We start from the raw sequence: 112789 nt of genomic DNA on the forward strand, positions 1-112789 counted from the left end.
CGGCACGTTGGTCTTGCCCGCGACGATGGCGCCCGCGCGGCGCAAGCGCGCCACGAGCTCGATGTCTTCCGTCGGCACGTGATCGCGGTAGATCGGCGAGCCCCATGTGGTGAGCAGGCCCTCGGTGGGCTCCAGGTCCTTCACGCCCATCGGCAGGCCGTGCAGCAGGCCCAGCGCGTCGCCGCGCATGACGGCGCTTTCCGCCGCCTTGGCTTCGGCGCGCGCGCGCTCGAAGCAGGTGGCGGTGACGGCGTTGACGAAGGGATTCACGCGCTCGATGCGCGCGATGCATGCCTCCAGCAGCTCGACGGGCGAGACCTGTTTGCTGCCGATGAGGCGGCGCAGCTCGACGGCGGATTTCTCGACGAGTTCAGCGGCGGTGTCGTGCGTGGTTTTGGTGAAGCTCATCAGTCGGCGGTGATGTTGGCGCGGGCCGCGACGGCACGCATGATCGGCAGTTCGCGGTTGATCAGCTCGACGCTCGCGGCGGCGTTGCTGTAGCTCGGCTCCAGGCCCGCGGCCAGCAGCTTGGTCTTCGTCTCCGGATCGGCAATCGCCGCGGCCAGCGCCTTCTCCAGCCTGGCCTTCACATCGGCGGGCACACCCTTCGGCGCCGCGAGCATGAGCCACGAATCCATGTCGACCTCGGCATAGCCGCTCTCCGCGAAGGTGGGCACGTCGGGCAGCAGCGCCGAGCGGCGCGCGGTGGTCAGCGCGATGGCCTTGATCTTGCCGCTCTTGAGCTGCGGGACGGCCGCGCTCACCGTGTCGATGCTGAACGGGATCTGGCCGCCCATCAGGTCGGTCATGGCAGGTGCGCTGCCCTTGTAGGGCACGTGCGTCATCTTCAGGCCGGTGGCATGCAGCATGGTTTCGCCCGCGAACTGCGCGGTGGTGCCGGTGCCGAAGGAGCCGTACGAATACTTGCCGGGCGAGGCCTTCACGTAGTCGACGAACTGCTTGACCGTCTGCACCGGCACTTCGCTGTTCGCCAGCAGGATGAGCGCGACGCGTCCGGCGATGCCGATCGGCTCGAAGCTCTTCACCGGGTCGTAGGGCAGGTTGCTGCGGATCGCCGGATTGACGGTGAAGGTGGAGCCCGAGCTCAGCAGCAGCGTGTAGCCGTCGGGCGCGGACTTCGCCACATAGCTCGCGCCGACCACCGTGCCGGCGCCGCCGCGGTTCTCGATCACCACGGGCTGGCCCAGTTCCTTGCCCAGGCGCTGCGCGATCACGCGGCCGTTGACGTCGGTGGCGCCGCCGGGCGGGAAGGGAATCACCAGCGTGACCGGCCGGGCGGGAAAGCCCGTCTCGGCGGCAAGAGAAGTCAGCGGCACGGCGCCAGATCCAAGGCTGCAGCAAAGCAATGCCATGCGCGCCACGAGCGGGAGACGGTTCATCGGAACTCCTGGAATTTCGACTGGAAGACTCGGGTTCGAGGTGGGAACGAGTTCATCCTAGGATCGTCATGCCGGTGTCACAAGCGCAATGTTTAGAATTCTGCGTTGCCGAATCGGCAATCGACAGCATCCGTCACAACCACGCGCAGGAGCCATTCATGCCGTCGCCTCGTGCCTTGCAGGAGCCCGCCGTCCGCTACTTCCTCGAGGTCGTGAAGACCGGTTCGGTGAAGGAAGCCGCGCTCAAGCTCAACGTGGCACCCTCGGCCGTGAGCCGGCAGGTGGCACGGCTGGAACGCGAACTCGACACGCTGCTCTTCGAACGCCACGCGCGCGGCATGGTGCCGAATGCCGCCGGCGAACTATTGGCCGCGCACGCCAAGCGCGCGCAGCAGGACATCGAGCGCGTCGCCAACGACATCGCCGGCCTGCGCGGACTGCGCACCGGGCACGTGCGCGTGGCGAGCACCGAAGGCTTCGCCTTCGACTTCATTCCCAGGCTGATCGCGCAGTTCCGCCTCAAGCACGCGGGTATCCGCTTTCACCTGGAGGTCTGCGCGCCCGCCGACATCTCGCGGCTGGTGCGCGACGGCGAAGCGGACGTGGGCATCACGCTCAGTGCCCTGCCCGAGCCGGGCATCGAGGTCGAGTTGCGGCACCCGAGCCCCATCCTGGCCGTGATGGCCATGGACCATCCGCTCGCGCAGCAGCGGCAGCTGTCGCTCCGCCAGGTGGTGGCCTATCCGCTGGGGCTGCCGCAGGAAGACAGCTCCATCCGCCGGCTGCTCGATGCGAGCTGCTCGCGGCAGGAGCTGCGCTACGAGCTGGCGATGTCGAGCAACCACGCGAATTCGCTGCTGAGCTTCGCGGCGGCCGGCGGCGGCAGCATCGCCTTCTACGGGCCGCTGTCGATCCGCACGCTGCTACAGAGCAAGGCGCTGGTCGCCATTGCGCTGAAGGACCGCGAGATGCACGAGCGGCACCTCGCCATCGAGACCATGGCGGGCCGCTCGCTACCCGATGCGGCAAGGGCCTTCGTGCGCTTCCTGGTCGACGCGGTGAAGGCTTCGGGCTGAGCCCTCAGGGCTTCATCAGCGTGTTCGACGGCAGCGTCTCGTCGAGCAGCTTGCGCCCCGTCTCCACGCCCGCCACCGGCAGCAGCTTCGCGTCGAGCAGCCCCACCTGCACCAGCACGCTGGCCTGATCCCAGTAGATGTGCTCGTGATAGAGCTTGTCGCCGCGGAACTTGATGACCGCGAGCAGCGGGATCTCCACGCGCTTTCCGGTCGGCGCCACGCCCGGCAGCATCCACGGGATCTCGGTGGTGTGGGTGAAGCAGAACAGCATCTCGTCGACCACCTGCGTGGCGCCGATGGTGCGCGAGATGGGCACCAGCGAGGTGTCGGGCGGATTGCTGTTGACGAAGTGGTTCGTATAGAACGCGTGCAGGTTCTTGTAGCCCACGCCGCCGGTCATGGTCGGGATGTGGTTGACGTAGGGCTCGGCCACCATGGTGCTCATGGTGTCGTCGACGTTGCGCGTGCCGAACTCGTACTCGCAGTGCTTGTCCCACAGCGCCGAGAGGTCGTAGTGCGGGCCGATGGCTTCCTTCAGCGTGGCGATGCTGCGCTCGTGCGCCATCAGCGCGGATGGCTTGTGGAAGTGCTCGCCGCCGAGGCGCGCGAAGGCGTGGTCCATGCCCGGGTACACGTGCAGCGAGACGCCGGGGCGTCCCTTGAGCGCCGCGACGATGCGCTCGCGCGCCTCGGGCGGGCAGAACTTGTCGAGCTCGGCGATGTGCAGCGTGAGCGGGCGCTTGATGTTGTCGGCCTCGTCGAGCGCGGCGTCGATGCCCACGCCGTAGTAGCCCACGGCCACGTCCGCGTCGGTGCGGCAGGCCGCGAGGTAGGCCAGCTTGCCGCCGAGGCAGAAGCCGAGCACGCCGACCTTGGCGTCCTTCACCTCGGGCCGGCTGCGCAGCGCGGTGATGGAGGCCTGCATGTCCTCCATGCCCTTGGCCTCGTCGAAGCCCTGGTAGAAGCCGAAGGCGCGCTGCCAGTCTTCCGGCGAGTAGCCCAGCTCCACGTCGGGCTGCTGGCGCCAGAACAGGTCGGGCACGAGCACCACGTAGCCTTCCTCGGCGTAGTAGTCGGCCACCTCGCGCATGGTGGCATTCACGCCGAAGATTTCCTGCGCGATGACCAGCCCAGGGCCGCTGCCCGAGGCAGGCAGTGCGAGGTAGCCGCTGAAGCTGCCGCTTCCGTCGGTGGCCTCGATGCGGATGCGCTGCGGTGCTGCTGCGGGGGTTGCTTTCTGCTGCATGTGTGTTGCTCCGTTCATGGGGTAGATGGTGGTGCGGGCCGCGCGCTCATTGCATGCATTCCGGATGTCGCGTGGTCACCTGGTAGTAGCCCGAATGAAAGACCAGCGGCTCGCCGTCGAAGCGGTCGTAGCGCTCGACCTCGCCGATGAAGATGAGGTGGTCGCCGCCATCGTACTGCCTGACGTTGCGGCACACGAAGCGGGCGATGACGCCGTTGAGCAGCGGCACGCCGGCCGTGCCCTCGCAGCAGTCCACGCCGCCGAACTTGTCCGCCTGCGGTGTGGAGAACTGCCGCGACAGGTGATGCTGGTGCGCCGAGAGCACGTTGATCGCGAAGTGGCTGGCGCCGGTGAAGTCGGCCAGGCTCGGCGCCTGCCGCGCAAGGCTCCACAGCACCAGCGGCGGGTCCAGCGAGACCGACGAGAAGGAGTTGGCCGTCATGCCCACGCGCCGGCCGTCCATCGCCCGCGTGGTGATGACGGTCACGCCGGTGCTGAACTGCCCGAGCGCCTTGCGGAAGTCGCGCCGGTCGAAGCGGTCCACCACGGCCTCGCGGGCGCGGTCTTCCAGGAAGCGGTCGGCCTCGACGGCATCGAACCACCAGGGCGCGAAGACGCGCGGATCGTCGAAGCCGTTGACGACGATGCTCGCGACCGCGGGCATGCTGGAGGCGCTCTGCAGCAGCTTCTGCAGATGCGACTTCGGCGGCGCGAGCAGGCTGTTGGTCCAGCTTGTCGCCCAGCGGGCGTAGCCTTCCCAGTAGCGGTCGAAGGTCTGCTGCATCCAGGCGGCGTCGAAGGGCGCGTCGCCGTGTTCGAGGATGCGCTTCAGGTAGATGTCGGCGCACTTGGCCGCGTTGTTCGAGCCCTGACCGGTGATCGGGTCGTTGAGCACCACCGCGTCGGCAAGGCCCAGCACCTTGCGCCCGGAAGGCAGCCTCGCCACCGGCTTGCGCACCGTGGGCGTGAAGCGGCCCGAGAGAATGCCGTTGTCGTCGGTCAGCTCGATGTCTGTGCAGCGCTCGGCCTCCCAGGGCAGGAAGGTCTCGAGGATCTGCTTGCTGCGCGCGAGGTGCTCCTGCGGCGTCTTCACGTCGGCCCAGCAATCCATCGGGCCGCCGGGCACGCCTTCGAACACCATGATCTCGCACGGTCCCGTCGTCGTCAGCGCCGGGAACACGAAGTACTCGCCCACGCCGGGAATGAGGTTGAAGCACACGGCCGAATGCGGCTCGCGCGGCTTCATGCCCTTCACGTAGGTCAGCGCCAATGCGCGCTGCGGCTGCCCATAGGGCGAGCGCTCGTCGTCGCGCTCGAAGAGCCTGGAGATCTCGCCCTTGCCGCTTGCGACGACCACGAGGTCGTTCATCTGCGCGCAGGTTTCCAGGTCGTCGATGTCCATGTCCCGCAGCACGAGCCGGCCGCCGCGCTTCTCGAACTCGTCCATCCAGGCCGGGATCTTGACGCGCTGGTCGACCGACTGCGCGGGCCCGTCGAGCTTCGCGCTCCACTCGATGGCCTTGCCGCCCTCGGGGTTGCGGACCGCGATGCCGATGCCTTCCACAGGCGGACATTCATCCGCCCACCAGTCCAGCCCCAGTTCGCGCTCGGTCTGCAGCGCGGTCTCGAACATGCACTGGCTGGACATCACCGGCCCTTCGCCGATCTCCCGCGCGTCGCGGTTGGAGAAGACCGTCACCTCGAGCCCCGCGCGCTGCAGGCCGAGCGCGAGCTGCATGCCGGACTGGCCGGCGCCGACGATGGCCACGCGTCGCTTCATGCTCTCGCTCCGGGCTACGCGACTGCGGCGCAGGTGTCGATGAAGCGCTGCGCTTCGGCAGCGTCCGCGAACCACGGGAAGAAGGTGCGCGGATCGTCGAAGCCGTTGGCGAATGCGCTGGCCAGCGGCGGCATCGCGCCGGCGCCGCCGAGCAGGTTCAGCACATGAGGTGGAGGCGGTGCGAGCAGCATGTTGGTCCACTGCGTGACCCATTGCGCGTAACCGAACCAGTAGCGGTCGAAGGTCTGCTGCATCCAGGCGGCGTCGGCCGGGCCGTCGCCGCGCGCGAGGATGCTCTTGAGGTATGTGTCGGCGCACTTGGCCGCGTTGTTGGAGCCCTGGCCGGTGATGGGGTCGTTGAGCACCACCACGTCGGCGAGGCCCAGCACCTTGCGTCCCGAAGGCAGCGTCGCCACCGGCTTGCGCACCGTCGGCGCGAAGCGGCCCGCGAGGATGCCGTTGTCGTCGGTCAGCTCGATGTCGTGGCAGCGCTCGGCCTCCCACGGCGTGAAGGTGTCGAGGATCCACTTGCTGCGCGCCAGATGCTCCTGCGGCGTCTTCACGTCGGCCCAGCAGTCCATCGGGCCGCCGGGCACGCCTTCGAACACCATGATCTCGCAGGGGCCCGTTGTGGTCAGCGCCGGGAAGACGAAGTACTCGCCCACGCCGGGAATGAGGTTGAAGCACACCGCCGAGTGGGGCTCGCGCGGCTTCATGCCCTTCACGTAGGTCAGCGCCAGCGCGCGCTGCGGCTTGTCGTAGGTGGACTTGTGAGCGTCGCGCTCGAAGAGCCTGGAGATCTCGCCCTTGCCGCTGGCCACCAGCGTGAGGTCGTGGGTCTGCGTGCAGGTCTCGAGCTCGTCGATGCCCGCGTCCTTGAAGACGAGCTCGCCGCCCTTCTTTCGGAACTCGTCCATCCAGGCCGGAATCTTCACGCGCTGGTCGACCGACTGCGCGCTCGAATTCAGCCGCGCGACCCAGTCGATGGCCTTGGCGCCCTTCTGCTCGGGATGCGGCACGGCCAGGCCGATGCCGTCCACCGTGGGGCATACGCTCGCCCAATGGTCCAGGCCCAGGTCGCGCTCGATCTGCAGCGAGGTGTGGAACATGCACTGGCTGGACATGACCTTGCCCTGGCGGATGTCCTCACCCGTGCGGTTGCTGAACATCGTGACCTCGTAGCCCGCGGCGAGCAGTCCGAGACCCAGTTGCAGGCCCGACTGGCCCGCGCCGACGATGGCGATTCGCTTCATTTCATGCTCCTTCGATGCTCCGGGTGGAGCGGGTCAGTCCATCAGCTTGGGAATGGCGGGAACGGCCTGCTCGGGGCCCATGGCGGAGTAGCCGCCGTCCACCGCGTAGTCGGCGCCGGTCACGAAGCTCGCGTGGTCGGAGCACAGGAACAGCACCACCTGCGCCACCTCGTCGGGGTCGCCGACGCGGCCCAGCAGGTGGAAGGGCGCGGCCACGCGGTCGGTCTTGGCGCGGTCGCCGTTGGTGAGCTGGTTCATCACGGCCGACCACGTCCAGCCCGGCGACACGCTGTTCACGCGGATGCGATCAGGCGCGAGGTCCATCGCCATGTTGCGCGTGAGCTGCGCCATCGCGGCCTTGCTCACCGGATAGAGCCAGCGGCCCGTCTGCGCCACGCTCGACGAGATGCTCGTGAAATTGACCACCGCGCCGCCACCCGCCGCCACCATGTGCGGGTGCACGGCCTGCAGCATTGCCACGGCGCTCGCCACGTTCACGTTGAAAGAGGTGAGCCAGTCGGCGCGCGGAGACTTGAAGCCGTCGTCCACATAGGAGCACGCCAGGTTGACGAGGAAGTGCACGCCGCCGTGCCGCTCGGCCGCCTCCGTCACGCAGGCCTTCACCTGTGCGTCGTCGGTGATGTCGGTGCGCACGAAGCGCGCGCCGGCGCCCAGCGAATCGGCCAGCGGCTGGCCGTTGCCGGCGTCGATGTCGGCGATGACGACCTTCACGCCCGCCGCATGCAGGGCGCGCACCACGCCCGCGCCTATCAGTGTGGAGCCACCGGTGACGATGGCGCTCTTGCCTTCGAGTCCCTTGAACATGACGCTTGCTCTCCTCGGTTTGATCGGGCAGGCCCGGCTGGTGCCTGTGGAGCGAACGTTATGGGCAAGGGTGACCCGGGCGAGTCCCGCAAACGCAGGCCATGTCCCTGGCGCGCAGTTTTCTTGCGGGGCCTGCCGGGAGGCCCCAAGGGGAGGCCCGAATTGTGGGCAGGGATGGTTTTTGCTACGGTGCCCACGCCCCGCCCTCGCCCTGCCCTCGTCCGATGGAAACCCTCACGACCCCACCGTTGCCGCTGCAGCGCTACCGGCTTTTCGAGAGCCACGACGTGGACGAGGCTCGTGAAAGCGTGGCCCGCATCTTCTGCCCGCACGGCCTCGTCATGCTGAAGCCGCGCACCACGCTGGACGCCTGCCACCACAGCGCCCGGCTGCACCGGGACGTGAGCCTCAACTACGTGCAGTACGGCCCCGGCGTGCAGATCGACCCGGGCTACCTGCAGGATTTCTTCCTGTTGCAGATTCCGTTGCGCGGCGGCGCCGAGATCCGCTGCGGCGCGCAGCAGGTGGACGCCACGCCGCGCATGGCCTCGCTGCCCTCGCCCACCGAGCCGCTGTCGATGCGCTGGGCCGACGGGAGCCCTCATCTCATCGTGCGGCTGGCCCGCTCGGCGCTGCATTCGCGGCTCGAATCGCTGCTGCAGGCGCCCGTCGGGAAGCCGCTGGTGTTCGACCTCGGCGTGCCGCTGGACAACCCCACGCTCGCGCCGCTGGTGCACTTCATCGACTACCTGCGGCTCACGCTCGACGCCGGCCACGGGCTGGAAAGCGGCGGCCCGCTGGCCGAGCACGCCGAGGCTTATCTGATCTCGAGCCTGCTGATGTCGGCGGGGCACAACCACTCGAAGGCCCTTGCCGGCGACAGCCAGCGGCGGCTGCTGCCTCGCGTGGTCCGCAAGGCGCAGGAATACATGGCGGCGCATGCGGACCAGCCCCTGTCGCTGGCCGACGTCTGCCGCGAAGTCGGCTGCAGCGCGCGCGCCTTGCAGCTGGCGTTTCGCCAGCACGCGGGCCAGGGGCCGATGGAGTTCCTGCGCGAGACCAGGCTGGACAGGGTGCGTGCCGAGCTGCAGCAGAAATCTGCAGGCGTCACCGGCGCCGGCGTGCGCGAGGTGGCGCAGAAGTACGGCTTCCTGCACCTGGGGCACTTTGCGGCGCAGTACCGGACGCGCTTCGGAGAGAGGCCCTCGGAGACGCGGGCCCTGCGCGCCTTCTGATCGATCTGAGTTCGCGGACCCCGGCGGCTTCGCCAGGGCCCGCTCGCGTGGCGGTAATCAGACCGCCAGTGTCTGCTCCACGTCCTGCGTCTTGCGGCGCGCGAGCGCGAGGTTCGACTTCGACTTGTCGAGCACGAGGTAGATGAACAGGCCTTCGTGCTTCTGCAGCGGACGGATGATGTGGTACTGGCGCCCGAGGGTGATCAGGATGTCCTCGATCACGTCGTTCAGGCCCAGCGCCCGCATCGTCTTGTGCTTGGCGCGCACCACTTCGGTATTGCCGGCGGCGGCCACTTCCAGGTCGACGCCCGAACCGATCTGCCCAAGGATCATGCCGCTGCCCGAATCGACCAGCGCAGCGCACAGCGCACCGTCGATCGTCATGAGTTCGTCCATGGATTGCTTGATGTTTGCCATCGGAGTCTTTCGTAGTAGTCCATCGCCCTGATGATCGGCCGCCGCCCGGGCGAATGATGAGCGGAGGCCGCTTGTGAAAAGGCTGGGTGTTCAGGCTCGCTGCAGCGCGAGGGTGGCCTGCTTGGAGAAGTACAGGGCCTGCCCGATGACGGCTTCCTTGCCCGTCACCACGCTCACGATCAGGTCGGCCTCGTCGTGGCGGGCCTGCAGCATCAGGATGTGGCCGAGCGCGGTCTCTATCGCGACGTTCTCGCACTGGCCGAGGCCGCTCTCCTCGCCGGCCACCGCGCCGAGCGCGGCCAGCGAGCTCGCGATGGCTGACATGCGCGCGACCTGCGCGGTGTTCTCGGCGCGCGCGGCCAGCTCCATGCCGTCCTCGGTCGCGATCACCACGGCCTTCACGCCCTTGATCTCGCGCATGAGCGTGTCCACGACGGTCTCGGCGGCGTCCTTGATGCGGGGTGAGATGTTCATGTGGATGGGGTCCGGCGTTGCGGTGGAAGAAGAAGGAGAAAAAGAAGAAGGAGGAAGGCGGTGCGGCTTCGTGCCCGTCAGGCCTCGAGCTGGATCAGCAGCAGCTCGAGCAGCTGCACCACCTGCTGCGGATCGGTCACGTTGGCCGGCAGCACGGGACACAGTACGCCCTTGTCCTGCATGCGCTGGGCGTAGGCCTCGAGGCTGGGCTCGGGATGGGCCTCGGTGCGGCCCACGGCGACCACGCAGGCCGTCTTCTCGATGAGCTCGGCGAAGCCGTCGAGGTACACCTCGAGATCGGCCAGCGGATCGGGGCGGCTGTTGTCGACCAGGATCACGAGGCCGAGCGCGCCGCGCGCGAGGATGCGCCACATGAAGTCGAAGCGCATCTGTCCCGGCGTGCCGTAAAGCCGCAGCTTCTCGCCGTTGTCGAGCGTGAGCTCGCCGTAGTCCAGGCCGACGGTGGTGGTGGCCTTGGCGACCGAGGCGTCGCTGTTGCGCACCTCGGTGCGCACCGGTGGAATCTCGCTCACCGCGGCGATGGCGGTGGTCTTGCCCGCACCCATGGTGCCGGTGAAAAGGATCTTGTGCTCCACGCTCTTCAGGCCCTCGGTCCGGACGACAGCAGCCCCAGGCGGCTGCGGATGCGCGCGAGCAGGCCCGGCTCCACGGTGGCGCGCGGCGCCGGGACAGCGGGAGCCATGTGGGGCGCCTCGCTGCCCGAATGGATGTGCGAATCGGGCCAGATCGACTCGGGTGCGCGGCTGTTGGCGAAGCCGGTGGCGCCGTTGCCGTTGCCGCTGCTGGCGACGAAACCTGCGCGCTCGAGCGCCGCGATGAAGTCCGTGCACTCCTGCGCGCTGGCATTCGAGCGCTGCTGCAGCGCCTGCAGCGAAGCCGGACGGCTCGCGAGCAGCGTGGCGAGCTTCATGCGCATGGTGGTGTCGAGCAGCGTGGCCGACGGCCAGCGCAGCAGGCGGTATTCCTCCTCGCCGCGCGTGCCCTGCTCGGTGCGGCGCCGGGAAGCGGCCAGCCCGAGCTCGCGGGCGTGGACCACCATCGCGCCAAGGCGGTTGAGCATGGCTTCGAGCGCATCGGCATGCAGCGGCAGCCGCAGGAACGGCCCGCGCGACGGGGGCGTCTCGCCGATCGTCAGCAGCGGCACCGGGCGGTCGGCCGGCTCTTCCGGAGGTGGCGCGGGAAGCCGGTCGCCCACCACGCGAAGGTCGGCGTCCTCGACCTGCCAGGCCCAGTGCTGGTGGGTGCGGTGATCGAGCAGCCGTACGAGGGACTTGAAGAGCAGTTCGTCGCGGGCCGGCAGGCCCTCGACGCTGAAGCTCAACAGCGGCCGGCGGGCGCGCGGAGCGGCGGCTGGCGTGTTCATGGGCGGCTCCGGGGCGGCCATGCGGTGGCCGAAGTGGCTCGCACCAAATTGGGGCTTTCTTGCGGCTTGAACTGCAATTCCGGAGCTCCCCACAGTGAAACATTCACAGGAAGCCTTGCGGCCTGCCTTGAGCTGAATGCCTAAGTGTTATGAAATTGTTTCTTGGAAAAAATATAACACCCGTTGCAAATAAAAACACTAGATTACAAAACCCGACTGTCGCCTACGGGAATCGGTTGGAAAAAGTCCAGCCTCGCAGCCTCCAGGCATCGGGAAAACCCTCCCGTCAAACTTACTTGCAGTCGCGATTGCAAGTAAATAAGATCGACGCCATGACACAGACAAGTCCCATGGCGCCGCCGCCCGACGAGGCCACGCTTCAGTCCGCCAACGACAGCGCCACCCACGTCCCGCCGAAGTCGCGGCGTACACAGGCCGAGCGCGTCGCGGAGTCCGATCGCCGCATGCTCGACGCGGCCACCCATCTCATCGCGAAGAACGGCTACACGCAGACCACGCTGGAGGCCATCGGCGTGGAAGCCGGCTACAGCCGCGGCCTCGTTCAGCATCGCTTCGGCAACAAGGACCGCCTGCTCGACGAGCTGATCAAGAAGATCGCCTCCGACCACCGCGCTCGCCTGCTCGAGCGCATGCAGGGCCTGTCGGGGCTCGACGCCCTCTTCTGCGAAATCGACTGCTATCTCGAGAGCATGGACGCGCCGCGCGACAGCTCGCGCGCCTTCTTCATGCTCATGCACGAATCGCTCGGCCCGGCGCCTCACATCCGCGCCACCTTCGCGGCCATCAGCGCGCGCTGGCACCGCGCCCTCGCGCGGCAGGTCGCGAACGCGCAGCAGGCCGGCCAGATCCGCGACGACATCGACCCCGAGCGCGAGGCGCAGCTGCTCATCGCGACGGCGCGCGGCCTGCGCACCCAGGCCATGCTCAATCCGCAGACCAGCGACATCGCATCGGCGATCCAGGCCTTCAAGGACGGCCTGCGCGCGCGCTGGCTGAAACCCGCGACGGGCTGAGCCCGGCCCGCGCCCTCTTTCTTTCCCGCTCCCCGATCCGCTACGCCCGGCCCGTGCCCGGCGGACGGGGCGAGCTCGTCCCTTCGCTTCCGGCTACCCGCTTTTTCTTGGAGACAACACCGACATGCGTACCCCGTGGCTTCGCCCGCTCCTGTGCACCCTGCCATTGAGCCTCGCGGCTTTCTGCGCCCAGGCCAACGACTTTCCGACCAAGCCGATCCATCTCGTGGTGGGCTTCGCGCCCGGCGGCGCCTCCGACATCGTGGCGCGCCTGCTGCAGCCCGAACTGCAGAAGCGCCTGGGCCAGCCCATCGTGATCGACAACCGCCCCGGCGCCAACGGCAACATCGCCAACGAGGTGGTGGCGCGCGCCGAGCCCGACGGCTACACGCTGCTGCTGGGCAACCCCGGGCCGCTGGTGTTCAACCCCTTCCTCTACAAGCAGGTGCCGGTCGATCCGGCCAAGGCCTTCGCGCCGGTCTCCCAGCTCACCGAAAGCCCGATGGTGATCGTGGTGCCTGCCAAGTCGCCGCTGAAATCGGTGAGCGACCTCGTGAGCCGCGCCAAGGCCAAGCCCGGCGGTCTCTCGTACGGCTCGGCCGGCAACGGCAGCTCGATGCACCTGGCCGGCGCAACACTGCAGATGCGCACCGGCGCACCGCTGGTCCACGTGCCCTACAAGGGCAGCGGACCGGCCATCACCGACCTGCTCGGCGGGCAGCTCGACTTCATGCCCGACAGCCGCTCCACCACGATGCCCTTCATCCGAGACGGCCGCCTGCGCCCGCTGGCGGTGACAGGCGACCGCCGCGTGGCCGACCTCCCCGACGTGCCCACCGTGGCCGAGGCCGGCGTGCCCGACTTCAAGGTGACCACCTGGCTGGGCGTCGTCGCGCCCGCCGGCACGCCGCAGCCCGTGGTCAAGCGCCTGTACGAGGCCTTCGGAGACGCGCTGAAGCAGCCCGCCATCAGGACCCGCCTCGACGAGCTCGGCACCTACTCGCTCGGCAGCACGCCCGAGGCCTTCGGCCGCGCGATGGAGCAGGAACGCAAGGAAGCGCGCCAGCTGGTGCAACAAACAGGAATGAAAGTCGAATGAACGCTCCCACTCTCGAACTCGCGCGCTGCACCGTCTGCGGCGGCACCAGCTTCCCGGCGCAGGTGCCGGGCTGCCGGCACTGCGGCGCCGCGCCGGCACAGCTGCGCGCCGAAGCCTGCGCCACGCCCGTGCGCCTGCTGAACTTCGTCACCGTGCATTCGGCGCTGGCGCCCGGGCTGAAGGTGCCCGCGGTGATCGGCGAGGTGGCGCTCGCCCCCGGCCTGGTGGAAGAGGCCCGCATCGACGTGGCCGACGAGAGCGCGCTCGTGCTCGGCATGGCGCTCGCACCAGCATGGCAGGCCGGCGCCGGAGATGCCCCGGACAGTCCGGGCAACTGGGTGTTCCGCCCGCTCGAGGCGGAGGTGGCCGCATGACGAACGGCGCATCCCTTCTGCGCGAGCGCGCGGTGTATGTGGTGGGCATCGGCCTGCACCCCTATGGCTTTCCCTCGGAGACGCCCTACGTCCAGCTCGGCCTGCACGCGGTGCGCGAAGCCCTGGCCGACGCCAGGCTGCAGTGGCCGCAGGTGCGCTCTGCGGTGGTCGGCACCGCCGCCCTCGGCATGGCCGCCGGCCGCGTGATGCTGCGCCACCTCGGCTCCACCGGCCTCGAAGTGCTGCAGGTGGAGAACGCCTCGGCCTCCGGCTCCACGGCCTTCCGCGTCGCCTGCCTGCAGGTGGCCAGCGGCGAGCACGACGTGGTGCTGGCCATGGGTGTCGACAAGTTCGGCGACGGCCGCCGCGCAGTGCTCAAGGACGGCCTCGCGCCGCTGAGCCCCACCTCCAACGTGCCTCTCGTGAAGTTCGCGCTGCTGGCTCGCCGCTGCATGCGCGAGTACGGGCTGACGCTGGAAGACATGGCTCGCGTCGCCGTCAAGAACCACGGCAACGCCGCGCGCAATCCGTACGCGCAGTTCCGCAAGCCGCGCACCATGGAGCAGGTGCTGGCCTCGGCCCCCATCGCGGGCGACCTCACGGCCATGCAGTGCTGCCCGCGCGGCGAAGGCGCTGCGGCGGTGATCGTGGTCTCCGAAGACGCGCTGAAGCGCCTGGGCCTGCCGCGCGAGCGAGCGGTTCGGGTGCTCTCTTCCGCCGCGACCAGCGAGATGCTGCCGCAGGGCGACGCGCCGGCGCTCGTCGACCTGGTGCGCGCATCGTCCGCCGCTGCGCTCGCGCAGGCCGGCATCGGCGCGAAGGACCTGGACATCGTCGAGCTGCACGACGCCTTCACCATCGAGGAACTGCTCTACACCGAGGCCGTCGGCGTCTGCGAGACCGGCGAAGGCGCGGCCTACGTGGCGCGCGGCGACGCCGACATCGGCGGGCGCTGCGCGATCAACCCCTCGGGCGGACTGATCGGCATGGGCCATCCGCTCGGCCCCACCGGCATCGGCCAGGTGGCCGAGATCACGCGGCAGCTGCGCGGCGAAGCCGAAGGCCGCCAGCAGCCGAACGCGAGGCTCGCGCTGGCCCACATGATCGGCCTCGGCTCGGTGGCCGTGGCTCACGTACTCGCACGCGCCTGACGAAAGCAGGCGGAGGCACTCCCATGAACTACGAAACCCTGCTCTACGAGGTCGCCGACGCGGTGGCCGTGATCCGGCTGAACCGCCCCGAGCGCATGAACGCCATCGGCGGTGCCATGAAGGCCGAGCTGCGCGACGCGCTGCTCGAACGCGCGCGCCACGACGACGCGGTGCGCTGCGTCGTCATCACCGGCGCGGGCGAGCGCGCCTTCTGCGCAGGCGCCGACATCAAGGAACGCGCCGGCAGCACGATGCCGCAGGCGCACTACCACCTGCAGCAGAAGGCCACGCACGAGCTCTTCCGAGCCATCGAGCAATTCGAGAAGCCGGTCATCGCCGCCATCAACGGCGTGGCGATGGGCGGTGGCCTTGAGATCGCGCTGTGCTGCGACGTGCGCATCGCGGTGCGCGGCGCGAAGCTGGCGCTGCCCGAGGCCCGCATCGGCGCGCTGCCCGCGGCGGGCGGCACCCAGCGCCTGCCGCGGCTGGTCGGCCCCGGCATCGCCAAGGAGCTGATGCTCACCGGCGACCACATCGACGCCGAGCGCGCGCTGGCCATCGGGATGGTCAACCACGTCGTCGAGCCCGAGGCGCTGATGCCCACGGTCATGGCGATGGCGGCGCGCATCGCGGCGAACGCGCCGCTGGCGGTGCGGCACATCAAGCACGCGGTGGACACCGGCCTGCAGGTGGGCATCGACGCCGGCCTGGAGTACGAGCGCTACGCGGCCGCGCTGGTGGTTTCCAGCGAAGACCGGCGCGAAGGCATGCGCGCCTTCGTGGAAAAGCGCGCGCCCGTCTTCCGGGGCCAGTGAACGCCCCCTTCTTTCATTCCGGACAAACAGACATTCCAAGGAAAACAACAGCATGGATCTGAATCTCAAGGGCCGCGTGGCCTTCGTCACCGGCGGTGGCCAGGGCGTGGGCCGCCGCATCTGCCTGGACCTCGCCGCCGAAGGCGTGGCCGTGGCCGTCAACGACCTCTTCGAGGAGCGCGCAGTCTCGGTGGCGCGCGAGATCGAGGCCGCGGGCGGGCGCGCCTTCGCGGCGGTCGCCGACATCACGAAGCAGGCCGAGGTGGACGCCGCGGTCGCCGCCGCGCAGGAGGCGCTGGGCCCCGTCGACATCCTCGTGAACAACGCCGGCGTGCTGGTCGAGCGGCGCGAGAAGGGCGGCGCCGCGCCGCTCTTCCTCGAAACCGACATCGAGGGCTGGCAACGCATCGTCGACCTGAACGTGTTCGCGATGATGTACTGCTGCAAGGCCGTGCTGCCCGGCATGAAGGAGCGCCGCCACGGCAAGATCGTCAACATCATGTCCGAGGCGGGGCGCACGGGCGAGGCGCGGCTGGCCGTGTACTCGGGCGCCAAGGCCGCGATGCTGGGCTTCGCCAAGGCGATCGCGCGCGAGCACGGCGGCGACTGCATCAACGTCAACGTGATCGCGCTCGGCGCGGTATCGCACGAGGGCATTCGCGAAGGCGCGCTGAGCCCCGAGGCCACGCCCGAGAACAACGAGCGCCTGGGCAAGATGCTCAACGCCTACCCGATCTCGCGCGGCCTGCGCCGCCTGGCCCGCCCCGAGGATGTCTCGGGCATGGTCTGCCTGCTGGCTTCCGACCGCGCCGCCTACATCACCGGGCAGAGCATTGGTGTCAGCGGCGGCTTCGTGATGCAGTGACGCCGATGTTCCGCACACGCCTCACGGAACTCTTCGGCATGCGGCTGCCCGTGCTGGGCGGCGGCATGATGTGGCTGTCCGACGCGCGCTACGTGGCCGCGCTGGCGCGCGCCGGCGCACTGGGCTTCGTCACGCCGCGCTCCTTCGACGGCCTGGACAGCTTCCGTGCCGCGCTGCGCGAATGCCGCGAAGCCAGCGGCGGCAACCCCTTCGGCGTGAACATCACGCAGTCGCGGCGGCCCGAAGAGAACCGCCTCGTGCCTGCATGGATCGACATCGGGCTGGAGGAAGGCGCCAACGCCTTCGAGACCGTCGGGCCATCGCCGCGCGAGCTCTTCGAGCGCATCCATGCCGGCGGCGCGCGCGTGATCCACAAGTGCGCATTCATCCCGCATGCGCTGAAGGCTCAGGACGCGGGCGCCGATGCGGTCGCGCTGGTCGGCTGCGAGGCGGGCGGACATCCGGGCACCAACGAACTGCCCACCTTCGTGCTGGCCGCGCTCGCGCTGGAGCAGCTGCGCGTTCCGCTCGCGCTGGGCGGCGGCATCGGCAGCGGCCGGCAGATCGCCGCGGCGCTGGCGCTCGGCGCGGACGCGGTGGTCATGGGCACGCGCTTTCTCGTGTGCGAGGAAACCTGGGCCCACGAGAACTACAAGCGCCACCTCGCGGCGCAGCCGGCCGAGGCCTCGACGCTCGCCCTGCGCAGCACGGGCCATCCGTGGCGCGTGCTCGACAACGACACGGTGCGCCGCACGCGCGAGCTGGAAGCCGAAGGCGCGTGCCGCTACCCCGACTTCGGCGCGCTTTCGACCGGCCGCCTGGGCCGCGACGGCGCCTATGCGGCCGGCGACTGGAACACCGGCCTGCTCTCCATGGGCCCGGCCATCGGATTCGCCGACCGTATCGAGCCCGTGCAGGCCGTGCTGCAGCGGCTGATGGACGAAGCCGCCACCGGCGTGGCGCACCTGCGCGCGCTGGCATCTCCCAACACAACACCGACTTCGCTTTTATGAACCCGAACCTCTCGCTCCACTGCGGCAGCCGCAGCCTGGAAGGCTCCGTCCTGCAGGCCCGGGCCGACCGCGCAGCCACCGGCTTCCAGTCGGTCGGACTGAAGCCCGGCGACGCCGTCGCCGTGATGCTGCGCAACGACCTTCCCTACCTCGAGCTCATGCTGGCGCTGGGCCGCATCGGCGTGCATCTGGTGGCCGTGAACTGGCACTTCCAGGCCGAAGAGGCGGCCTACGTGTTCCGTGACAGCGGCGCCCGCGCGCTGGTGATCCACGCGGACCTGTGGCCCCGCCTGGCCGGCGCCGTGCCGGAAGGGCTTCCGGTGCTGATCGTGCCCACCCCGCAGGACGTGCTCGACGCCTACGGCCTCGAGGCAACCCCGGTGCCCGAGGGCGCGCGCGACTGGTCCGACTGGCGCAGCGGGTTCGTGCCAAGCATCGCCGAGCCGGTGCCTTCGGTGGGCAGCATGCTCTACACATCGGGCACCACCGGCCGCCCCAAGGCCGTGATGCGCCTGCTCGGCACGCCGCAGCAGCATGCGGGCTCCAAGCGCGTTCGCGCACTCGCCAGCCAGGCCCGCGAAGGCATGCGCACCGCCGTGGTGGGGCCGCTCTATCACGCCGGCCCCAATGCCGCCGCGCGCGTGGCGCTCGACATGGCCGAGCGCATCGTCGTGCTGCCGCGCTTCGATGCCGAGCAGTTGCTCAAGGTCATCGATGAACATCGCATCACGCACCTGTCGCTGGTGCCGGTGATGCTCGTGCGGCTGCTGAAGCTGCCCGCCGAGGTGCGTGCGCGGTACGACGTCTCCTCGCTGGAGAACGTCACGCACGGCGGCTCGCCCTGCGCGCCCGAGGTACGGCGCGCGATGATCGAGTGGTGGGGCCCCATCGTCAACGAGACCTACGGCTCCACCGAAACCGGCCTGGTCACCTGCGTGAGCGCGAAGGAGTGGCTCGACCACCCGGGCACGGCGGGGCGGCCCTTTCCCGGCATGTCGGTGCGCATCCTCGACGCCGAAGGCCGCGTGCTGCCGGCCGGCGAGGTGGGCGAGATCTACGTCGACCCCGCCGACAACGCCCTGCCCTTCACCTACCGCAACAACGAGGAAGCACGCCGCGCGATCGAGCGCGACGGCCACGTCACCAACGGCGACATCGGCTATCTCGATGCCGAGGGCTATCTCTACGTCACCGACCGCAAGCGCGACATGGTGATCTCGGGCGGCGTGAACATCTATCCGGCCGAGATCGAGCACGCGCTGGTCACCAACCCCGAGGTCGCCGACTGCGCCGTGTTCGGCATTCCGGACGCTGAATACGGCGAGGCCGTGGCCGTCGCGGTGGTGCGCGCGGCGGGCAGCGGCATCACCGAGGCGCAGGTGCGCGACTGGGTGCGCCAGCGCCTGGCGGGCTACAAGGTGCCGCGCCACGTCGAGTTTCACGACGCACTGCCGCGCGAGGGCATGGGCAAGGTGTTCAAGAACCAGCTGCGCGCGCCGCACTGGGAACGCGTTGGGCGCCGCATCTGACATGCCGGCAGCCGCACTCCCCGCCTTCTTCGGCACCGAGCCCGATCGCTTCGACTTCGCCTGGCCCGGCCACGCGGTCTTCGGCGACGGCTGCGCGCAGCAGTTGCCCGGCTGGGCCCTCGCCCGCCACGTCGAACGGCCGCTGGTGCTCACCGACGCCGGCCTGGCCCGCGCCGGCATCGTGGCACCGCTGGTCGACGCACTGCGCGCCGCGGGGTGCGACCCCGTCGTGTTCGACGGCGTGGCCGCCAACCCGACGCTGGACAACGTTGCGCAGGCCCGTGCCGCCTGGGAGGCAGGGCACTGCGACGGCCTCGTCGCCGTCGGTGGCGGCAGCGTCATCGACGTGGGCAAGGTGCTGGTCGCAGGCCTGTGCGCCGACGTGCCGATCGAACAGGTGCTGCGCGAAGGCGACCGCGTCCTGGCGCGCGACGCACCGCCCTTTGCCGCCTTGCCGACCACCGCGGGCACGGGCAGCGAAAGCACCACCGCGGCGCTGGTGAAGGACGGCGAAGGCCGCAAGCACGTGCTGCGCAGCCGGCGCAGCCGCCCCCAGTGGCTGGCGCTCGACCCGCGGCTCACGCTCAGCGTGCCGCCTTCCGTGACCGCCGCCACCGGCTTCGACACCGTGATGCACGCGCTGGGCGCGGCCACCAACCGCGCCACCAACCCGGTCGGCGAGGCGCTGGCGCTGCAGGCGCTCGCGCTCGCGATGCGGGCACTGCCCGCGGTGCTCGCCGAGCCCGCCTCGCTGAAGGCACGCAGCGACATGCTGCTGGCCAGCTACCTTGCCGGCGTGGCGATGAGCCTGCGCGGCGTGGACGGCATCCACGGCCTGTGCACGCCGCTGGAGGCGCTGGTCGACGTGCCGCATGCGCATGTGCTGGCCGTGACCTGCGTGCCGCTGATGCGCTTCACGCTGCCCGCGGCCATCGCAGGCTACGCACAGGCGGCGCGCGCCTGCGGCCTCGGCAGGGCCGGCGACGACGACGAAGCCCTGGCCCATGCCCTGGTGGACGCGATCGACGGCCTGCGCCGGCACGTCGGCCTGCCGTGCACGCTGGCCGAACTGGGGCTGCGCGCCGACGCGCTCGGTCCGGCCATCGATGCCGCCGTGGACAACGCATCGCTGCGGCTCAACGCGCGGCAGCCCACGCGCGACGAGATCGCAGCCCTCTATCTCGCCATGCAGCCGGCCTGAGGCGGCGCCTTCCCTTTCATTTCCTTTTTTCTTCGCACCATGCAGACCGCACAGACCGCACCTCCCTCTTCCGTTCTCCGGACCGGCGTCTATCCGCTGCTGATCGACGGCGAAGAACGCCCCGGCGCCGCCGGGCTCCGGTTCGAAGTCGGCAATCCCTCCACCGGCCGGCCGCTCGCACAGGTGGCGCAGGCCGAAGCGCAGGACGTCGACGTCGCCGTGCGCGCCGCCCAGCACGCCTTCGAAACGCACTGGCGCCAGACCTCGGCGCGCCAGCGAAGCCGGCTGCTGCGCAAGCTGGCCGACGCGCTGGAAAGGCGCAGCGAGCAGCTCGCCTGGCTCGAGGCGTGGAACGTGGGCCGGCCCATCACGCTCACCCGCGGCTCGCTGCAGACCATGCTCGACGGCATCGAGTACATCGCGGGCGTCTCGCAGGGCATCGGCGGGCAGACGCTCAACGTGGCCGACACGCACATCGTCAACTTCACGCTGCGCGAGCCCTTCGGCGTGGTGGGACTCATCCTGCCGTGGAACTACCCGCTGACGCTCACCATCAGCAAGCTGATGCCGGTGCTGGCGGCGGGCAACACGGCGGTCATCAAGGCGTCGGAGATCACGCCGCTGTCGTCGGTGGAGCTCGGTGCCGCGATCCTGGAGGCGGGCTTTCCGCCCGGCGTGATCAACATCGTGCACGGCCCCGGCGCCACCGTGGGGCAGGCGCTGGTGGACCATCCGCTGGTGGAGAAGATCTCCTTCACCGGCGGCACGGCCACCGGCAAGGCCATCTACCGCAGCGCCGCCGAGCGCATCAAGCGCGTGACGCTCGAGCTCGGCGGCAAGTCGCCGCTGATCGTGTTCGACGACGCCGACCTCGACGCCGCCGCCGCCGTGGCGCTGCAGGACGTGAGCCGCAACACCGGTCAGATCTGCGTGGCCTGCACACGGCTGCTGGTGCACGAGCGTGTGGCCGATGCCTTCACCGAGCGGCTTCGGCAGGCGTACGGTCGCATCCGCATCGGCCTGCCGGAAGACCCGCAAACGCAGATGGGCCCGCTGGTCAGCCACGCACAGCAGGAGCGCGTGCAGCGCTACATCGAGATCGGCCGCGAGGAACAGGCCCGGCCCGAGACCATGCAGGACCTGTCGGCGCGCCCCGAGCTGCAGGCCGGCAGCTTCGCCGCGCCCACGCTCTTCCTGCAGGGGCGCAGCGAGATGCGCGTGGCGCAGGAAGAAATCTTCGGCCCGGTGCAGGTGCTGATCCCGTTCAGCGACGAAGCCGACGCGGTGCGCATCGCCAACGACAGCCGCTACGGATTGGCCGGCGTGGTCTACACGCGCGACACCGGCCGTGCGATGCGCATGTGCAAGGCCCTGCAGATCGGCAACCTGGCGATCAACGACCCGATCAAGGCCACCGCCGACGCGCCCTTCGGCGGCTTCAAGGAGTCGGGCCTGGGCAAGGAGCGCGGCCTCGACGCGATCCTGGAGAACACGCAGGTGAAGAACGTGCGCTTTTCCATGCGCTGACGCCGCGCACGGGGGCGCTTTTGGGGCGCTTCGGCGTCATTTGAGTTCGACAGACAGAAAAACGAAGGAGACAAGAACCATGAAGAAGAGCAAGCACATCGCCTCGCTGCTGCTCGCGCTCGGCGCGAGCCTGCTGCCGCCCGCCTGGGCGGCGGGCTTTCCGGAGCGCCCCGTGAAGATGCTCGTGGGCTTCGCGGCCGGCGGCATCACCGACATCACGGCGCGCCAGGTGGCGGAGAACATGAGCCGCACGCTCGGCCAGCCCGTGGTGGTGGAGAACCGCGCGGGCGCGGGCGGCAACATCGCCACATCGGAACTCGCGCGTGCGCAGCCCGACGGCTACACCATCATGCTGGCCTCGCCGGGGCAGCTGGTGGTCAACCCGCTCACGCAGAAGTCGCCCGGCTTCGACCCGAAGACGCAGTTCACGCTCATCAGCCTGGCCAACGAAAGCCCCTTCGTGCTCGTGGTGCCCGCGAACTCGAAGTTCAAGAGCGTTCCCGAAATGGTGGCATGGGGCAAGGGCAACGAAGGCGGCCTGAGCTTCGCCTCGCCCGGCTTGGGCACCACCATGCACATCGCAGGCGAGATGCTGCAGGTGATGGCCGGCGTGAAAGCCGTGCATGTGCCCTACCGAGGCGGCGCGCAATCCACCGGCGACCTGGTGGCGGGCCGCGTCGACTTCATGATCGACAGCGTCGGCGCCGTGGCGCCGCAGGTGCAGGCCGGCCAGCTCAAGGTGCTGGCCGTGGCCAGCGGCCACAAACTCGCGCAGTTCCCCGACGCACCGCTGCTGTCGGGCATGTATCCCGGCCTGGAAGTGTCGTCATGGCTCGGCGTGGTCGGCCCGCCCGGCATGCCGGAGGACGTGCAGCGCACCCTGGTGCGCGCCGTGGAGCAGGCCGTGCGCCAGCCTGCCTATGTGCAGATGCTGGAGAAGCGCGGGAGCGTGGTTGCCGCCGCCGGGCCGGCAGCGTTCGCGGCGCACCTGGCCAAGGAGCGTGAGCGTGTGGAGCGCACGGTGGTCAAGGCTGGGCTTCAGCTGGATTGAGGGCAGAGAAGCGGCGCTCAACGCCCGGGAACAGCGCGTTGGCGATGGATGCTTGTGCCTGCGGAAACAACGGCTCACCGTGCACGTTTCCGCGGGATTTTTTTCAGGACAGACCCCGTGCTGCTTGGTGGATCCCGAGCACTTCTTTCAACGATAAGTGAAGAGCGGGAGCCACTCGTTCGACTTCTCTCCATTGCACTTTCGGCACATCGGACGAAGGTTCGTCAAGGAGTTCTTGCATGCATTGATGAACTTCTTCTGGTTCGCCTCGGAGAGCGCCCCGATGCACCATATCAGCGACTCTGCGGGCTTGGAAATCGTTGACTTGGCAACTGCGTCCCATATGCTTCTCGCGCCTCGCAGGCCACGTTTGGGTGCTATGAATGTGGGCTGCACCGTGGTCGGGTTCAGAAGGTACCGGCCCTTGTGTCCGGAAGGCCCCTGCGATGTGTGCCCCAATGCCCTCATCATCTTGATCATCGCCTGCCGGGCATCGTCGACCTGAGCATGGCGATGATCGATCTCAAGCGCGAACACCGGCAGGACTATTCCGCAGTTGTGGCAGGGCATAGCGGGCTCATAGGCGTGCGTCCCATGCCCGAGTTCATTGAACGCAGGGAAGGCGACGTTGTCCTGAAAGCCGTACATGGTTCGCCATGCAGCGTTGTCCAGCACATCGCGATGCTTGCTTCCGACGGATATCGCGGAGATTGCATCGAGCAAGACAAAGAGCTCGCCCTTGGTATGGACGCCGTCCGGCGTCTGGACGTTTCCGGACTGAAATCCGATCTTGCGCTCTTCCCCGGTAAATCCATCGGACTTCAGGTATTTGCTCTGCACTTGATGAACCCCGAGGCTTGCAAATAGCACCGTCAAGTCACTCTTGATGGGAGACAGATCAAACATCGCAGACATCCTGACCTAGAGCTATCTGGAACATCAAGATACATCGGGCACCGGCCAGGCTTCAATGACAGCAAATTACAGCGACGTGCTGCGTGTCTGGGAGCAACTCAAGGATTGGATTTGCCGGCTCCTTGCTCGACCCCATGGTCAGAGGTCGACGAGCCGCGCGGGAGTTCTCGAAAGCAAGACCGAGCCCCGTAAAGAAAAAGTCCCGTCGCAGGGGCTGCGCGGGACTTTCAAAAACTGCCAGAGATTGATTCTGGCGGAGAGTGTGGCCGCCAAATTATAAAAACATTGCCGCCCAATAGCAACCAGCAAAGTACAAAAAACCGTTGGCTGCAAGCACTTACGAAAAACCCGGCACCCAATAACGCCCAACCAGGTTTTTTGGCGTCCAGCTTAAATAATGGGCAAAACCATAGGCATGTTTTTAGGGCTTTATTTGGTAAAATTGGTCTACCAAATAGTGCCGCAAAGGGCACCCGCCCAACAAGGCGCAGCTATGCCCAAAAACATGACCCGCCACAACCTTTTAACCATTACCAGCATCCGAACCAAAGCAAAAAAGCCCGGCTACCACCTCGACGGCCGGGGCCTGTACCTCCGGGTGGCCCCTGGAGGCAGTCAAGCCTGGATCTTGCGCTACACCTTCCTTGGCCGTACCCGTGACATGGGACTCGGCTCCCTGGCTGACGTCAGCTTGGCACGCGCCCGCGAACGCGCCCAAGAACACCGCACTCAGATCGCCGAGGGTATTGACCCCATCGAGCACCGAGAACAAAAGAAAATCGAACTCAAAGCCACCGCAATTCAATTAGAGCAGGCGAGCGTGACGTTCAAGGCATGCGCCGAGGAATACCACAAGGAGCATGCCGATGATTGGAAAAATGCCAAACACAAGGCACAGTGGATTAATACGCTGACCACCTACGCTTTCCCGCATTTTGGGAAATTTCCTATTCGTGAAATCGGCAAGCACGAAATTCTGAAGGCATTGAAACCGATCTGGAAGGAAAAAGCGGAGACGGCTGACCGTCTTTTGCAGAGAATTCGCAAGGTGATCAATTACGGTGCAGCCAAGGACTATTGCCGTGGCGTGGACAGCGAATTCTGGGAGCAGGTCAGGATTGCACTGGGCGCCAACGAGAAGGCCCGCGAGGTAGAGCACCACCCGTCCTGTCCGCATCCGCAGATCGGGGCGCTGCTGGCTCAAGTGCACGCCAGCACGGCCACCGCCACGGTGCAACTGGCATTTGAGTTCGGCGTACTGACGGCCACACGCTCGGGCGAGATTCGCGGGGCGCGCTGGTCGGAGTTCGACGAGTCGCTGCGCAACTGGACGATCCCTCCAGAGCGAATGAAGGCCGGGCGCGAGCATCGGGTGCCACTATCGACCCGGGCTATTGCGGTTTTGCAAGCTGCGCGCGCCCTGCACGCCGACCGGAAGGCCGAACACTACGGTGCGGCATGCGATACCGAAGCCAACGATCTGGTGTTCCCCTCGCCGCGCGGCAAGACGTACAGCGACATGGTATTCACGCAGTTGCTGCGCCGCCTCGAACAGCCGTACACCATGCACGGCTTTCGTGCCACCTTCCGCACGTGGGGCATGGACCACACCGAATACCCAGCCGAGATGCTGGAGTTCGCACTAGCGCACTTGGTGGGCGACCAGACCGTGCGCGCCTACGCTCGCAGTGACATGGTGGAGAAGCGCCGGCAGCTGATGGAGGACTGGGCTGCATATATCGATCGCCGGGCAGGCTAGCGAGTCGCCTTCCATATAGCCTTCATGGCTCGCTCAGACTGCCTCCGACTAACCTGGCATCAGCACGATCATCGCCCGCTTGCGTCTTTCGACAAGCATCCACCGCACGAGGGGATGCCAGCTCGAAGCAGCGCGCCGCTGCTGCGCGGGCTGACGCGACATCCATTTGTGAAGACCGAGCACTGGCCGGTGCGGTCGATGACTGTTGCTTCGGCCCGCACATAGCGCTGGTACAGCGCCTCCACGTCTGCGGGCATCGAAAAAGGTCCGCAACGGTAGGCCCAGAATGCCAATGCCAATGCCAATGCCAATGCCAATGGCAGGAAGCACAGCACCAGCACCCCGAGAAACGATCTTGGAGAGTTTCCATCCACGCACTAGGTCGTCCGCCACGCACACGAGCGGCAGGCACAGGTACTGCCATCCATTCATGAAGTGTGAAAACTCGTTCTTCTGCGGGTCGTTCGCGTACAGCGCCTGCCCGCCCCAGCTGGTCCCGCGCAGCTTGCGGAACACGTAGCCCTCTTCGAAACCCTTGACGCTCATCTTCATGGCTAGGTCGAGCACGATGCCGTTGCGCTTGTTCAGCAGCCGGCTCACCGCCTCACGGCGCAAGTTGAACTTCTTGGTGCTCGCGCTCACCGCGTTGATGTTGTAGGGCTTGAGCAGCTGCGTGGGCGTCACGCCGGGGCGACATACATGCCAGCGCTATCGAAGCCCGCGGCGACCAGACTGTGCAACCGGCCTTGCTTTGCCATGTCGAGAAGCTGTTCGATGCCCAATGCGAGGGACGCGTTCGACTCCTCACCGGGCAGCGGCTCGGCACCGGGGAGCGTACGCATGTTGCTCACCGCGGCAGGCCTCGCTGCTGTGGCTTCGGCATGGCCGGGAGGCGGGCGGAATCGGCGACAACGCAGTCGCGATGGCGTCGCACACGAACTGCTGCATCGGCTTGCCGGTAGTCAGTGCCCGGGCGCGTGGCCGGTCAAACAGCTCTTTGGTCAAGTACTGCTTGCAATGATGGTGTTGTCGCATCTCCCCAATGTGGGGTACTTAACGAAGCACGGTCAAATATTACCTACAGTGTAAGAACGACGCTACTTGGTGTTCCCATCGGGGTCCAGCTGCATTACACCGTGCTCTTGATCATGTCCTGAGGCCCTCATGCCGTTTATCGTTTTCAATGCCGTCGGAGTAGCCTTGCTGGTGTTATCCGTGTATCTGTTTCGCGGCGCCATTGTCGCCTCCCGTGATAAGTATTCGACCTTTGTCGCAGCTGTATCTGCACTCCTTCTCGGCGCCACGCTGCTGAGTGCTGGCCATCACGCTTGATATGCTGGAGAGATGAATGAATAACCTATTGCTTCTAATTGTGTTGGCCGCAGGGTCACCCACTCCTCCGCCTCGCATCACTCACGGCTATGCAGCACCCGAGGGAACCTATGTTGCCCCGTACCGACGCAGTGCCCCAGACGACGTCCACGGGAATAGCTACGGCAGCCAAACGACGGGAGGTCAACACCCGGACGAACTCGGCAATCCGCCGGCACACAACAAGCAGCCTGGGCAGTGATGCGAGGTCTCGTTGTAGCATTCGCCACCCGACGGTTCTCGGAACTATAACCGCACGGGCTGGTGGTCCACAGCCCTGAGATATCGCCCTCGTCTTAAACGGCAATGCCCAGATCCTGGAGGCTCGTTACAAGATCGAGGCCGGGGAAGCAAACAACCTGGGCGTAAGGGCCGGTTGGGGCTCTCATGCGACATTGGCCGTTGGGATCGAGCTTACGAATTCAAATCTATGCTCCACGACACAACCATCCAGTTTGGTCTTCCTTCTACAGATACCGCTGACATCGGCCACGTCGACAATGCTGAAGCAGCCATCACGCGTATCAGATCGGTTGACTGGCGGAGTGTTATGGGTGCGTGGTACGAAACCAGGAAGGGCTATTGCCAGCCATCGTTTTCCAGGCCCCGGCCGCAAAGGCCGAGTTGTATGTGAGTCATGTGCCGATGGATACGGCGCCCTACGATCAGGTGCGCTTCATGCAGACCGAAAAAGCTGGATGGCTGCGCTCACGAAAAATCATAATCGCAGCAGAGGTGCATTCGCACTCATTGCTTGCGCAATGCCCTGTCGACTGAGAGGCCGAACGCTGGGAGTCGCCTGCGCGACCAAGGCGTGAATGTGCTTGGCTGCGGTCGTGACGACTCGTCAACATGGGAAGGCGAGTTGCTTCCGGTAGCCGCCGGAGCGCCTCCGCCCCTCGCGTCGTCAAGCGTGCCATCGAGCGTTCCTGCGACGATTCCGAGGGCCGCAGAGGTGCGCCTGCCGCCTATCGCGACAAATGGCGCAGGCGCAGGTCGCGGGCTGGTGAAGGTCTAGGTCACGGAGACGATTGGTCAGGACGTTTCCGATCATGACACGGCGCACGTGGTGGTCGGAGGCTTGGGCAGCCCCAACGGCAACTGGTGACCGCATCGCTCTCGGGCTTGTCACTACAAAACTTTTGTAGTGGCTAATTCACCGCCTGAGTAGCCGCCCCCGACATCGAGGGCCACGGCCAGCCCGAGCACGGCGAGCAATACGATCAAGTCGCCCGACGCAATGCAGTCATCGCAATGGCTTAGCACTTCATCGCAGTGGCCTGGGTCGCAAATGCATCATTCGCGGCCTTGCACGCAGCACTAAGAGCCGCCTTGTCCGTGCCCATCGAGCCCCACGAAGCCTTGGTCTGGTCCAAGCTGGTCTTCATCGCATCGGCTGCGGCCTTGCTCTGCTTTCCGACACAGGTAGCGACCTTGTCGATGTAGGCGCTGCACTCCTTTGGCAGGTCAGCGGCCGAAACTGCTGGCACAGATGCCGCAGCCGACGTCGGGTCGGCCGCAGGCGCTGTAACGGCGGGCGGTGCCGACGGCGCAGCCGGCTTGTCCTGCGACTTGGAACAGGCGCCCAGCGCGGCGGAAACGGCGAGAAGGAGGAGGAGCTTTTTCATTTTCTGATTCCCTTTAAGAACGGTCTGGTTTGAGCCACAAGCTACGGACAGCGCGAGGCGGCGCGATTATGGGGCGCCCTATCCCGACTTGGAAGCCAACGTGCGTGAAATCGAGATGATGTGTGCAAGAGCTTTTCGTATTCGCACAATACGTCACATACATCCGCCAGAAAGCTCGTCAAGCACTCCAGCCAAGGCTTGTGCGCGCAGGCTTTCCTTGCGAGGCCAAGCGGCCGGCTCCCGCCTCCGTGGCACCGGGCCAGACGAACCGGGCATGAGCACGGACATCTGGTGTAGAGATTCGCAGCCCTTCTCAGGCGGAGAGAACGCGCCGCAGATAAGAGCATGACCATTCGGCACCAGTGAGGGCGACTAATGACGCCTCTGACGAACTCATTGATCGCGCTGCACGCCTTCGGCCTTGAACTCTTCCGTGCACTGCCACCAAGAAGAAAACCCGCCGAGGCGGATTCAAGGGCAGCAATCCTCTTGAGGGATGGAGGATTCACGCGCGCCGCCGGATGCCGGTCTTTGAGCGCAGAGCCGCATGGCGGCGACTTGAATGAGGCGAGGAGCTAGCCATTTGCGGAGAAGTTCGCACACGCCCGCCCGACTTGCTTTTCGATGTGCGATTACTGGTGGGGGTACACTTTTGATTTGGCGGTTCGCCCTGCGGTAGTCTCATAGAGGCACCGAATCTGCATCGCGCCACAGGCCTATGCGCTTGGCCTTCGTTTCGCTATCCACAAACTCCTACTGCCTGCACTCTCGCAGCATCTGCTCGTCTGTGTAGGCTCGATCCCAACCGCCAATGTCGGATAAGGGCCGAGGCTGTGTAGAAACGCGCAACCGTCCGTGCAGACGACGACCTGCCGGGATCACGAACTTCATTCGGTGCCGAGACGTGCCTGAGATCGACTACGCGGCCTTCACGGCACCTCATCGAAGCGCGAATGAGGGCCTAAGGAGGCTCACGCCTCCGCCAGCCGCATCGCTTTAATCGTTCTCGCAATCCCCAACACGCTCGTCAGCAGTCTCCAATGCATCGAGGTAACGCTGGATGCTCTGCTCGATCTGCTCTTTGCGTGCATCGATCTTGCCGGGCGAGAGGTTGCGGTCGCGGCTGTTGACGGCCTTGAACTTGCTACCGTCGATGGCCACGACGGCTTGCGAGAAGAGCTTCATGTGCCGGCACAGCACGATGAAGCTGCGGCACGCGTTGCGGATGCCTTTGCCGTTGTCGCGGCGGAAGTCAGCAGTGGTCTTGAAATCGGGAGTCAAGCGGCCGGTAAGCCACATGAGTTCGACGTTGCGTTGGGCCTCGCGTTCCAGTCGGCGACTCGACTGGATGCGATTGAGGTAGCCATAGATGTAGAGCTTGAGCAGAATCGACGGGTGGCACCCAGGGCGGCCAGTTACTGCAGGGTCGGCGCCTTCGAAGCCGAGAACACCTGGATTCAGTTCGTTGACGAACGCATCGACGATGCGCACCGGGTTGTCTTCGCCGACGTAGTCGCCAAGGCATTCCGGCAACAACGTGACCTGATGTCGGTCTGCGCCTTCGATGAATCGCTTCATGGGCCACCTCGCAGGAAACGGGTGGCCTCATTTTATTTTTGGACCGGCGTTTGAGTAGGGTTTTCACACGGCCTCGGCCCAAAGCGGGATTAGAGTCCGCGTGAAAGCTGCCGTTTGTGGCACGCGTCTGCTATCGCCTGGATACGCATCTGTCGCAGTTGATTGGCAGCGCGGGCAATCGCACCAACTACCGAACCTTGGTTTGGAACCCCCTGACGTCGCGATCCAAGCGCTGCACCGCCATCGCCATTCCTTCATCGAACGCAGCACTCAGCGTGTCAGAGCGGTACGGGCTCGGTGGCTCAAACAGCCTGGCCCTTTGACCGCTCGCGGGTGTCATGTAGACGTGGAACGGCCATCCGTCCTGCGCGATGTCATAGCCCGATACGACTTCGATCTTGGTGCCTCGATACATGCCTTGCAGTACGTTGCGCGGGCCGCTCTCTGTCTGAACGATATGCTCGATCCGAGGATGCATGATGGGCTCCTTTTTGAAGTCACAGTATCACTCCCTAGCCCCCGGCCGCGAGGCGCACGAGCTGCCACTGGCGCCTGCCAACGGCAAGGCTCGCTTAGCGAGCTCTCGATTGCCGCGTCGTTTAACGAGCGCTACCGCGATTTGCAATGCTGGCTTGCCTGTTGGGCTCCACCTGCTGTGCGCCCCGATTGACCTTGTTTCCGCGCGCCTTGTCAGCTGCAACGATCCAATCCAGGCAACGCTGCTTGAAAGCCTCAACGTTGGCGTCAGTCCAGGCTCCAGGCATGATCAGCGTCAATCTGCAGCGCTGTTCGCCGTCCAGGCTGATCTCGGCATTCGCATCAAGCCCTGCGGCGCCGACTGGCCGACAGGTGATGGTGCAAACCCAACGCCCTGCCTCTCCATCGTGCACAAATGCCTTGCCTTCCATGGAGCACCTCCGAGGCTTCCCACGGGTACGGCATCGGGATTGATGGTTGGCGCGAGCGGTAAGTCCTCTGACCTTAGAGGCTCAGCACACCTTCTGCGTAGGACAACACCTCCACTTCATTCTTGACAAGGCCGAGTGCCTATCAAGCGCTAGGCTTGTGACCTATGGAGCGGACTAAAGAAGTTGGTTGGTGTTTGCGCTCTCAACGCCTGCCACAGCTCTGCCCCGGTCAAACGGGCCCCGCCTGCTACAATCTTGGCTGCTCAAAGAGCCTGGGTACGGCCTGGCCAGGCAAGCATGAATCTCATGCCAGCGCGTCGAAGTCACTACGACGAGAAAAACAACGATGACTTCATGCAAAAGAATTTGCCGTAGCGTGGACCGCGTAAGAGTTCACGACCACATTCCCAAAGCCGCCGTGAGGCGGCTTTTTCATTGACCACGCCGATACACCGGTCGTCTTCTCTCTTAGATCGATCGAGCGCCCGTCAGCTCAGCCTGCTCGATCCAGTCAATGCACTTCCGCTTGATCATCTCATCGCCCGCAGTCCGCGAGAGCTCTGGAACGCTCAGCACGAGCTTGCATTGCTGCCGCCCGTCAAAGCTGATTTCTGCGGAGGCAGAGTAACCACCCTCCGGCGCCTTCGTTCGAAAAATCATGAAGGTCCACGGCCCGGTCTTGCCGGGATGAACGTATAGATCGCCATCCATGCGCAACTCCACTACGCGGTAAAGACGTGGTGCCCGTTGAATAGTGGGCGCCAGCGCCGCGAAAACTTACAACACACTCGACGGCCGCGCATCGAGCAACAATCGCCGACAGTATGGTCTTTTAACGCCCGTCAAATTCCTCGCGGAGCGCAGTCAAACGCAGGTGCTTGTGCTGTCACTGGTCCGCGCGATGCGTAATTTAGGAACCGGGATCGGCGCCAACGGCCGCTCTTGGCCGGATGCAGCGGTTCAGCTACTGGCCGTTTCGCGAAAGTTGCTTTCTAACTTGCTGCCAGTCCTCCCAGCAGTGCTCGGGCCTGACGTCGCTGTAGCCGCGTTTTTCCTCCATCGCCAGCGCATGGCTGTATCGCATTCTCATGCACACCGACTTGTCGCGAATGGCGTGCACCTCAACCTCAGTGAGCGGCGAACCTTTGGCGCGTTCCTGTTGGTGCAACACTGAAACAAGCGCCGGAATGAATACCAAGCAAAGCGGGTCGTCGTCAAGCGATTGTTCGTCCATGGCGGCTGATGTTGATATGCGGCACAAAGCGGATGTCGGCTCTTGGCCGACAGCGGTCCATCACACTGGCGTCGCGAAGGTGAGGCACCGTCAAGCTCACATCAAGCAGTGTTTGGTAGGTCTTTTCACACATAGGAGTGCGGCGCTAACCCGCAGCACTTGAAGGCGCCTCAGTGGCAATGCTACGACGTGAACATACGGCGAGGGGCTAGCCGTTCGTGCAGAAGTTCGCACATGCTGCTTGCTTATCCCACTCTGGCCTCATTCCGGGCCGTAGCCTTGCTGCCGGGCGCCTTCTGGTACTGCAGCTTAGCGTCGCAGCATGCTGTAAAGGGAAAATCAAGGCGCTGCTTCATGTGGTGTTGACTCAATGAAGCGAGTCGCCGTGTGGCGGTTGTCGCCATATGGTGTGATTTCTTCGTTGCGGATGAAGGTGATCCTGAAAGCCAACTCACGATGCTTAGGTACGCGCGGTCGCATTGGGGAAAACAATCGCTGGTGCGCCGGCAGTCTTGTGATTCTGGAAGCGGAAGGTCGGTAGCTGCCACATAGATCGCCAGACCCCGTCGGTCGTCGCGCGGAGAAAACTCTATGCAATATTTCCTTTGCATCGCGAATACGGCACCCAGAAAGATGTCTTGAACAAAAAGAATGTCGCCACGGGACGTGATCATTTCGTTGCCACGTTCCTGGCATTCCAGCAGAACGAAACGAAGGAAGTGATCAGCATGTGCTCGTTCGGCGAGGGGGTTGCCGCAACGTTGCGGCAAGGCCGAAATATTGGTCTTTGAAGCGGCAGACACCAAGGGCAAGCCGATAAACATCGTGGTCGATGGCTTGCGCGATTGCTGGCGCACTTTTAACGCCGACGTCCGACTATCCACTACGCTTTGTCTTGTCGTTACGTCATTTCTGGACATGCAGATGCAGGACGACCTACGTTCTGCGGCGGCTGTTGATGATGCCAGTTAAGCGATCCTCGTGGGACATTCTTCCACAGGTGTTCCCCAAGTATGGTTGTGCGGTCCGTACGCCTGCACTCTTTCACGTCGATGATGATGAAGCCGACGGACTCCAGCAACAGCAGGAAATCCGGGCGCTTCATATGTCCCGTGAACAACGCTGCGAACGGCAACTGTTGAAACTCGCAGCATGCCGCAGTCGACGACCTTGAAAGAAAACCCGCCTCGACATATGCCGAGGCGGGTTGAAGCCGCCCCTTGCGAGGGCAGCGCTCTACATCAACGTACAAACCGAATACTACGGCTGAATGGAGGCTTCTTTCCGTAGTGTCAAAGAAGTGAGTTTTGGCGGGAAGACAAAGCGTGACGGATGTCGCGTGGATCGCGCCGCCGGTCCGCGCCACATTGCTACTTTGCTGTGGCTGCTTGGCTCTTCGCGGCGCGGCGAGTCTTGCGCTTCTTGGTCGTAGCTTGCTTCTTGACAGGAGCCGCCGCGGGCGCAGGGGCCGCTGCGGGCATGGCAGATGGAGCCGGTACGGCAGTTGAAGGCGCTGGTGCAGGAGCGGTGGTAGCGGCTTGTTGTGCAAATGCATCGGCAGCGAAAAGGCCAGCGATCAGGACTGCGAGCAACTTGTTCATGAACATATCCCTTTGAAGTTTGTTGATCTGGATTGCCCTCCTTGTGGAGGGTAGGCGTTTAACGACGGCTGCTCTCTTAGGTTGACCTACATACATGGCCGCGACCGGAACGTGCCCGCGTGCACGACGGCAGTGCTACAGCCAAGGCCCTGACTACAGCTTGAACGCCTGGGAGGCGCTGACACGCAATCTGCTTGAAGGCGAGGCGAATGTGGACTACAACCATTGCGAGAATATGATCCGTCCATGGGCGCTCGGAAGAAGAGCATGATTATTCGCGGGCAGTGAGCTGGCTGATCAGTGCGCCGCCGTCGTCATGAGCTTCGTGCAGTCGGCAGAGATCAACGGTCATAACCCGCACACGTACCTTAACGACGTGCTGGCCAGACTACCCACGCATCTGAACAGCCACATCGATGAACTGCTTCCGCACAACTGGCAGCGCTGGTCAGAGGCGGATTAGGGCGCCTCTCGCGCACTTCAACCGCGCCAACGCTGCTCTCTCCGGCGCGTTCTGCGGGTAGTTAGTTTTCCCTTTGCGCTCCATCAAGAAATGCATCTATCGCGCTTCGGAATGCAGACACCGGATCGCTAGCTGCTGTGATCGCTCGACCGATCACCACATGTGAAGCTCCTACCTCTGCTGCTACAGCAGGGTCAGCAGCCCGCGCCTGATCTCTGCCTCCGCCACCGAGCAACTGAATGCCCGGACAAACGATGAGAGTGCCTGCAGGAAGAATCTGGCGCAACCTTTTCGCTTCTCGGGCCGATGCAACGACACCTTGGCACCCTGCCTTGCTCGCCAGCAAGGCCAATCTGTCGACCTGCGCATCGACCGAGGGCGCCAGGCCAATCTCAGGTAAATCTTCGTTGCTCAAGCTGGTGATAACCGTTAGCGCCAGTACTTTGAGATGTGGGAAGGACGTTGCCGTATCGGCAGCAGCTCGCATAACCGCCGAGCCCGCGGAGGCGCGGATCGTCACAAGTGTTGCCCCCAACTTTCCCGCTTCCCTGACGGCACCAGCGACTGAATCAGGAATCTCGTGAAGCTTGAGGTCAAGGAACACGCTCCTGCCCAAGGAGATAAGTTGACGCAGCAAATCCAGGCCAGCCGCCGTCAGCATCTGGAGACCGACCTTGTAATGGTCTGCTTCGAAGCCAAGGCGCTCTACCAGTGCCATCGCATCGGATGCGGACTAGAAGTCGAGCGAAACAATTACTGGCGAGGTCATGGCTATGGATGTCTGTTGCAAGGCCTTCGAAGTCTTCCCTCCGCGCTCAAGAACCGACACTTGTCAAGATGGAACCGCCGTGCGCTTACCACGCTGTGAGTGCCGAGGCGCTTACACGTACCTAACTGCGAAATGATTGGTGTGGCGGAAGGTCGCGTGAGGAAACTTCGGGTCGACCGTCGTGCGGATTCCTTCAGGCGCTGCCAGCGACACAAGCTCTGTCAGGGCCACATGATTGAGGTCGTGATCCGCCGCTTACGCCAGGGGACCGTGCTGGCCCCATCCGATCATCCGACCGTAGACCAGCCTTGGATTGCGTGCCGCGCATTGCGTCGGCCCAAGGCCTAGGTGCTCCATGACGCAGGGCCAGTGCATGGGCACCCACCGCAAGGTCCAGCACGCGGGCCTAGCCCGCGGCGGATTTCAGGTCGACGATTTCGACCTGCTTGCCGCGCAGCAACTGGTTGTCATGCGCTTTTTTCGCCTTGGGGCACTAGACGGTTTACCCCGCTGCGTTGACGGCCTCCTTCAGAGCCTTTGCGGTGATGAATTTCGGTGCCTTACTCGCCTTGATCGTCATCGATTCGCCCGTCGACGGATTGCGGCCAGCGCGCTCGGCACGACTCGCAATCGTGAACGTACCAAATCCAGTAAGTTGCACGGACTCTCCACGTACCAAGGCACGCGACAGATTCTCCAACGCTGAATCGAGTACGCGCCCAGCATCAGCTTTGCCAAAGTTCGTGTCCGCAGCGATAGCAGCGATAAGTTCAGTCTTATTCAAAACAAAAATCTCCTTTCAATGAATAGTCTGGATGGTTAAAAAAGAAAATGAGAGAACTCATCAGAAAAAACTCGTGCAATCATCTTATGAAATTACCTAAACTACCTAGTAAGCTGTATTTTTTCTTTATTCTTCTAAGAGCCTCGAAGGAGATTCAGAAGTCAACGCAGCGTTAACGACGATGTGCTCGGCGACCACGTACGCCAGAACCTCCTAGTAAACGAGCTCCGATGTGGAACGTCGAGACGTTCATTACGTGCCCAAGGTTCTCTCAGGATAAGAAGTTTGAGGACCATTAGAAGGAAGACACGCAATAAGGATCAAGGCAACGGCGAAAATAAATACTGTAATGGTGGTTTTCATTTTTTAAGCAACAAACCCTCCAACGGCAATGAATCTAAATCTCATTGCCATCGACGCAGTCGCAGCCTGCCGGCGTGCAATAAGTTTTGGATTCGACGTACATCTGCTTTCTTTAAATCTCTGAAAGACTTTGTTGTGATATGGCGCGAGCTTTGCGCGAGGACTGCTGCTAGGCAACATGCCCCCCCCTTGCCCTGAGAGCATTGAGATCGAGCACTGTGATGATGTTGTAGTTCCAGCTGATTGCACCGCGGGACTCAAGCTCCCCAAGTTCTTTATTAACGCTTTGCCTGGTTACCCGCAATAGCGCGGCGAGATCATCTTGTGTCAGCCGGAGGCGGATGCGAATTTCTTCACCTTCCTTGGTACCGTGCAGTATCGCCAATCGTTCGATGGTCGCGGAAAGGCGATGTTGGAACGACCCCACAGACAGGATCAGCAAGGACTCCATGACTTGCCGAAATTCCTTTATCAGCATCTTGGCCATGTCTTGCCAAAGGATGGGATCTTCATCGAGAATATTAAGGAGTTGGCCGGTCGGCATATGGATGATCACGGCATCATCCAATGCCCGTAATGTGTATTTCACCCCCTCCATTTCTCCGTCGAGAGAACGCGAAAATCCAAATACGTAGCTGGGCCCAAGGAGAGCAATGATGCTTCGGCTTCTGGTCGCTTCATCAAGCTCATTGACGATGTGGCCCGACACAACAGCCAGCATTTCCCTGGGGCCAACAACCGAAGAGATGACTTCTCCTCGTGAATAGCGGCCAAGACTCGAAACAGAAAGCAGTTGTTCCATTGCAAGCGACGGCCACCGCGCAAAGCCTTGGGTCAGGCGTAGTGCTCGTTCGGCGAGTGCCCATTCTTCAGGAGAGTCCCTGACGTCGATCATCTTCGACTCTTTTCTGACGCGAAAAAAAATGCACCCCGCATCGCAATCGCCGCTCCCAAAGACTGACGCCCTCCCCAGTTCAACTCTTCTGCCATGCGAGCGTGTCTTGCGCAGTTTCGTAGGGATCCGCACTGCTTCGCGAGTCCCAGAGCCTGTAGCCCAACTCGAGCGCCTCGATATGGGCGATCGGCTTCCTGCTAGTAGTCATGTACGCATCGGCAAATGCCCAAACCCACTTCTGTTTGCACCATCCATTTCTATAAACAGTCTTTGTGGCTACGTGTTTGCCAATTGTTCTAGATGTGGTTGCCATTTTTTCTGTCGCCAGAGCACTTCAGCGCTGCTCGCGAGGAGGTATCCGTATATGTCATTAACGCTTCGCTTCTTGCAAAAGAATATTCTGAAGATAAGTGCACCGAATGCGGCGCCGACCAGTGCCGCTGCCCCGGACCTCAACAGTTGAAAAGCCGCCTGTTCCGATGCGAATATTTTTCATCCAGTGCTTCGAGCTTAATTCTCGGAAGTGTTCGTCACCGGAATGGAAGCGAATCGAACGAACGTGAGGCAAAGCCCGTGGCTAAAACCGGGTCAAGAATGCCAATGCGCAGTGCACGCTGGGTGCAGATCGACATCGATCTACTGCTCGCTTTGAACCTCGATCTCGACGCGTCGATTGGGCTGCAGGCAATTGACCAGAGCAGGGGTTGCTTTGCTCCCACGGCAGGTCACGACTGGCTGGTTTGCGCCCTCTCCTGAAGTGCGAATGACACTGCGCTCGACACCGTACTGGACCAGGATTTCACGCACGGTGTTTGCGCGCGAAAGCGACAGAGACTGGTTGTAGCTGCTGGAGCCCAGACGATCAGTAAAACCGATGACGGTCAATTTGCTGATGCGGCCGCCCTTGTCCTTCAGTTTGCTGGCCAGTGTTTCAATTTGGCGCCGGCCTTCCGGCAGGATGTCCGCCCCCCCTGACTTGCCGAACGCGAACAGCGCATCGGCGTTCAGCCTGAAACGCTCCGTTGCGACGGGCGTCGCATGAATTGGCGCGGCAGGAATCGACGTGGCAGCCGTTGGCTGGGCGATGAACTGCGCACAGTCGGGGTTCTTCCACCGTTCTCTGGTGGACACGCCGTCGCCGTTGAAGTGCACCATGTACTGGCAGGTCACATAGCCGGCGCCCTTGCCAGTACGGAAGTTGAAAAGGTAGTTCCACTCGCGTACGCCGAAGATGCCTTCGTCAAAGTGCGGGTCGCCAATGAGCAGACGAACCTGATCCTTGGTCATGCCCGGTCCCATTCGGCGCAACTGCTCCACGTCAACAAAACTGCCCCCCTTGAGCCAGGCGCGACCCGCGTCAGGAAAGCTCACACCCTCGGTTGATCCCGAGGACTCGGCTGTCACCTCAGAAGAGGTCGAAGCGCAGCCTTGCATCACTACCGCGACGGCCAGTACAGAGGCACACATCGCCAAGTTCATGGTTTGATTTTTTTTCATACTCGATTACCGATTTACTTGATATTGACTACAGCGCAACGCGCGAGACACCCGTTCATATCGCCGAAGGATTCGATGAGAGAAATCAATCCCAGACTCCGGTGAAGGCGGCGCGCAATGCAACACCCGCGCTGCTGGTCGACATCCCAGCCGTTACGCTCCATCTGCCGTTATCCGCAGTACGCCTGAACGAAACGCCGACTGCGCCTTGACTCTGGAAGGAGCCCACGCCTGCTGCGTAGGTCAGCTTGCCAGGGATGTAGGGCGCACTCTCCAGCGCCATCGCCGACGCCACACCCGCGTACGCCTTGTTTGCAACACGGTTGATGTTTCCTTGCAGATTGGCGACTTGGGCATTCGTATAAGCGGTCGAGCTCGCAATACCGCTTTGAAGCTGATTCACGTTGACAGCATCTGTTCCTGCAACGCCAGGAGCGACGTTGGAGATCGTGGTGCCTCCTGGTGCTTGGCCGTTGCCCAAAGTGATGTTGTTGTAGTTGACACTCCCGTCCGCGTTGTGGGTGTACTGCACGCTTGAAGCTTGCACGGCCTGCAGCTGGCGCACGTTCACCGCGTCGGTAGCCTGCGTGCCGCCGGCGACGTTGGTGATCTGGCGTTCGTTGCCGATACTCCCCACCGAGACCGCGCCCTGCGCCGAGTTCACCACCGTGTTGGAGAACAGTTCCTTCTGCCCGCTCATGCCCGCGCGGTCGGCCGTGGCGTTCGCGCCGATCGCCACGCCGTTGGTCGCCGTGGCGATCGTGCTGTTGCCGATGGCGATCGAACCGGCGCCCTGTGACACGGCCTGCGGGCCGATGGCCACGCTTTCCGCGCCGGCCGCCTGCGAGTCCGCGGCCTGAGAGTTGGCGTGGAAGTACTTGATGCCGCCACCGCCCTGGATGTTGTTGATCGCCTGGTTGGTCGCGTAGAGCTGGCTGCCGTTGACCGCATCGGTGCTGGTGGCGCTGAGCTGGCCGGCGGCCACGTTCTGGATCTGGCGCTCGGCGCCGGGCGCGCCCACGCTCACCACGCCGACCGGATTGGCGCCGGCGAAGTTGTACGTCTGCCCCTGGATCGTGGTGCTGGCTGTGGGCGTCGCAGCGGTCGTGGTCGAGTCGTTGCCCAGAGCCACGCTGTTGGCCGTGCCGGCGGTGGCGTTCGAGCCCACCGCGACGCTGTTGGCCGCGCTGGCCGTGGCCGCATTGCCCACCGCCACTGCACCGGCCCCCGAGGCGCTGGCCCCCGCACCGGCGGCGACCGAATTGACGCCGCTGGCGCCGTCGTTGGCGTAGTTGTCCTGCTTGGTGCCGCCGTCGTTCACGCTGTAATAGTGCGTCTGCGCGTTGTTGACGATGGTGGTGATATTGCCGCCAATGGCGCTGACCGCACTAGCGACGGCATAGAGTTGGCTGCCATTGACGGCGTCCGTGCTGGTGTCGGTAATAGCTCCCGGCGCTACGTTGACGATCTGGCGCTCGGCCCCTGCCGCGCCGACGCTTACCACGCCCGTGGCGGTGCCAGCGAAATTGCCGTAGGTGATGGCCGGCCCGGCGCTGTAGCTAACGGTGCCGTCTGGGTTGAGCGTGGCGATCACTCCCGGTACCGTGGCGCTAGAGACCTGCACCGCCGCCTTGTCGGCGCTGTTGTTGCCCAGCACGACGTTGTTGGCGCTGTTCACCGTCACGTTGTTGCCCAGCACAAAGCTGCCGTCAGCGCCGGCATTGATGGTGTTGTTGTTGCCGATGGCGTAGCTGTCGTTGGCGTTAACGGTGTTGGGGTCACCGAACGCGCCCGAGCTGTTGCCGCTGACCATGTTGCCGGAGCCGATGCTGATGCTACTCGTACCGGTGGCTTGCGCGCCGTTGCCCAGGGCGATGGCGTTGGCTTGGGTCGCTAGAGCGCCCAGCCCTTGCGCGATGCTCGAAATGCCGGAGGCGAGGGACTGGCCGCCGATGGCGATGGCATCTGTCGCCGAGGCCACCGCGCCATTGATGGCATTCCCGCCGATCGCCGTCGCACCCGCGGCCGAGGCTGTCGGGACCGTCGCCAGACTCGTTCCACCCGCACCGAGCGCCACGGCATAGTCGGCGCTGGCCGTCGCGCCCGGGCCTACGGCCGTCGCGCGATTGCCCGATGCCGTCGAGTAAGCACCCAGGGAAACCGCATAGTCATTCGACGCCTTGCTGAATTGGCCGACCGCGATACCGCTCTGAGCTGTGGCGGCGCTGGACATGCCCACGGCGACGCTGGAGTCGGCCGATGCGCTGGATAGCACGCCGACCGCGGTGCTGTAGTCGGCGGAGGCCGAGCTCTGGTCACCCAGAGCCGTGCTGTAGCCCCCCTTGGCACTGCTGTCCACGCCAAGCGCCGCGCTGTTGAGTCCTGTCGCCGTGGCACGGGGTCCGAGGGCTGTCGAGCCGCCGACAGCCGTGGAGCCGTTGCCGATGGCTACGTCGCCGTTGAAAGTAGCCGGGCCGTAGCCGGGGTTGGTGGTAGCACCGTTGCCGATGGCCACCGAGTTCAGGCTATTGGCCTGTGCGCCAAGGCCTGCTGCGAGAGCATTGACGCCCGTGGCGCCATTGTTGTCGTAGTTGGAGCCCTGCACGCCTCCGTCATTGACGCTGTAGTAATGCACCGCGCCCGCAGCCGCAGCGCTGGAGACGGCCTGCAACTGCGCCACATTGACCGCGTCGCTGCCCAGCGTGCCCGCAGCCACATTCTGGATCTGGCGTGTAGCCGTGGTCGAACCGACGGACACGGGCGCTAAGTTGCCCACAGTCGTGGCCGCGATGGCGCTGGCCTGCGCGGCCGTGGCGCCCGGAGGAACATAGCCGACGCCATTAGCCGTTGTGTTGGCCACCGAGTTGGAGCCCAGGGCCACGGAGTTGACCGCGGTCGCCATTGCCTGATAGCCCAGCGCCGTCGAGTTCGCCGCACCACTCGCACCTGATCCGACTAGCGTCGAGTTGACGCCACTGTCTTGCGTATCGTGCCCAATGGCCACCGAGTTCTGGAAGCTCGCCGCCGCGCCTTGGCCTACGGCGGTGCTGCCAGTCTGGCCCGCATAGGCGGCATAGCCAACGGCAAGCGATCCATCGCTTTCGGCTGTTGTGGCCTGGCCGATTGCGAGAGCGCCGGCGCCACTAGCAGCAGCCATACTTCCTATGGCAACAGCCGCGGTGCCAGAGGCTTCCGCGAAATAGCCAAGCGCGCTGGATTGGAGACCCGAAGCATTGGCGTCGCGCCCGATCGCCGCCGCGCTAACGCCCGAGGCCAGCGCATTCACCCCTGCGGCCATGCTACTCGAGCCCGTTGCCCCATCGTTGGTGTAGTTGCTACCCGCGCCGGTGGCCGTGGAATTGACACTGTAGTAGTGCACTGCGCCCGCAGCCGCAGCGCTGGAGACAGCCTTGAGCTGGCTCACGTTCACCGCATCGGTATCCGCACCGCCTGCCGCCAGGTTGGTGATGCGCCGTTCCGCGCCCAAGGCGCCGACGCTAACCACATTGCTACCAACAGCAGTGCCCGCCACCGTGCTGATGCCCGGGTTGTACGAGGCAACGGTCGAGGCCGTCACCGTGCTGCCGTCGCCGATGCCCACCGCGCCATCCAGGCCTGCTGCGACGGTCACGTTGTTGCCCATCACGAAGGCATTGTTGGCCGCGACGGTGTTGTTGTTGCCCACCGAATAGCTGCCACTGCCGTTGACGGTGCCCAGACTTCCGATCGCGCCCGACTTGCTGCCGGCCACCACGTTGCCCGAGCCGATACTGATGCTGCTGAGGCCTGTGGCTTGGGCACCCAAGCCGATACCGACACTGCTGGTGCCAACGGCCTGGGCACCCGTGCCGATGCCGATGCTGCTGACGCTGCTGGCCTGGGCGCTGGTGCCGATGGCAACGGCGCTGGTGTTGCTCGCATTAGCCATATTGCCCAGCGAGATGGTGTTGCTAGCGCTGACACCGTTGCCGGCACGCCGGCCCATCGCGATGTTGTTGCTACCGGTCACGTTCTGCCCGGCCTGGAAGCCGATGCCGACGTTATTGGCACCGACCACGTTGACGCCCGCTGTGCTGCCGGCCGCGAGGTTGTTGTCGCCGCCGCTCACATTACTGCCGCTGCTGTCGCCCAGCGCGAGGTTGTGGCTGCTCTGGACGTTCTGCCCGCTGACCGTGCCGATGGCGGTGTTGAAGTCCGCGGTCTTGGCCGAGGTGCCCACGTTCTGGCCCGCGCCCGAACCGAAGGCCGAGTTGCTCTGGCCGTAGACCGTCTGGCCGGCGTTCACGCCGACAGCCGAGTTGTTGCCCCCCGTGACGTTCTGCCCCGTGGACGCGCCGAGCGCCAGGTTGCCTGCGCCGGAGACGTTCTGGCCAGCTTGATTGCCGATAGCGACACCGCCGGCACTGGCGGCACTGCTGCCGCTGCCCGTGCCGTAGCCGATCGCCACCGAGCCATTGCCCGAGGCCTGCGCCCCCATGCCGACAGCCAAAGCGCCTGCACCGGTGGCGGAGGTAGTCGTGTTGCCAAGCACCAGCGCTTCCGCCCCGAGGTTTGCCGCGACCGTGCTCGTCACTGTCGACCAGTTGGGCGCTGTGCCGGTGCCGTCGTCGGGCAGGTTCGTGATGGTGGCGAAACCGCCTTGGGCGTTTGGCACTTGGCAAGTCCAGGCCGTGGCCGCGGGTGTACCGACGGCACTGCAGGACGCACCCAGCCCACTGTTGGTGGCTGTGGCAGCCCAGGCCGCACCGGTTGCCGCCAGCATCGCCGTTGCAACCGCTGCGCTAGCGATGGAAGTGCAAACGGTACTTCGCTTGCCGCGAGCCCCGGTGACCTCGGAGGCCGCAACCCATGTTTGGCGCACCTCACTCCAAATAACCCTAAATGCCTTATTCATTTTCGAAACCTTTGATCGTTAAAAATATCTGAAAATTCATCGCCAAACCGAGCCAGTTGGCCGGTTCAAATACAGCTGATATCTTTCGCTCTGCCGCACCAAGCGCTTGGCGTCGAATGCAGCATGCAATCGAAGAGAGGCAGAAAGAAGGCGCAAATTTATCCCTCTGCAGAAGAAAAATCTGGGGCAATTCGCCCGATTTGTCGGGTACCCGACATCAACAGTCCGTCAATCTCATGAAAGTGTGAACGACTCCCTCCGATCGATCTTGTTCAACCCAGCTCGGGCTTTGTTATGCCACAGCTTTTCAGTCAGGAAATGAGTGTTCACTTTCATTGGAAAGCCCATTCCTTAAGGCGCCATCAAGCATCATGCCCCGCCGAATGGCCGCCTCGTATGCCGATCAACCTGCCTCACAGCTTTGATGTCACTTTTTTAAGATAAAAAATTCACACAATCAGCCGCATCTACCATCACTTTGTCGCCTACCCGACAAAAGATGAAAAACAATTAACCCAAAAATCAACAAATCAAGCCGAATTGGGGTTGGAATCCTTTTCAATAAACCGCCATTAGGCTTAAATAAGTTCGGCGCGGCGGAATTCAGGGCAAGCCCTATCTTCAATCGATCCACTGGAGTTTTTGTGTCTGTATCGGCTTCTTTACTTCGAGCTCGAAGCGCCCGTGCCATGGCCCTGCCGGCTGGAAAAGCACTGTCAGATAGCAGCGGGAAGGCGCATCCGATGACGTCCGAACCTCACTTGACAGTCGATCTGTCAAGCGCCCCTTCCCCCGCTCGGCAGGCGGACCAGGAGGTCAGCTACCGACCGGGGACTGGCAGCCACGCGCGCATCGCGCTGTTCAATGAAGTGCGCGTCGAAGGGTTGGCAGTTGCGGCCCTCCTGCAAGCTGACGGACACGCCGCCGTTCTCGAGGAGTCCGCGCAAGCATTCGTCGAAATGGCTTGTCGCGAATGTTTCGACCTGCTGGTGATCAACTGGGGATCGCAGTCCATGCAGGGAATGGACGTCTTGAAGAACGTTCGCTCACTACCGTCCGCAAACAGCAGCTCCACGCGGATTCTTGTATTGACCACGCGCGATAGCGAGTTTGAAATTGTGCAAGCACTCGAAAGCGGCGCCGACGACTGCGCTCCTCCGTCGGGGCGTCCCTTTGAACTCATTGCTCGAGTCAAGGCCCTCTTGCGCACAACTCGGGCTACTGAGGCTCGCCCCCTAGAGAACGTGCAGGGGTTCACCTTCCACCGCGGGACACATATCGTTGAGGGAAACGACATCAAAGTCAGGCTCGCGCCACGTGAATTTGAGTTGGCGCACCTTCTGTTTCTCAATTTTGAAAGCACGGTCACGAGGACTCATCTCGTCGCAGCGCTCTGGGACCGCCAAGGAACCTCGAGAAGCGTGGACCAACATATTGGCCGCATTCGCCGTAAGCTGAAGCTATTTCCAGAGAAGGGGTTCGCGTTGCAGGCGGTGTATGGAGTCGGCTACGTTGTGCGCGCGGTGCGTTTGCAAGCACCGACAGCGACAACGCAAGCAACAGTTAGCTGACCGGCATATCCGCGTGTCAGATCGGGCGTAAGTATCTGGCAATCACATCTTGGTCTTGATTGAGCCGCGACACGAATCAGTCATGTCAAGCAGACAGGGACGTGGGTTCGACGTGGGGCCTTCGAAGATCGCAAGGTCGTGCTCTCTCCGTTTTTGCAGTTGGCCCAACCGTCGCGGATCAGCACGCATGAGTCTTCAGCAGGCCACGAAAGATAGTCAAGGCGTCCCAGTTTTTCCGACCCAACGCCCTCCCGCCGCGTGTATCAGGTCGGCGTTGAACTATGACGTGAACGCATCGATCTCCCGCACGCCCGTGCAGCTCGATAAGGTATTAACGACCGATCGCAGGCATAGGTCAGAAATGCTACCGTCCAAAAGGAAGCATCCATTAGCACAGCAGGAATTGTTCGACGCGATTGACCGACTGGCTCGAAAGACGATCCAAGACGTTGAGATGGACAAGTGAGCAGCGATCGGGTTCCCAGTAGGCTTCCGCGCCGGCGGTGCCGCAGCCGTCAGCCGTTACTTGCGCATCGGGTTCGCACTCAGGCCGCGAGCCGACACAATGCCGGCCATCGGAGCTTCGGACTTGCACATTCGGTCAACACCTTAGCCCTGAGGGCCGCTTTCGAGCCGCCCCGCCTTTCCCGACACTTCTTTGCGGACCATCCGAATTTCTCGAGCCCTGGACACCTTTGAGAAGAATCAGTTCCAGGGTATCGAGTGCGGGGCGAGTTGAGAGGCCAGCGTGCACAGAGTTACCACAAGAAGTGCTGGCCATTCGTTCTGCCGAAAATCTATTTCGAGCAACCAGATCTTGATCGATGCGGAGAGGCAGGTAATGTGCTCCGCATTCCTTTATCGATTGAATGCAATCTCCCGCAGGGCCTCCCGGTTCAGTATGGTGATCGTGTTGTATTCCGCGTTAATAACACCAGCAGCAACCATTGCCTTGAGTTCTTTGTTCACGCTCTGGCGGGTTACCTGCAGGATGACGGCAATGTCTTCCTGACGCACTCTTAGACGCAAACTACCTTCAACGTCAGTTCCATAAGCAGTCGCCAACCTGTCTATGGTGGCAGCCAAGCGTTGTGGGAATGCGCCGATTGCATAGACAAGCAGGCTGTCACGAATCTCTGCATGCTGATCAAGGACCATCGCCACCATGCTTTTCCAGAGCAATGGGTGGCTGTCAAGAATTTCAAAAATTAGAACTGTCGGCATGTGAATCGCCAGCACTTCATCATGCGCGTAGTGGTCGTGCCAGATAGGGTTCTCTTTCTCGATCATCTGAGCAAGGCCCATTACCGATCCAGGGCCCAGAAGAAACACTTTGGCCGACGTCTCCCTTTGCGCGTTCCTCCCTACTATTACGTGACCAGAGACAACCGCAAAGGTTATCGGGGCATCTGCCTCGGAGGTCAGCAATTCACCGCGTGCGTGACGCTTCAAATGCGACGACAAGAGAAGCCGATTCATAGCTGCCGCGGGCCATGATTCAAACCCTGACGTCGCGCGCAAAGCACGCTCCATCAACGGTGCGTCGTCGGAGGCGATGCTCTGTCTCATTGTTGAGCAATCTTTTTGAGTGCCTCGGAGTCGATCACCACGACGGTTTCACGCTCCGTTCGGATCACACCGACGGCCTCCCAGGATCTGAGTTCCTGATTCACGGTTTGCCGAGTTACGTGAAGAATGGCCGCGAGATCCTTCTGCCTGAGCCGCAGGTGGATATGGCCTTTCGTAGGATCTCTACTTCCGTAAAGTTCAGCTAAGCGCTCAATCGATGTCGCAAGCCGTGCTGGAAATGCCCCGAGAACAAAGCCAACCATCGTGTCAAAGACTTCTCTGTGTTGGCGCAAGATCATTCGCGCCATCTCCTTCCAAAGTTCAGGCTCTTGTTCAAGAATGTTCATGAGAAGCGGAATCGGCATATGAACCGCGAGAACATCGTCGTTCGCATAGAACTCATACGTCGCCTGATTCTCTCCCTCAAGGGGATGAACTAATCCCACAATGTGGTTTGGCCCGAGAAGTGCTACCGAGAAACGCTTGCCGCTTGCCGACAGGTATTCGGCTGTCACGTGGCCGGTCACGACGACGAAGACATGCGTATCGCCCTGGGTCATCAGAGCGTCTCCCCGCACATGTCGCCTCAGATGTGAAGAGGCCAACAGACGGTTCATAGCCAAAGATGGCCATGGCGCAAAACCTCGGGTCAAGCGCAACGCTTGCTCCATCAACCTCGCGTCGTCCGCAGGGGGATAAGCCAAGCTCATTCTCATCGTCCCATTCAGACTCATGGATCATGGGCCCACGAGTGCACGCTTTCGCTCCCTGGCGCGCCCATCTTATGGGGTCGTCGAAGACTGAGTCAATAGCTCTTACTCTTACCTGACCTCCAGGAGCCAGCGGCCGAAGAGCATAAAAGCCCTCACGCTCAGATGGCGAGGCCGTTGGCAATGCGCCCCTGAACTGACACTTGGCATTGATAAGCTAGATCTTGATTCAACTGAGTACCGCGATAGCTCGCCGTTTCCCATCAAGGTTTCGTCAACGCGGCAGTGCATCCATCGACCGCAGGACATTCCGTGTGATGTCGATGCGCTTTGGAAGGTCGTTCAGTCTGTTCGGGGTGTCAATGTTCAGGGCAAAAAAAACCGGCCCAGTCGGCCACTCAATCCAACCAACCCACCAGCCAGTCTTGCCGCTCCATCCGGTCTTCGCACGAAGGATCCAGTCTTTCCCGGCCTCGTTGATCAACACGTCTTTGACCAAACGTTGATGATCGATACGAAAACTTAGTTGATTGTGATAGAGCTTGCGCAAGAACGAGATCTGCTCAAGGGCGGAAATGGCCAGATCACCTTCGACCCAGAAAGGAGCACTACCCGAAGCGACTGCGTTGCCGTACTTGAGCCTCTGCAGATAAGCCATCTCGCGCCGTATACCGATCTGCATGGCAAACCGCTCGTACACCCAGACAGTGGAGTTTCGCATTGCGCTGCGAAGATCCTGGTCCGAGTTCCATGCTTCAGGAGAGCGCTTTACTCCATCCCAGGGGATAAGCTGGAACTCATCGCGCAGAACGCCGGCGTCCAAGGCGAAAAGGCTGTGCGGAATCTTGAAGGTAGATGCAGGTGAGTAGCGACGTGCTGCGCGCCCTGCGTCATGCACAAATGTCGACTCGCGACCGCGACGAGCATCAGTCACAACAATGGTGCCCTGAACGGCGGCCTCGATAAAGTATCTAGACCATTCGGCCCGCTCCTCAATGTCTGCAGTAGCAAACACTTTCGATGCGAAAAAAGGCAAGGGGGAGAGGATGAGATGGCGTCGATTCATACGCAATTGCTTATAGGGATATAGATGAAAGGAGTGCCGAGGAACACATGCTCGCGCTTGATCCATCAAGCAATTTACTCCGATGACCACAGCAGACGCAGCTTGTCGGTCACGACATGCGCCAAGGCGCGCTCTCAGCCAGCTTGCAGTGCTTGGAACGAAGTGCCCGATACCAAGCTTCGCTATCGGCTTGATTTTCCGGCAGGCCAACTCCCCCCATTAATACGCGCGATCTCGCTGCTGACAGCAGAGGGCTCTCGTTCAATCCGTTCTGCTATCGCTCGGATCGAGTAACCAATCACCAGAGCTCAAGAGATCTCTTCCCGCTTGGCGAGCGCTGCCTCACAGGTGGGAGGATGCCACCCGTGTGCGCGAGCACCCCTTGCATGGGGCCGTGCAATCGATCAAACAGCCAACGAGCTAGTGAAAATCCAGCCAGGTTCTCAGCGCGCCCACACCAAGGCCTTCTGGCCGTCCGTGCAGAAAATTTGCGCCCGCGGTTCCTCATCTGCAACACGCCCTCTTCCTAGGCAGAAGGCCTTTTGCATTGCCGATTTAATTCACCGTGGCCCGTCCTGACGCACCTGGCAATGCGGCGACGCAAGAGCCACGCAATCTATCGCCGCGAGCGCTGCTCGTCCCAGCGTGGATCATAGGTGGCATAAGTCACGATCTCCACGCGACGATTTGGCTGAAGACAAGGAATGAGACTGGGACTGTCGCCGTGACCGCATTGCACGATGGGATCCTGCTCGCCCAGCCCAATCGCTCGGATCTTCTCGGATGTAACCCCCTCGTTAGCGAGGATCGCCTTCACCGCGTCGGCTCTCCGTTGCGAGAGTTCCTGGTTATAGCTTTGTGCACCCAATCGGTCTGTATAGCCACGAACTTCGACATAGCGGTAATTTCCGCTTCGCAGGCGCGCGGCGATCTTTGCGAGTTCCGCTCTGCCGTGTGCAGTCAGATCACCAACATCGCCGCGGTCGAATGGAAAGAGTGCGTCCGCCGACAACCGCTCGACGCGAGGGGGTTGAACAGGTTCACGATCTCTGTAGAACGCATCTTCTTCGCCGGATCGTGAGGACGGCGCCGCCCAATAGCCCGGCGCCCAGGCGTAGCTTCCATGCCGCCATTGCCAATGACCTCGACGCCATTCGTGGTCGGGCCGCGGAGCAGGCATGCGCTCATAGCGCAGCGCAGGTGCAGGAATGACCATCACCTGCGCAAATACCGAAGCTCCTGTTGCTCCAAGGAGCAAAGAAGCAGCAATGGCACGCAAGGCTCTGACACGACGCACCAACGACCAACCGCGTGCGCGCTCTTTGGACAGATACTTGTGCAACGAAATTAAGGGCATCTTCATATTTCCTTCTCTTTCTTTCCCTGAAAAAATCGATCTCCATGCTCGACGGTGAGCACTGAGATGCGAGTGAAGTGCGACAGCAAGGTTGCGCGTTCATAGGCCTATCTGTGCGCTGTCCTACAACGACAGGAGTCACCTTTGGGTTGACTAAATTAGCTCGAATAAATTGAAATCCTCAAACGAAAAAACGCACATGAGAGATACCCGGATTTCATAGTTTACGTAGCATTTCTGTGATGCGTATGATCTTTGAATTCAAGTAAAAGGCAGGTTTTTTGTTTGAAATTTCACGCACAGTTGAAGGACCATCGACACTTACTCAGGAGCGTCGAGCATCCATACTTCGCTTGCGACAACAGGGAGGCGTTCAGGCACTCGTTACGAGACTTACCGTTGAAGCTTCTAGTGCAGTCGTTCCGCATGAGCCTTCTAGGATCGATCGTGATGCGCCCGCCACGACCCGAACACTGTTGCCATCTGGCGCACCTGCTTGATGTCTACGATGTGTTCACACATCGTGTGGCCGGCTAGTGATCCTCGCAGATTGCGAGGTACTGTTCATCATCGTTGTCAAACGCCTGGGCATCGAACTACTGCGCGATGGCCCGCATCTTCTCAAGCGCTGCGATACTCATGACATGGGCCAAGACTTCTTCTCTCGCTTCGCAACTTGAGCATGTCCAACGCAGAATACGGTGAACGCCAGATGTGCATCGCAGGCGTCATGTTGGGTAGTTTTTTCGGAAAAATTTCACGCCAGCATAGGTCTCTGTCGCCGCTCAAAGTCATCGCGTCTTGATCGTCGACCGTTCGAACAGTGCATTGCATCGAAGTGGTTTCGAGGCAATCGATTTCACCACCGTCTCAAGGAATCTATGAAATTCAAACAGCTTGCCGTCTCCACCATCGTCGCCTTAGCCGGCCTTGCCGCTTTGGCCCCGAGCATCGCATCCGCCGCGCAGCATCGCGCGCGCAAGGTATGCCACGTCGATCGGTATCACCATCGCGTGTGCCATTGGGTGCGTTGACCTCTTTCGTTATCACCGTCGCATTCAGTTGATCGACAAGACGGAAGCCCGCTGGGTCAGCGCCCTTGCGGGCTTTTTTGCGCGCGTCCTCTCGTACCCCTCCGCCACCTCGGCGGATGCCGTTCTCTACCCTCTTTCATGAGCAGCCCAACCAACTCAAGGCTCTATAGCGGCGAACAAGATCAGGAATGCGCTTCAAGCTTGACGGCGGATTCAGAGTTTTACTATCGCGTCGATTCCATTCGCGGGCTTCGCTCGATGGGACGTGAAACGATGTTCAAAGCCCAGCGGTGGGATGGCATCTTGCACGCGTCGCTTCGTTCGGCCTCCGCGAGCAAGGAGGCGGGCCAGGAGATATTTCGCATCTGCTTTTGGAACAGCGAACAAGACGGTCGATCGGCAATGGGCCAGTTCTTGCACGACGTGCCTGCAGCAGCATTGCTGCGCGTGCGACGCGCGGTGGTTCGCAATGCACTGAAAGGCTGGAACTTCGAAGGTGACGACTGCCTGCCACCGGGTGCTGCGGATCTGATCTGGAAAGTACAACCGGCACCGAGATACAGATCTTGCTCAGCCGATGGCATACCGCTTGAGGCGTTCGAAGTATGGAATTCCAACGGCATCTGGCAGTCATGGGCTGTATCGGAGCTGCTTCTTCCCGCACGCGTACGCCTGTCGCGCATGGGCTGGCAGCCGATCACGGTGACGGGTCCGAACGACCGCTCTTTCATCTGCCACTGGCACATCTCCTTCGTTCCTGGACACCAAGATGCCAGGCCGTGGTGCTTTGTTGCGCTTGAAGAAGGTGGCCATCAGACGCTGCGCGAAGACGTCGGCTCGGTCGAGCAAATTGCGCATGACCTGCTCGAAGGCCCGATAGCAGGCGTTGGCGTTTTCCTTGCTGGTTTTGCCGTGATCAACATCACGCCCCACCCCGCTATCGCGGTCGACCAGTATCGGCTCGCTCCCCCGCAACAGCGAGGCCTGTGGGACACGATCATCGGCTTCTGCAGAAGCGGCCGGTCTCGCAAGAGCCACCACCTCGAGCGGTGCCGAATTTTGACGCATCAACAGCTGAGGTCGATGCTCCGAACATCGGGGCTTTCGCACATGATTGCGATGAAGAGCACCATTTGGCAATTGCCGCAGGTCTGAAGACTCCGCTGCACCAGCAGCAGGTTCTTGACTTCTATGAGTCACCAGCTTACGAATGTGTACCCATACTCGATGTACGCGATCGCCGAACTAGGGGCAGTTCCATCTCAGTCGAAGGGATGATCATTCTTCGAACCTCGCTGCGCAGGAGCACCTCATGTCGTTGGATCAAGCGATCTTCGGAATTTTCAAAAATGAAGACTTCGCCACACGGCCGGCTGTTGGGCAGTGGTCTACAACCTCGGGCTGACGGATGATCGCATTCAGCGCCGCAAAGTCCTCCTAACACGAGTGGTAAACAACCGAGAGGCACTGCCATATGTGAGCTTGCTGTCCGCTTTACTGGACGGGAGCATTCACGCCTTCCCGTCGCAACCATCGCCAAGCCCAGGTCAGTCTTAACCAGCACTCAAATTTGAGCACGCTATAGGTGTCCTAAACACACGGCGATTCAACCGGCTACTGCAGCCGAGCATCTCAGCGGATGCATGAAAGCCCAGCGTCTTGGGTGGCCTCGCATTTAATTGTTCTGCAAAACCATTAAGAAATGCCTGGATGCGGACGACGAAATGTCGCGCTGCGCCAGGCGGACGAGCTCAAGCAAGCTCGATCCCTATGCCGAAAGCTCGTGGCCATCTCACAATCGAGGCTGCCAAAATCGCGAGAACAGCATCACAAATCGTGGCAGCTCCATACACAATGGCCGCATGTGCTTGCTCGCATCGTCAAGTCGGTTCATTTGCGATCAGCACTGCGCGTCGAATCAGGCTTGAGCATGACCAGCGCCTCGCCGCTTTGCCGGTCATGCTGAAAGATGAACGGCTGGCCGTCGACGACGATGGCCACTGGAAACCGGCCGGGTGCATGACCATGGGCGAAACGTGCAATGGCTGCTCCAAATTTCAATGAGAGCGTCCGATCAGCCTGCGAAGGCGTGATGATCGCGCACTCGATACCGAGTTCGATCTGAACACCCAAACTGTTGTCTTTGGTCCTGCCGAAGCGGGCGGAGTCTAGTTCGCTGAACTCAGTGATGCCGAGCGACTTTGCCGCGTCGACCGCCCCACCAAAGCTTGGTGCCGTCTTTAGGCAGATGGTCTCAAACGCCATGGCGGTCTGCGCAGAGGTTACGGTGGTCTGCGTAGAAGCTATCGCGGTCGCTGGCACATCTGTAGCCGGCAGGCGTGATGCGCAACCAATCAAAGCCAGCGCGGCGGCGATCAAGGTGCAATAGGAATTGAAATTTTTCATGGTGCTGCTTCAAGGATTCACGGGGTCAGACGTCGGGTCATCTAGCGCCATTCGCAGCACGGCTGTAGGAGGAGTGAGATTGGAGCCACGCCTCGTGAACGACGTCGAATTCACCAGAATTCGAAGCGATTGGATGCAGGCCAATGCCAGTAGTACATCGCCGATACTGGCGGGTGACGATTGCAATATGCAGCGCGGTGCGTCGCGTCAAGATCTTGTTAATTTCCCCCCAAGCAAGTCATCGGGTCACGAGAGACGCGATAGGCCGTCATGATCTTCTGAGTTCCATCCAATCGATAGTTCATCGTGCCATCGTTGAACCCGAGAATTTCTTTGCAAACTTGCGCACCCGGTGTCAGTGGAGGGAGTCCGACGATGTCGGCAGAAATTGCGCTGCAAACGCGAGTGCCCTGGACTGAATAGCGCATCGAGAAGGCGTAGTTGTCTCCGGTTTCGAGTGTGATGCCGCAGCTGAAGCTGACGCCCTTCAAATATTCTTCATACCCACGACAAGTCAGGCCAGCATCGTCCGAATCACACCAAACACCCTGAAGCGCCTGATCCAACTCCGCATCCCGCGGCATGCCCGAGAAGGACGTCGTGGCGGAAGCAAGAAGCACGACCGCAAGAGCGAACCGGTAAACCGTGATTACCCGCGACACGGTTCAGCGCACCCAATGGCAAACGCGATGATCATGGCGCGCGTCCCACTTGCAAACCTTGTGCGTTCGGTGCGGTGTCGCCGATGCGAGTGTTGGAGATAGCGTAGCAAATGCGGTGAACGCAGCAATACTGGAAAGGAGGATCTGCTTGATCGTCATGAGATTCTTTCTAAGGGACAGCGCCGAAACGCACCGCCGACGCGACGCACATTGACAACAACGAAGGGCCTCATATTTCAGGCGACGCATAGAGACTTGGCCTCTATCAGCAGAAGATGCATAACGTGAATTACTTCATGGGCGTGCTGATCAAGCTAGGACTATGCCGAGAGGGACCGAACCAAGTCTCAATCAAGTTCTTCTTCATTAGCCGAGCTGCATCTGCATTTCAGCTACTCGAAGAAGCGAGCCACTTGGCTAGATCTTGTGACACGTGTCGGGATCTGCTTGAGAGCTGGCTGATGAAGAAATTCAGGGGAGATCGACCCGCGAATTCAAGCCGCTATTGCAGCGCACCCCATCGCTGCACCGCAGGCTCAGCGACAGCCCAGTTCCAACTTCTTGCTCCACGGCAAATTGTGGCGATGAAATGCGGTCTTCCAGAAGTCGGGACTTCCGCGTCATCGACCGAGAAAAGAGCCTCCTTGCATGTCGCTAGCGGTGTTTCAAAGATGCGCACGACGGTCACCTGGCCTTCCTTGTTGTCATAGGGAACCTTGTGGTGCACAGCCCAAGCCCGGATCTGACCCGCTTTCAGTTCTCCTACTACGGACGCGATGCGCATCTGTTCCTCATGCGTCCAATAGCGAAGGAGATAGTTGATGGATTCGTCGACTCCCGCCTTCACACCGATACCGACAGCTACACCAACTGCGGGATTTGCGGTTACAGATCCTGATGCAGCCCCCGCAATGGCACCTGTAAGCCCACCGACGGAGCTGCACCCTGCAAGCAGGAGCAAGCTGGCAGATGTAGCGAGGTACATCCATCGATTCACTGGAGCGAACCCCAGCGCGCGGTTGCTGGCTCTGCCGACGCCCAGCTCCACTGCCTACCGCTTCGACAGATTGAAGCTACATAGAACTCGCTCGCCGGCAGTGCATCTTTGCCGCTTTGATCGAGTGCAACAACGATTTCCTTGCACTCCAGTCTGCCTGCACTGATGATTCGACTGACCGTGACTCGACCGGCCTCATCGGGCTCAAGGGGTAGCGACAGCCCGGTCTTCCAATGCTGAACCTGACCGAGCCCGAGGGGGCCGGCGACTCTTGCAATCTGCTGCTGGGCTTCTCCGTGCACCTTACGCTGCTCATACTGAATCCCGGCACGCGCAATGGACTGCATTCCAATGCCGATTCCCGTTGCGACGGTGGCATTGGTAGTGACTGCGCTCGAGACAGCACTTGCTGCGATACCAGCACCTGCCGAGCCGCCTTCCAACAAAAGTGAACTACAGCCGCTCAGAGCGACAATTACGGAGCTAGCAGCACCCAGCTTCAACCATCTTTTCACCTTCTAATTCCTCGCAATATTCGCGCGAACACGAGATCCGAACGGTTGGGCTCTACACCAAGCTCGGGAAGCGCATCAAGCAGTCATCCGTCAGTTGGTTATTCAACCAGAGAGGCACCGAGCGGCTGACACCAAGAATATCGGCAACGTCTTAATTTTCCGTTATGTTACTCAAGCAGAGGACAGGCGCTTGTAGCGGAACGCTCTATCAGCGGAGTTATTCACACTTCCAGGGATAAGACATTGTTTTTTGTCGGCTACCCGACAAATAGAGCGAAACGATTTACCCCATCTCTTTGTAGCGAGATAAATTTCCGTCCTCGTTGTGCCATCGCTCCAGAACTGGCTGCTGCATTCGGAGTCATGTATCTAGGGCGCGAAACGACGCACGCGAGTCAAATTAAGCCGTCTGGCCGGGGCGATTTGATGTCTCCTTTTGGATGCTGATAGTTAAGAATTTCAAAGATGAGTAAGGCATTTCCCGTCATCTGGGATGACGTGCAAGAAACGCGGGGCGCGCCGTCCGAAGTCGGCTGCACTCAAGCTAAGCGCAGCACCGTTCTCGTCTCCGTCGTCGATGCCGCAATTGTGGCGGCGCTTCTCGGTACAACCAGTTCGGCATGGGCTCAGCAACTGAATAGCGAAACCACGTTGAAAACTGACATTGCCCGCGCGCGGGGATCGAAAACTTCGTACCCATGTTCGGACTCAACTCGTCAACAAACACCCCCTTGAGGATCGGTGCGACTGACAACAGTACGCCGACGAGTACCGATAGGACGAAGGTCTGGGACAACGACACCAGTGACGACTGGCATCGGTACTTCAAGCAAATCGACGCGACGCCTCGGAGGGCACGAATCTGGTCGCAGTCGATGATGCGAGTTCTTCACAGGTCAATGATTTGTATGTGATTCCCGTCGGAGACAATGGCAGCATCGTGACGCTGATTCACGGCAATGGTGACTCGCAGGCCTGCCCTACCAAGCGTAGAGGCCAATGGCTTCACCGAGTGCGACGGCCTTGCAGCGCCCGCAGCCAGTGGTGCGATTTCAATTCGACCTTCTCCGCGCTGGGCGCGCATGAGCGTGCGGCTCGACAAGAGGATCGCACTGTGCGGCACGCCCGGATGGCAGCATACCTTTAGCAACGCTGTGCCGCAGCCAGCAGGTGCGAGCACTTAGCAGAAGCCAATAAGCAAGGATCAAACGTGATGAACAAGGATGGCAAGTGAAGTCGCGGATGAGGGGTGTTTCGCATGCCCAATGAGTATTCCAGTTTCAATCGACGGCAACGATCTATATCGATAAAGAACCGTCATCGTCGTTTTTGAAAAATGCATCGCAGCGTCGTCAACGATTGGCTCGTGCCCGATGGCCGCGCACGAAGTTGATCGTGATCTGGCCTCTGATGTTCTTGTGAGGATCAAGAGCCTGCATGTAGAAGACGATCGCGTACTCGATGAGAAACTTGCAGTGCTGAGACTTCTTGAAATGGATCGCACGGCCGCGCTGGTTGCATCGACATTCCTGGCGAAATTGCCATGCAACAACGACATGGCACTCACTCTGAAAGGGTCGCGGCGCCAAAGAAGAAAGATGGTTGAAGCAACACGAGCATCGTCAAACTGGCAAGCACTAACCAGTATCAGATAGAAGTGAGAAGATCGAACTTTTCTAATGAAGATTCCGTGGTAATGTGTAAGACCGATCATCTGGCAGAGCCGAACTCAAGGTCCATCGTCGCTGCAATGGAAGCGGCGCAAGCCCTTGCAACGACTCTCGGCTGCGCTGCTTTTGAAATGGAGCGCAAGAACGAGCAGACGCGGCCTGTTTTGATCGATTGCCCCCTTGAATTCAAATCCACGCTCAAGGCCTACGGAGCGATCTGGGCATACCGACAAAAGGTGTTCGTGTTTCCCTCCTGGCCGCAGCTTCAAGCAGCCCTCCAAGAGATTGTGAGCGCCGATTGCCGGCGTCGACTAGAAGCTGAGCCATCTTTGCAGGTAGCGCCGAAGTAAGAGTGAGCTAGGTGCTCAACCTATCAAAAAAGTCCAAGCGATCGAATTCAAGCAGCCCTGGCCCTGCTTCTTCCTTCACTCGCAGAGCGATCTGGATGCAGCAAAAACACACGGAACGCATCGACATCTCCGTCGATTGTGATTTTGGGGGCCAAGTGTGGCAGCCAATTCCAGCTTTGCCCCACTAGCCTGATCCCAAAGAATCAGAGCCCGGAGCCCGCCTTGTGACGGGTTGGTCCAGTGCCAGAAGGGCAGGATTGCCTGCGCGAAACCGAATATGGAACAGGCGTTTGATGATGGCCCTGGCAGTGCCCAATACTCAGTGCGAGTATACAAACGGCCGGCGATGCACGTGGGTCGTCGGCGTCACGCCGCGCACCAACCATATAGCGAACGGTCGTCAAAACCTGCTCATCGATATCAGCTCCGATACACGGGAGTTCCAATGGGTTTGATCCGATCATTGTGAAAATCCCGTGCAATGTGTTGGGATGGTGCTACAGGTAGGAATCGGGCGCTTCCTGTTACGAGACAGCCGTCTTACCGATCAAGCCTGCCGCATAAGCAAGCAGTCGGTCTCTGGCCTTCCGAGGTTTGCAATAGCCATAGCACGCGTCGTAGAGGATCGAGAGCGGCACTAGAGCCGTCAGTAGCTCCGGCACCCTCGCTTCCGCTGGAAACTCTTTGCTGATCGATATGTAGTTCTCGGGATCGTCCTCAATTTCGGTGTAACGACTCAGGCACTCGAATGCGCCGGTCCGCCGAGACATACCTTCCGCCTCCCCAGTGGCAGTGTTGGCCACCAAACCGGGAATATCGAGCAAGCGTTCAACCAGCCGGCGATGATCGGCAAACAGGTCGAGCAATGCCAATCGTTCTCGCCGGCCCCACACCGAAAACTGAATCGTCAGATGCGAATTGGCGCGAATAGGCTCTCGGCGCGGAAAGGCTTGTGGATACCCTCGGCAAAACATCAAGCTCAATTCGACGCCGCACGCATCAGGCCCTGATGGATTAGCCGGCCTGGGAACAGGACTCCCAGTCTTCACAAAATAATCATCTGGCGGACGCAGCCTGTATTCTCCCATCACGACAACTGGCGCCGTGGACATTAAAAGTTCGCGTGTTGACTCTTTGAGCAGCCTGGCGGGAATCTGAGGCTTTGCTGCGGCCAGCAGGTTGTCACCCACATCGGCCATGCCGCTCCACAGTTGAAAATTCTCCATATGGCCATCGTTTTGACTATCCGAAGTGCATTTGGACGCAGTGCCCGAAAGGGCTGCAGATTGTTGCTCAAGCGTTGATGCACGAGACTCCAATTGACTCAATATCGATGCTAGCAATCAAATCCCCCTGAAGAAAGTTGCAAATGGAGCGAACATAACCATCACCCACCCTGAGTCACCTTGGCTATGCAGATCACGTTGACTGCCATCCTATGACCCCTTTGCCTCTTACCTCGATACCGGGAGGTGTGGACCAGGATGTAGGCAGTGTAGGCAGACTCAGGGTTGTGGGGCAGCATTGGCTAGGGTTGTATTCTTTTTTAAAAGATTACAAAAAAAGCCTACACTGCCTACACTAACCTTGGTTCCCCTCCCCCTTCCTCGGAAAAGGGCAGACAAAGGTCAACAACTGATCATCTTCAGACTGAAGACAAGTACGTCGCTTTTCGTTCGCTCTTCACTCGCCCCACGCCAGATTTTCGTTCACCCTTGTGTTTCCAGTGTTCGCCTCCATATAGAAAGATCGTGTCTTCATCTGCTTACAGATACGTGAATCAATGGAGGCTTCTTTTGAGCATTTCAAAACAGCTCAAAAAGCCCTCACTTTCTCGTGCTGTCTTGAAGATGGCGACACGGAATTGCCTAGCTTTCTTCAACCAGCGCAAAGAACTACAACAACCTTTAATCAACAAAGAATAATAATGGATGTTGGCGTCTTGCATTCGATCCCAAAGGACCATGTAATGATCGACCTGCACCCTTCCTCCGACAACGGCAACCTCAATAACAATGGTGCCTCAGACACGGCAATCCGAGATTCCGCCTTTGCATTAAAGGCATCCGAATTTCACGGCCATCGAGCCATCAAGGTATGGATGGTTGTCATGCTTAGCATGGGCTATCGCCCGACTTCCGGCGTCCGGGAAGAAATTCTTCAAGAAAAACGCCTCAAAAACGAATTTCATCAAAGAATCCGCTTCATCCGCGCAAATCTGACAGCCGAACGGAATTTGCCAGCACCGAGCGTTCTATATTTCAACACTCATCCTTCGTCTGCCCTGCTTCCCGACACCCAAGACAAATACGTGGATGTGGTGAGTGCCTTGCAAGCCCTGCGCCGCCAATTTGGCCCTCTGCCGCAACCCGTTGACGAATTGGAACTTGCTGCTGCCGGCCTGCCGATCCCTCGCGATTGGGTCGATAGTGTCGAAGAAGCAGGTGCTGATCCAGGTAAAAGCAGACAACCCAGGGAAGATAAATCGGGTTCGCCGCGCGTGGAGGGCAGCGCCGTCAAGTTCATCCGTGCCCTTGTCGAACTGCATCACGGCGTGCCCGATCACAGCTCGGTTGCCAAGTTTGCAAATGACATCTTGGCCGAATTCGAGAAAGTAGGCATTGCCATCGACATGAAGGAATATGCCATCGAGACGCAGTTGAGGGACGCCTTCGGCTTGCCAAGAAAGCGCATTCGTTGAGTTTGTCAAGCGAATTCGCCCGAATTCGTTTCTGAAAAAGCTTCTCCTTTGAAACAGTCGCGGCTCCAGCACCTTCGCTGGCTGCCACTGTTCAAAGGAGATTCTTGATGGCACCGCCCCTTCCCCCGACATCGCCGCACGCGCTATCCTCTTCTCAAGTCTTGCTTCGCGCTCTGTCGCCTGCGCAAGCACTGCCGCACAACACCGCACCTTTCGAGGCGTGCCCTCATCCCACGGCATCACGCGATGAGCGGGCCGTGGACCTCGTGATTGCCGCGAAATCGCTGGCGCTAATGCGCCGCCCCAAGGTTTTGGCCCTCACCGGTTGGAGCAAGTCCACCCTCGCAAATCGCGTGGATGCCGGTGACTTTCCCGCCCCAGTGCCCACCGGCCCGCGCACCGTCGCGTGGGTGGAAGCCGAGGTCGCGGCCTGGCTCGAAGCCCGCATTAGCGAGCGCAACGCGCGTCTCGAAAAGCAGAAGGCCTTCGACCAGAATACTCAGAGCATGCGAGGTGCACAAGCATGAGCCGAGCATCCCGCATCAAGGCGCTGCGCGACCCCGAGGTCAAGGGCATGCGCGGCCGATTCAAGCAGTTCCTCCACGGCAAGGCGTCAGCGCATTTCCTATCCTTCCAAAAGGGCGAATTCGGGATTGGACAGACCTACTACGGTCGCCTGAACGATGAGTTCGATGAGCGCATCATCGAGGCCAGCGCCGATGGCTTGAGCGTTTGCATGGCCGTCAACAGCAGTCGCGAGGGCAAGCGCATCAAGTCCAACTTTTTCAAGGTCAACGCCGTTTTCATCGACAAGGACAAGGGCGAACTGACGAAGAAGGATCTGCTCGCTCTGCCGGTGAAACCGCACATGATCGTGCGTAGCTCGAAGAACAAGCTCCACGCTTACTGGCTGATTGACGATTGCCCCATCTGGGCCTTTTCCCCGGTGCAGAAGGCGCTCGCCCAACTCTTCGGCACCGACCCCAGCGTGAGCGACATCGGCCGCCTCATGCGTATGCCGGGAACCTTCAACACGAAGTACCCGGACGCGGAGCCGGTGAAGATCGTGTACATAGCGAAGAATCCCAAACCGCTGAAGCTGCGCAAGCTCATCGACGGCTTGGGACTGACGCTGGATGCCGCGATCTTGACGCGGCTGCGCGCGGAAAACAAGGATGCGCCCATCGACAACGCTTCGCCTGCCGCACCCACTATCTCGTTGGCACCGCCGCCCGATGCCGCCATCCAGCGCAAGCTGGAACGCGAACGCATCATCGCCGCACTGGCCGCGATCCCCGCCGACGATCGGAATATCTGGATGCGCGTGGGCATGGCCTTGCACGGCTGGGACGCTTCGGAGTCCGGCTTCTCGCTCTGGGACGATTGGTCGCGCAAGTCGTCCAAGCACGATCCTGAAACCCAGCGCAGCACGTGGGACGGCTTCAAGCCAGGCGGCGGCGTTACGCTGGGCACGCTGTTCTACGTGGCGAAGCTGGAACAGGGAGACGCAGCCAACACGAAGCGCAGTTTCGACGAATCGTCGCTGGCCGAACAGTTCTGCCAACTGTACCGCGACACGCTGCGCTATGACCCCAAGACCAATCAGTGGTACGAGTTCGATGGCACGATCTGGGCACCCGCTGCGCACCGCCCGCAGATGGCCGCGCGGGAAATGGTGGCGACCTTGAACCTGGCGCGCGGTGGCGGTTTCGCCGAGGGGTTGCGCGGCTTTCGCAGCGCGTCGAGCCTGAAAGCCATCGCGAACCATGCGCAGTTGCTGCCAGACATGCACATCGATGCCAGCGCCTTCAACAGCAACCCTAACCTCCTGGCCGTCAAGGAAGGCGTGATCGACCTGCTCAACGGTGAATGGCGTCCGGCCACGCCCGCCGATGGCCTGTTGTTCCGCGTTCCTGTCGCCTATGACCCTGGCGCCAAATGCCCAACGTGGGACCGCTTCATCCAAGGGGTGGTTCGCGATGACCAAGAGTTCGGACGGTATGTGCAGCGCGTCTTGGGCTACTCGCTGTTCGGCCATGCGAAGGAGCAGAAGTTCTTCTTGGTGATCGGTCCGGGCGGCAATGGCAAGGGGGTGCTGATGCGCACGATCAAGGCCGTGCTGGACCAGTACGCACACGCGATCGCACCGAACGTGCTGACGCGGGCGTATTCGAGCAGCCCCCATTCGCCGAGCCCGGCACTCACGCCGCTGCAACGGGCGCGTTTCGTGGTTTGCACGGAACTGTCGAAGGACAGTTTGGACGAGGCCTTCGTGAAGCAGTTCGCAGGCGGCGACCCGCTATCGGCCCGCCCGACCTACGGCGAGCAGGTGACCTTCACGCCACCGGGCAAACTGTGGTTGTCAACGAACGCGATGCCCGAGATCGAGGCCCGCGATCTGGCGATGTGGCGCCGTCTGGTGCCGCTGCCGTTCACGGCCAACTTCCGAGGCAAGAAGGCCGATCCTGATCTGGAAGCCAAGCTCGGGAAAGAGCACGCGGGCATCCTGATGTGGCTGCTGCGCGGAGCAGTTGCCTATGCCCGCGACGGCCTGGGCGCCTGCGAGGCAGTGAGCGACTGCCGCAAGGCCCTGATGGCGAGCGCCGATTCAGTGCAGGCGTGGATCACCGAGTGCTGCCGGCTCGATGCTGATGGCCGCGTTGCCGCCAGCGACGCCTACGACAGCTACGCCCGCTACACGCGCGGAGCCAAGCGCAAACCCCTGTCGAACAAGGAGTTTCCGCAGCGTATGGAAAAGAAAGGTTTCGTGCACAAGCGCCGCAGCAGCGGCAGCTTCTTCGAAGGCCTGCGCCTCGTGACTCCAGCTCCGGGCCGAAGCAACGGCTAGGGCCTGCCGGGCATGCTCCTGCCCGGGTTGGTGCAATGCCAACCAGTGCGGCGGCCGGCCCGGCTCGGCCCATCCCACCATCATCATCATCATGGCCCATCGGTAGACGGCGCAACGGCCTGCGCGACCCTTTACCTGCCACAGATCTTGCGGCTGATTCTTCGACGCTCTTTTCGAATGCACTTCATGGGAAGCAAGACGCCGATTGGCGCTCACGCCATTGTCAATTTTTGAACTCGACGCCGATATAGCCCGCGCCCAGCGGAGGAAGAACTCTCCCCGCAGTCTCTAGCGAAGTCGCCCAACTCCCTGGGGAACGTCGGGATGTATTGTGGAACGACAGCGTTCTCGGTCATAGCAAGTACCCCTTCGCTCTAACGCCCACTCGCTGGGCGCTTTCCCGGATTCCGAGGCAACTTTCTCAACGCTATGGTCCTTCGCCGCGCTAGGATCAACGATGAAAAATCGGAGCATTCTGATGCGCCCCGCAGGGGCACGAAGATCTCGGGTGTCTTTCACTCGATCGCCCCCAATAGAGGACCTGAATGACAATTTCATTTAAACGCGGCGGCTCAGGCGGATTTCCTTCCCCACGAAACTCTGCGTTGCTGAGGCTTGACAACTGGGACGATTACAACTTTAAAACACTATTCTCCCTATCCGTTATGGACGAGAACGGCGTTCTTCATAATGTTGGAAATCTCAAAATTGGATTTTTTGGTCAAGGCGAAACAAGAACCTCCGACTATATAGAAGCACTATTCCACGAGTTGCCCGACACTTTCTTCTCATTGGGACAGGATCCGGAATATTATAAGAACCTCCGCAATCTCAGCGAAGAAACGCGGAACACCTTGCTACGGGCGTTAAGGGACGTAATTTTCAGCCCAGAGTTACTTAAAAGGGCTGAATCTGAGAAGGTATTCTCAACATCTCTTACCAGAAATATCAGCAAAGCTGCAATTTCCGGTCAGTTCCGACGAGTACTCAGCGGCGGTGCGGTTCTCACGCCCTTCAATTTCTCCTATCGACATAGTGGCAACGAACGCACCTCAGCCTACGATTTGGAATTTGAAGTTTCCCCGGACTCGAAGCCATCAACAAACATTCATGTGTTGATCGGTAGAAACGGCATTGGAAAAACTACACTCCTAAACAACATGGCTTCATCCATCATCGCTGGAGGCATAGAGCCTGAAAAGTACGGGCAATTTTTCTCCAAAGCTTGGCATGGCGAGAATCCAATTGCGGAGGACTATTTCGGAGGAGTGGCGTCGGTTTCTTTTAGTGCATTTGACCCTTTTGTACCTCTACCAGAACAGAGAGATCGAGAAAAAGGAGTGACCAATTTTTACATTGGCCTCAAGAAAGTTGAAGTAGCCGGGACTGAGCGTAAAGCGTCCCCCAAATCGCCTAAAGAACTTGAAGAAGATTTCATTGAAAGCCTTAATGCCTGTTTCTCGCTGACCTCCAAGCGGGATCGATGGTTTGCTGCAATTAAGAAATTGGAGTCCGATGAGAACTTCGAAGCCATGGACCTCGGGCGTCTTGTTGAGGTAGACACGCAAATAGCCTTAGGTTATGCCAGGACGCTCTTCAAAAAAATGAGTTCTGGCCACATGATTGTCTTACTGACAATTACCAAACTTATCGAGACGGTTGAGGAGAAAACACTGGTTCTGATGGATGAACCAGAAAGTCACCTTCACCCCCCACTACTTTCTGCATTTGTTCGGGCTCTTTCAGAGCTTCTTTCAAATCGCAATGGAGTGGCAATAATTGCCACACATTCGCCAGTTGTCGTACAAGAGGTTCCAAAATCCTGCGTATGGAAATTGCTTCGAGTTCACGTCGAGGGTAGCTCATTTCGGCCCGAAGAAGAGACTTTTGGCGAAAATGTGGGCACATTAACACGGGAAATATTTGGCCTCGAAGTTTCAAAGTCAGGATTTCACGACGTGTTAAGTCGCGCAGTATTAGACGGTAAAAATTTCAAGGAAATTTACTTAGAGTACAACGGCCAACTGGGGTTCGAGGCGCAAGCAATTCTCCGAGGACTTATTGCAGAGCGCAACGCAATTCGCAAGCATCAATCGTGAGAGTTCTTTCCGTCCCAAATATAGATGCCATGCTCGTCTTCGATGCATGCGTGGCCAGCACTGGAACACCAGCCATTCAACAACGTTTGATCGCTGCGCGATCAACTTTGGAGCAAGGATATGGCTACTACGTTGAGCTAGCTCAAACCAATAGCCTCTACTCAATTCACCCAACGGAACTCGAAAACGACGAACCCGCAGTTCTTCAAGTGACCGTAAAAGACTTGAAAAACCTTTACTCGCAGCAACTCTCGGTGAAAGGAAGACCCCCTCGTAGTTACTACGACAAGATTTTGGCTTTGGCCCCGCGAGGAAAATGTCCTTTTTGCGGATTCGGCCATGCATCAACCTTAGATCATGTTCTATCGAAGTCAAAATTTCCCTGGTTTTCAGTTCTACCAGTAAACTTGGTTCCCGCATGCAAGGATTGCAATCACGGAAAAGGAAATAAGGTAGCGATCTTAGAGTCAGAGCAAATACTTCATCCGTATTTTGAGAATGCGGTCATCGGACAGCAGCAATGGCTCTTCGCTACCATTCAGCCAACCTCCCCCGCGTCGGCAGTTTTTTTCCCTAGCCCCCCTGCCGATTGGGACGCAGCTTTGAAAACCCGAGTGAGTCGGCATTTCGAAGAGTTCGAGCTGGCACGACGCTTTTCTGTTGAGGCAGCAACTGAGATTGCAGGCCTTGTTCCAATGCTGTCTCGTTTAGCGTCAAAGGCGGGTAAGGAGGGTGTGAAATCTCAGTTGGAACTGATGTCGAGTTCGTCTATGGAAATCGAGCCGAACTCATGGAGGTCCGCACTGCTTCAGGCTTTGGCGGGCAATGAGTGGTATTGGAGGGGGGGCTTTGAGCCAGCTCGTTGAGCAGCGAGCGCGTTAGGGCGCAAGGCGTGGTGAGTCTCGGGGATCGACCTATGAGCCAGCTTCGCACTCGCGGCCAACACGTTGATCCGGCCGCCCACATGGGGGGTGGTTGAGGCTGTGCTCAGGGCAGACGCTCAAAAGACAGCTTTCAGAGGCACCTACCGAAGGGCCATCGTTGCTCGCGCTGCAAGCTCACCGCCAGCGTCAGATGCGCGGTCTGGTCACCACCAGCAGGCCGGCTGCGCAGCCGGATGGTTAGGTGCAAGGCCCCCGCCCCCAATGCTTGGCCGAGGCTGCGCCCTAGGCCGCGCACGGCCCTCACGGTAAGCTGGTATTCCGATGGAGCCCACAGCACGATGACCGCACCTAGCGCCTGCTCCAGCCAGACCCCGCGGTGCCTGAACTCCTCCAGCACCTGCACCATCGCCGCCTCCAACTGTGTGGGCGCGTCCAGCGGCTGCGTGAAAAGCTCCAGCTGCACTTGGCCGAAGTCGAGCGCTTCCGCGATATCCGCGTGATCCCAAGCCGCCTCCAGAATAGACATACCCTCCAGCACCGAGCGCTGCAGCGCCACATAGAACCACTGCAGGGGTTGCAGTTCGGCGGCGTCGGTCGGGTCAGCGATGTCGATGCGTGCGTCAATCGATTCCCAGAGGATGCCAAGCATCGAATCTCGATCTGGTGGCGGCCGGTTGTGGGGCCCCAGCACGATGCCGATGACGTGACCTTGCTGATCCCACATGCGCCAGATCAGGTGCATGGCCGCTTCAATCTCGGCGGGCGTCATGTCCGAATCGAAGGCCAGACAGAGAATGCACGCGTCTTTGAGGTCAACTTGTTCGCGGAACTCAGCCGTGCCGTCGACGCCAATCTCGATGCTGGTCGGTTGCTGACTCAGAAGATCGGCCAGCGGCGTGTGTGCTGGCGCATCGACTCGGGCGTGAAACTGATGGACGAAGCGGCGGCCCGAAGCGCCAATGCCGATGAGGCGGACAGCGGCGCTCGGCTCGCCATCGATGGGGGTGTGCAGAATGCTCATGGAGTAGCCCGTGACGCCGCACGCTGGTGGCGGCGTTGAATGAAGAGGAAAGGAAAGAGGAAAAGCAAAAGCGCCGCACCAGCCTTTCAGCCAGTGCGGCGCCTTGCGCGTTTCGATTGCGCGTTGTGCGCGTGTGTGGGGACTAGATCAGCATTGGCTGTCCAAGCTCTCGGCCGTGAAGTTCCGGCCTTCGGTGCGCGTTAGCTCGCGCAGGCACACCGGCGTCCTGCTACTGATAGCCCGGTCGAGCATGGCGTAGTCCATGCGCCGCATCAAGGAGGCCTGCATCCAGACCGTGTTGCCCTTGCCGGTGTGCAGGCACACCGCCTCTTCGCCGCAGGGCTCGTACTTGGTGATCAGCGACATGAGGTTTTCAGGACCAGTGCTTGGGTTAGATGGCTTGGCCGGAACCACGGTTGCTTGAGTCGATGCGGTGTCAGCCCCGCGCTGAGGATTGCCAGCTGCAATCATGTCCGCCGCTTTCTGCAGCTTGGCCTGCTCTGCCTGTTCGGCTGCTGTGGGAGCCGCAATCGGTGGAGCGGCAACAGGTTGAGTAGCCGTCGACCCGGTGGCGGAGGTAGTGGGCTGCGCGCCAGCCGAGGGCGCTGCAAGCTGCCCGTACTGCATCGACGACGGGATGGCCTTGCCGTGGGCCCGCAGGACACTGCGCATGTGTTCGTCAAAGGCCAGAGCGTTGGATGCGACTTTCAGATACGGCGTCGTGGTCGCGGTGCTGTAGCTGACTGACGTGCTGAAGGTATTCGCCCCCTCGTCCTTGACGATCTTGTACGCAACCGATAGCCGCAATGGCGCTTCACTGACCTTGTCGCCGGTCACGACACGTATCACCGTGGCGTCCGTCTGATATTGCTGCGATCTGTCGATGTTCCAGTAAAGCTCTGGGGGTATGCCGTACTTGAGGGCCGAGCCCAGCGGGTTGCCCATCCAGTCCATAAAGAAGTTCATTTTCTGAACCACGGCGGGCTTGAATGCGAGCGTCAGGTGTACCTCGCACGAGCGCCGCTTGATCGATTCGTCGTAGGACGTCACGACGGGCGTTCCGGCCTCAAGAGACACGGTATCCGCTGTCTTGAACTTGTAGCTGCCAAGGTCTTCGTCGTGCCCCTTGGCGACCATTCTCAGCACAGACTCGATGCGCTGCGGGTCGTTGCACGGCGGGGCGTCGGGGCCGCAGCCGACAAGCAATGCCGCCCCGGAAAGGGCCGCTGCTACAGCAAGCAATTTCCGAAGGACTGGGGAGGGAATCTTGTAAGACATGGTTGGTTCTCCTACTTCCTCGTTGATAAAAATGGTTTTGTTTATGTGGAGTATATGCATCGTTTTTAGATGCATTTGATCCGTGGATATGAATGCCTCAAGCATCGACGATCCAACGGATGACGACAGCTGACGGCAACATCGAGACAACACGTCGCCCTGCCCGGTCGAGCAAGACGCCGAAGGCCGCGAGCACTTCCCGTGAGGCCAATTCGGTGTCCATCGCGTTGGGCCAGTCACTGAAGGCTTTGCGCATAGCCCGCGATCTCTCGCAGGAGCAACTCGCGGGCGAGGCTGAGGTGGATCGCACACTGCTCAGCCGTATCGAACGAGGCGTGTCGAATCCTTCGCTCCTGACGCTTTCAGTCATCTGTTACTGCTTGAAGATCACCCTTTCCGAACTGCTCGAGCCGGTCAAGAAGAACGTCAAGCCGAGTTGGGCTGATCCGAAGGCGCCTGTGAGGCGAAAGAACGGCGCCACACCGCCTCGCGTCGCTAGGAAGTCGCGACTGCGTTAGACAGAGTCATTGCGGCGCGACGCTCAGTACTCTTCGGGCAGCAGCAACGTTGTGACGCTACGATCTGCTTCGGTGATCAGCCAGATTCGGTTGTCGTGATCGTCAGCGTCCCGTGATGGCGGCACCGGTGCTGCACCTTTTTCGTCCGCCGCTTGTAGCGGCAATCGGTAGACCGAGAGCACACGCAAGCCATGCTCAAGCGCGTCTTCGTTGGTGACGACATCTTCGGGGTCTATCTCTCCCCAGTCGCCGGTGACATGCCTGGCCAACAGAGCAAACGGGTTGCTGTTGGTGATGTGCAGGAGCGCCAGCGCACCTGGTGTTGCGAGAACGCGGCCCAGCGCAAAGCGCGGCGCACTGTCGGGCTTGACGTAGCCAGAGAGAAGGTTCTTCATGGTGGTTTGCTCAAAGTGAAACGCCCATGCGGCGGCGCGCCTAGACCCAGAAGGGCAAGGCGCACTGACGGAGAGCGAAGGGGTTGATGGAAAGAAAAACAGCCGCAGCGGCTACCGGGTGGTCCGGCTCCTACTGCGGCTGCTTGCTGCAAGCGGCGGGCGCTTGCATACGGGCATGGTCTCGCCTAGCTTGCGCCCAGCAGGTTTTTACCCGTGGGTAGATTGTAGCACAAAAACAACAAAATCAGGCGCACCGCCGGCTCCCGCAACGGACCGGAAAAACCCCGTTTTGGCGGTTTTTTGGAGCCCCGCACAGGGGTGCCCGCGCGCCTACCCACACAGCGCCTTGGTGGGCTCACCGCCAGCCTTTGCTGGGCAACCAAGCTGCTTGCCCAGCAAAGGCCACTGCCTTCCATTGGCGTCCAACGGCCAAAACATGGGCAAAACCATGGCATGCAGCCCGCCCGCTGGGGCCACAAGCCCCACGCCCAGCAAAAAGCCCCTATGGCAAGGGCTGCTACAGGGGCTTGAGTTTGGCGGAGAGTGTGAGATTCGAACTCACGGACGGTTACCCGTCGGCAGTTTTCAAGACTGCTGGTTTAAACCACTCACCCAACTCTCCGGAACCAGCGATTTTATGCCGACGGCGGCGCCCTACTCCTCGTCGGGCAGGAACATCGCCTGCAGGTCGCTCAGGAAGTCGAGCCCGCGCTCGGTCGGCCATACGCGGAACAGGTCGCGTGCCACGAGCCCCTTGCGCTCGGCTTCCTCGAGGCCGCGCTGGATCGACGTCATCGCCAGCCCCGTGCGTTCGCTGAACTGCGGCAGCGTGAAGCCCTGCTTCAGCCTCAGCGCATTGAGCATGAATTCGAACGGCAGGTCGGCCAGCGCCACTTCGTCGCTCTGCGACACGGCCGCGCCGGCGCGCGCGTTCTCCATGTACAGGCGCGGCTCGCGAAAGCGCACCTGCCGCACGATGCGGTGCGCGAAGCTCAGCTTGCTGTGCGCGCCCGCGCCGATGCCGAGGTAGTCGCCGAACTGCCAGTAGTTGAGATTGTGCGCGCAGTGGTGGCCTTCGCGCGCATAGGCCGAGACCTCGTAGCGCGACATGCCGCTGGCGCTGGTGCGCTCGGTGATGCGGTCGAGCATGGCGTAGGCGATGTCGTCCTCGGGCAGGGTCGGCGGGAACTTGGCGAACCAGGTGTTGGGCTCGATGGTCAGGTGATACACCGAGATGTGCGGCGGCGCGAGCGACAGGGCCTGCGAGAGGTCGGCGTCGAGGCCTTCCAGGGTCTGGCCAGGCAGCGCGTACATCAGGTCGAGGTTGAAGGTGTCGAAGGTGCTCGCGGCCTCCTCGAGGGCGGCGATGGCCTGCGCGCGGTCGTGCACTCGACCCAGTGCCTTCAGGTGCTCGTCGTTGAAGCTCTGCACGCCCACCGACAGGCGCGTGACGCCGGCCGAGCGGTACGCGCGGAAGCGGTTGCGCTCGAAGGTGCCGGGGTTGGCTTCGAGCGTGATCTCGCAGTCGGGCGCGAGCTTGAGGCGCGCGCGCATGTCGCCCAGCAGGCGGTCGATGGCCTGCGGGGAGAACAGGCTGGGCGTGCCGCCGCCGATGAAGATGGTGTGGACGGTGCGGCCCCAGATGAGCGGCAGCGCGGCATCGAGGTCTGCTACTAGCGCATCGATGTAGGCAGCCTCGGGGATGCCGTCGATGTCGGCCTCGCTGGCCGCGCGCCATTCGTGCGAATTGAAGTCGCAGTACGGGCACTTGCGCAGGCACCACGGCAGGTGGATGTACAGCGACAGCGGCGGCAGCGCGCTGAGCTGCAGCGGGCCGGGACGCATCCAGTGCAGCACGTCGTTTGCGTGCTGCGCGCCTGCGGGCTGCGCCGGCTGGATCGGGAAAGTGATTGCCATCGATCGGTCGCCGGTCAGAACCAGCGCTCGCGCATCAGCGCCAGCATGGCCTGCGCCGCGCGGCCGCGATGGCTGTTGGCGTTCTTCACATCGGGCGGCAGTTGCGCGAAGGTCTTGCCGAAGGACGGCAGGTACATGACGGGGTCGAAGCCGAAGCCGTTGTCGCCGATGGGCGCGGGCGCGATCTCGCCGACCACGCGGCCCACGGCGATGAGCGGCTCAGGGTCGTCGTGGCTGCGCAGCGCGACCAGCGTGCTCACGAGCGCGGCGCGGCGGTTGACGACGCCGTCGAGCTGCTCGAGCAGGGCCTTCACGTTGTTGGCGTCGCCCTTGGCGTAGCCGAACTGCGTGGCGTAGTAGGCGGTGTCGACGCCCGGCAGGCCGCCGAAGGCCTCGACGCACAGGCCCGCGTCGTCGGCAATGGCCGGCAGGCCGGTGGCTGCGCTGGCGTGGCGCGCCTTGGTCAGCGCGTTCTCGACGAAGGTCCGGAAGGGTTCTTCGGCCTCACTCACCCCCAGCGCCGACTGCGGCACCAGGGTGACGGCGAGCTCCGCGAACAGTTGCTGGAGTTCGGCGAGCTTGCCTGCGTTGTTGGAAGCCAGAACCAGTTTCATGAAATCGTGGGGGAATGCGTCAATTCGAGGGATCAGTTCGAGAGCAGTGCCTGCTTCTGCAGGGTCACGAGCTCGCCGATACCCTTCTCGGCCAGGCCGAGCAGGATGTTCATTTCATCGCGCGTGAAGGCCACGCCTTCGGCCGTGCCCTGCACTTCGACGAAGTGGCCGGCGCCGGTCATGACGACGTTCATGTCGGTGTCGCAGGCCGAGTCCTCGGTGTATTCGAGGTCGAGCAGCGGCGTGCCGCCGACGATGCCCACCGAGATGGCGGCCACGTGGCCCTTGATGGGCGAGGCGGCGATGGCGCCCGAGGCCAGCAGCTTGTTGACGGCGTCCTGCGCAGCGACGAAGGCGCCGGTGATGGCCGCGGTGCGCGTGCCGCCGTCGGCCTGCAGCACGTCGCAGTCGAGGTGGATGGTGCGTTCGCCGAGCGCGGCGAGGTCGAACACCGCGCGCATCGAGCGGCCGATGAGGCGCTGGATTTCCTGCGTGCGGCCCGTCTGCTTGCCCTTGGCCGCCTCGCGGCTGCTGCGGGTGTGCGTGGCGCGCGGCAGCATGCCGTATTCGGCCGTGACCCAGCCTTCGCCGCTGCCCTTCTTGTGCGGCGGCACCTTCTCTTCGACGGAGGCGGTGCACAGCACGCGGGTCTGGCCGAATTCGATGAGCACCGAGCCTTCGGCGTGGATGGTAAAGCCGCGGGTGATGCGCACCGGGCGCAGCTGGTCGGCGGCGCGGCCGCCGCTTCGTGTGAAAGCAGTCATTGTTCGAAAACCGGAAAAAGAAAAAGGGAAGGAAAGAAGGCCGCGCTCAGGTCTTGCGCGCCGCCGATCTGCGGATGGCTTCGTTGATCTCGGCGATGGAACGCTCGATGGCATCTTCGTCGAGGTCGTCGATCTCGTTGTCCGACGGCATGCCGGCCTGGATGGTCGAGGCGAAAACGCCGTCTTCGATGGTTTCGGTGGAAACGCCGCTGCGGTCGTCCGCGCTGTCGGGCATTTCCCATTCGAGCGCGATGAGCGTGACGTTGTCGCTGTGGGCGCCGCCCTTGCGCAGGGCCATCTCGGCGAGGTCGGGCGCGGCGTCGGACACAGGCTTGCCGGAGGAAAGCGTATGCACGATCAGCTCGTCGTCGAGCACGCCCCAGACGCCGTCGGAGCACAGCATGATGCGGTCGCCGCGCTGCAGCTGCAGCGGCGCCGAGACGTCGAAGAGCGGCGTGGTCGGCGAGCCGAGGCAGGTCAAAAGCAGGTTGCGGTTGACGGGCACGTCGGAGCCGTGCGGCTTCGGACGCTCGGCGTGCGAGTGGTCGCGCGTGCGCACCAGCAGGCGGCCGTCGCGCACGACGTACAGGCGCGAATCGCCGCAGTGCATCCAGGTGGCGGTGGTGCCCTGGAGCACGGCCGCGACGACGGTGGTGCGCGGCGTGTCGAGCATGGCCTTGTGGCTCGCGTAGCGCATGATCTGCTGGTGCGCGGCCATGGCCGACTCGGCCAGGAACGACTTCACGTCCTTCACCGTCGGGCGCGCCTCGCGCTGGTAGAGCGCGGCAATGGTCTGCAGCGCGAGCTGCGCCGCCACTTCGCCTTCCGGATGGCCACCCATGCCGTCGGCCAGCACGAACAACCCCGATTCCCGCGTGTAGCAATAGCCCATGCGGTCTTCGTTCTTGAGACGCCCGCCCTTGCGGCTGACCTGGAAGACGGAGAATTTCATGATGTCATGCAGGGCGCGTGGTGGGCGCGGCAGCCTTGGGCAGACCCTTCTTGTCGAAGGAACGGATGTTGTCGATCGACAGGCGCACTTTCTCGCCCACCGTGAGCTTCGTGTAGCGGCGCTCGCCCTCGCGGCTGAGTTCCTTCTGCAGCGCGAAGACCGACTGCGGCCGCGACAGCGGATCGAGCGACATGCACCACTCGACCACCTCGATCAGGTTGTCGGAGTACACGCCGCGCAGGCGCGAGAGCGACAGGCTGAGGCGGTCCTTCTCGATGCGCCGGGGTGCGTCGTTGGGCGGGTAGCCCTGCATGCAGGCGTAGATGCAGGCGCCGATGGCGTAGATGTCGGTCCAGGGGCCCATGGACGAATCGCGCCGGTACATCTCGGGGGCCGCGAAGCCGGGGGTGTACATCGGGCGGATGAAGATGCCTTCCTTGCTGAGCACTTCGCGCGCGGCGCCGAAGTCGATCAGCACGGCGCGGTCGTCGTCGGTGACGAAGATGTTGGCCGGCTTGATGTCCAGGTGCAGCATCTTGTACTGGTGGACGATGCGCAGCCCGCGCAGGATCTCGTCGAAGAGCGAGCGGATGGTCGACTCGCGGAACACCTTCTGCTTCTTCAGGTCGCGCGCCGTGACCACGAAGTCCTGCAGGGTGGCGCCCTCCAGGTAGTTCATGACCATGTAGACGGTCTCGTTCTCGCGGAAGAAGTTGAGCACGCTGACCACAGAGGCGTGCGAGATCTGCGCCAGGGAGCGCCCCTCTTCGAAGAAGCTCTTCAGGCCCAGCCGGTACAGCGACAGCTTCTCCGGCGGCACCTGCGGCGCAAGCTCGCCAGGCCCCCGCGTGGCGAGCGAGGACGGCAGATATTCCTTGATGGCCACCTGCTGTCCGCTGGAATCGATGGCGAGATAGACGACACCGAATCCGCCCGCGGAAAGCCGGCGTACAACGCGGTAACCACCAATGACCGTATCGGGCGGCAGGGGCGTAGGCTTGACCTTTGACATAATCCGGGAGTTTCGCCCGAAGGCGATGGTGCGGCAAGCGAACGCCGTGCCGACGCCTCGGTGCATGCAAGCAAAACCACAGTGAGGCGCAATGCCAGTTTACAGCATGACCGGCTACGCCAGCGGCCAGAACGGGCCCGCAGGCAGCCACTCCGAAGCCGAGGCACGGCCTTCCGCCACGGGCCGGCTCGGGGTTGAAATCCGCTCGGTCAACAGCCGCTTCCTCGATCTCACCTTCAAGCTGCCGGAGGAGCTCCGCCAGCACGAAACCGCGCTGCGCGAACTGCTCACGGCCAAGCTCAAGCGCGGCAAGGTCGAAGTGCGCGCCGCAATCGAAAGCACCTCTTCCTCGGGCGTGGTCGAGCCCTCCGTCAAGCTGCTGCAGCGGCTGAACGGCGTGCAGGACAGCATCAGGGCCTGGCTGCCGGGCGCGCGCGAGCTCAGCGTGGCCGACGTGCTGCGCCTGGCCGGCGGCGACAGCGCCACCCGCGGCGACTGGGGCCCCGACCTGCTCGACGTGACGGGCAAGGCGCTCGAGGGCCTGATTTCGGCCCGCCAGCGCGAAGGCACGCGGCTGGCCAAGATGCTCGAAGCCCACCTCGAGCAGCTGCGCGCCCTGGTGCAGCAGGCCGGGCCGCTGGTGCCGCAACTGGTCGAACAGCAGCGCACCCGCTTCCTGGAACGCTGGCAGGAGGCCATGGGCCTGACCGCCGGAGCCGGCGGCACGCCGCCCGAGGCCGCGCAGGACCGCGCGCTGACCGAAGCCACCGCCTTCGCCATCCGCATCGACGTGGCCGAAGAACTCACCCGGCTGAACTCGCACCTCGACGAAATCGAGCGGCTGCTCAAGAAGGGCGGCGAGATCGGCAAGCGCCTCGATTTCCTGATCCAGGAGCTGCATCGCGAGGCCAACACCCTGGGCTCGAAGTCGGCGGCGCTGGAACTCACGCGCATCGGCGTGGACATGAAGGTCCTGATCGAGCAGATGCGAGAGCAGGTGCAGAACATCGAATGACGACGAAGACGAGCGAAAGAATGGATTACCCCGGCAATATCTTCGTGGTGGCGGCCCCCAGCGGCGCGGGCAAATCGAGCCTGGTCAAGGCGCTGATGGAACTCGACTCGGCAGTGCAGCCTTCGGTGTCCCACACCACCCGGTCGCCCCGCGGGCAGGAAAAGCATGGGCGCGAGTACTTTTTTGCCTCCCCGACGGAGTTCGACGCGATGATCGCGGCCGACGGCTTCGTGGAATGGGCCCACGTGCACGGCCACCGCTACGGCACCTCCAAGAAGGCCATCGAGGAGCGCATCGCCCAGGGGGCCGACGTCATCCTCGAAATCGACTTCCAGGGCGCGCTGCAGATCCGCAAGACCTTCGCCAACGCAGTCATGATCTTCATCCTGCCGCCCAGCTGGGAAGAACTGCGCTCCCGGCTCGAACGGCGCGGCGAGGACAGTGCCGCGGTCATCGAAACCCGGCTGAAGAATGCGGCCGAAGAGATGGCCCAGGCCGGACAATTCGACTTCGTTATAATCAACGAGTTATTTGAGCGGGCACTTTTCGATCTCAAGGCGATCGTCCACGCTCAGCGGCTCCGGTATTCCGCGCAACGCCGAGCGCGCGCCGACACCTTCGCCGCACTGAACATCCCCTGATTTTCGAGCTCACCGCTCCCAGACCGACCGAAAGATTCTCATCATGGCCCGCATCACCGTCGAAGATTGTCTCGTCAACATTCCGAACCGCTTCCAGCTCGTCCTGGCCGCCACCTACCGTGCGCGCATGCTGAGCCAGGGTCATGCCCCCAAGATCGAGAGCAAGAACAAGCCCGCCGTGACCGCGCTGCGCGAAATCGCCGAAGGCAAGATCGGCCTCGAAATGCTCAAGAAGGTGCCGGGCTGATCTGACGCAGCCCTGCAACGAAAAGGCACCGCAAAGCGGTGCTTTTTTTATGTCCGGACGCGTCCACACAGCGGTCACGCTAAAGTGGTAGCCATGAGCGCGGTTGCCAAATCTCAGTCCCATGCCCCCAAAGGCACGCCGAAGCCGAGCCCGGCGGCGCTGAATGCGGCCGCCGCGAGCTTTGCCGCGCTGACCGCTCGCCTGGACTACCTGAGCCCCGAAGACACCGAGCTGGTCCGCCGTGCCTACCGCTTCGCCGACGAAGCGCACCTCGGGCAGTTGCGCAACAGCGGCGAGCCGTACATCACCCATCCCATCGCGGTGGCGGCGCAATGCGCCGAATGGAAGCTCGATGCGCAGGCGCTGATGGCCGCCCTGCTGCACGACGCCATCGAGGACTGCGGCGTCACCAAGCCCGAACTCATCGAGCGCTTCGGCGCCCCGGTCGCCGAACTGGTCGACGGGCTCACCAAGCTGGACAAGCTGCAGTTCAACACCCGCGAGGAAAACCAGGCCGAGTCGTTCCGCAAGATGCTGCTGGCCATGGCGCGCGACGTGCGCGTCATCCTGGTCAAGCTGGCGGATCGCACGCACAACATGCGCACGCTGGCCGATGCGCCGCGCGAGAAATGGGGCCGGATCTCGCGCGAAACGCTGGACATCTACGCACCCATCGCGCACCGCCTGGGGCTGAACCAGACTTATCGCGAGCTGCAGGAACTGTCGTTCCGGCATCTGAAACCGTGGCGTTATGCAACGCTGTCGAAGGCCGTGGCCAAGGCGCGCGGCCGCCGGCGCGACCTGATCCAGAAGGTGCAGAAAGAGGTCGAGGCCGCGTTTTCGGCCGCCGGCATGACGCTGCGGATCGCCGGTCGCGAAAAGACGCTTTATTCCATCTACCGCAAGATGGAAGAAAAGCACCTGAGCTTCGCCCAGGTGACCGATATCTACGGTTTCCGCTTGATCGTGCCGAACGTGATCGCCTGCTACACCGGGCTCGGCATCCTGCACCAGATGTACAAGCCCCTGCCGGGCAAGTTCAAGGATCACATCGCGATCGCCAAGCTCAACGGTTACCAGTCGCTGCACACCACGCTCGTGGGGCCGGCCGGCGTGAGCGTGGAATTCCAGCTGCGGACCGAGGCGATGCACGTGGTGGCCGAATCGGGCGTGGCAGCGCACTGGCTGTACAAGGCGGCCGAGCCGAACGCTGCCAGCAATGACCGGCTGGGCACCAAATGGCTGCAGTCGCTGCTCGACATCCAGGACGAGACGCGCGACGCCGCCGAGTTCTGGGACCACGTCAAGGTCGACCTGTTTCCCGACGCGGTCTACGTGTTCACGCCCAAGAGCCAGATCATGGCGCTGCCCCGCGGGGCCACGGTGGTCGACTTCGCCTACGCCATCCACAGCAACATCGGCGACCACACCTCGGCTGCGCGCATCAACGGCGACCAGGTGCCGCTGCGCACCGAACTCAAGAACGGCGATGTCGTCGAGGTGATCACGGCGCCGGTGTCGACGCCCAATCCGGCCTGGCTGGGTTTCGTGCGAACCGGCCGGGCGCGCTCCAAGATCCGTCATTACCTGAAGACGCTGGCGCATGCCGAGTCCGAAGGCCTGGGCGAAAAGCTGCTCGCTCAGGCGCTGCGCGCCGAAGGGCTCAGCAAGCTGCCCGAGGAAGACGAGGAGCACCAGGCGCTGTGGGAAAAGCTGCTGCGCTTCACCGGCAACCGCACGCGCTCCGAACTGCTGACCGACATCGGCCTGGGCAAGCGGATCGCGAGCATCGTTGCGAAGCGGCTGGTGTCGATGCTTTCCGAACTGGGCGAACGGCCTGACGCGTTGCTGCTGAGCCGCGAGCGCTTCATCTCGCACGAGACGGTGTCGCAGGGCGCGGTCACGCTGGACGGCAGCGAGAACTCTTCGGTGCGTTTCGCGCTGTGCTGCCGGCCCATTCCCGGCGACCCGATCGTCGGCTATCTCGGCCATGGCGAAGGCTTGGTGGTGCACACCGAAGACTGCGGCGTCGGCCAACGGCTGCGCCACAAGGACAGCGAGCGCTTCTTCGCCGTCGAGTGGGCGGACGAGCCCACGCGCGCCTTCGAGACCGGGGTGGTGATCACCGTGCGCAACGACAAGGGCGTGCTGGCGCGCGTCGCAGCGACGCTGGCCGATGCGGAAGCCGACATCACGCACGTGGAAATGGCCGATGAAACCCCGCAGGATTCGACCGACCTGCGTTTCGTGATCGCGGTACGCGATCGAACGCATCTGGATGCCGTGCTGCGCGCGGCGCGGCGCACGGCATCGGTGCTGACCGCCTCCAGGACGGTTCCGGCTCCCTGACCTGCCGTTATTCCGCAGCCCGACGCGGCGCCGGATAGCTCACGGAAAGAATCTCGACTTCGTGCGCGCCGCCGGGCGTAACGAGCTTCACCACGTCACCTTCGCGTGACTTCAGCAAGGCCCGCGCGATCGGCGAGATCCAGCTGACCTGCGACTTCGCACTTTCCGCTTCGTCGATTCCAAGGATCGTCACGCTGCGTTCGTCGCCCGTCTCGTCTGCATAGAGGACGGTGGCGCCGAAGAAGACCTGGTCGCGACCATGGTGCACCGACGGATCGGTGACCTCGGCGATCTCGAGGCGCTTGGTGAGAAAGCGGATGCGGCGATCGATCTCGCGCAGGCGCTTCTTGCCGTAGAGGTAATCGCCGTTCTCCGAGCGGTCGCCATTCTTGGCCGCCCAATGGACGGTCTCGACGATCTTCGGACGCTCCTCGTCCATCAGCTGCAGCAGCTCGTCGCGCAGCCGCGCATAGCCTTCGGGGGTGATGTAGTTCTTGCCGCCCGCAGGCAGCGGAGGCGAAGCGCCATCGGCGCCGTCGTCGTCTCCGTCGGAATCCGTTTCCTTGGTGAATGCCTTGTTCACGCCGATCCTCCGAAAAGAAAAAAGCCCGCAACTCGCGTTGCGGGCTTTCTTTATAGTGGTGCGGCTGGCAGGAATCGAACCCACGACCCCTTGGTTCGTAGCCAAGTACTCTATCCAGCTGAGCTACAGCCGCACAGCTTGCGATTATAGCCCGCTTTGCAGGCAAATTTCGAATATCTCAGGCTAATTGCAACGAATGCCTGAAAAAGAAAAAAGCCCGGAAGACGAATCTCCCGGGCTTTTTCAAGATGGTGCGGCTGGCAGGAATCGAACCCACGACCCCTTGGTTCGTAGCCAAGTACTCTATCCAGCTGAGCTACAGCCGCGAAGCTTTCGATTATAGCCTGTTTTTGGCTGCTCCCCGAAAGCATGGCAAGACTTTGCAGTATCGAATCGCCGAGGGAGCGGTGGTAGGCCGTGCTGGGCTTGAACCAGCGACCAACGGATTATGAGTCCGCTGCTCTAACCAACTGAGCTAACGGCCCACGCGGCACGATTCTATTCGCGCCGACGAGCCTACTTGCGATGGCTCAGCGCATTGGTCACCAGGCGCGACGTGATGTCGACGATCTGGATCATGCGTTCATAAGGCATGCGCGTCGGCCCGATCACGCCCAGCGTGCCCACGACCTGCCCGTCGACCTCGTAGTTGGCGCTGACGATGGAAAGCTCCTCGAACGGCACCACCTGGCTTTCTCCACCGATGAAGATGCGCACGCCCTCGGCCTTGCTCGACACGTCGAGCAGCCGCATCAACTGGGCCTTCTGCTCGAAGAGCTCGAAAGCGCGGCGCAGTTGCCCCATGTCGCTGGAGAAGTCGCTCACCGCCAGCAGATTGCGCTCACCCGAAATCACGACGTCGTCTTCCTGCGCCTCGGTCAGCACTTCCGAGCTGACCTGCACCGCCGCCTGCATCAGCGTGGCGATCTCGCCGCGCAGCTTCTCGATCTCGGACTGCAGCCGGTCGCGCACCTGTTCGATGGTCAGGCCCGCATAGTTGGCGTTGATGTAGTTCGAAGCCTCGACCAGCTGCGACTGCGAATAGTCGGCCTCCGGAAAGATCACCCTGTTCTGCACGTCGCCATCGGGCGAGACGATGATCACCAGCAGGCGCCGCTCCGACAGCCGCAGGAACTCGATCTGCTTGAACACCGACGCGCGCCGCGGCGCCATCACCACGCCGACGAACTGCGACATGTTCGACAGCAGGTGCGCCGCATTGGCGATCACCTTCTGCGGCTGGTCGGGCGCGAGGCTCGGCGCGGTCATCTGCTCGCGCTGGGCGGTCAGCATGGTGTCGACGAAGAGGCGATAGCCGCGGTGCGTGGGAATGCGACCGGCCGAGGTGTGCGGGCTGGCGATCAGCCCCAGCCCCTCAAGGTCGGACATGACGTTGCGGATGGTTGCCGGCGACAGATCGAGCCCCGAGGAGCGCGACAGCGTGCGCGAACCCACAGGTTGCCCATCGGCGATGTAGCGCTCGACGAGCGTCTTGAGCAGCAACTTGGCACGGTCGTCCAGCATTGCAAGATTTTAGTGTTGTACGTTGAAAAATTCGGGAAAAGGCGACGCATAGCCTAGCTCACTCGCCGGGCACGAGCCCCGCCCCAACTGCGGCGACTCACCCCGCACCTCACCAATGCCGACCTCACTGCCGTCGGCGACACCCCAAACAGCGAGGCCACCTCGCCCAACGTGAACCCCTCGGCATAGAGCTTGACTGCGACACCAGCCTCCTCGCCAGTCACCAGCGACGTACGCCCAAACTGGACCCCACGCGCCCGAGCCGCCACCCTGCCAGCCTCGCAACGCTCACGGATGATGGCCCGCTCGAGCTGGGCCACGGCACCAAGAATTTGCAACACAAACTCACCCATGGCCGATGACGTGTCTATCGGCTCAGTCAGCGACTTCACCGCACACCCCGAACGCTTGAGCCGATCCAACAGTTGCAGAAGGTCTTTCAAGCTACGCGCGAGACGATCCAGCTTGTAGACAACCAACGTGTACCCTGGCTTCAGCGCATCAAGCGCCCGATGAAGCTCAGGACGAGCACCTACGCCGCTGGTCTTCTCAGCGTAAATCTCCCGTACACCAGCAACGCGCAAAGCATCCAGCTGCAGTCTCGTGTCCTGCTCGCTCGTTGACACCCGTGCATAACCAACCAGCATCTGATCCCCCAGAAACAAACCATCAAAAGATGGACGTATTTGGCCGCTCCAACGAAAAAATTCGCACGCTGACATCCGCCACCCCCTAACACGCGCCCCATGTACATTTCGCCGCATGCTCAAGTACTTACTAGCCGCAACACTGCTCGCCACAGCACAGGCAGAAGCTGCAACGCTCGAACCATACGAACTGCACAAATGCCAAGGTCGCGACCGGTTCTCATACTGGACAACCCCACCCTGCGCTGCAGGTGACAAGACCATCGCGACGTCCCCGCAAGATCCACGCAAACCACTGTCCGAACAGATACGCCGGGCCGAATGCATTGAGCAAGTAATGCGTCAAGAATTGAAAGACAACCCCGGCTTCAACCCAAGTCCGAGACGCGCCCCAAACACCAACCACTGCAACTAATCACCAGGAGCAACCTCCGTGCAGAGGTAGTAGCTATCGCGCCAGCGACCGATATGGTGCGTGACGATGACCTCGCCCTCCTCGAGCCAGAAACAGCGCGGAATCAGCTCCAGCAGGCTCACTCCCGTAAACCGCGTGGCGACCGACTTCGGCAGCGGCTGATCACCCTTCGAATGCGTGTAGCGCTGCTTGCCCTCAGGGAAGAGCTCAGCGTGCTTCAGGATGTACTTCGAGACGTAAGCAGCCATCTTGGCCAGCGACGACGTGAGGCCCCTGCCAGCCTTTTTCCCGCCCACGAAACACAGACCGTTGTCCTTCCCGACGATGGCGCGCCAAACCATCGTGCCGACGTGCTTCGCAGGCACCTTGCGCTCGATGAAGCCGCCTTCGACCTTCGCGGGAAACCGCACCTTGACGAACTCCGGGAGCTTGTAGACAGCCGCGTGGACGTGCCATGCACCACGCTGCTGCGGCTCGTAGCCTGCGCAATATCCAAAGCCAGGAATCAGCTGCGACATGCGGCGGAAGAACGCCCGCGCGTGCTTCTTACACAGCGCTTCGTCGGTCTGGTTCTCACGGTAGGTGAGGGTCAGCAGTTCGTTGAAGCCCATCGACTTAATGAACCTCCTGCAGGTGGTCTTTGCCCGTGACGCATTCCGCTTGCGCGCAGCCTCTTTACGCTCTGCCGCATCAGCCTCTTCGCGCTGCGGGTCCTTCTCACCGAGGATGGACTCCCAGTCGGGAGCCGGACCTATCTCGTGCCACTCGATAACACGCTGGGCAGAAATCTCCCGATGGCCATCGCATTCCCACACACGAACGTCGTAGGCGTCGTCCACGTATTTGCCTTCGTAGGCAATCCCATCCACAATCCGCTGCATCGCTGTTTCCCCAAGATAAGGCAGTGATCACGACCCGGGCAGCTGGCAGGCTGCGCCGGGTCTTTCTTTTGGCCCTTCGGGCCGACTTCAAAACTGGAATTCAGGCTCTCTTCGCTGGAGCTTGTCGTGAAGTGAGTTAGTAATAAATTGAGCGGCGGGCTGCGCCCGCCGCTCCGCGCAGCGTCGCAAGCTCCTCGCGCTTCGCTGCGTGCGCGCTCCACCGCCAATCCACCGCCCACGGCGAACAACGAGCAGGAGCCCGCATCCGCAGGCGTCTTCCGGCAAGCCAGAGACAAGGCAGGGGCACGTAAAACACCCAGCACCAGAGACGAGGTGCCTCCGCCACAAGGGCTCCGGCGTTTTGCTTTGCAGTAGAGGGAGCGCACAGGCAGGGGCACGTAACGACTACCCGCCAGTCGTGAAGCTCCACCTGGAGCCGGGCTGCACCCGAGGCCTCAACCCAGCATCAGCCGAGGCCGTAGAAACCGCTGCAGGCGCGCCGGGAGACTTGTCGCCCCCTTGGATCAAAACAGGTCCGGGAAGCGCTGGAACGGCCGATTCCGGGCCTTGCTGCGCCTTTGGCTGATCAACCGGTGTACGGGCACCTGTACTGCGCTCACCTTCGGGCAAGAACGCCAAGAACGTACCGTGCGCGACCAGCTGCCGGCACATCGACAAATCCACCGGATAGGGCGTCGCATCCTGCGTATAGCACTTGCAGCCGACTGACTTCATTTCAACGCACGCGGCAGGCACCGGAACACGCTTCGGCTCGGTCAACTTGTCATAAGCGGGAGCGGTATGCATCACCGAGGGAACGCGCGGCTGATAGTCGGAAACGTACTCGGTGGCTGTACGAACACGCCCCGCGGCTGAAGGCTGACCAGAACCTGCAGGAGCCACCCCAGCCGCAGCCACGGATGACTGATCCTTCGGAGTGGTGGACTTCCGAAGGAACTGGAACGTCATATAGATGCACAGCGGAATGACCAGGAGCGCCGTGAGAAAAATCCAGACCTGACGCGGAATCTTGACCTTTGCCGTGTGCAGCTCAGCGGACTTGTACCAACCGAACACATCCTTAGGCAGCGCCTTCATGGACACGGTGCCAGCCTTACCCGCACCGGGCTTCTCAGGCCGGTCACACACCGCGAGGTAATCAATGTGACTGATGAGCGAAGAGCCGAAATTGCGCTTCAGGTGTCGATGCCAGCCCGGACTGGCGATGATCTTGCGGATGAAGGGATCGATGTTCCCCGGATGCTGCGTGAGCAAGAAGAAATCGAAACCGCGCTTGCGATGCTCACCAAGCATCTTCACGTGATCAGGCACCCTTGCACCAGAACTACGATCCGGGAAATCGTTATGGCACTCATCGAAAAAGAAGATCGCGCCATCGGGCACGCTCTCCCAATCCTTCGCCTCGATCTTGATCCAGCCGAACTCTTTCTGTTTCTCCTCCGTGAGGTCGAACCGACCGTTCCAATACACCGGGCGATTCTCTTTGACCTGCTTCTCGCGAACAGCCTTCAGCGTGAACGCAGTCTTCCCGGTGCCGTTCGCACCAGTCGTGAGATAGATGAAGCCAAGCGCCCGAGGTAACAGCGCAGCGCGCCAGAACGAGAACATGCTGCGCATCACTTCTTCACCCACGACTTCAACGAACCACCGGCCGCAGCCTGCATACCCTTGCGCGCCATGCGAGACACCAGCGCGCCAAACAGCATCGAGATGCACACGCCAACCTTCATCAGCCCGAGCACCTGTATCGACACCGCAGGAAGGCCCTGAATCGCGCTCAGCATCTGAGACTTGAACGCCCCGATACCAACGTTGATACCCACAGTCGTCGCAATACCGATCCCAAGCGCGAGAAGCACCTGACCCGTGAGAGACGGAAGCATCGCCCGGAAAGCGGTCCACAAAGCAGCAATGAGCCAAGGCATAGATCAGTCCTTGAAAACGATGAAAGCGCACGCCACAGCGGTAGCAGCGACCAACGCAACGCCGAGCCACTCAAGACCCTGACACGAGCGAGAGAGTGCGACGACGAACGAAAAACTATGACCACCGATATTGATCGGCACGGTCTGATCCGCAGGACAAGAGCCACCACCGAGCGCATCAGTCATGTCAGCGCCACCGCTCAAATCCTGAGTGAAGTTACCGGCGAGCGAACCAGTCTGGTCACCCGTCTTTGCAGCCTCAACCGCGTACTGCTGCGAAGCAGTCCCCGTCGTATCGAACAACTGACAGTTGCGCTTGTATTGCTCAAGAGCCATGGCATTCAGGATTGGGTCTTCACCCTTCGCCTGAAACCCAGTCGCACACGTGCCGGTAAACCCGCCGCCAGAACCACCATCACCCCCACCGCTGCACACCGAATTCCCGGGCGACTTTGAACACAAGCCCGTGGCCGTATCTGTCGAATTCGTCGTCGAACACGTTTGCGTACTCGAACCCGCTGGAGTCGTGCACTTCGTCGTATCGGTCGAACACTTCGTGCCACCCGCGTTGCACGTCGTCTCATCGTGCTCCGTGACCTTGCTGCCATCCGAATTCGTCGTGCTGCGATCTGCACCACCAGCCTTGCCACCATCAGACCCTGTGGGATAGCAGGACGTGGTGCCATTGACCGTCCCAGGAGCCTGACCCGCAGGACACGGAGACGGTGCGGGCAAGCCATCAGCAGGCTTCGGACTGGGGACCTTCGGCGGATCAGAGCCAACGACCGGAGGCGTTGCAGGAGACGGGTCTGTAGGCCCAGACCCAGTACCCTGACCAGCACCGATATCGCACTTACCAGCTATGGCAGACGTACCCGTGTAGTAGCCCTTCCCAACGCACCGATACCAACCATCACCCTGCTTCGGATCATTACCAAAAGCAACCTGATCGCACGTCGCATTGGCAACGGTCACAACGCACTTGCCGCCACCAACACTCTGGTACTTGTCGCACACACTCCACGAGCGGGAAATCGGGCCAGTCCCAGCGGCATTTAAGCCCTGATCCCTCAACCAATCCCCAGCACTCTGCCCAGCCAACGAAGAGCAGACATCGACAGGCACACACGCAGTATGCGAAGCGTTCTCGGTGAAACCGGTGTTGCACTGGCACCCACCACTGCCGGAGGTGCTATCAGCCGGACAGACACCGCTTCGCTGATCCTGAACCAACGTACCAGCAATAACGGTAGAGCCGCCGGCGTTCTTGGCGCTCACCTGACACGCAACACCGTTCGAATTGAGAACAGTCGTGGCATTGGTGTAATTGTTCGCTGCGGCATAGGCCTGCGCGGCATTCAATGCACCGGAACACGCAGCAGCATACGTCTCAGCCCATGACCCGTATGTCGTGGTGTAGTAGTAGCGATATTGCGTGACCGTCGGAACCGCAGCATGCGCAACACCCGCAGCAAATAGCAGCGCGGCAACGATCAGGCGGAAAACATGAGCCATGCCGCCCCCAACAATGCAATGACCACGTACACCCCCAACTGATCCATGACGGCCCCTTTACGAAGCAGCACCTATGCCGCTTTGGAAAGGGCTCAGGGGCGTCCCCCTGAGCGCCTAGCGCGATGCTTAGTGGATGCCCTTGCGAATCCAGCCGAACGCGGCCACGGCCACTACGACACCCAGAATCGCCACACCGATCAGGCCAACCGGAGTCAGCTGCGCGCCGATCGTGCCGACAGCGTCGGTCACGTCGACAGCAGCGCCAGCAGCGGCGTGCGACAGGCTGCCCAGGAGGGCGAGCGGCGAGCCCACGAGGGCGAGACGAGCGAATTGCTTCTTCATAGAACTTCCTTTCAGTTGTTGTCCGACATGGACGTTTGAATTTGGCGTTTGAGCAGGCCAAGAGCCCACCCCAACGCCCACACCCCGATCACCGCGACCGAGATTTGGAGGCCACCTTCAAGCGAGAGTTGAAAGGGCGGAATAGAGAGCTCGTGCACCACAGTGACGGTGCATGCAGACGAGCAGTCGATGACCGTAGGGTCAGCCATGGATCGAAGGCACCTTGCTGTGATCGCGATTGCGTGCGTCCTCGATCCGGTAACGACGCTCAACGACCAACAACGCCAGATCAAGCGCCTTGCTCAAGATCGTGGAAAACATGATCCCGGTGCATATGCCGAGCAGAACGACCCAAAGGATCAATCGCGTCAGATCGCCCTGCGGAACCACACAGCCGTCGATGAGACAGGCAAGCATCACTGTGCCTTCGGAGCCACGGGAGCAGGCTGCTTACCAACGGGCGTCAGACCCGTGAGCACCGCACCAATCTTGCGATCCTTCGGCGACGGCTTCAGCGAGAACTTCGCGCTGTAGGTGCCCACGGTAGGGGCCTTGTCGCCGCGCATCTGATCGCCCAACCGGAGGACACCGACTGCTTCAGGCGTACCGTCGTCATTGATCAAGATGCACTCGCACTCTTGGATTTGATACGGGCGGTTTTCGAAAGTCTTGTCCTGCACCGGACCGACCTTGATGATTTGGATAAGAGACGTTGCGTTCATAAGAGCTTTCTGTGCCGCTATTTCAGGCTTGAGGTTCTGGCGACATGCCAGCCGGAAGCCCTCGCACGAGGGCTACGAGCTAGCGAGTCAGAAGAGACGCCGTTGCACCCAGAACTCCCGGCGACGAATCAGGGACCAGCGTTGAGCGGGGGTCATGCAGCGCTCCCGATGGCCTTGGCGAGGGCGGCTTGCATGCCCGCCTCGAAGATGCTGCGCTCGATGGAGCGCCAGACGCGCTGACGGGCTTCGCTCAGTTCGTGCCATTCGCGAGGCATCGCCAGGCCATTCAGGGCGTGCAGTTCGCGCCACTGGCCATAGGTGCGTTCAGGGCTCATCGTGGTTGGCCCCGGCGTGTGCTGCGCGCTCACATCGGGTGTGCCCGCCTGCTGGCCGGAGACCGAGGGAGCGGCCAAGCTCGGCACAGCCTCGTTTACCTCTTGCGAGGCACCAGCAGGGGGGCACTCAGCTGCCTCGCACGGGATACCCAGCGTGGGGCAAGCCGTGCACGGCAAATCAAGCTCAGGGCAGAGCGCCACCTTGGCGAACTGCGGGAAAGACGTTTGTGAAAGCATGGCCGCTCCTGTAAAAAACTTAACTGGGTGTTAAGTGTCCGAATGATGATGGGCGACTTAACAGGTTGTCAAGCTTTTTCTTAACAGGGTGTGATGAAATGCTCCGGTTAAAGGAGCACGCGATGCAGACCACCATGCAACTCTTTGAGAGAGCGCTCAGCCACCACAAACAAGCCGAATGGGCTCGCCTACTGAACCTATCGGAGGCCGCTTTCTCGCAGGCAAAGAAACGAGGCCGACTGAGCCCAACGATGGCCGGAAGCATTGCCACACAACTAGGTGAGAATCCGACCCAATGGATAGCTATCGCTGCAATCGAAGCAGAACCCGACTCACCCGCGAAGAAGGCGCTCGTACGCGCCCTCAACATCGCAAAGTTGTAATTTGTGAGATATGACCTCACGCTTTCGTCACGTCGCCCTGATCGGCAAATACCAGGCTTCCGGCGCCCGGGCGCAAGCCGACGCGCGCGACAGCGTCATGGAAGGCATCGGAGCCTTCCTCGAATCGCAGGGCTGCACGGTCTACGTCGAACGTCCGACGTGCGAGGAAGTCGACGAAGGCGCTCCCGCCCATCCGCGCTACGAGGCCCTCACCGTCGAGGAAATCGGCCAGCGCTGCGACCTCGGCCTGGTGGTCGGCGGCGACGGCACCATGCTCGGCATCGGCCGGCAGCTCGCGAGCTACGGCATTCCGCTGATCGGCATCAATCGCGGCCGGCTCGGCTTCATCACCGACATCCCGCTGGACAACTACCAGGCCACGCTGATCCCGATGCTGGCCGGCGAATACGAGGAAGACCACCGCAGCCTGATGCAGGCACAGGTCATGCGCGACGGCGCCTCGGTGTTCGACGCCTTCGCCATGAACGACGTGGTCGTCAACCGCGGCGCCACTTCCGGCATGGTCGAGCTTCGTGTGTCGGTGGGCCGGCATTTCGTGGCCAACCAGCGCGCCGACGGCCTGATCATCGCCACGCCCACGGGCTCGACGGCCTATGCGCTGTCGGCGGGCGGTCCGCTGCTGCATCCCGCGGTGCCTGGCTGGGTGCTTGTGCCCATCGCGCCGCACACGCTGTCGAACCGCCCCGTGCTGTTGCCCGACGCCGACGAGATCGTCATCGAGCTGGTCGGCGGGCGCGACGCCAGCGCCAATTTCGACATGCAGTCGCTGGCCTCGCTCGCGATCGGCGACCGCGTGGTGGTGCGCCGCTCCGACTTCCGGGTGCGCTTCCTGCATCCGCGCGGCTGGAGCTATTTCGACACGCTGCGCAAGAAACTTCACTGGAACGAAGGGGGCTCCTGAAATGGCGCTGCGACGCATCGCACTGCGCGACTTCGTGATCGTGCGATCACTCGAACTCGACCTGTCCGGCGGCTTCACGGTATTGACCGGCGAAACCGGTGCGGGCAAATCCATCCTGATCGACGCGCTGCAGCTGGCGCTGGGCAATCGCGCCGATGCCGGCGCGGTGCGCGAAGGCGCCGAGCGGCTCGACGTGAGCGCTGAATTCGATGCCGATCCGGCCCTCGGCAGCTGGCTCGACGAAGGCGGCTTCGAAGCCGGCGACGCGCTGCTGCTGCGCCGCACCGTCGACCTGCAGGGCCGCAGCCGCGGCTGGATCAACGGCAGCCCCGCCACCGCCACGCAGCTGCGCGAACTCGGCGACCGCCTGCTCGACATCCACGGCCAGCACGCCTGGCAGAGCCTGACGCGGCCCGAGGCAGTGCGCGGCCTGCTCGATGCCTACGCCGGCGTGCGCACCGACGCGCTCGATGCCGCATGGCAAGCCTGGCGACAAGCGCTTTCCGCGCTCGAGCACGCGCGCTCGGCGCAAGACTCGCTGCAGCGCGAACGCGAACGGCTGCAATGGCAGATCTCCGAAGTCGCCAAGCTCGCGCCGGGCGCCGACGAGTGGGAGGAGCTCTCCACCAACCACTCGCGCATCTCGAACGCGCAGGCGCTGATCGACGCGGCACAGGGCGCCAGCCAGGCGCTCGAAGACGACGACAACGGCGCCCTCTCCGCGCTTCAGCGCGCGGCCACGCTGCTGCAGAACTGCGAGCACATCGAGCCCGAGTTCCGCGCGCTGGGCGAGGTGCTCGCCTCCTGCGTGGCGCAGGCCTCCGACGCGGCGCACACGCTGCACGGCTACCTTCGCGATGCCGACACCGACCCGCAAAGCCTCGCCGAACTCGACGAGCGCATGGGCCTGTGGATGTCGCTCGCGCGCCGCTACAAGCGCCCGCCGGCCGAGCTGCCGGCACTGCTGGCCGGCTGGCAGGCCGAGCTGCAGGCGCTCGACGCACAGAGCGATCTCGAAGGCCTGGAACGCGCCGAGCAGGCCGCGCAGCAGGCCTACATGAAGGAAGCCAAGGCGCTGGGCAAGGCCCGCAAGCAAGCCGCGCCGCGCCTCGGCCAGGCCGTCACCGACGCGATGCAGGGCCTGGGCATGCAGGGCGGGCGCTTCGAAGTCGAACTTCAGCCGCTGGCACAGCCCAGCCGCGCAGGCCTCGAGGACGTCGCCTTTCTCGTGGCCGGCCACACCGGCAGCACGCCCCGGGCCATCGGCAAGGTGGCTTCGGGCGGCGAACTGTCGCGCATCGCACTGGCCATCGCCGTCACTACCAGCCAGCTCGGAGCAGCGCAGACGCTGATCTTCGACGAGGTCGACTCCGGCGTGGGCGGCGCGGTCGCGGAGACCGTCGGCCGCCTGATGAAGCAGCTCGGCCGCGACCGCCAAGTGCTCGCCGTGACCCACCTGCCCCAGGTGGCCGCCTGTGCCGACCACCACCTCGTGGTGGCCAAGCGCCAGACAGCCGCCACCGGCAGCGACGGCCCGCGCACCGAGAGCGGCGTATCGCGCCTCGACGACGACAGCCGCGCCAGGGAAATCGCCCGCATGCTGGGCGGCGAGAAGGTTTCGCAGACCTCGCTCGCTCACGCGCGCGAAATGCTCGGCCACAAGACTTCGGCAGCCCTGCAATGACCCTCGATCTCGTGCTCATCACGGGCATGTCGGGTTCCGGCAAGTCGGTGGCCCTGCATGCGCTGGAAGACGCGGGCTACTACTGCGTCGACAACCTGCCGCCCGAACTGCTGACCTCGTTCATCGCGCTGCAGCACGAGCAGCAGGCCACGCGCGTGGCCATTGCCATGGACGTGCGAAGCGGCGTCTCGCTGCCCATCGTTCCGCAGCAGCTCGAGGCGCTGCGTCGCGACGGCGGCATCTCGCTGCGCTCGCTGTTCCTAGACGCGACCACCGACGCCCTGCTGCGCCGCTACTCCGAAACCCGCCGCCGCCATCCGCTCTCGCGCCAGGAAGGCCGCACCGACGCACCCGAGCAGCACCGCGTGCTGACCCAGGCCATCGAGCTCGAGCGCGAGCTGCTGGCCGACCTGCGCGACGGCGCCGACGTGATCGACACCAGCCTGATCCGGCCGGCGCAGCTGCAGAGCTACATCAAGTCGCTGATCTCGGCGCCGCAGAGCGCGCTGACGCTGGTGTTCGAGTCCTTCGCCTTCAAGCGCGGCGTGCCTCTGGACGCCGATTACGTGTTCGACGTGCGCATGCTGCCTAACCCGCACTACGTGCCGGCGCTGCGCCCGCTCACCGGCCGCGACGAGCCGGTGATCGAATGGCTGCGCGAGCACGACGACGTGGCGCGCATGTACGACGACATCGAGCAGTTCCTGACGCACTGGCTCGACGCGCTGGCGCGCGACCATCGCAGCTACGTGACGGTGGCCATCGGGTGCACGGGCGGACAGCACCGCTCGGTGTTCCTGGTCGAGCAACTGGCGCGCTCGTTCGGCGCCCGCTGGGGTGCGCTCAAGCGCCACCGCGAGCTCGACGCGATCTGATCGACTGGCGGGCCAACTAGGCCTCGCCGCCCTCCAACAGCTTGCGCATCGGCGCCGGCAGGCCCAGCCGGCTCCACTCCTGTGCCTCGACCCAGCGCGCGCCCTCGCCTTGCGGCTGGCCGTCCTGGATCTGCACCGGGTGCAGGTGCAGATCCTTGTGGGTCAGTACGTGCACGAAGGCCGGCATGTCTTGCACACCGCGTCGCGCCGCCGCAGGCAGGGCGGCAAGCAGCTCCTCGCGGCTGTCGAACACCGGCAGGCAGTAGAGCCCGGCCCAGATGCCCCTCGACGGCCGCTTCTCCAGCCACACGCGGCCTTGCGCATCGCGTGCCAGCAGCACCCAGAGCGACTGCGCACTGCGCTTGAGCTTGCGCGTCTTGACCGGGTAGCGCTCTGGCGCCCCCTCGCGCAGGGCCGCGCAGCTCTTCTGCACCGGGCAGATCATGCAGCTCGGCTTGCGCGGCAGGCACACCGTGGCGCCCATGTCCATCACGCCCTGCGTGTAGGACGCGATGGCTTCCTTTTCCTTCGCGGGCGGGAGCAGTTGCGTCGCCAAGTCCCACAGCGCACGCTCCTGCGCCGCGGAAGACATGTCGCCCGCGAAGCCCAGCACGCGCGTCAGCACGCGCTTCACGTTGCCGTCGAGGATCGCCACGCGCTCGCCGAAGCAGAAGGCCGCGATGGCAGCCGAGGTCGAGCGTCCGATGCCCGGCAGCGTGACGAGTTCAGCCGCCGTGCGCGGAAACTCTCCGCCGAATCGTGCGACGACTTCCTGCGCGCAGCGATGCATGTTGCGCGCCCGGCTGTAGTAGCCCAGGCCGCTCCAGAGGCCGAAGACCTCGTCCTCGGTGCCTGCGGCCAGAGCCTTCACGTCGGGAAAGCGTTCGAGGAAGCGCGCGAAATAGCCGAGCACGGTCGACACCTGCGTCTGCTGCAGCATCACTTCCGACAGCCACACGCGGTACGGGTCGCGCGTGTTCTGCCACGGCAGCTGGCTGCGCCCGTGGCTGCGCTGCCAGCTCACGATCTGCTCGGCGAAATCCGGGGGCAATGACAGGGTTGCAGTCGCCGCCATGGAGGCGGAATCTTCAGGCCGCACGCAGTTCGCCGATGGTGGCCGCTGGCTGCGGCCTTCCGTGCTGAGCGATCAGCGAAGTGAATTCGCGCAATTGCACATGCAGCTCGGCAAGGTTGCTTTCCTGCGCAGCGAGCTCGACCAGCCGCTCGTCGAGGTTGCCCGCCGCGCTCTGGATGCGCTCGATCGCCTCGATGCGCTTGCTGAAGTTGCGGCGGCGTTCCTTGAGCTGCGCATCGATCTGCGCACTGGCGCCCTTGCTCCAGCGCTCGACCTCGGTCATGGCGGCTTCGTTGACCAGCCTCAGCCGGCTGGCCAGCGCACGGACCAGCTTGTCGCAGAAGTCGGCCTGCGCGAGCTTCAGCAGGTTGCCCACGCCCAGGTAGTGGATGTGGCTGCGCTCGATCTGCGCCAGCTCCTGTTCGAAGCCCGTAAGGTCGGGCTCGGCCGGCGCCTGCAGGGTAAAGCCTTGCTCGGCGTTGAGCTGGCGGAAGGTGGCGTGCAGCATCGACTGGATCTCGGCCGTGGTCGCCTGCACCTCGCGCAGGTTGTTGCGCAGCGAGTCGAAGGTCTCGGCGTACACCTTGCGCACGTTGAACTTGACGCCGGGGCGCTTGAGCGCGGCCGAGAGCTTCACCATGTCAGCCTTCAGCGCGGTGCGCCCGAGCACGGCATACACCTCGCGCAGCAGCTTGCCCTGCACCGAGCGCAGCGCCAGGATGCGCGTGTTGCTGCCCTCGAACTCGGCATGCTCCTGGTCGATGCGCGCGCGCATGTGGCGGATCACCGAGACGTTCTTGCCGCGCAGCCCCTGCAGTTCGAGCGCCTGCTCGGACAGGTCGCGCTGTCGCACTTTAAGAATGCGCTCGGCCTCGGCGCGCAGCGCGGTCATGCCCGCGTCGACCGCGAGCCGCAGCATGGTTTCGCGCTTGCCGAGCACGCCTTCGGCGAGCAGCGATTCGAGCGCCGGCAGGCGGCTGGCCTGCAGCAACTGGCCGTCGTGCTGGATCTTGGCCTGCAGGCCCTTCTGCGCGGACACGGGCAGCACCTGCGCCAGCGGCACTTCGAGCAGCCGGGCCGCGCCTTCGCGCTGGCGCTCGATCTGCTGCTCGATCTGCGCGGGCGTGCTGAGCGTGTCCCACATGGTGTCGATCTTGTTGAGCACCACGAAGCGCGTGTCGTTGCTCTCGTCCTCGGTGATGAGGTGCTCGCGCCAGATGGAAAGGTCGGAGCGCGTCACGCCGGTCTCGGCGCCGAGGATGAAGACCACGGCGTGCGCCTGCGGAATCAGGCTCACCGTCAGCTCGGGTTCGGCGCCGATCGCGTTCAGGCCCGGCGTGTCCAGGATCACCAGCCCCTGCTCCAGCAGCGGGTGCGGCATGTTCAGCACCGCGTGGCGCCAGCGCGGAATTTCCACGCGGCCTTCGGCGTCCTGCACCGGGTTGTCGTCGGGCGTGTCGTCGTTCCAGAAGCCCAGCGTGCGGGCCTCGTCCTTGCTCACCCAGCGCACCTCGGCCACCTTGCCCATCGCCTGCGCCAACTGCTCGGCGTTGCCGACGTCGATGGCGATCTCGGTCCAGCGCGTGGGCTTGTCGCGCCAATGAGCCAGCGAATGAGGCTCCAGCCGGGTCTCGATGGGCAGCAGGCGCAGCTTGGGCGCATGCGCGGCGTCGTAGCCCAGCTCGGTCGGGCACATCGTGGTGCGGCCGGCGCTCGCGGGCATGATGCGCCGCCCGTAGCCGGCGAAGAAGATGGCGTTGATCAGCTCCGACTTGCCGCGCGAGAACTCGGCCACGAAGGCGACCATGACCTTGCTCGTGCGGATCTGCGTCTCGAGCCCGCGCAGGCGCTCAGCCACTGCCTGGTCGAGCAGCTCGTTCTCGGTCAGCCAGCGGGACAGCCACTGCAGCCGGTGGGCGAAGTTGCTTCGCCACGCACCGTGCTGATCGAGTTGTTGGTTGAAGGAGCGGCTCAAGGGGAATATGTAAGAAACAATTTACAAATATACATCGGCGGGCGTGCTGCCACCGTTTCTAGATTGTTTCTATTTTGCTGTTTCCATCGTGCGAGCCTGCGCCTACTTCTGGCAGTTGGGGCAGTAATAGGTGGAGCGCTGCCCCTGGCGCAACAGCCGGATCGGCGTTGCGCAAACCCGACAGGGCTCGCCGGCCCGGCCGTAGACAGTCGCTTCGAGCTGGAAATAGCCATTCTGTCCGTCCACATTGGAGAAATCGCGCAGCGTGCTGCCGCCCTTCTCCACCGCCCGCGCCAGGATCTCGCGCACCGCCGCATGAAGCTTCGCGGCTCGTGGACGGCTGATGCGCGCCGCCGACAGCGTCGGCCGGATGCCCGCCTGGAACAACGCCTCCGACGCGTAGATGTTGCCCACGCCCACCACCACGTCGCCCGCCAGCAGCACCTGCTTGACGGCGGTCTTGCGCTTCCTGAGGCCGGCATGAAAGGCGTCGAGGTCGAAACCCTCGTCCAGCGGCTCCATGCCAAGGCCGCCCAGCAGCTTTATTGCCCAAGGCGCGGACTCGTCTTCCACGTAAACAACTGCACCGAAGCGGCGCGGGTCGTTGAGCCTGAGGGTGCCGCGGTTGGTAACAAGATCGAAGTGATCGTGCGGGCCAGGCGGCGGCAGCGCGGCATCGAAGCGCAGGCTGCCCGACATGCCCAGGTGCAGCAGAAGGATGCCGCGGTCGAGATCGATCAGCAGGTACTTGCCGCGCCGGCGCACCTCGCGCACCTGCCGTCCGACCAGCGCCTCGGGCAGCACCATCAGCGCCCAGCGCAGGGGCTTGCCGATGCGCACCGCTTCGATGCGCCCGCCTGCGATGCGGTCGGCAAACCCACGGCGGGTGACTTCGACTTCGGGTAGCTCGGGCATGAAAAAGTAAATCTTCGGCAAACGCCAGCGGCAACGAAGCCCCACGCGATGCTCGTACAAAAGGCTGGATTATTATGGTCAGATGAATCTTTCGCCCCGCCGACACCGCCTTGCGGCGGCCGCGTCTCTTGCCTTGCTGGCCTGCGCCGTCCAGGCGCAATCCCCCGATCCCGCAGCCCCCACCAGCCCCGCTCCCGTCATCGAACGGCCGGCTCCGTCGAAGCCTGTGGTCAGGCCGCGACCGGCCGCAGCCAAGGCGGCCGCCGAACCCGCGCCGCTGCAGTCAGCGCTGACGGCCGACCTGTTCTACGAGATCCTGATGGGCGAGATGACGGCCCGTTCGGGCGATCCCGGTTCCGGCTACGCACTGGTGCTCGACGCCGCACGGCGGCTGCGCGACGGCAAGCTGTTCCAGCGCGCGGTCGAGATCGCGCTTCAGTCGCGCTCCGGCGACGCGGCGCTTGCCGCGGCACGGGCCTGGCAGGAAACCTTGCCGAACTCGCGCGACGCACGCCGCATCGAGTTGCAGATCCTGATCGCGCTGAACCGCATCAGCGAAACCGTCGAGCCGCTGCGTGCGGAGGTGGCGGCCACCTCGCAGATCGAGCGTCCGCTGCTGATGGCCGTGATCGCGCGCAACTACTCGCGCGCATCCGACAAGAAGCTGGCCGCCTCGGTGGTCGAGCAGGCGCTGGTCGACGAACTGAAGAGCCCCACCACCGGCGGGCTGGCCTGGGCCACCGTCGGCAGGCTGCGTCTCAACGCGGGCGATGCTTCCGGTGCGCTGGAAGCCGCGCGCAAGGGCCAGGAGATCGACCCGGCCTCCGACGCGCCCGCCGCTCTGGCACTCGAGATGATCGACCCCGGCCAGCCGCTGGCCGAACCGATCGTCACGCGCTTCCTGAACAACAACCCGAAGGCCTCGCCCGACCTGCGCGTCGCCTATGCGCGCGTGCTGGTCGAGAACCGCCGCTACAGCGACGCCTCCGCGCAGCTCCAGGCGCTGACCACTTCGCGCCCCGAGCTCGCGGAACCGTGGCTGCTGCTGGGCAGCCTGCAGATGCAGGCCCGGCAGGACGCCGCGGCCGAGGCTTCGATCAAGCGCTTCATCGAGCTGTCGGCCGGTTCGAAGAGCGGCAACAGCAAGGATGCCGACGATGCGGCCGACCGCAAGCGCGGCGTGTCGCAGGCGTACTTCGCTCTGTCGCAGCTGGCCGAACGGCGCAAGGACTATGCGGCCGCCGAACGCTGGCTCTCGCGAGTCGACGGCGCCGACGAGGTGGTGGCCGCGCAGACCCGCCGCGCGACCCTGCTGGCACGCCAGGGCAAGCTGCCCCAGGCCCGCGAGATCATCCGCGGTCTGCCCGAGCGCACGGCCGACGACAAGAAGCAGAAGTTCCTTGCCGAAGTGCAGCTGCTGCGTGACGCGAAGCAGTACCAGGCGGCCTACGACATGCTCGCCCAGGCCTCGGCAGCGTCGCCGGACGATGGCGACCTGGTGTACGACCAGGCCATGATCGCCGAGAAGCTCAATCGCCTCGACGACATGGAGCGCCTGCTGCGCCGCCTCATCGAGCTCAAGCCCGACAACCAGAACGCGTACAACGCGCTGGGCTACTCGCTGGCCGATCGCAAGATCCGGCTCGAGGAGGCACGCACGCTGATCCAGAAGGCGGTGCAGCTGGCGCCGGAAGATCCGTTCATCGCCGACAGCCTGGGCTGGGTCGAGTTCCGGCTCGGCAACACGGCCGAGGCCATCCGCATCCTCGAGGCGGCCTACAAGACCCGGCCCGATCCCGAGATCGGCGCGCACTTCGGCGAAGTCCTGTGGACCTCCGGCCAGAAGGACCGCGCGGTCACGATCTGGAAGGAAGCCCTGCTGAGCGACGCCGAGAACGAAACGCTGCAGGAAACGCTGAAGCGCCTGCGAGTGAAACCCTGACATGGCGCAGGCAGAGGCATTCGCGCCTGGGCAGGCCGGCCGGCGCGCTTTTCTGGCGGCGGGCGGGGCAGCTGCGCTGCTGGCTACCGGGTGCGCGCAGTTGTCCGGCGGCTCTTCCGCGCCGAAGGCCTCGGACAGCTGGAGCGGCCGCATGTCGCTGCGCATCGAGAGCGAGCCGGTGCAGACCTTCGCGGCGCTGTTCGAGTTGCGCGGCTCGGCCGAGGCCGGTGACCTCACGCTCACGACGCCCATCGGCAGCACCCTGGCTCAACTGCACTGGGCGCCGGGCGAAGCACTGCTGAAAGACGGCAACCGGACACGCCGCTTCGACTCGGTCGACGAATTGATCGAGGCGGCTACCGGCGCGGCAATTCCGGTCGGCGCGCTGTTCGGCTGGCTGGCGGGCCGCAACGAGCCTGTGCCCGGCTGGAAGCCTGATCTTGCGCAACTCGGCACTGGGCGACTGAGCGCCGTGCGCGAATCGCCGAGCCCGCGGGCCGACCTGCGCATCGTGTTCGAGCGGTCATGAAGGCGATCTACGACCTCCCCGCGCCGGCCAAGCTCAACCTATTTCTTCACATCACCGGCCGGCGCGACGACGGCTACCACCTGTTGCAGTCGGTGTTCATGCTGATCGACTGGTGCGACACGCTGCACGTCGAGTTGCGGCGCGACGGGCAGCTCAGCCGCGAGGACCTGACGACCGAGTTGCCTGTGGATGACCTGATCCTGCGTGCTGCGCGTGCGCTTCAACCTTTCGCAGCCCCTGGACAGGGCGCCCACATCGGCGTCGCCAAGCATGTACCGGCACAGGCTGGCATGGGCGGAGGCTCGTCGGATGCCGCCACCTGCCTGCTCGCGCTGAATCGCCTCTGGGGACTGAATCTGCCTCTGTCGCGGCTGGCCCACATCGGCCTGAAGCTGGGTGCCGACGTGCCTTTCTTCCTCGGCGGCCGCAATGCGTGGGTGGAAGGCATCGGGGAGGAAATCACACCGGTTACACTCCCATCCGCGCGTTTCGCGGTGGTCAAACCACCCGAGGGGCTCGATACCCGATTAATTTTTTCGGCCTCGGACCTTCAACGTGCCACGCCTGTTGCTATAATCTCAGGCTTTGCTGCAGACAGCGAATTGTCTGAAGCGACAAACTTGGGAAACCGGGTTTTCGACTTCGGCCACAACGACCTGCAGCCGGTTGCCCAGCGACTTTGTCCCGCGGTCACCGATGCCATCGAATGGCTCGGCACCCAAGGATTGAAGGCCCGGATGACCGGCTCCGGAAGCTCGGTGTTCGCGATGCTGCCGCAATCGCCGCAGGAAGCGGAACTGCTCGAAGCCCCCGAAGGCTGGCAGGTTCGCAAATGCAGCAATCTGGAAGTTCATCCACTCTGGGGATGGGCAACCTGAAGATGATCGGATCGTTCATTCGGTTCGATGCGACATATATCGGTTGATGGCGAAAGCCGTCGACCCGTGTAGGGGAGTCGCCAAGCTGGTTAAGGCACTGGATTTTGATTCCAGCATGCAAAGGTTCGAATCCTTTCTCCCCTGCCAAATCTTCACGACTGCGGCCCGATGGCCGCAGTCTTCATTTGCAGCCCACCCGCTGCAATAATCGGCGGCTCACCGGCCGCCACGCATACGAACCTTTTGGCGGCTTCCTAAGCCCACTTGCACTGCCGGGACGCGCTCATGCAGGCTAATCACCCTGATTTCATGGTTTTCACCGGCAACGCCAATCCGGGCCTTGCTGCAGAAATCGCGCACAACCTCGGCACTTCGCTGGGCGCCGCTCGCGTCGGCCGCTTCTCCGACGGCGAAGTCACCGTCGAGATCAACCAGAACGTCCGGGCGCGCGACGTGTTCGTGGTGCAGTCGACCTGCGCACCCACGAACGAAAACCTGATGGAACTGCTGATCATGGTCGACGCGCTCAAGCGCGCATCGGCCGAACGCATCAGCGCCGTGATCCCCTACTTCGGCTATGCCCGCCAGGACCGCCGCCCGCGCTCGAGCCGCGTGCCGATCTCGGCCAAGGTCGTGGCCAACCTGCTGGAAACCGTCGGTGTCGAGCGCGTGCTCACGATGGACCTGCACGCCGACCAGATCCAGGGCTTCTTCGACATTCCAGTTGACAACATCTACGCCTCGCCGGTGCTGCTCGGCGACCTGCGCGCCAAGAACTACGAAGACCTGATCGTGGTCTCGCCCGACGTGGGCGGCGTGGTCCGCGCCCGTGCGCTGGCCAAGCAACTGAACTGCGACCTCGCCATCATCGACAAGCGCCGCCCGAAGGCCAACGTCAGCGAAGTCATGAACGTGATCGGCGAGATCGACGGCCGCAACTGCGTGATCATGGACGACATGATCGACACCGCCGGCACGCTGGTCAAAGCAGCCGAGGTGCTGAAGGAGCGCGGCGCCAAGAGCGTGTACGCCTACTGCACGCACCCGATCTTCTCGGGCCCGGCCATCGAGCGCATCACCCAGGGTTCGGCCCTCGACGAAGTGGTCGTGACCAACACCATCCCCCTTTCCGACGGCGCCAACGCCTGCGGAAAGATCCGCCAGCTCTCCGTGGCGCCGCTGATCGCCGAAACGATCCAGCGCATTGCCAAGGGCGAGTCGGTGATGAGTTTGTTCTCGGATCAGGACAACCTGTTCTGACCGAGGCATGAAGCGGGCCTCCTCTGCAGGAGGCCTTTTTGAACCGGAGTCGCACTGGTCGCGGTGGACTCTTACAGGAGCTAGTTATGAAATTCGTCGCTTTTGAGCGCGCAAAGCAGGGCACGGGTGCGAGCCGCCGTCTCCGCATCACGGGCAAGACCCCCGGCATCGTCTACGGCGGTGGCGCCGAGCCCCAACTGATCGAGATCGATCACAACGCGCTGTGGCACGCCCTGAAGAAGGAAGCCTTCCACTCCAGCGTTCTCGAGATGGAACTGGCCGGCAACGTCAGCAAGGTTCTGCTGCGTGACGTGCAATACCACCCCTTCCGCCAGCTGGTGCAACACATCGACTTCCAGCGCGTGGACGCCAAGACCCGCATGACCCTGAAGGTGCCCGTGCACTTCAAGGGCGAGGAAGAGTCCGAAGCCGTCAAGCTCGACCACAACCTGGTCAACCACGTCACGACCGAACTGGAAGTGAACTGCCTGCCGACCGACCTGCCCGAGTTCATCGAAGTCGACCTGTCGGGCCTGAAGAAGAACGGCACCGTCACGCTGAAGGACATCAAGCTGCCCCGCGGCGTGAAGTGGGTCAGCCACGGCAAGGCCAACCCGGTGCTGGCTTCGGCCGTGACGCCGGCTGCCGAAGAAGAAGCTCCCGCCGAAGGCGCAGCAGCTGCCGACGCAGCCGCCGCTCCGGCCGGCAAGGGTGGCAAGGCCGCGGCCAAGACGCCCGCTGCCAAGGCACCTGCCAAGAAGTAATCCGCTTCTTCGCATTCGTTGCTTCTCGAAGGCCCGCCTCGTGCGGGCCTTCTGCTTTTCCGGCGACCGGATAATCCACGACCATGATCAAGCTGTTTGTCGGCCTCGGAAACCCGGGCCCCGAGTACGAAGCCACGCGGCACAACGCCGGCTTCTGGTGGATCGACGCCCTTGCGCGCGAATGGAAGCTCAATCTCGTGCCCGAGCGCAGCTACCACGGCCTCGCCGCGCGCACGAGCATCGGCGGCCAGAGCATCTGGCTGCTGGAGCCGCAGACCTTCATGAACCTGTCGGGCAAGTCGGTGGCCGCTCTCGCCCGCTTCTTCAAGATCGCGCCCGAGGAAATCCTCGTCGTGCACGACGAGCTCGACGTGGTCCCGGGCCAGGTCAAGCTGAAGTTCGGCGGCAGCCATGCCGGTCACAACGGGCTGCGCGACATCCACGCCCAGCTGGGCACCGGCGACTACTGGCGGCTGCGCCTGGGCATCGGGCACCCCGGCGTGAAGTCGGAGGTCGTCAACTGGGTGCTCAAGAAGCCGCTCAAGGAACAACGCGAAGCGATCGAGGACGCCATCACCCGCACGCTGCACGCGATCCCCGCGCTGGTGGCGGGCGAGATGGAGAAGGCGACCCTGGTCATTCACACGAGCAAACCGCCCCGGCCCAAGCCGCCGCGGAGGGAGCCCGGCGAAGGGGGCACGCCTGCCGCCACCTAGCCGGCCATTGAAAGTGCAGGGAGGGAGAGAAATAAAAAATGAGCGAAAAGAAGAAAGAGAAAGAGGAAAGCAGGAAGACGGCTTCGAAGGCCGCGACAGCTATATTTTCAATAGCACTCGGCATCTGCTCAGCGGGCGCGTCCGCCCAAGGGGCAGGCACCTGGCGATGCGGCAACGCCTATTCCGACAGGCCCTGCGAGGGCGGCAGCACGGTGAAGGTGGACGATCGCCGCAGCGACGAAGACCGCCGCGCCGCCGATGCCGGCACCCGCAGCGCGCAAACCCAGGCCGACCGCATGGAGCGCAACCGCCTGTCGCTCGAGAAAGCGGCTTACGACCGCGACCAGCGGGCCGCGCGCGAGGCAAGAAGCGCCGCCCTGGCGGAAAAAAAGCTCGCCATGGCCGAACAGAAGGAACGGGACCGCGCACGCAAGGAGGCCAGTACGCCCCGCAAATCCAGCATGAGCTTCAACAGCGGTCCGAGCGCGAAGGCGGCCGGCGGAGAAGCACCGGAGCGCAAGAAAAAGAAGCGGAAATCGGCCGATTGAGCGACCGGTAGGCTGACTAGGCGCCGCTCGGAGCGGCCGCCACCTTGATCGCCGTGAGGCGCTGGTACTTCTGCATCAGCGTCTCGCGGCTTTCCACATGCTCGGGGTTCACGGGAATGCAGGCCACCGGGCAGATCTGCACGCACTGCGGCTCATCGAAATGGCCCACGCACTCGGTGCACTTGTGCGGATCGATCTCGTAGAACTCCGCGCCCATGTAGATCGCGTCGTTCGGGCACTCGGGCTCGCAGACATCGCAATTGATGCATTCGTCGGTGATCATGAGGGCCATGCCCCCGATTATCGCGGCTCCGGGTGAGCGCGCCGCCGATGAATGACAAAGGCCACATTCACGGCACATTTGTTGCGGGAGTCAGTTATGCTGCGCCCCGCCCCATGAGTCTGTTCCTAGTCAAGCGCCTCGCCACGCTGATCGGCACCCTGATCGGCGCCTCGGTCATCGTCTTCCTCGTGCTGGAGATCCTGCCCGGCAACGCCGCGCAGATGCTCATGGGCCCCGACGCCTCGCCCGAGGCGGTCGCCGCCCTGGCCACCAAGCTCGGCCTCGACCAGCCCGCCTGGACCCGTTACTGGCACTGGATCGGCGGCCTGCTCACCGGCAACCTCGGCGACAGCTACGCCTACAGCTCCCCGGTGCTCGACCTGATCCTCGAACGCCTCGCGCTCACCGTGCCGCTGGCCGTGCTGGCCATGGCACTGACTGTCGTGATCGCGCTGCTGGTCGGCGTCACTGCCGCGGCCCGCCACAACAAGCTCGGCGACGTCGGCCTAATGGGCATGGCCCAGGTCGGCATCGCCATCCCGAACTTCTGGTTCGCCATCCTGCTGATCCTGGTGTTCTCGGTACAGCTGCAGTGGTTCTCCGCCGGCGGCTTCGAAGGCTGGGGCGAGGGCATCTTCGCGGGGATCAAGTCGCTGCTGCTGCCGGCGCTGTCTCTGGCGGTGGTGCAGGCGGCGATCCTCGCACGCATCACGCGCTCGGCGGTGCTCGAGGTGATGCGCGAAGACTTCGTGCGCACCGCGCGCGCCAAGGGCGTGTCGCAGCGCATGGTGCTTTGGACGCACGTGCTGCGCAACGCGATGATCCCGGTCATCACGGTGATGGGCATGCAGTTCTCCGAGCTGCTGGCAGGCACGATCGTGGTGGAGAACGTGTTCTATCTTCCCGGCCTGGGCCGGCTGATCTTCCAGGCCATCAGCAACCGCGACCTGATCGTGGTGCGCAACTGCGTGATGCTGCTGGCGGCCATGGTGGTCATCGTGAACTTCGTGGTCGACGTGCTCTACGCCGTCATCGACCCGCGCATCAAGGCCAGCGACATATGAGCGCCGCAGCAGTTCCGAGCGCCGCCGCGCTCCAGGTGCCGGGCTTCTGGCGCCGCGCATTGCATCACCGCAGCTTCGTCATCGGCGGCACGCTCACGCTGCTCCTGCTGCTGGCCGCCGCTGTTTCGCTGGTGTGGACGCCTTGGTCCCCCTACGAGATGGACATGGCCAACAAGCTGAAGCCGCCGACGGGCTCGCACTGGCTGGGCACCGACACGTACGGCCGCGACGTGGCCTCGCTGCTGCTGGTGGGAGCGCGCGCATCCATCCTGGTCGGCGTGATCGCGGTCGGCATCGGCCTCGTGGTCGGCACAGCGCTCGGCCTGCTCGCGGCAGCGAAACGCGGCTGGGTGGAAGAGGCCATCATGCGGCTCACCGATTTCTCGCTGGCCTTCCCCGCCATCCTCTCGGCCATCATGATGACGGCCGTGTTCGGCGCGGGCATCGTCAACGCGATCATCGCGATCGGCATCTACAACATCCCGACCTTCGCGCGCATCACGCGCGCATCGGCCAACGCGATCTGGTCGCGCGAGTACGTCGCCGCTGCGCGTGCCTGCGGCAAGGGCAGCTTCGCGATCACCATGCAGCACGTGCTGCCGAACATCTCGGCCGTGCTGATCGTTCAGATCACCATCCGCTTCGCCATCGCCATCCTTGCCGAGGCCGCCCTCTCCTACCTTGGCCTCGGCACGCAACCGCCGCAGCCCTCGTGGGGCCGCATGCTCAGCGAGGCCCAGACGATGATGTTCCAGGCGCCCCTGCTTGCGGTGTTCCCCGGCATGGCCATCGCCTTCGCGGTGCTGGGCCTGAACCTGCTCGGCGATGGCCTGCGCGACCTGCTCGACCCCCGACTCGCACGGGCGAGGTAAGCAAGATGCCCCTGCTCGAAGTCAAGGACCTCCATATCGGCCTGCAGACGCAGCGCGGCCCCGCCGAGGCGGTGCGCGGCATCGACTTCACGCTGGAGCGCGGCGAAACGCTGGGCATCGTCGGCGAATCGGGCTGCGGCAAGTCGATCACCGTGATGTCGCTCATGGGCCTGCTGCCCTCCACCGCGAAGGTCGGTGGCAGCATCCGCTTCGACGGCACCGAACTCGTCGGCCTGCCCGAGAAGCAGATGTGCCAGATCCGCGGCAACCGCATCGGCATGATCTTCCAGGAGCCGATGACGGCCCTGAACCCGGTGCACACCATCGCGCGCCAGGTCGGTGAGCCGCTGCGGCTGCATCGCGGCCTCTCGAAGGCCGATGCACGCAAGGAAGTGCTCGCGCTGCTGGAGCGCGTGGGCATTCCCGATGCGGCCTCGCGCCTCGACGCGTACCCCCACCAGTTCTCGGGCGGCCAGCGCCAGCGCATCGGCATCGCCATGGCGCTCGCATGCGGGCCCGACCTGCTGATCGCCGACGAACCCACCACCGCGCTCGACGTCACCATCCAGAAGCAGATCCTCGAGCTGATCCAGAGCCTCGTGGCCGAGCGCGGCATGGCGCTGATCCTGATCTCGCACGACCTCGGCGTGATCGCGCAGACGGTCTCGAAGATGCTCGTGATGTACGGCGGCAGCGTGGTCGAGAGCGGCCCCACCGAGGCAGTGTTCGCACGGCGCGCCCATCCGTACACGCAGGGCCTTTTCGCCGCGCGCCCGGTCATCGGCGCGCCGCGCGGCGTGCGGCTGGCCACCATCAAGGGCAGCGTGCCCGAGCTGGTCGACCTGCCGAAGGGCTGCCCCTTCGCGGGACGATGCAGCTACTCGGTCGATGCCTGCATGACCACGCGGCCACCGGCCACGATGCTGCCGCATGACCATGCGGTGCGCTGCATCCGGCTCGAGGAGATCGCCGCGGAAGGAGCCATCGCCCCATGAGCGAGACCACCAACGCTTCTGCGCCACTGCTGCGGGTCACCGATCTCGTGCGCCACTATGCGCTGCCGCGCGAGAAGCTGTTCGGGCCGCCGCCGACCGTGAAGGCACTCAACGGCGTGAGCTTCGAAGTGCAGGCCGGCCAGAGCGTGGGCATCGTCGGTGAATCGGGCTCGGGCAAGTCGACCATCGCGCGCCTCGTAATGGCGCTCGACACGCCCACCTCGGGCACCGTCTCGCTCGAAGGCCGCAACCTGCATGCACTATCGAAGGAAGAGCTGCGCGTGGCGCGGCGCGACTTCCAGATGGTGTTCCAGGACCCCTACGGCTCGCTCGATCCGCGCCAGACCGTCGCGCGCATCGTCGCCGAACCCTTGGAAGCACTAGCCGCAACGAGCCGTGCCGAACAACGTGAACGCGCCAGCGAAACGCTCGCGGCAGTAGGTCTGCGAACCACCGACCTCGACAAGTACCCACACGAATTCTCCGGCGGCCAGCGCCAGCGCATCGCCATCGCGCGCGCCCTCATCACGCGCCCCAAGCTCATCGTGGCCGACGAACCCGTCAGCGCGCTCGACGTCTCGGTGCAGGCCCAGGTGCTCAACCTGATGCAGGACCTGCAGCAGCAGTTCGGCATCAGCTACCTGCTCATCAGCCACGACCTCGCGGTGGTCAACCATCTCTGCGACAACGTGTGCGTGGTGTGGAAAGGCAGGATCGTCGAACAGGGCGCCCCCGCCGAGCTTTTCCGGCATGCGCAGCACGAGTACACGCGCACGCTGCTCGATGCGGTGCCGCGCACGCCCGCCGGCGGCACGCTGCTGCCCACCTGAGCTGACACCTGACATCGAAGCGTCGCCCCGCGTCCTTAGGATGAGTGGGTCATAAGCATCTGGTTGCGCACGCGCGCGCCGTCGCGGATGATGCCTGCCCCCTGTTCCGAGGACACCGCTTCATGCTCAAACGACGCACCCTGCTCGCCACCGGCGCCGCAGCCCTGACCCCGCTGGCCCTGCCGAAGCTCGCGCTGGCACAGAAGAAAAAGGATGCGCTGGTCATCGGCCTCACGCTCGAGCCCACGGGCCTGGACCCCACGGCCAAGGCCGGCGCCGAGATCGCCGAGGTGGTGCTCTACACCGTCTTCGAGACCCTCACCAAGATCAACTCCGACGGCAGCGTCACGCCGCTGCTGGCCGAAAGCTGGGAAGTCTCGCCCGACCTCAAGACGCTCACCTTCAAGCTCAGGCGCGGCGTGAAGTTCCAGAACGGCGAGCCCTTCAACGCGCAGAGCGTGAAGTTCTCGTTCGACCGCGCGGCCGCCGCCAACAGCACCAACAAGGACAAGCGCACCTTCACCAACATCGCGACGCAGGTGGTCGACGACTACACGGTGGTGCTCATCACCAAGGAGATCGAGCCCGACCTGCTGTTCCTGCTCGGCCAGGCCTCGGCCATCATCGTCGAGCCCAAGACGGTGGAGACCAACGCGACCAAGCCGGTCGGCACCGGCCCCTACAGGCTCGACAACTGGGCCAAGGGCTCGAGCATCGTGCTCGCCAAGTGGGACGGCTGGCGCAATGCCGACGCGGTGCAGATCCGCAAGGCCAGCTTCCGCTTCATCTCCGAGCCGGCAGCCCAGACCACCGCGCTGCTCTCGGGCGACGTCGACTTGTTCCCGCACGCATCGGTGTCGCGCAGCCTGCCGCAGTTCCAGAACGACAAGCGCTTCCAGGTGGTGTTCAACGCGTCGCGCGGCAAGACCATCCTCGCCATCAACAACAGGCGCAAGCCGCTGGACGACGTGCGCGTGCGCCGTGCCATCTCGGCAGCCATCGACCGCAAGGCGGTGATCGAGGCCGCCATCGACGGCCGGGGCGTTCCCATCGGCAGCCACTACGTGCCCGGCGCGCCGGGGTACGTCGACACCACCGGCATCAACCCCTACGACGTGGAGAAGGCGAAGAAGCTGCTGGCCGAAGCAGGCGTGAAGACGCCGCTCGAACTCGAACTCGTGCTGCCGCCCCCGCCCTACGCACGCCAGGGCGGCGAGCTCATTGCCGCGCAGCTCGCCAAGGTGGGCATCGTCGCGAAGATCCAGAACGTCGAGTGGGCGCAATGGATCAGCGGCACCTACGGCAACAAGAACTACGACCTCTCGCTGATCCTGCACGTCGAGCCCTTCGACCTGGTGAACTACACCAAGCCGGAGTACTACTGGGGCTACCAGTCGCCGAAGTTCAACGAGATCTTCGAGAAGGCGCGCAACGCGGCGCGGCCGGCCGATCGCCTGCGCTACCTGGGCGACGCGCAGCGGCTGCTGGCGGAGGACGCGGCCAACGTCTTCCTGTTCCAGCCGCAGTTCATCACCGTGGCCGGGCGCAACCTGCGCGGGCTGTGGAAGGACGCGCCGATCTTCGTGAACGACATCGCGGCCCTGTCCTGGGCCTGAGCGGGGCACCGCCGCCTACGGGAACGTCCCGAGGAAAAACCGGCCCGAGGCCCGCGCACCGGCGCGCCCGCTGCGAGAGAATGACCGGCCGTGCACGTGGCATCTTTCGTGCTGCGTGCCGTGTCTTTCGCGGCGTCGCGCCTCCCTTCGGGGCACGGCGTGCGCCGGAGCAGTCGTCCGCCATTCGAACCTGGCTTGTTTTTCCGGAGATCACACGTATGTTGAACCGTCGCACCCTCCTTACCACCGCCGGCGCCACCGTGGCGCTGGCCAGCCCGCTCGCCGGCATGGCGCAGGGCAGGAAGGACGCCATCGTGATCGGCATGGCGCTCGAGCCGCCGGGGCTCGACCCGACCACCGGCGCCGCGGCCGCCATCGCCGAGGTGGTGCACTACAACATCCTGGAGACGCTCACCAAGATCAACGCCGACGGCAGCGTCACGCCGCTGCTGGCCGAGAGCTGGGAGATCTCGCCCGACCTCAAGACCTACACCTTCAAGCTGCGCCGCGGCGTGAAGTACCAGAACGGCGAGCCCTTCAACGCGGCGGCCGTCAAGTTCTCGTTCGACCGCGCCGGCGGCGAGAAGAGCACCAACAAGGACAAGCGCACCTTCGCCAACCTCGCGACCCAGGTGGTGGACGACTACACGGTGGTCGTCATCAACAAGGAGATCGACCCCGACCTGCCCTTCGTGCTGGGCCAGGCCACTGCGGTGATCGTCGAGCCCAAGAGCGCCGAGGGCAACGCCACCAAGCCGGTCGGCACCGGCCCCTACAAGCTCGACAACTGGGCCAAGGGCTCGTCGATCACGCTGAGCAAGTGGGACGGCTTCCGCAGCCCCGCCACCGCGAAGATCAACAAGGTCACCTTCCGCTTCATCTCCGACACGGCCGCGCAGGCCGCGGCCATGCTCTCGGGCGACATCGACGTGTTCCCGCGCATCGGCACGCGCGTGGTGCCGCAGTTCAAGATGAACCCGCAGTTCCAGGTGATCCTGGCGGGCTCGCGCGCCAAGACCATCCTGTCGATCAACAATCGCAAGAAGCCGCTGGACGACGTGCGCGTGCGCCGCGCCATCCTCGCGGCCATCGACCGCAAGGCCGTGATCGAAGGCGCGGCCGACGGCTTCGGCGTGCCCATCGGCAGCCACTACGTGCCGGGCGCCGCGGGCTATGTCGACACGACGGGCATCAACCCCTTCGACGTGGAGAAGGCCAAGAAGCTGCTGGCCGAGGCCGGCGTGAAGACGCCGCTCGAACTCACCATGACGTTGCCGCCGCCGCCCTATGCGCGCCAGGGCGGCGAGGTGATCGTGGCCGAACTCGCCAAGATCGGCATCACGGTGAAGGTGCAGAACGTGGAATGGGCCCAGTGGCTCAGCGGCACCTACGGCAACAAGGACTACGACCTGTCGATCGTCTCGCACGTGGAGCCCTTCGACCTCGGCAACTACGCCAAGTCGGACTACTACTGGGGCTACCAGTCGAAGGCCTTCAACACGCTGTTCGACAAGATCAAGACCACCGCGAGCGCCACCGAGCGCAACAAGCTGCTGGGCGACGCGCAGAAGATGCTGGCCACCGATGCGGCCAACGGCTTCCTGTACCAGCCGCAGTTCCCGACGGTCGCGAAGAAGAACGTCAAGGGTCTCTGGAAGGAAAACCCGATCTTCGTGAACGACCTCTCCGCACTCTCGTGGAGCTGAACGACCTTTCCGCGCAGGAGCTCGCGGCCGCCTACCGCGACCGCAAGCTCTCGCCGGTGGAGGTCACGCAGGCCGTCATCGCGCAGGTCGAGCGCTGGGAGCCGTACCTGCAGGCCACGTGGCTCTTCAGGCCCGAGGCCGCGCTCGAGCAGGCGCGCGCTTCGGAGGCGCGCTGGCAGCGCGGCGATGCGAAAGGCCCGCTGGACGGCGTGCCGGCCACCATCAAGGAAAACATCGCGACGCGCGGCGACCCGATGCCGGCAGGCACCGCCGCCGTCGACCTGAAGCCCGCGGCAGCAGATGCACCGCCCGCGGCGCGCCTGAGAGAAGCCGGCGCGGTGATCGTGAGCAAGACCACGATGCCGGACTACGGCATGCTGTCCTCGGGGCTGTCGAGCTTTCACACGCTGGCTCGCAACCCATGGGACCTGAGCCTGACGCCGGGCGGTTCCAGCGCGGGAGCCGGCGCGGCGGCAGCGGCGGGCTACGGCCCCCTGCACCTGGGCACCGACATCGGCGGCTCGCTGCGCCTGCCCGCGAGCTGGTGCGGCATCTTCACGCTCAAGCCGAGCCTCGGGCGCATTCCGATCGATCCGCCCTACATGGGCCGCGCGGCAGGGCCGATGACGCGCACCGTGGGCGACGCCGCGCTGCTGATGCAGGCGCTGTCGAAGCCCGATGCGCGCGACAGCATGAGCCTGCCGCCGCAGGACATCGACTGGGCCGGCTTCGACGTGGCGCCGGACCATCTGCGCGGACTGCGCTTCGGGCTGCTGCTCGACGCCGGTTGCGGGCTGGCGGTGGAGCCCGAGATCCAGGCGGCGGTCGAACAGGCTGCGCGCCTGCTCGAGAAAGCCGGCGCCATCATCGAACCGATGCAGCCCTTCATGTCGCAGGCGATGCTCGACGGCATGGACCACTTCTGGCGCATGCGCTCGCTGGTGGACATGAAGAGCCTGCGCGCCGACCAGCGCTCCAAGGTGCTGCCCTACATCCGCGAATGGGCCGAGAGCGCGGCGGAGTTCAGCGGCGAGCACGTGTTCCGCGGCTTCAGCCAGTTCCATGCGACGCGCGTGGCCGCCGTGAGCGCCTGCGCTCGCTTCGACTACGTGATCTCGCCGGTATCGCCGAACATGCCGGCGGCGGCCGAGGCGCCCTCGCCCACCAACGACCCGCTGCGGCCGCTGGAGCACATCGGCTTCACGGTGCCGTTCAACATGTCGGAGCAGCCCGCGGCCTCGGTGAACTGCGGCTACTCGGCCCCGGGCTTGCCGATCGGGCTGCAGATTGCCGGCCAGCGGTTCGACGACCTCGGAGTGCTGCGCGTTGCACGCGCCTTCGAGCAGATCCGTGAGCCGCAGCGCCCCTGGCCATTACCGCCCGGGCGCTGACCGGGAACCTCAGAAATCTCAGGTCGCCGCGTACCGCCCCGGCTTGTGGTTGATCCAGAGAAAAAGCCCCATCACCACTGCCGCCAGCACCGACCAGCCGACCCGCTGCGGCGGGATCACGAACAGGGCGAGCAGGACCACCGTGCAGTCGATGCCGATCTGCACCTTGCCGGCGGGCCATCCGCGCTTTTCCTGCAGATAGAGCGTCAGCACGGTCGCGCCGCCCAGGCTGGCGCGATGGCGGGCAAGGAACAGGCAGCCGGTGCCCAGCAGCAGCCCGCCGAGCACGGCCGCGAAGGCCGGGTGCAGCGAATCGATCGACAGGTAGCGTGGCGCCCAGTCGGTCATCACCGAGAGCAGCGCGATCGCCGAGAAGGTCTTCATCGTGAACGCCCGCCCCATGTGGCGCCATGCGAACCAGTAGAACGGCAGGTTGACCAGGAAGAAAAGCCTTCCGAAGCTCACCCCGGTGGCGTAGTGCAGCAGGAACGCGATGCCGGCGGTGCCGCCCGTGAGCAGGCCCGCCTGGCCGAAAAGCATCATGGCGATGGCGACGAACAGGGTGCCCGAAAAGATCGCCTGCGCGTCGTCGAAACGGGAGTGGCGTAGCCAATCCGGTGGTGTGGTGGGGGGTGGCGCTTCCATGGCGCCCTTGACGCAAATCTCGCGCCACCCCGGCAGCGGCTCACACCAGATGGGTGGCCAACAGTTCGCGGGCCCGGGTCACGAATGCGGTTTCTCCCCGGCGGCCGGGCAGGAACTCGAAGGTGACGCGCGGCAGCGCCGGCAACCCGTGCGGGGTGGCCAGCCGTACCACGCCGTCGCCGATGGCCGACTCGTTGAGACAGGCCACGCCCAGCCCCGCGGCCAGCGCCGACTGCAGCCCCGCCACGCCCGAGGCCACGTGCGCCAGCGCATAGGGCACGTGCCGTCGCCGCAGCAGCGCCACCGTGAACTGGTGCAGCGAGCAGGTGTCGGGCAATGCCAGCAGCCGTACCGTCTCGCCGCGCACGAGCCGCATGCCCGCCGCGCCCATCCACACCAGCGACTCGCGGCGGATCACCGACGCCCGCGGCTGGGCGGCGGAGACACCGGCGATGTTCATGCCCACCGCCACGTCGAAGTCGCCGCGCGCATACGCGGCGCGCAACTCGTCGCTCTTCAGGATGGCGACGTGCAGCCGCACTTGCGGATAGCTCTCGCCGAGCCGCCCCAGCAGCCGCGTCAGGTCGCCCGGGCGGAAGTAGTCGGTGACGGCAAGGCGCAGCTCGCCTTGCAGCGTCTCGCCGTGCAGGTCGCGGAATGCCTCGTCGCTCAATGCCAGGATGCGCCGCGCATAGCCCAGCAGCCGCACGCCCGCCTCGGTGGGCGAGACGCCCGCCTTGCTGCGCGTGAGCAGCGACTGACCCGCCCGCCCCTCCAGCTTGCGGATCTGCTCGCTCACCGACGACTGCGAGAGGAAGACGCGCGGCGCGGCCGCCGTGAGGCTGCCCGCGTCGACGACGGCAGCCAGCGTGCGCAATTGCTCCAGGTCGAATCCCTGCATGGTTCATCCATCCGTTTATCCGATGGAACTCATCATATCTTCCCGCTTTTCCGATGACCAGGAGGCTCCCACAATCACCCCATCGACAACCCATTCATCCAAGGAGTCAGCCATGCCCCACATCGTCGTCCACCTCTCCGGCCAACCCGACGCCGACCTCACCCGCAAGACCGTCGACGCTGTCGCCGAACTCACGCAGAGCGTGCTCGGCAAGCAACTGCCGGTGATCGCCATCACCGTGCAGTACATCGCCGCCGACGCCTGGTTCATCGGCGGACAGTCGCTGGCCTCGCTGGGCAAGTC

Annotated in this window: 108 protein-coding genes, 5 tRNA genes and 5 pseudogenes (2 of these 118 only partly in view); 52 read left to right on the forward strand and 66 right to left on the reverse strand. The window is 63.2% G+C overall.

Translation table 11 applies throughout. The features are described 5' to 3' along the window. Together SFB74_RS27005 and SFB74_RS27010 are read right to left on the reverse strand one after the other, a co-directional pair. Positions 1–408: the start of an amidase gene (locus SFB74_RS27005; RefSeq protein ID WP_432727481.1), read on the reverse strand. Its footprint begins 1143 nt before the window's first position; only the first 408 of its 1551 coding nucleotides appear in the window; it begins with the start codon at positions 406–408; the stop codon falls past the left edge of the window. Beyond that, positions 408–1400 (reverse strand): Bug family tripartite tricarboxylate transporter substrate binding protein, encoded by a 993-nt coding sequence (locus SFB74_RS27010; protein WP_432727482.1) that lies wholly within the window; start codon positions 1398–1400, stop codon positions 408–410. The genes SFB74_RS27005 and SFB74_RS27010 overlap by 1 nt, the downstream gene beginning before the upstream one ends. 158 nt (positions 1401–1558) lie before the next feature. Here SFB74_RS27010 and SFB74_RS27015 point away from each other — a divergent pair, with 158 nt between their 5' ends. Beyond that, the gene (locus tag SFB74_RS27015) at positions 1559–2476 is read left to right on the forward strand and encodes a LysR family transcriptional regulator (RefSeq protein WP_432727484.1); all 918 of its coding nucleotides are present in this window, start codon (positions 1559–1561) and stop codon (positions 2474–2476) included. Positions 2477–2480: 4 nt separating this feature from the next. Here SFB74_RS27015 and SFB74_RS27020 read toward each other — a convergent pair whose 3' ends face one another. The 5 genes and pseudogenes from SFB74_RS27020 to SFB74_RS27040 all read right to left on the reverse strand — a co-directional run bounded on the left by SFB74_RS27020 (position 2481) and on the right by SFB74_RS27040 (position 7580). Further along, on the reverse strand, positions 2481–3722 hold the full coding sequence (locus SFB74_RS27020; protein WP_432727485.1) for a dienelactone hydrolase family protein: 1242 nt from the start codon (positions 3720–3722) through the stop codon (positions 2481–2483). 46 nt (positions 3723–3768) lie between these two features. Beyond that, positions 3769–4269, reverse strand: coding sequence for a flavin reductase family protein (locus SFB74_RS27025; RefSeq protein WP_432732004.1), 501 nt, complete (start codon positions 4267–4269; stop codon positions 3769–3771). After that, positions 4264–5502: pseudogene (locus SFB74_RS27030) on the reverse strand (styrene monooxygenase/indole monooxygenase family protein); the annotation flags it as partial. The pseudogene SFB74_RS27030 and the gene SFB74_RS27025, both read right to left, overlap by 6 nt. A gap of 14 nt (positions 5503–5516) precedes the next feature. Further along, entirely contained in the window at positions 5517–6755 is a 1239-nt protein-coding gene (locus SFB74_RS27035) for a styrene monooxygenase/indole monooxygenase family protein (protein WP_432727487.1), read from the reverse strand. A gap of 33 nt (positions 6756–6788) precedes the next feature. After that, complete coding sequence (locus tag SFB74_RS27040; RefSeq protein WP_432727488.1) at positions 6789–7580, reverse strand: SDR family oxidoreductase; 792 nt, start codon at positions 7578–7580, stop codon at positions 6789–6791. Positions 7581–7804: 224 nt separating this feature from the next. Here SFB74_RS27040 and SFB74_RS27045 point away from each other — a divergent pair, with 224 nt between their 5' ends. Beyond that, the gene (locus tag SFB74_RS27045; RefSeq protein WP_432727489.1) at positions 7805–8815 is read left to right on the forward strand and encodes an AraC family transcriptional regulator; all 1011 of its coding nucleotides are present in this window, start codon (positions 7805–7807) and stop codon (positions 8813–8815) included. Between the two features lie 57 nt (positions 8816–8872). On the opposite strand, the gene SFB74_RS27050 is transcribed toward SFB74_RS27045, so the two are convergent. The 4 genes from SFB74_RS27050 to SFB74_RS27065 all read right to left on the reverse strand — a co-directional run bounded on the left by SFB74_RS27050 (position 8873) and on the right by SFB74_RS27065 (position 11090). After that, positions 8873–9232, reverse strand: a complete 360-nt coding sequence (locus SFB74_RS27050) for a hypothetical protein (RefSeq protein ID WP_019656468.1) — start codon at positions 9230–9232, stop codon at positions 8873–8875. Positions 9233–9322: 90 nt separating this feature from the next. Then, positions 9323–9706 carry a roadblock/LC7 domain-containing protein gene (locus SFB74_RS27055; RefSeq protein ID WP_432727490.1) on the reverse strand — a complete coding sequence of 128 codons (384 nt, stop codon included), beginning with the start codon at positions 9704–9706 and terminating at the stop codon, positions 9323–9325. A 77-nt stretch (positions 9707–9783) separates the two neighbouring features. Continuing rightward, the gene (locus tag SFB74_RS27060) at positions 9784–10302 is read right to left on the reverse strand and encodes a GTP-binding protein (RefSeq protein WP_432727492.1); all 519 of its coding nucleotides are present in this window, start codon (positions 10300–10302) and stop codon (positions 9784–9786) included. Between the two features lie 5 nt (positions 10303–10307). Continuing rightward, positions 10308–11090, reverse strand: coding sequence for a hypothetical protein (locus SFB74_RS27065; protein ID WP_432727493.1), 783 nt, complete (start codon positions 11088–11090; stop codon positions 10308–10310). Between the two features lie 332 nt (positions 11091–11422). Between SFB74_RS27065 and SFB74_RS27070 the strand changes: the two genes are divergently transcribed. The 11 genes from SFB74_RS27070 (at position 11423) to SFB74_RS27120 (ending at position 22749) form a co-directional block, all read left to right on the forward strand. Further along, positions 11423–12124 (forward strand): TetR/AcrR family transcriptional regulator, encoded by a 702-nt coding sequence (locus SFB74_RS27070; RefSeq protein ID WP_432727494.1) that lies wholly within the window; start codon positions 11423–11425, stop codon positions 12122–12124. 124 nt (positions 12125–12248) lie between these two features. After that, the gene (locus SFB74_RS27075) at positions 12249–13223 is read left to right on the forward strand and encodes a Bug family tripartite tricarboxylate transporter substrate binding protein (RefSeq protein ID WP_432727495.1); all 975 of its coding nucleotides are present in this window, start codon (positions 12249–12251) and stop codon (positions 13221–13223) included. Further along, on the forward strand, positions 13220–13597 hold the full coding sequence (locus SFB74_RS27080) for a Zn-ribbon domain-containing OB-fold protein (protein ID WP_432727496.1): 378 nt from the start codon (positions 13220–13222) through the stop codon (positions 13595–13597). Before SFB74_RS27075 ends, SFB74_RS27080 begins: the two co-directional genes overlap by 4 nt. Beyond that, positions 13594–14748 (forward strand): thiolase family protein, encoded by a 1155-nt coding sequence (locus tag SFB74_RS27085; protein ID WP_432727497.1) that lies wholly within the window; start codon positions 13594–13596, stop codon positions 14746–14748. The genes SFB74_RS27080 and SFB74_RS27085 overlap by 4 nt, the downstream gene beginning before the upstream one ends. 23 nt (positions 14749–14771) lie before the next feature. Beyond that, positions 14772–15563, forward strand: a complete 792-nt coding sequence (locus tag SFB74_RS27090) for an enoyl-CoA hydratase/isomerase family protein (protein WP_432727498.1) — start codon at positions 14772–14774, stop codon at positions 15561–15563. 52 nt (positions 15564–15615) lie between these two features. Beyond that, complete coding sequence (locus tag SFB74_RS27095; protein ID WP_432727499.1) at positions 15616–16428, forward strand: SDR family NAD(P)-dependent oxidoreductase; 813 nt, start codon at positions 15616–15618, stop codon at positions 16426–16428. A gap of 5 nt (positions 16429–16433) precedes the next feature. Continuing rightward, positions 16434–17441: an NAD(P)H-dependent flavin oxidoreductase gene (locus tag SFB74_RS27100; protein ID WP_432727500.1), complete on the forward strand. Its 1008-nt coding sequence runs from the start codon at positions 16434–16436 to the stop codon at positions 17439–17441. After that, on the forward strand, positions 17438–18970 hold the full coding sequence (locus SFB74_RS27105) for an AMP-binding protein (protein WP_432727501.1): 1533 nt from the start codon (positions 17438–17440) through the stop codon (positions 18968–18970). The genes SFB74_RS27100 and SFB74_RS27105 overlap by 4 nt, the downstream gene beginning before the upstream one ends. 1 nt (position 18971) lies before the next feature. Next, positions 18972–20171, forward strand: coding sequence for an iron-containing alcohol dehydrogenase family protein (locus SFB74_RS27110; protein WP_432727502.1), 1200 nt, complete (start codon positions 18972–18974; stop codon positions 20169–20171). 39 nt (positions 20172–20210) lie between these two features. Next, entirely contained in the window at positions 20211–21698 is a 1488-nt protein-coding gene (locus SFB74_RS27115; protein WP_432727503.1) for an aldehyde dehydrogenase family protein, read from the forward strand. A 79-nt stretch (positions 21699–21777) separates the two neighbouring features. Next, complete coding sequence (locus tag SFB74_RS27120) at positions 21778–22749, forward strand: Bug family tripartite tricarboxylate transporter substrate binding protein (RefSeq protein WP_432727504.1); 972 nt, start codon at positions 21778–21780, stop codon at positions 22747–22749. A gap of 147 nt (positions 22750–22896) precedes the next feature. Here the strand turns inward: SFB74_RS27120 and SFB74_RS27125 are convergent, their stop codons facing one another. After that, entirely contained in the window at positions 22897–23655 is a 759-nt protein-coding gene (locus SFB74_RS27125; RefSeq protein WP_432727505.1) for a hypothetical protein, read from the reverse strand. 514 nt (positions 23656–24169) lie between these two features. On the opposite strand from SFB74_RS27125, the gene SFB74_RS27130 reads away from it, so the two are divergent. Continuing rightward, positions 24170–25423 (forward strand): tyrosine-type recombinase/integrase, encoded by a 1254-nt coding sequence (locus SFB74_RS27130; protein ID WP_432727506.1) that lies wholly within the window; start codon positions 24170–24172, stop codon positions 25421–25423. A 48-nt stretch (positions 25424–25471) separates the two neighbouring features. Here SFB74_RS27130 and SFB74_RS27135 read toward each other — a convergent pair whose 3' ends face one another. After that, positions 25472–26107 carry a hypothetical protein gene (locus SFB74_RS27135; RefSeq protein WP_432727507.1) on the reverse strand — a complete coding sequence of 212 codons (636 nt, stop codon included), beginning with the start codon at positions 26105–26107 and terminating at the stop codon, positions 25472–25474. Continuing rightward, complete coding sequence (locus SFB74_RS27140; RefSeq protein ID WP_432727508.1) at positions 26104–26274, reverse strand: hypothetical protein; 171 nt, start codon at positions 26272–26274, stop codon at positions 26104–26106. Before SFB74_RS27140 ends, SFB74_RS27135 begins: the two co-directional genes overlap by 4 nt. Before the next feature lie 313 nt (positions 26275–26587). Between SFB74_RS27140 and SFB74_RS27145 the strand changes: the two genes are divergently transcribed. Beyond that, entirely contained in the window at positions 26588–26755 is a 168-nt protein-coding gene (locus SFB74_RS27145) for a hypothetical protein (protein ID WP_432727509.1), read from the forward strand. A 621-nt stretch (positions 26756–27376) separates the two neighbouring features. Next, the gene (locus SFB74_RS27150; RefSeq protein ID WP_432727510.1) at positions 27377–27571 is read left to right on the forward strand and encodes a hypothetical protein; all 195 of its coding nucleotides are present in this window, start codon (positions 27377–27379) and stop codon (positions 27569–27571) included. Between the two features lie 482 nt (positions 27572–28053). On the opposite strand, the gene SFB74_RS27155 is transcribed toward SFB74_RS27150, so the two are convergent. The 7 genes and pseudogenes from SFB74_RS27155 to SFB74_RS27185 form a co-directional block, all read right to left on the reverse strand. Continuing rightward, positions 28054–28422, reverse strand: coding sequence for a hypothetical protein (locus tag SFB74_RS27155; protein WP_432727511.1), 369 nt, complete (start codon positions 28420–28422; stop codon positions 28054–28056). A 1020-nt stretch (positions 28423–29442) separates the two neighbouring features. Beyond that, positions 29443–30000: pseudogene (locus tag SFB74_RS27160) on the reverse strand (transposase); the annotation flags it as partial. A gap of 187 nt (positions 30001–30187) precedes the next feature. After that, positions 30188–30478 (reverse strand): hypothetical protein, encoded by a 291-nt coding sequence (locus SFB74_RS27165; protein ID WP_432727512.1) that lies wholly within the window; start codon positions 30476–30478, stop codon positions 30188–30190. Positions 30479–30599: 121 nt separating this feature from the next. Continuing rightward, a complete protein-coding gene (locus SFB74_RS27170) occupies positions 30600–30908 on the reverse strand; it encodes a hypothetical protein (protein ID WP_432727514.1) in 309 nt (102 codons plus the stop codon). Positions 30909–31376: 468 nt separating this feature from the next. Then, positions 31377–31619, reverse strand: coding sequence for a hypothetical protein (locus tag SFB74_RS27175; protein WP_432727515.1), 243 nt, complete (start codon positions 31617–31619; stop codon positions 31377–31379). Between the two features lie 253 nt (positions 31620–31872). Next, entirely contained in the window at positions 31873–32142 is a 270-nt protein-coding gene (locus tag SFB74_RS27180; protein ID WP_432727516.1) for a hypothetical protein, read from the reverse strand. A gap of 245 nt (positions 32143–32387) precedes the next feature. Then, on the reverse strand, positions 32388–33062 hold the full coding sequence (locus SFB74_RS27185) for a hypothetical protein (RefSeq protein ID WP_432727517.1): 675 nt from the start codon (positions 33060–33062) through the stop codon (positions 32388–32390). A 767-nt stretch (positions 33063–33829) separates the two neighbouring features. On the opposite strand from SFB74_RS27185, the pseudogene SFB74_RS27190 reads away from it, so the two are divergent. Further along, positions 33830–34206 (forward strand): annotated as a pseudogene (locus SFB74_RS27190) (IS66 family transposase); the annotation flags it as partial. A 61-nt stretch (positions 34207–34267) separates the two neighbouring features. Here SFB74_RS27190 and pyrF read toward each other — a convergent pair. From pyrF to SFB74_RS27225, 7 genes and pseudogenes are all read right to left on the reverse strand, one after another. Then, positions 34268–34924, reverse strand: coding sequence for an orotidine-5'-phosphate decarboxylase (gene pyrF, locus SFB74_RS27195; protein ID WP_432727519.1), 657 nt, complete (start codon positions 34922–34924; stop codon positions 34268–34270). A gap of 309 nt (positions 34925–35233) precedes the next feature. Continuing rightward, positions 35234–35341 (reverse strand): annotated as a pseudogene (locus SFB74_RS27200) (CoA transferase); the annotation flags it as partial. A gap of 136 nt (positions 35342–35477) precedes the next feature. Next, the gene (locus SFB74_RS27205) at positions 35478–35759 is read right to left on the reverse strand and encodes an HU family DNA-binding protein (RefSeq protein WP_432727521.1); all 282 of its coding nucleotides are present in this window, start codon (positions 35757–35759) and stop codon (positions 35478–35480) included. 532 nt (positions 35760–36291) lie between these two features. Then, complete coding sequence (locus tag SFB74_RS27210; RefSeq protein WP_432727523.1) at positions 36292–37017, reverse strand: Crp/Fnr family transcriptional regulator; 726 nt, start codon at positions 37015–37017, stop codon at positions 36292–36294. A gap of 636 nt (positions 37018–37653) precedes the next feature. Next, positions 37654–38496 carry an outer membrane protein assembly factor BamE domain-containing protein gene (bamE, locus tag SFB74_RS27215; protein WP_432727524.1) on the reverse strand — a complete coding sequence of 281 codons (843 nt, stop codon included), beginning with the start codon at positions 38494–38496 and terminating at the stop codon, positions 37654–37656. A 103-nt stretch (positions 38497–38599) separates the two neighbouring features. After that, positions 38600–43168 carry a beta strand repeat-containing protein gene (locus tag SFB74_RS27220; protein WP_432732005.1) on the reverse strand — a complete coding sequence of 1523 codons (4569 nt, stop codon included), beginning with the start codon at positions 43166–43168 and terminating at the stop codon, positions 38600–38602. 156 nt (positions 43169–43324) lie between these two features. Next, positions 43325–43408, reverse strand: a pseudogene (locus SFB74_RS27225) (ESPR domain-containing protein); the annotation flags it as partial. A gap of 743 nt (positions 43409–44151) precedes the next feature. Between SFB74_RS27225 and SFB74_RS27230 the strand changes: the two are divergent. Then, positions 44152–44979, forward strand: coding sequence for a response regulator transcription factor (locus tag SFB74_RS27230; RefSeq protein WP_432727525.1), 828 nt, complete (start codon positions 44152–44154; stop codon positions 44977–44979). Positions 44980–45837: 858 nt separating this feature from the next. Here the strand turns inward: SFB74_RS27230 and SFB74_RS27235 are convergent. The 4 genes from SFB74_RS27235 to SFB74_RS27250 form a co-directional block, all read right to left on the reverse strand. Next, the gene (locus SFB74_RS27235; protein ID WP_432727526.1) at positions 45838–46548 is read right to left on the reverse strand and encodes a Crp/Fnr family transcriptional regulator; all 711 of its coding nucleotides are present in this window, start codon (positions 46546–46548) and stop codon (positions 45838–45840) included. After that, on the reverse strand, positions 46545–47108 hold the full coding sequence (locus SFB74_RS27240; protein WP_432727527.1) for a Crp/Fnr family transcriptional regulator: 564 nt from the start codon (positions 47106–47108) through the stop codon (positions 46545–46547). Before SFB74_RS27240 ends, SFB74_RS27235 begins: the two co-directional genes overlap by 4 nt. Positions 47109–47532: 424 nt before the next feature. Beyond that, positions 47533–48324, reverse strand: coding sequence for a class D beta-lactamase (gene blaOXA, locus SFB74_RS27245; RefSeq protein ID WP_432727528.1), 792 nt, complete (start codon positions 48322–48324; stop codon positions 47533–47535). Positions 48325–48940: 616 nt separating this feature from the next. After that, positions 48941–49687, reverse strand: a complete 747-nt coding sequence (locus SFB74_RS27250; protein ID WP_432727530.1) for an OmpA family protein — start codon at positions 49685–49687, stop codon at positions 48941–48943. An 875-nt stretch (positions 49688–50562) separates the two neighbouring features. On the opposite strand from SFB74_RS27250, the gene SFB74_RS27255 reads away from it, so the two are divergent. Together SFB74_RS27255 and SFB74_RS27260 are read left to right on the forward strand one after the other, a co-directional pair. Continuing rightward, the gene (locus SFB74_RS27255) at positions 50563–50715 is read left to right on the forward strand and encodes an HHHH-motif protein (RefSeq protein ID WP_432727531.1); all 153 of its coding nucleotides are present in this window, start codon (positions 50563–50565) and stop codon (positions 50713–50715) included. Between the two features lie 138 nt (positions 50716–50853). Beyond that, positions 50854–51870 carry a hypothetical protein gene (locus tag SFB74_RS27260; RefSeq protein ID WP_432727532.1) on the forward strand — a complete coding sequence of 339 codons (1017 nt, stop codon included), beginning with the start codon at positions 50854–50856 and terminating at the stop codon, positions 51868–51870. A gap of 735 nt (positions 51871–52605) precedes the next feature. On the opposite strand, the gene SFB74_RS27265 is transcribed toward SFB74_RS27260, so the two are convergent. The 4 genes from SFB74_RS27265 to SFB74_RS27280 all read right to left on the reverse strand — a co-directional run bounded on the left by SFB74_RS27265 (position 52606) and on the right by SFB74_RS27280 (position 54768). After that, the gene (locus tag SFB74_RS27265) at positions 52606–53121 is read right to left on the reverse strand and encodes a hypothetical protein (protein WP_432727534.1); all 516 of its coding nucleotides are present in this window, start codon (positions 53119–53121) and stop codon (positions 52606–52608) included. A gap of 218 nt (positions 53122–53339) precedes the next feature. Next, entirely contained in the window at positions 53340–53783 is a 444-nt protein-coding gene (locus SFB74_RS27270; RefSeq protein WP_432727535.1) for a hypothetical protein, read from the reverse strand. A gap of 3 nt (positions 53784–53786) precedes the next feature. Then, entirely contained in the window at positions 53787–54032 is a 246-nt protein-coding gene (locus SFB74_RS27275; RefSeq protein WP_432727536.1) for an HHHH-motif protein, read from the reverse strand. 253 nt (positions 54033–54285) lie between these two features. Further along, positions 54286–54768, reverse strand: a complete 483-nt coding sequence (locus tag SFB74_RS27280; RefSeq protein WP_432727538.1) for a hypothetical protein — start codon at positions 54766–54768, stop codon at positions 54286–54288. Between the two features lie 1900 nt (positions 54769–56668). Here SFB74_RS27280 and SFB74_RS27285 point away from each other — a divergent pair. After that, positions 56669–56950, forward strand: a complete 282-nt coding sequence (locus SFB74_RS27285; protein WP_432727540.1) for a hypothetical protein — start codon at positions 56669–56671, stop codon at positions 56948–56950. 41 nt (positions 56951–56991) lie between these two features. Then, positions 56992–57315, forward strand: coding sequence for a hypothetical protein (locus SFB74_RS27290; RefSeq protein ID WP_432727541.1), 324 nt, complete (start codon positions 56992–56994; stop codon positions 57313–57315). 524 nt (positions 57316–57839) lie between these two features. Here the strand turns inward: SFB74_RS27290 and SFB74_RS27295 are convergent. Beyond that, positions 57840–58541, reverse strand: a complete 702-nt coding sequence (locus SFB74_RS27295; protein WP_432727543.1) for a hypothetical protein — start codon at positions 58539–58541, stop codon at positions 57840–57842. Between the two features lie 557 nt (positions 58542–59098). Between SFB74_RS27295 and SFB74_RS27300 the strand changes: the two genes are divergently transcribed. From SFB74_RS27300 to SFB74_RS27320, 5 genes are all read left to right on the forward strand, one after another. Beyond that, complete coding sequence (locus SFB74_RS27300) at positions 59099–60016, forward strand: hypothetical protein (RefSeq protein WP_432727544.1); 918 nt, start codon at positions 59099–59101, stop codon at positions 60014–60016. A 257-nt stretch (positions 60017–60273) separates the two neighbouring features. After that, positions 60274–60543 (forward strand): helix-turn-helix transcriptional regulator, encoded by a 270-nt coding sequence (locus SFB74_RS27305; RefSeq protein ID WP_432727545.1) that lies wholly within the window; start codon positions 60274–60276, stop codon positions 60541–60543. Beyond that, a complete protein-coding gene (locus SFB74_RS27310; RefSeq protein ID WP_432727546.1) occupies positions 60540–62864 on the forward strand; it encodes a phage/plasmid primase, P4 family in 2325 nt (774 codons plus the stop codon). Before SFB74_RS27305 ends, SFB74_RS27310 begins: the two co-directional genes overlap by 4 nt. A 545-nt stretch (positions 62865–63409) precedes the next feature. Then, positions 63410–64963 carry an AAA family ATPase gene (locus SFB74_RS27315; protein ID WP_432727548.1) on the forward strand — a complete coding sequence of 518 codons (1554 nt, stop codon included), beginning with the start codon at positions 63410–63412 and terminating at the stop codon, positions 64961–64963. Between the two features lie 29 nt (positions 64964–64992). Further along, complete coding sequence (locus SFB74_RS27320) at positions 64993–65829, forward strand: HNH endonuclease (RefSeq protein WP_432727549.1); 837 nt, start codon at positions 64993–64995, stop codon at positions 65827–65829. Positions 65830–65977: 148 nt separating this feature from the next. Here the strand turns inward: SFB74_RS27320 and SFB74_RS27325 are convergent, their stop codons facing one another. After that, a complete protein-coding gene (locus tag SFB74_RS27325) occupies positions 65978–66868 on the reverse strand; it encodes a hypothetical protein (RefSeq protein WP_432727551.1) in 891 nt (296 codons plus the stop codon). Between the two features lie 147 nt (positions 66869–67015). Then, the gene (locus SFB74_RS27330; protein WP_432727552.1) at positions 67016–68146 is read right to left on the reverse strand and encodes a hypothetical protein; all 1131 of its coding nucleotides are present in this window, start codon (positions 68144–68146) and stop codon (positions 67016–67018) included. A 119-nt stretch (positions 68147–68265) separates the two neighbouring features. Between SFB74_RS27330 and SFB74_RS27335 the strand changes: the two genes are divergently transcribed. Beyond that, the gene (locus SFB74_RS27335; protein WP_432727553.1) at positions 68266–68664 is read left to right on the forward strand and encodes a helix-turn-helix transcriptional regulator; all 399 of its coding nucleotides are present in this window, start codon (positions 68266–68268) and stop codon (positions 68662–68664) included. Between the two features lie 23 nt (positions 68665–68687). Here SFB74_RS27335 and SFB74_RS27340 read toward each other — a convergent pair whose 3' ends face one another. The 7 genes from SFB74_RS27340 to SFB74_RS27370 all read right to left on the reverse strand — a co-directional run bounded on the left by SFB74_RS27340 (position 68688) and on the right by SFB74_RS27370 (position 74318). Further along, positions 68688–69059 carry a type I restriction endonuclease subunit M gene (locus SFB74_RS27340; RefSeq protein WP_432727554.1) on the reverse strand — a complete coding sequence of 124 codons (372 nt, stop codon included), beginning with the start codon at positions 69057–69059 and terminating at the stop codon, positions 68688–68690. Positions 69060–69593: 534 nt separating this feature from the next. After that, positions 69594–69681: transfer RNA gene (locus SFB74_RS27345), tRNA-Ser, on the reverse strand. Positions 69682–69713: 32 nt separating this feature from the next. Then, a complete protein-coding gene (gene hemW, locus SFB74_RS27350) occupies positions 69714–70976 on the reverse strand; it encodes a radical SAM family heme chaperone HemW (RefSeq protein WP_432727556.1) in 1263 nt (420 codons plus the stop codon). Between the two features lie 14 nt (positions 70977–70990). Next, the gene (locus SFB74_RS27355) at positions 70991–71590 is read right to left on the reverse strand and encodes a non-canonical purine NTP pyrophosphatase (RefSeq protein ID WP_432727557.1); all 600 of its coding nucleotides are present in this window, start codon (positions 71588–71590) and stop codon (positions 70991–70993) included. A 32-nt stretch (positions 71591–71622) separates the two neighbouring features. Continuing rightward, positions 71623–72354 (reverse strand): ribonuclease PH, encoded by a 732-nt coding sequence (rph, locus tag SFB74_RS27360; RefSeq protein ID WP_432727558.1) that lies wholly within the window; start codon positions 72352–72354, stop codon positions 71623–71625. Between the two features lie 46 nt (positions 72355–72400). Beyond that, positions 72401–73306: a PP2C family protein-serine/threonine phosphatase gene (locus tag SFB74_RS27365; RefSeq protein ID WP_432727559.1), complete on the reverse strand. Its 906-nt coding sequence runs from the start codon at positions 73304–73306 to the stop codon at positions 72401–72403. A 4-nt stretch (positions 73307–73310) separates the two neighbouring features. Beyond that, on the reverse strand, positions 73311–74318 hold the full coding sequence (locus SFB74_RS27370) for a serine/threonine protein kinase (RefSeq protein WP_019656438.1): 1008 nt from the start codon (positions 74316–74318) through the stop codon (positions 73311–73313). Positions 74319–74409: 91 nt separating this feature from the next. On the opposite strand from SFB74_RS27370, the gene SFB74_RS27375 reads away from it, so the two are divergent. The 4 genes from SFB74_RS27375 to SFB74_RS27390 all read left to right on the forward strand — a co-directional run bounded on the left by SFB74_RS27375 (position 74410) and on the right by SFB74_RS27390 (position 78570). Beyond that, positions 74410–75333, forward strand: a complete 924-nt coding sequence (locus tag SFB74_RS27375) for a YicC/YloC family endoribonuclease (RefSeq protein WP_432727562.1) — start codon at positions 74410–74412, stop codon at positions 75331–75333. 20 nt (positions 75334–75353) lie between these two features. After that, positions 75354–75974 (forward strand): guanylate kinase, encoded by a 621-nt coding sequence (gene gmk, locus SFB74_RS27380; RefSeq protein WP_432732006.1) that lies wholly within the window; start codon positions 75354–75356, stop codon positions 75972–75974. Positions 75975–76017: 43 nt separating this feature from the next. Beyond that, the gene (gene rpoZ, locus SFB74_RS27385) at positions 76018–76221 is read left to right on the forward strand and encodes a DNA-directed RNA polymerase subunit omega (RefSeq protein WP_007835875.1); all 204 of its coding nucleotides are present in this window, start codon (positions 76018–76020) and stop codon (positions 76219–76221) included. 93 nt (positions 76222–76314) lie between these two features. Further along, entirely contained in the window at positions 76315–78570 is a 2256-nt protein-coding gene (locus SFB74_RS27390) for a RelA/SpoT family protein (protein WP_432727563.1), read from the forward strand. A 7-nt stretch (positions 78571–78577) separates the two neighbouring features. Here the strand turns inward: SFB74_RS27390 and greB are convergent, their stop codons facing one another. From greB to SFB74_RS27460, 14 genes are all read right to left on the reverse strand, one after another. After that, positions 78578–79153 (reverse strand): transcription elongation factor GreB, encoded by a 576-nt coding sequence (greB, locus tag SFB74_RS27395; RefSeq protein WP_432732007.1) that lies wholly within the window; start codon positions 79151–79153, stop codon positions 78578–78580. Between the two features lie 56 nt (positions 79154–79209). Beyond that, positions 79210–79286 (reverse strand) — tRNA-Arg (locus SFB74_RS27400). 116 nt (positions 79287–79402) lie between these two features. Next, a tRNA-Arg gene (locus tag SFB74_RS27405) sits at positions 79403–79479 on the reverse strand. 82 nt (positions 79480–79561) lie between these two features. Then, a tRNA-Ile gene (locus SFB74_RS27410) sits at positions 79562–79638 on the reverse strand. Between the two features lie 31 nt (positions 79639–79669). Continuing rightward, the gene (gene hrcA / locus SFB74_RS27415; protein ID WP_432727564.1) at positions 79670–80677 is read right to left on the reverse strand and encodes a heat-inducible transcriptional repressor HrcA; all 1008 of its coding nucleotides are present in this window, start codon (positions 80675–80677) and stop codon (positions 79670–79672) included. Between the two features lie 53 nt (positions 80678–80730). Beyond that, on the reverse strand, positions 80731–81651 hold the full coding sequence (locus SFB74_RS27420) for a recombinase family protein (RefSeq protein WP_432727566.1): 921 nt from the start codon (positions 81649–81651) through the stop codon (positions 80731–80733). A gap of 84 nt (positions 81652–81735) precedes the next feature. After that, positions 81736–82620 carry a rolling circle replication-associated protein gene (locus SFB74_RS27425; RefSeq protein ID WP_432727568.1) on the reverse strand — a complete coding sequence of 295 codons (885 nt, stop codon included), beginning with the start codon at positions 82618–82620 and terminating at the stop codon, positions 81736–81738. Between the two features lie 405 nt (positions 82621–83025). Beyond that, a complete protein-coding gene (locus tag SFB74_RS27430) occupies positions 83026–84249 on the reverse strand; it encodes a zonular occludens toxin domain-containing protein (RefSeq protein WP_432727569.1) in 1224 nt (407 codons plus the stop codon). A gap of 8 nt (positions 84250–84257) precedes the next feature. After that, the gene (locus SFB74_RS27435) at positions 84258–84566 is read right to left on the reverse strand and encodes a DUF2523 domain-containing protein (RefSeq protein WP_432727570.1); all 309 of its coding nucleotides are present in this window, start codon (positions 84564–84566) and stop codon (positions 84258–84260) included. A 3-nt stretch (positions 84567–84569) separates the two neighbouring features. Next, a complete protein-coding gene (locus SFB74_RS27440) occupies positions 84570–84902 on the reverse strand; it encodes a virulence factor TspB C-terminal domain-related protein (protein WP_432727571.1) in 333 nt (110 codons plus the stop codon). A gap of 1305 nt (positions 84903–86207) precedes the next feature. Then, on the reverse strand, positions 86208–86423 hold the full coding sequence (locus SFB74_RS27445; protein WP_432727572.1) for a major capsid protein: 216 nt from the start codon (positions 86421–86423) through the stop codon (positions 86208–86210). Between the two features lie 201 nt (positions 86424–86624). Then, complete coding sequence (locus tag SFB74_RS27450) at positions 86625–86840, reverse strand: hypothetical protein (RefSeq protein WP_432727573.1); 216 nt, start codon at positions 86838–86840, stop codon at positions 86625–86627. After that, complete coding sequence (locus SFB74_RS27455) at positions 86840–87145, reverse strand: hypothetical protein (protein WP_432727574.1); 306 nt, start codon at positions 87143–87145, stop codon at positions 86840–86842. The genes SFB74_RS27450 and SFB74_RS27455 overlap by 1 nt, the downstream gene beginning before the upstream one ends. A gap of 152 nt (positions 87146–87297) precedes the next feature. Beyond that, the gene (locus SFB74_RS27460; RefSeq protein WP_432727575.1) at positions 87298–87558 is read right to left on the reverse strand and encodes a hypothetical protein; all 261 of its coding nucleotides are present in this window, start codon (positions 87556–87558) and stop codon (positions 87298–87300) included. 281 nt (positions 87559–87839) lie between these two features. Between SFB74_RS27460 and SFB74_RS27465 the strand changes: the two genes are divergently transcribed. Genes SFB74_RS27465 through rapZ form a run of 4 tightly spaced genes read left to right on the forward strand, consistent with a single transcriptional unit; the run spans position 87840 to position 91581 of the window. Next, positions 87840–88100: a hypothetical protein gene (locus tag SFB74_RS27465; protein ID WP_432727576.1), complete on the forward strand. Its 261-nt coding sequence runs from the start codon at positions 87840–87842 to the stop codon at positions 88098–88100. A 10-nt stretch (positions 88101–88110) separates the two neighbouring features. Further along, positions 88111–89022: an NAD kinase gene (locus SFB74_RS27470; protein ID WP_432727577.1), complete on the forward strand. Its 912-nt coding sequence runs from the start codon at positions 88111–88113 to the stop codon at positions 89020–89022. A 1-nt stretch (position 89023) separates the two neighbouring features. After that, positions 89024–90706: a DNA repair protein RecN gene (gene recN, locus SFB74_RS27475; RefSeq protein WP_126471472.1), complete on the forward strand. Its 1683-nt coding sequence runs from the start codon at positions 89024–89026 to the stop codon at positions 90704–90706. Continuing rightward, on the forward strand, positions 90703–91581 hold the full coding sequence (rapZ, locus tag SFB74_RS27480) for an RNase adapter RapZ (protein ID WP_093209708.1): 879 nt from the start codon (positions 90703–90705) through the stop codon (positions 91579–91581). The genes recN and rapZ overlap by 4 nt, the downstream gene beginning before the upstream one ends. A 16-nt stretch (positions 91582–91597) precedes the next feature. On the opposite strand, the gene mutY is transcribed toward rapZ, so the two are convergent. The 3 genes from mutY to mutM form a co-directional block, all read right to left on the reverse strand. Continuing rightward, a complete protein-coding gene (gene mutY, locus SFB74_RS27485) occupies positions 91598–92656 on the reverse strand; it encodes an A/G-specific adenine glycosylase (RefSeq protein ID WP_432727579.1) in 1059 nt (352 codons plus the stop codon). A gap of 13 nt (positions 92657–92669) precedes the next feature. Continuing rightward, a complete protein-coding gene (locus SFB74_RS27490) occupies positions 92670–94631 on the reverse strand; it encodes a dynamin family protein (protein ID WP_432727580.1) in 1962 nt (653 codons plus the stop codon). A 102-nt stretch (positions 94632–94733) separates the two neighbouring features. Continuing rightward, positions 94734–95546 (reverse strand): bifunctional DNA-formamidopyrimidine glycosylase/DNA-(apurinic or apyrimidinic site) lyase, encoded by an 813-nt coding sequence (mutM, locus tag SFB74_RS27495; RefSeq protein WP_093307999.1) that lies wholly within the window; start codon positions 95544–95546, stop codon positions 94734–94736. 82 nt (positions 95547–95628) lie between these two features. On the opposite strand from mutM, the gene SFB74_RS27500 reads away from it, so the two are divergent. The 8 genes from SFB74_RS27500 (at position 95629) to SFB74_RS27535 (ending at position 102183) form a co-directional block, all read left to right on the forward strand. Then, positions 95629–97488, forward strand: a complete 1860-nt coding sequence (locus tag SFB74_RS27500) for a tetratricopeptide repeat protein (protein WP_093308001.1) — start codon at positions 95629–95631, stop codon at positions 97486–97488. 151 nt (positions 97489–97639) lie between these two features. Further along, positions 97640–98017 carry a lipoprotein insertase outer membrane protein LolB gene (locus SFB74_RS27505; RefSeq protein WP_432727581.1) on the forward strand — a complete coding sequence of 126 codons (378 nt, stop codon included), beginning with the start codon at positions 97640–97642 and terminating at the stop codon, positions 98015–98017. Then, positions 98014–98895, forward strand: a complete 882-nt coding sequence (gene ispE / locus SFB74_RS27510) for a 4-(cytidine 5'-diphospho)-2-C-methyl-D-erythritol kinase (RefSeq protein ID WP_432727583.1) — start codon at positions 98014–98016, stop codon at positions 98893–98895. Before SFB74_RS27505 ends, ispE begins: the two co-directional genes overlap by 4 nt. A 70-nt stretch (positions 98896–98965) precedes the next feature. Next, positions 98966–99042 (forward strand) — tRNA-Gln (locus tag SFB74_RS27515). Positions 99043–99180: 138 nt separating this feature from the next. Further along, entirely contained in the window at positions 99181–100155 is a 975-nt protein-coding gene (locus tag SFB74_RS27520) for a ribose-phosphate pyrophosphokinase (RefSeq protein ID WP_081269883.1), read from the forward strand. Between the two features lie 86 nt (positions 100156–100241). Further along, entirely contained in the window at positions 100242–100919 is a 678-nt protein-coding gene (locus SFB74_RS27525) for a 50S ribosomal protein L25/general stress protein Ctc (protein ID WP_432727584.1), read from the forward strand. A gap of 83 nt (positions 100920–101002) precedes the next feature. Then, complete coding sequence (pth, locus tag SFB74_RS27530; RefSeq protein ID WP_184640656.1) at positions 101003–101635, forward strand: aminoacyl-tRNA hydrolase; 633 nt, start codon at positions 101003–101005, stop codon at positions 101633–101635. Between the two features lie 38 nt (positions 101636–101673). After that, positions 101674–102183: a hypothetical protein gene (locus SFB74_RS27535; RefSeq protein ID WP_432727586.1), complete on the forward strand. Its 510-nt coding sequence runs from the start codon at positions 101674–101676 to the stop codon at positions 102181–102183. Positions 102184–102199: 16 nt separating this feature from the next. On the opposite strand, the gene SFB74_RS27540 is transcribed toward SFB74_RS27535, so the two are convergent. After that, positions 102200–102475 carry a YfhL family 4Fe-4S dicluster ferredoxin gene (locus SFB74_RS27540; RefSeq protein WP_432727587.1) on the reverse strand — a complete coding sequence of 92 codons (276 nt, stop codon included), beginning with the start codon at positions 102473–102475 and terminating at the stop codon, positions 102200–102202. 104 nt (positions 102476–102579) lie between these two features. Between SFB74_RS27540 and SFB74_RS27545 the strand changes: the two genes are divergently transcribed. From SFB74_RS27545 to SFB74_RS27575, 7 genes are all read left to right on the forward strand, one after another. Further along, positions 102580–103530 (forward strand): ABC transporter permease, encoded by a 951-nt coding sequence (locus tag SFB74_RS27545; RefSeq protein ID WP_418129569.1) that lies wholly within the window; start codon positions 102580–102582, stop codon positions 103528–103530. Next, on the forward strand, positions 103527–104402 hold the full coding sequence (locus tag SFB74_RS27550) for an ABC transporter permease (RefSeq protein WP_432727588.1): 876 nt from the start codon (positions 103527–103529) through the stop codon (positions 104400–104402). The genes SFB74_RS27545 and SFB74_RS27550 overlap by 4 nt, the downstream gene beginning before the upstream one ends. 5 nt (positions 104403–104407) lie before the next feature. Further along, a complete protein-coding gene (locus SFB74_RS27555) occupies positions 104408–105397 on the forward strand; it encodes an ABC transporter ATP-binding protein (RefSeq protein ID WP_432727589.1) in 990 nt (329 codons plus the stop codon). Next, complete coding sequence (locus tag SFB74_RS27560; RefSeq protein ID WP_432727590.1) at positions 105394–106227, forward strand: ATP-binding cassette domain-containing protein; 834 nt, start codon at positions 105394–105396, stop codon at positions 106225–106227. The genes SFB74_RS27555 and SFB74_RS27560 overlap by 4 nt, the downstream gene beginning before the upstream one ends. Before the next feature lie 122 nt (positions 106228–106349). Beyond that, positions 106350–107843 carry an ABC transporter substrate-binding protein gene (locus SFB74_RS27565; protein WP_432727591.1) on the forward strand — a complete coding sequence of 498 codons (1494 nt, stop codon included), beginning with the start codon at positions 106350–106352 and terminating at the stop codon, positions 107841–107843. A 218-nt stretch (positions 107844–108061) separates the two neighbouring features. After that, positions 108062–109549, forward strand: a complete 1488-nt coding sequence (locus tag SFB74_RS27570; RefSeq protein ID WP_432727592.1) for an ABC transporter substrate-binding protein — start codon at positions 108062–108064, stop codon at positions 109547–109549. Next, complete coding sequence (locus SFB74_RS27575) at positions 109540–110940, forward strand: amidase (protein WP_432727594.1); 1401 nt, start codon at positions 109540–109542, stop codon at positions 110938–110940. The genes SFB74_RS27570 and SFB74_RS27575 overlap by 10 nt, the downstream gene beginning before the upstream one ends. Positions 110941–110958: 18 nt before the next feature. Here SFB74_RS27575 and SFB74_RS27580 read toward each other — a convergent pair whose 3' ends face one another. After that, positions 110959–111585 carry a YitT family protein gene (locus tag SFB74_RS27580; RefSeq protein ID WP_432727595.1) on the reverse strand — a complete coding sequence of 209 codons (627 nt, stop codon included), beginning with the start codon at positions 111583–111585 and terminating at the stop codon, positions 110959–110961. A gap of 40 nt (positions 111586–111625) precedes the next feature. Next, positions 111626–112486 (reverse strand): LysR family transcriptional regulator, encoded by an 861-nt coding sequence (locus SFB74_RS27585; RefSeq protein WP_432727596.1) that lies wholly within the window; start codon positions 112484–112486, stop codon positions 111626–111628. Positions 112487–112598: 112 nt separating this feature from the next. Between SFB74_RS27585 and SFB74_RS27590 the strand changes: the two genes are divergently transcribed. Beyond that, positions 112599–112789 carry the beginning of a tautomerase family protein gene (locus SFB74_RS27590; protein ID WP_432727598.1) on the forward strand. It continues 208 nt past the right edge of the window, so the window shows 191 of its 399 coding nt (coding positions 1–191); it begins with the start codon at positions 112599–112601; its stop codon lies beyond the right edge, outside the window.

Source organism: Variovorax xiamenensis (genome assembly GCF_050916385.1).
Taxonomy (GTDB): domain Bacteria; phylum Pseudomonadota; class Gammaproteobacteria; order Burkholderiales; family Burkholderiaceae_C; genus Variovorax.

Bases quoted from the DNA above. Each gene is read 5' to 3' on its own strand.
- SFB74_RS27240 (WP_432727527.1), bottom strand. From the start codon at position 47,108: ATGACCCAGGGCGATACGCATGTCTTCGTCGTCGTGACCGGCCACGTG.
- SFB74_RS27320 (WP_432727549.1), top strand. From the start codon at position 64,993: ATGCTCGTCTTCGATGCATGCGTGGCCAGCACTGGAACACCAGCCATT.
- SFB74_RS27365 (WP_432727559.1), bottom strand. From the start codon at position 73,306: ATGAAATTCTCCGTCTTCCAGGTCAGCCGCAAGGGCGGGCGTCTCAAG.
- SFB74_RS27255 (WP_432727531.1), top strand. From the start codon at position 50,563: ATGAAATTCAAACAGCTTGCCGTCTCCACCATCGTCGCCTTAGCCGGC.
- SFB74_RS27525 (WP_432727584.1), top strand. From the start codon at position 100,242: ATGAAATTCGTCGCTTTTGAGCGCGCAAAGCAGGGCACGGGTGCGAGC.
- mutY (WP_432727579.1), bottom strand. From the start codon at position 92,656: ATGGCGGCGACTGCAACCCTGTCATTGCCCCCGGATTTCGCCGAGCAG.
- pth (WP_184640656.1), top strand. From the start codon at position 101,003: ATGATCAAGCTGTTTGTCGGCCTCGGAAACCCGGGCCCCGAGTACGAA.
- SFB74_RS27075 (WP_432727495.1), top strand. From the start codon at position 12,249: ATGCGTACCCCGTGGCTTCGCCCGCTCCTGTGCACCCTGCCATTGAGC.
- SFB74_RS27110 (WP_432727502.1), top strand. From the start codon at position 18,972: ATGCCGGCAGCCGCACTCCCCGCCTTCTTCGGCACCGAGCCCGATCGC.
- SFB74_RS27450 (WP_432727573.1), bottom strand. From the start codon at position 86,840: ATGCTTGCCTGTCTCATCGACGGCTGTGTGGTTCCGCAGGGCGATCTG.
- SFB74_RS27130 (WP_432727506.1), top strand. From the start codon at position 24,170: ATGACCCGCCACAACCTTTTAACCATTACCAGCATCCGAACCAAAGCA.
- SFB74_RS27425 (WP_432727568.1), bottom strand. From the start codon at position 82,620: ATGCAGCGGATTGTGGATGGGATTGCCTACGAAGGCAAATACGTGGAC.
- SFB74_RS27155 (WP_432727511.1), bottom strand. From the start codon at position 28,422: ATGAAAAAGCTCCTCCTCCTTCTCGCCGTTTCCGCCGCGCTGGGCGCC.
- SFB74_RS27430 (WP_432727569.1), bottom strand. From the start codon at position 84,249: ATGTTCTCGTTCTGGCGCGCTGCGCTGTTACCTCGGGCGCTTGGCTTC.
- SFB74_RS27100 (WP_432727500.1), top strand. From the start codon at position 16,434: ATGTTCCGCACACGCCTCACGGAACTCTTCGGCATGCGGCTGCCCGTG.
- SFB74_RS27375 (WP_432727562.1), top strand. From the start codon at position 74,410: ATGCCAGTTTACAGCATGACCGGCTACGCCAGCGGCCAGAACGGGCCC.
- SFB74_RS27295 (WP_432727543.1), bottom strand. From the start codon at position 58,541: ATGGAGAATTTTCAACTGTGGAGCGGCATGGCCGATGTGGGTGACAAC.
- hemW (WP_432727556.1), bottom strand. From the start codon at position 70,976: ATGGCAATCACTTTCCCGATCCAGCCGGCGCAGCCCGCAGGCGCGCAG.
- SFB74_RS27520 (WP_081269883.1), top strand. From the start codon at position 99,181: ATGCAGGCTAATCACCCTGATTTCATGGTTTTCACCGGCAACGCCAAT.
- gmk (WP_432732006.1), top strand. From the start codon at position 75,354: ATGGATTACCCCGGCAATATCTTCGTGGTGGCGGCCCCCAGCGGCGCG.
- rapZ (WP_093209708.1), top strand. From the start codon at position 90,703: ATGACCCTCGATCTCGTGCTCATCACGGGCATGTCGGGTTCCGGCAAG.
- SFB74_RS27390 (WP_432727563.1), top strand. From the start codon at position 76,315: ATGAGCGCGGTTGCCAAATCTCAGTCCCATGCCCCCAAAGGCACGCCG.
- SFB74_RS27090 (WP_432727498.1), top strand. From the start codon at position 14,772: ATGAACTACGAAACCCTGCTCTACGAGGTCGCCGACGCGGTGGCCGTG.
- SFB74_RS27170 (WP_432727514.1), bottom strand. From the start codon at position 30,908: ATGGAAGGCAAGGCATTTGTGCACGATGGAGAGGCAGGGCGTTGGGTT.
- hrcA (WP_432727564.1), bottom strand. From the start codon at position 80,677: ATGCTGGACGACCGTGCCAAGTTGCTGCTCAAGACGCTCGTCGAGCGC.
- SFB74_RS27290 (WP_432727541.1), top strand. From the start codon at position 56,992: ATGTGTAAGACCGATCATCTGGCAGAGCCGAACTCAAGGTCCATCGTC.
- SFB74_RS27070 (WP_432727494.1), top strand. From the start codon at position 11,423: ATGACACAGACAAGTCCCATGGCGCCGCCGCCCGACGAGGCCACGCTT.
- SFB74_RS27335 (WP_432727553.1), top strand. From the start codon at position 68,266: ATGACGACAGCTGACGGCAACATCGAGACAACACGTCGCCCTGCCCGG.
- SFB74_RS27085 (WP_432727497.1), top strand. From the start codon at position 13,594: ATGACGAACGGCGCATCCCTTCTGCGCGAGCGCGCGGTGTATGTGGTG.
- SFB74_RS27250 (WP_432727530.1), bottom strand. From the start codon at position 49,687: ATGAAGATGCCCTTAATTTCGTTGCACAAGTATCTGTCCAAAGAGCGC.
- SFB74_RS27210 (WP_432727523.1), bottom strand. From the start codon at position 37,017: ATGATCGACGTCAGGGACTCTCCTGAAGAATGGGCACTCGCCGAACGA.
- SFB74_RS27300 (WP_432727544.1), top strand. From the start codon at position 59,099: ATGGAGGCTTCTTTTGAGCATTTCAAAACAGCTCAAAAAGCCCTCACT.
- bamE (WP_432727524.1), bottom strand. From the start codon at position 38,496: ATGAACTTGGCGATGTGTGCCTCTGTACTGGCCGTCGCGGTAGTGATG.
- SFB74_RS27165 (WP_432727512.1), bottom strand. From the start codon at position 30,478: ATGCATCCTCGGATCGAGCATATCGTTCAGACAGAGAGCGGCCCGCGC.
- SFB74_RS27020 (WP_432727485.1), bottom strand. From the start codon at position 3,722: ATGCAGCAGAAAGCAACCCCCGCAGCAGCACCGCAGCGCATCCGCATC.
- SFB74_RS27185 (WP_432727517.1), bottom strand. From the start codon at position 33,062: ATGTCCAGAAATGACGTAACGACAAGACAAAGCGTAGTGGATAGTCGG.
- SFB74_RS27435 (WP_432727570.1), bottom strand. From the start codon at position 84,566: ATGCCTTGGCTCATTGCTGCTTTGTGGACCGCTTTCCGGGCGATGCTT.
- SFB74_RS27275 (WP_432727536.1), bottom strand. From the start codon at position 54,032: ATGCGTCGCCTGAAATATGAGGCCCTTCGTTGTTGTCAATGTGCGTCG.
- SFB74_RS27265 (WP_432727534.1), bottom strand. From the start codon at position 53,121: ATGAAAAATTTCAATTCCTATTGCACCTTGATCGCCGCCGCGCTGGCT.
- SFB74_RS27105 (WP_432727501.1), top strand. From the start codon at position 17,438: ATGAACCCGAACCTCTCGCTCCACTGCGGCAGCCGCAGCCTGGAAGGC.
- SFB74_RS27500 (WP_093308001.1), top strand. From the start codon at position 95,629: ATGAATCTTTCGCCCCGCCGACACCGCCTTGCGGCGGCCGCGTCTCTT.
- rpoZ (WP_007835875.1), top strand. From the start codon at position 76,018: ATGGCCCGCATCACCGTCGAAGATTGTCTCGTCAACATTCCGAACCGC.
- SFB74_RS27315 (WP_432727548.1), top strand. From the start codon at position 63,410: ATGACAATTTCATTTAAACGCGGCGGCTCAGGCGGATTTCCTTCCCCA.
- SFB74_RS27505 (WP_432727581.1), top strand. From the start codon at position 97,640: ATGTCGCTGCGCATCGAGAGCGAGCCGGTGCAGACCTTCGCGGCGCTG.
- SFB74_RS27440 (WP_432727571.1), bottom strand. From the start codon at position 84,902: ATGGCTCTTGAGCAATACAAGCGCAACTGTCAGTTGTTCGATACGACG.
- SFB74_RS27175 (WP_432727515.1), bottom strand. From the start codon at position 31,619: ATGGATGGCGATCTATACGTTCATCCCGGCAAGACCGGGCCGTGGACC.
- rph (WP_432727558.1), bottom strand. From the start codon at position 72,354: ATGACTGCTTTCACACGAAGCGGCGGCCGCGCCGCCGACCAGCTGCGC.
- SFB74_RS27420 (WP_432727566.1), bottom strand. From the start codon at position 81,651: ATGCATTCGGCCCGGCGTATCTGTTCGGACAGTGGTTTGCGTGGATCT.
- SFB74_RS27235 (WP_432727526.1), bottom strand. From the start codon at position 46,548: ATGAGACAGAGCATCGCCTCCGACGACGCACCGTTGATGGAGCGTGCT.
- SFB74_RS27080 (WP_432727496.1), top strand. From the start codon at position 13,220: ATGAACGCTCCCACTCTCGAACTCGCGCGCTGCACCGTCTGCGGCGGC.
- SFB74_RS27570 (WP_432727592.1), top strand. From the start codon at position 108,062: ATGTTGAACCGTCGCACCCTCCTTACCACCGCCGGCGCCACCGTGGCG.
- SFB74_RS27455 (WP_432727574.1), bottom strand. From the start codon at position 87,145: ATGAACGCAACGTCTCTTATCCAAATCATCAAGGTCGGTCCGGTGCAG.
- ispE (WP_432727583.1), top strand. From the start codon at position 98,014: ATGAAGGCGATCTACGACCTCCCCGCGCCGGCCAAGCTCAACCTATTT.
- SFB74_RS27580 (WP_432727595.1), bottom strand. From the start codon at position 111,585: ATGGAAGCGCCACCCCCCACCACACCACCGGATTGGCTACGCCACTCC.
- SFB74_RS27355 (WP_432727557.1), bottom strand. From the start codon at position 71,590: ATGAAACTGGTTCTGGCTTCCAACAACGCAGGCAAGCTCGCCGAACTC.
- SFB74_RS27035 (WP_432727487.1), bottom strand. From the start codon at position 6,755: ATGAAGCGAATCGCCATCGTCGGCGCGGGCCAGTCGGGCCTGCAACTG.
- SFB74_RS27330 (WP_432727552.1), bottom strand. From the start codon at position 68,146: ATGTCTTACAAGATTCCCTCCCCAGTCCTTCGGAAATTGCTTGCTGTA.
- recN (WP_126471472.1), top strand. From the start codon at position 89,024: ATGGCGCTGCGACGCATCGCACTGCGCGACTTCGTGATCGTGCGATCA.
- SFB74_RS27585 (WP_432727596.1), bottom strand. From the start codon at position 112,486: ATGCAGGGATTCGACCTGGAGCAATTGCGCACGCTGGCTGCCGTCGTC.
- SFB74_RS27540 (WP_432727587.1), bottom strand. From the start codon at position 102,475: ATGGCCCTCATGATCACCGACGAATGCATCAATTGCGATGTCTGCGAG.
- SFB74_RS27470 (WP_432727577.1), top strand. From the start codon at position 88,111: ATGACCTCACGCTTTCGTCACGTCGCCCTGATCGGCAAATACCAGGCT.
- SFB74_RS27120 (WP_432727504.1), top strand. From the start codon at position 21,778: ATGAAGAAGAGCAAGCACATCGCCTCGCTGCTGCTCGCGCTCGGCGCG.
- SFB74_RS27340 (WP_432727554.1), bottom strand. From the start codon at position 69,059: ATGAAGAACCTTCTCTCTGGCTACGTCAAGCCCGACAGTGCGCCGCGC.
- SFB74_RS27065 (WP_432727493.1), bottom strand. From the start codon at position 11,090: ATGAACACGCCAGCCGCCGCTCCGCGCGCCCGCCGGCCGCTGTTGAGC.
- SFB74_RS27045 (WP_432727489.1), top strand. From the start codon at position 7,805: ATGGAAACCCTCACGACCCCACCGTTGCCGCTGCAGCGCTACCGGCTT.
- SFB74_RS27180 (WP_432727516.1), bottom strand. From the start codon at position 32,142: ATGGACGAACAATCGCTTGACGACGACCCGCTTTGCTTGGTATTCATT.
- SFB74_RS27230 (WP_432727525.1), top strand. From the start codon at position 44,152: ATGACGTCCGAACCTCACTTGACAGTCGATCTGTCAAGCGCCCCTTCC.
- SFB74_RS27325 (WP_432727551.1), bottom strand. From the start codon at position 66,868: ATGAGCATTCTGCACACCCCCATCGATGGCGAGCCGAGCGCCGCTGTC.
- SFB74_RS27535 (WP_432727586.1), top strand. From the start codon at position 101,674: ATGAGCGAAAAGAAGAAAGAGAAAGAGGAAAGCAGGAAGACGGCTTCG.
- blaOXA (WP_432727528.1), bottom strand. From the start codon at position 48,324: ATGAATCGACGCCATCTCATCCTCTCCCCCTTGCCTTTTTTCGCATCG.
- SFB74_RS27145 (WP_432727509.1), top strand. From the start codon at position 26,588: ATGCCGTTTATCGTTTTCAATGCCGTCGGAGTAGCCTTGCTGGTGTTA.
- SFB74_RS27310 (WP_432727546.1), top strand. From the start codon at position 60,540: ATGAGCCGAGCATCCCGCATCAAGGCGCTGCGCGACCCCGAGGTCAAG.
- SFB74_RS27055 (WP_432727490.1), bottom strand. From the start codon at position 9,706: ATGAACATCTCACCCCGCATCAAGGACGCCGCCGAGACCGTCGTGGAC.
- SFB74_RS27010 (WP_432727482.1), bottom strand. From the start codon at position 1,400: ATGAACCGTCTCCCGCTCGTGGCGCGCATGGCATTGCTTTGCTGCAGC.
- SFB74_RS27095 (WP_432727499.1), top strand. From the start codon at position 15,616: ATGGATCTGAATCTCAAGGGCCGCGTGGCCTTCGTCACCGGCGGTGGC.
- SFB74_RS27260 (WP_432727532.1), top strand. From the start codon at position 50,854: ATGAGCAGCCCAACCAACTCAAGGCTCTATAGCGGCGAACAAGATCAG.
- SFB74_RS27545 (WP_418129569.1), top strand. From the start codon at position 102,580: ATGAGTCTGTTCCTAGTCAAGCGCCTCGCCACGCTGATCGGCACCCTG.
- SFB74_RS27370 (WP_019656438.1), bottom strand. From the start codon at position 74,318: ATGTCAAAGGTCAAGCCTACGCCCCTGCCGCCCGATACGGTCATTGGT.
- SFB74_RS27465 (WP_432727576.1), top strand. From the start codon at position 87,840: ATGCAGACCACCATGCAACTCTTTGAGAGAGCGCTCAGCCACCACAAA.
- SFB74_RS27445 (WP_432727572.1), bottom strand. From the start codon at position 86,423: ATGAAGAAGCAATTCGCTCGTCTCGCCCTCGTGGGCTCGCCGCTCGCC.
- SFB74_RS27280 (WP_432727538.1), bottom strand. From the start codon at position 54,768: ATGTACCTCGCTACATCTGCCAGCTTGCTCCTGCTTGCAGGGTGCAGC.
- SFB74_RS27285 (WP_432727540.1), top strand. From the start codon at position 56,669: ATGGCCGCGCACGAAGTTGATCGTGATCTGGCCTCTGATGTTCTTGTG.
- SFB74_RS27040 (WP_432727488.1), bottom strand. From the start codon at position 7,580: ATGTTCAAGGGACTCGAAGGCAAGAGCGCCATCGTCACCGGTGGCTCC.
- SFB74_RS27015 (WP_432727484.1), top strand. From the start codon at position 1,559: ATGCCGTCGCCTCGTGCCTTGCAGGAGCCCGCCGTCCGCTACTTCCTC.
- SFB74_RS27555 (WP_432727589.1), top strand. From the start codon at position 104,408: ATGCCCCTGCTCGAAGTCAAGGACCTCCATATCGGCCTGCAGACGCAG.
- SFB74_RS27560 (WP_432727590.1), top strand. From the start codon at position 105,394: ATGAGCGAGACCACCAACGCTTCTGCGCCACTGCTGCGGGTCACCGAT.
- pyrF (WP_432727519.1), bottom strand. From the start codon at position 34,924: ATGGCACTGGTAGAGCGCCTTGGCTTCGAAGCAGACCATTACAAGGTC.
- SFB74_RS27115 (WP_432727503.1), top strand. From the start codon at position 20,211: ATGCAGACCGCACAGACCGCACCTCCCTCTTCCGTTCTCCGGACCGGC.
- SFB74_RS27565 (WP_432727591.1), top strand. From the start codon at position 106,350: ATGCTCAAACGACGCACCCTGCTCGCCACCGGCGCCGCAGCCCTGACC.
- SFB74_RS27050 (WP_019656468.1), bottom strand. From the start codon at position 9,232: ATGGCAAACATCAAGCAATCCATGGACGAACTCATGACGATCGACGGT.
- SFB74_RS27550 (WP_432727588.1), top strand. From the start codon at position 103,527: ATGAGCGCCGCAGCAGTTCCGAGCGCCGCCGCGCTCCAGGTGCCGGGC.
- mutM (WP_093307999.1), bottom strand. From the start codon at position 95,546: ATGCCCGAGCTACCCGAAGTCGAAGTCACCCGCCGTGGGTTTGCCGAC.
- SFB74_RS27125 (WP_432727505.1), bottom strand. From the start codon at position 23,655: ATGTTTGATCTGTCTCCCATCAAGAGTGACTTGACGGTGCTATTTGCA.